92 protein-coding genes and 1 pseudogene (1 of these 93 only partly in view) are annotated in these 113,878 nt (G+C 70.9%); 33 read left to right on the forward strand and 60 right to left on the reverse strand.

Features of this window, described 5'->3' with window-relative positions; genetic code table 11:
* Positions 1-168: 168 nt before the first annotated feature.
* From VZQ01_RS11305 to rplU, 6 genes are all read right to left on the reverse strand, one after another.
* Positions 169-1,875 (reverse strand): hypothetical protein, encoded by a 1,707-nt coding sequence (locus VZQ01_RS11305; protein ID WP_426747818.1) that lies wholly within the window; start codon positions 1,873-1,875, stop codon positions 169-171.
* A 10-nt stretch (positions 1,876-1,885) separates the two neighbouring features.
* A complete protein-coding gene (gene lolA, locus VZQ01_RS11310; protein ID WP_223747759.1) occupies positions 1,886-2,743 on the reverse strand; it encodes an outer membrane lipoprotein periplasmic chaperone LolA in 858 nt (285 codons plus the stop codon).
* Positions 2,744-2,820: 77 nt separating this feature from the next.
* Positions 2,821-3,501, reverse strand: coding sequence for a TrmH family RNA methyltransferase (locus VZQ01_RS11315; RefSeq protein WP_046711558.1), 681 nt, complete (start codon positions 3,499-3,501; stop codon positions 2,821-2,823).
* Positions 3,502-3,505: 4 nt separating this feature from the next.
* On the reverse strand, positions 3,506-4,930 hold the full coding sequence (gene obgE, locus VZQ01_RS11320; RefSeq protein ID WP_426747819.1) for a GTPase ObgE: 1,425 nt from the start codon (positions 4,928-4,930) through the stop codon (positions 3,506-3,508).
* A 128-nt stretch (positions 4,931-5,058) separates the two neighbouring features.
* Positions 5,059-5,331, reverse strand: coding sequence for a 50S ribosomal protein L27 (gene rpmA / locus VZQ01_RS11325; RefSeq protein ID WP_046711556.1), 273 nt, complete (start codon positions 5,329-5,331; stop codon positions 5,059-5,061).
* Between the two features lie 38 nt (positions 5,332-5,369).
* Positions 5,370-5,678 (reverse strand): 50S ribosomal protein L21, encoded by a 309-nt coding sequence (gene rplU / locus VZQ01_RS11330; protein ID WP_223747757.1) that lies wholly within the window; start codon positions 5,676-5,678, stop codon positions 5,370-5,372.
* A 250-nt stretch (positions 5,679-5,928) separates the two neighbouring features.
* On the opposite strand from rplU, the gene VZQ01_RS11335 reads away from it, so the two are divergent.
* Entirely contained in the window at positions 5,929-6,288 is a 360-nt protein-coding gene (locus VZQ01_RS11335) for a hypothetical protein (protein WP_141328090.1), read from the forward strand.
* Positions 6,289-6,334: 46 nt separating this feature from the next.
* Here the strand turns inward: VZQ01_RS11335 and VZQ01_RS11340 are convergent, their stop codons facing one another.
* The gene (locus tag VZQ01_RS11340) at positions 6,335-8,503 is read right to left on the reverse strand and encodes a PilZ domain-containing protein (protein ID WP_426748953.1); all 2,169 of its coding nucleotides are present in this window, start codon (positions 8,501-8,503) and stop codon (positions 6,335-6,337) included.
* Positions 8,504-8,509: 6 nt separating this feature from the next.
* A pseudogene (locus VZQ01_RS11345) lies at positions 8,510-9,601 on the reverse strand (serine/threonine-protein kinase); the annotation flags it as partial.
* 178 nt (positions 9,602-9,779) lie between these two features.
* On the opposite strand from VZQ01_RS11345, the gene VZQ01_RS11350 reads away from it, so the two are divergent.
* Positions 9,780-10,742 carry an isopenicillin N synthase family dioxygenase gene (locus tag VZQ01_RS11350; RefSeq protein WP_426747821.1) on the forward strand — a complete coding sequence of 321 codons (963 nt, stop codon included), beginning with the start codon at positions 9,780-9,782 and terminating at the stop codon, positions 10,740-10,742.
* A gap of 54 nt (positions 10,743-10,796) precedes the next feature.
* Positions 10,797-11,813: a carbon-nitrogen hydrolase family protein gene (locus tag VZQ01_RS11355; protein WP_426747822.1), complete on the forward strand. Its 1,017-nt coding sequence runs from the start codon at positions 10,797-10,799 to the stop codon at positions 11,811-11,813.
* Between the two features lie 205 nt (positions 11,814-12,018).
* Here the strand turns inward: VZQ01_RS11355 and gatB are convergent, their stop codons facing one another.
* From gatB to VZQ01_RS11375, 4 genes are read right to left on the reverse strand one after another with little or no spacing between them, the layout of a single operon-like run.
* A complete protein-coding gene (gatB, locus tag VZQ01_RS11360; protein WP_223747753.1) occupies positions 12,019-13,458 on the reverse strand; it encodes an Asp-tRNA(Asn)/Glu-tRNA(Gln) amidotransferase subunit GatB in 1,440 nt (479 codons plus the stop codon).
* Between the two features lie 20 nt (positions 13,459-13,478).
* On the reverse strand, positions 13,479-14,945 hold the full coding sequence (gene gatA / locus VZQ01_RS11365) for an Asp-tRNA(Asn)/Glu-tRNA(Gln) amidotransferase subunit GatA (protein WP_426747823.1): 1,467 nt from the start codon (positions 14,943-14,945) through the stop codon (positions 13,479-13,481).
* A gap of 18 nt (positions 14,946-14,963) precedes the next feature.
* Positions 14,964-15,251 carry an Asp-tRNA(Asn)/Glu-tRNA(Gln) amidotransferase subunit GatC gene (gatC, locus tag VZQ01_RS11370; protein WP_223747751.1) on the reverse strand — a complete coding sequence of 96 codons (288 nt, stop codon included), beginning with the start codon at positions 15,249-15,251 and terminating at the stop codon, positions 14,964-14,966.
* Between the two features lie 28 nt (positions 15,252-15,279).
* Positions 15,280-15,609 carry a TFIIB-type zinc ribbon-containing protein gene (locus VZQ01_RS11375; RefSeq protein ID WP_141328100.1) on the reverse strand — a complete coding sequence of 110 codons (330 nt, stop codon included), beginning with the start codon at positions 15,607-15,609 and terminating at the stop codon, positions 15,280-15,282.
* Between the two features lie 179 nt (positions 15,610-15,788).
* On the opposite strand from VZQ01_RS11375, the gene VZQ01_RS11380 reads away from it, so the two are divergent.
* The 3 genes from VZQ01_RS11380 (at position 15,789) to VZQ01_RS11390 (ending at position 20,586) form a co-directional block, all read left to right on the forward strand.
* Positions 15,789-18,887 carry an FtsK/SpoIIIE family DNA translocase gene (locus tag VZQ01_RS11380; RefSeq protein ID WP_426747824.1) on the forward strand — a complete coding sequence of 1,033 codons (3,099 nt, stop codon included), beginning with the start codon at positions 15,789-15,791 and terminating at the stop codon, positions 18,885-18,887.
* A gap of 124 nt (positions 18,888-19,011) precedes the next feature.
* A complete protein-coding gene (locus VZQ01_RS11385; RefSeq protein WP_426747825.1) occupies positions 19,012-19,296 on the forward strand; it encodes an antibiotic biosynthesis monooxygenase family protein in 285 nt (94 codons plus the stop codon).
* Between the two features lie 51 nt (positions 19,297-19,347).
* A complete protein-coding gene (locus VZQ01_RS11390; protein ID WP_223785730.1) occupies positions 19,348-20,586 on the forward strand; it encodes a THUMP domain-containing class I SAM-dependent RNA methyltransferase in 1,239 nt (412 codons plus the stop codon).
* Here VZQ01_RS11390 and plsY read toward each other — a convergent pair.
* Complete coding sequence (plsY, locus tag VZQ01_RS11395; RefSeq protein WP_223785731.1) at positions 20,503-21,081, reverse strand: glycerol-3-phosphate 1-O-acyltransferase PlsY; 579 nt, start codon at positions 21,079-21,081, stop codon at positions 20,503-20,505. The two genes, VZQ01_RS11390 and plsY, sit on opposite strands and share 84 nt — an antisense overlap.
* Positions 21,082-21,090: 9 nt before the next feature.
* Complete coding sequence (locus tag VZQ01_RS11400) at positions 21,091-21,522, reverse strand: DUF2752 domain-containing protein (protein ID WP_223747747.1); 432 nt, start codon at positions 21,520-21,522, stop codon at positions 21,091-21,093.
* 89 nt (positions 21,523-21,611) lie between these two features.
* Between VZQ01_RS11400 and VZQ01_RS11405 the strand changes: the two genes are divergently transcribed.
* On the forward strand, positions 21,612-22,184 hold the full coding sequence (locus VZQ01_RS11405; protein ID WP_267697690.1) for a DUF4920 domain-containing protein: 573 nt from the start codon (positions 21,612-21,614) through the stop codon (positions 22,182-22,184).
* Positions 22,185-22,187: 3 nt separating this feature from the next.
* Positions 22,188-22,895, forward strand: a complete 708-nt coding sequence (locus tag VZQ01_RS11410) for a hypothetical protein (protein ID WP_426747826.1) — start codon at positions 22,188-22,190, stop codon at positions 22,893-22,895.
* A 408-nt stretch (positions 22,896-23,303) separates the two neighbouring features.
* On the opposite strand, the gene VZQ01_RS11415 is transcribed toward VZQ01_RS11410, so the two are convergent.
* The 4 genes from VZQ01_RS11415 to VZQ01_RS11430 form a co-directional block, all read right to left on the reverse strand.
* A complete protein-coding gene (locus VZQ01_RS11415; protein WP_194869177.1) occupies positions 23,304-24,218 on the reverse strand; it encodes a hypothetical protein in 915 nt (304 codons plus the stop codon).
* A 94-nt stretch (positions 24,219-24,312) separates the two neighbouring features.
* Complete coding sequence (locus VZQ01_RS11420; RefSeq protein ID WP_426747828.1) at positions 24,313-25,857, reverse strand: radical SAM protein; 1,545 nt, start codon at positions 25,855-25,857, stop codon at positions 24,313-24,315.
* Between the two features lie 117 nt (positions 25,858-25,974).
* Positions 25,975-26,670 (reverse strand): hypothetical protein, encoded by a 696-nt coding sequence (locus VZQ01_RS11425; RefSeq protein ID WP_223746463.1) that lies wholly within the window; start codon positions 26,668-26,670, stop codon positions 25,975-25,977.
* 36 nt (positions 26,671-26,706) lie between these two features.
* Positions 26,707-29,913 carry a TonB-dependent receptor gene (locus VZQ01_RS11430; RefSeq protein WP_267697693.1) on the reverse strand — a complete coding sequence of 1,069 codons (3,207 nt, stop codon included), beginning with the start codon at positions 29,911-29,913 and terminating at the stop codon, positions 26,707-26,709.
* A 231-nt stretch (positions 29,914-30,144) separates the two neighbouring features.
* Here VZQ01_RS11430 and VZQ01_RS11435 point away from each other — a divergent pair, with 231 nt between their 5' ends.
* The 5 genes from VZQ01_RS11435 to VZQ01_RS11455 all read left to right on the forward strand — a co-directional run bounded on the left by VZQ01_RS11435 (position 30,145) and on the right by VZQ01_RS11455 (position 33,392).
* Positions 30,145-30,897, forward strand: a complete 753-nt coding sequence (locus tag VZQ01_RS11435; protein WP_223746461.1) for an energy transducer TonB — start codon at positions 30,145-30,147, stop codon at positions 30,895-30,897.
* A gap of 66 nt (positions 30,898-30,963) precedes the next feature.
* Complete coding sequence (locus VZQ01_RS11440; protein ID WP_141325234.1) at positions 30,964-31,647, forward strand: MotA/TolQ/ExbB proton channel family protein; 684 nt, start codon at positions 30,964-30,966, stop codon at positions 31,645-31,647.
* Positions 31,648-31,775: 128 nt separating this feature from the next.
* Positions 31,776-32,189, forward strand: coding sequence for an ExbD/TolR family protein (locus VZQ01_RS11445; protein ID WP_223746460.1), 414 nt, complete (start codon positions 31,776-31,778; stop codon positions 32,187-32,189).
* On the forward strand, positions 32,189-32,689 hold the full coding sequence (locus VZQ01_RS11450) for an ExbD/TolR family protein (RefSeq protein WP_408891648.1): 501 nt from the start codon (positions 32,189-32,191) through the stop codon (positions 32,687-32,689). Before VZQ01_RS11445 ends, VZQ01_RS11450 begins: the two co-directional genes overlap by 1 nt.
* A gap of 79 nt (positions 32,690-32,768) precedes the next feature.
* Positions 32,769-33,392, forward strand: a complete 624-nt coding sequence (locus tag VZQ01_RS11455; protein WP_074949874.1) for a DUF2378 family protein — start codon at positions 32,769-32,771, stop codon at positions 33,390-33,392.
* Here VZQ01_RS11455 and VZQ01_RS11460 read toward each other — a convergent pair.
* Positions 33,293-33,865, reverse strand: a complete 573-nt coding sequence (locus tag VZQ01_RS11460; RefSeq protein ID WP_223746459.1) for a hypothetical protein — start codon at positions 33,863-33,865, stop codon at positions 33,293-33,295. The genes VZQ01_RS11455 and VZQ01_RS11460 overlap by 100 nt on opposite strands.
* Positions 33,866-34,162: 297 nt before the next feature.
* Here VZQ01_RS11460 and VZQ01_RS11465 point away from each other — a divergent pair, with 297 nt between their 5' ends.
* Complete coding sequence (locus VZQ01_RS11465) at positions 34,163-35,920, forward strand: YifB family Mg chelatase-like AAA ATPase (RefSeq protein ID WP_426747829.1); 1,758 nt, start codon at positions 34,163-34,165, stop codon at positions 35,918-35,920.
* On the opposite strand, the gene VZQ01_RS11470 is transcribed toward VZQ01_RS11465, so the two are convergent.
* Entirely contained in the window at positions 35,803-37,164 is a 1,362-nt protein-coding gene (locus VZQ01_RS11470; RefSeq protein WP_426747830.1) for an NAD(P)/FAD-dependent oxidoreductase, read from the reverse strand. The two genes, VZQ01_RS11465 and VZQ01_RS11470, sit on opposite strands and share 118 nt — an antisense overlap.
* A gap of 298 nt (positions 37,165-37,462) precedes the next feature.
* On the opposite strand from VZQ01_RS11470, the gene recA reads away from it, so the two are divergent.
* Complete coding sequence (recA, locus tag VZQ01_RS11475; protein WP_223746456.1) at positions 37,463-38,491, forward strand: recombinase RecA; 1,029 nt, start codon at positions 37,463-37,465, stop codon at positions 38,489-38,491.
* Here recA and VZQ01_RS11480 read toward each other — a convergent pair.
* From VZQ01_RS11480 to pssA, 4 genes are all read right to left on the reverse strand, one after another.
* Positions 38,488-38,997 carry a DUF1285 domain-containing protein gene (locus VZQ01_RS11480; RefSeq protein WP_223746455.1) on the reverse strand — a complete coding sequence of 170 codons (510 nt, stop codon included), beginning with the start codon at positions 38,995-38,997 and terminating at the stop codon, positions 38,488-38,490. The genes recA and VZQ01_RS11480 overlap by 4 nt on opposite strands.
* 58 nt (positions 38,998-39,055) lie before the next feature.
* The gene (locus tag VZQ01_RS11485) at positions 39,056-40,516 is read right to left on the reverse strand and encodes a hypothetical protein (RefSeq protein WP_408891650.1); all 1,461 of its coding nucleotides are present in this window, start codon (positions 40,514-40,516) and stop codon (positions 39,056-39,058) included.
* On the reverse strand, positions 40,513-41,775 hold the full coding sequence (locus VZQ01_RS11490; RefSeq protein ID WP_426747831.1) for a CinA family nicotinamide mononucleotide deamidase-related protein: 1,263 nt from the start codon (positions 41,773-41,775) through the stop codon (positions 40,513-40,515). Before VZQ01_RS11490 ends, VZQ01_RS11485 begins: the two co-directional genes overlap by 4 nt.
* Before the next feature lie 186 nt (positions 41,776-41,961).
* A complete protein-coding gene (gene pssA, locus VZQ01_RS11495) occupies positions 41,962-42,819 on the reverse strand; it encodes a CDP-diacylglycerol--serine O-phosphatidyltransferase (protein WP_426747832.1) in 858 nt (285 codons plus the stop codon).
* Between the two features lie 123 nt (positions 42,820-42,942).
* On the opposite strand from pssA, the gene VZQ01_RS11500 reads away from it, so the two are divergent.
* Positions 42,943-44,064 (forward strand): alpha/beta fold hydrolase, encoded by a 1,122-nt coding sequence (locus tag VZQ01_RS11500; RefSeq protein ID WP_426747833.1) that lies wholly within the window; start codon positions 42,943-42,945, stop codon positions 44,062-44,064.
* Positions 44,065-44,083: 19 nt separating this feature from the next.
* Here the strand turns inward: VZQ01_RS11500 and VZQ01_RS11505 are convergent, their stop codons facing one another.
* A complete protein-coding gene (locus VZQ01_RS11505) occupies positions 44,084-45,484 on the reverse strand; it encodes a hypothetical protein (protein WP_426747834.1) in 1,401 nt (466 codons plus the stop codon).
* Positions 45,485-46,021: 537 nt separating this feature from the next.
* On the opposite strand from VZQ01_RS11505, the gene VZQ01_RS11510 reads away from it, so the two are divergent.
* Positions 46,022-46,291, forward strand: a complete 270-nt coding sequence (locus VZQ01_RS11510) for an HU family DNA-binding protein (protein ID WP_002635502.1) — start codon at positions 46,022-46,024, stop codon at positions 46,289-46,291.
* Positions 46,292-46,400: 109 nt separating this feature from the next.
* Here VZQ01_RS11510 and VZQ01_RS11515 read toward each other — a convergent pair whose 3' ends face one another.
* Together VZQ01_RS11515 and ltaE are read right to left on the reverse strand one after the other, a co-directional pair.
* Complete coding sequence (locus tag VZQ01_RS11515) at positions 46,401-47,309, reverse strand: M23 family metallopeptidase (RefSeq protein ID WP_426747835.1); 909 nt, start codon at positions 47,307-47,309, stop codon at positions 46,401-46,403.
* A 596-nt stretch (positions 47,310-47,905) separates the two neighbouring features.
* The gene (ltaE, locus tag VZQ01_RS11520) at positions 47,906-48,931 is read right to left on the reverse strand and encodes a low-specificity L-threonine aldolase (protein WP_426747836.1); all 1,026 of its coding nucleotides are present in this window, start codon (positions 48,929-48,931) and stop codon (positions 47,906-47,908) included.
* A gap of 47 nt (positions 48,932-48,978) precedes the next feature.
* Here ltaE and nth point away from each other — a divergent pair, with 47 nt between their 5' ends.
* On the forward strand, positions 48,979-49,743 hold the full coding sequence (gene nth / locus VZQ01_RS11525; RefSeq protein WP_426747837.1) for an endonuclease III: 765 nt from the start codon (positions 48,979-48,981) through the stop codon (positions 49,741-49,743).
* Here nth and def read toward each other — a convergent pair.
* The 4 genes from def to VZQ01_RS11545 all read right to left on the reverse strand — a co-directional run bounded on the left by def (position 49,703) and on the right by VZQ01_RS11545 (position 62,473).
* A complete protein-coding gene (gene def / locus VZQ01_RS11530) occupies positions 49,703-50,230 on the reverse strand; it encodes a peptide deformylase (RefSeq protein WP_223746446.1) in 528 nt (175 codons plus the stop codon). The two genes, nth and def, sit on opposite strands and share 41 nt — an antisense overlap.
* An 88-nt stretch (positions 50,231-50,318) precedes the next feature.
* Positions 50,319-56,867, reverse strand: a complete 6,549-nt coding sequence (locus VZQ01_RS11535) for a response regulator receiver protein (protein ID WP_426747838.1) — start codon at positions 56,865-56,867, stop codon at positions 50,319-50,321.
* A 15-nt stretch (positions 56,868-56,882) separates the two neighbouring features.
* Positions 56,883-59,276: a replication restart helicase PriA gene (priA, locus tag VZQ01_RS11540; protein WP_223746444.1), complete on the reverse strand. Its 2,394-nt coding sequence runs from the start codon at positions 59,274-59,276 to the stop codon at positions 56,883-56,885.
* A 170-nt stretch (positions 59,277-59,446) separates the two neighbouring features.
* Complete coding sequence (locus VZQ01_RS11545; RefSeq protein WP_223784870.1) at positions 59,447-62,473, reverse strand: sensor histidine kinase; 3,027 nt, start codon at positions 62,471-62,473, stop codon at positions 59,447-59,449.
* A gap of 346 nt (positions 62,474-62,819) precedes the next feature.
* On the opposite strand from VZQ01_RS11545, the gene VZQ01_RS11550 reads away from it, so the two are divergent.
* Positions 62,820-63,491 carry a GNAT family N-acetyltransferase gene (locus VZQ01_RS11550; protein ID WP_426747839.1) on the forward strand — a complete coding sequence of 224 codons (672 nt, stop codon included), beginning with the start codon at positions 62,820-62,822 and terminating at the stop codon, positions 63,489-63,491.
* Between the two features lie 266 nt (positions 63,492-63,757).
* Here VZQ01_RS11550 and VZQ01_RS11555 read toward each other — a convergent pair whose 3' ends face one another.
* The 3 genes from VZQ01_RS11555 to galU form a co-directional block, all read right to left on the reverse strand.
* Positions 63,758-64,387 carry a glutathione S-transferase family protein gene (locus tag VZQ01_RS11555; RefSeq protein ID WP_141332251.1) on the reverse strand — a complete coding sequence of 210 codons (630 nt, stop codon included), beginning with the start codon at positions 64,385-64,387 and terminating at the stop codon, positions 63,758-63,760.
* Between the two features lie 160 nt (positions 64,388-64,547).
* Positions 64,548-65,303, reverse strand: a complete 756-nt coding sequence (locus VZQ01_RS11560; RefSeq protein WP_223784868.1) for a hypothetical protein — start codon at positions 65,301-65,303, stop codon at positions 64,548-64,550.
* The gene (galU, locus tag VZQ01_RS11565; RefSeq protein ID WP_223784867.1) at positions 65,300-66,202 is read right to left on the reverse strand and encodes a UTP--glucose-1-phosphate uridylyltransferase GalU; all 903 of its coding nucleotides are present in this window, start codon (positions 66,200-66,202) and stop codon (positions 65,300-65,302) included. The genes VZQ01_RS11560 and galU overlap by 4 nt, the downstream gene beginning before the upstream one ends.
* A 60-nt stretch (positions 66,203-66,262) precedes the next feature.
* Between galU and VZQ01_RS11570 the strand changes: the two genes are divergently transcribed.
* Entirely contained in the window at positions 66,263-67,114 is an 852-nt protein-coding gene (locus VZQ01_RS11570) for a hypothetical protein (RefSeq protein WP_223746439.1), read from the forward strand.
* 4 nt (positions 67,115-67,118) lie between these two features.
* Here VZQ01_RS11570 and VZQ01_RS11575 read toward each other — a convergent pair whose 3' ends face one another.
* Positions 67,119-72,971, reverse strand: coding sequence for a tetratricopeptide repeat protein (locus VZQ01_RS11575; protein WP_426747840.1), 5,853 nt, complete (start codon positions 72,969-72,971; stop codon positions 67,119-67,121).
* Between the two features lie 76 nt (positions 72,972-73,047).
* Between VZQ01_RS11575 and VZQ01_RS11580 the strand changes: the two genes are divergently transcribed.
* Complete coding sequence (locus VZQ01_RS11580; protein WP_426747841.1) at positions 73,048-74,013, forward strand: glycosyltransferase; 966 nt, start codon at positions 73,048-73,050, stop codon at positions 74,011-74,013.
* A gap of 6 nt (positions 74,014-74,019) precedes the next feature.
* On the opposite strand, the gene VZQ01_RS11585 is transcribed toward VZQ01_RS11580, so the two are convergent.
* The gene (locus VZQ01_RS11585) at positions 74,020-74,943 is read right to left on the reverse strand and encodes an RluA family pseudouridine synthase (RefSeq protein WP_426747843.1); all 924 of its coding nucleotides are present in this window, start codon (positions 74,941-74,943) and stop codon (positions 74,020-74,022) included.
* A gap of 139 nt (positions 74,944-75,082) precedes the next feature.
* On the opposite strand from VZQ01_RS11585, the gene VZQ01_RS11590 reads away from it, so the two are divergent.
* Complete coding sequence (locus VZQ01_RS11590; protein ID WP_408891660.1) at positions 75,083-76,597, forward strand: peptidase M3; 1,515 nt, start codon at positions 75,083-75,085, stop codon at positions 76,595-76,597.
* Positions 76,598-76,615: 18 nt separating this feature from the next.
* Here VZQ01_RS11590 and VZQ01_RS11595 read toward each other — a convergent pair whose 3' ends face one another.
* The 3 genes from VZQ01_RS11595 to VZQ01_RS11605 all read right to left on the reverse strand — a co-directional run bounded on the left by VZQ01_RS11595 (position 76,616) and on the right by VZQ01_RS11605 (position 78,927).
* The gene (locus tag VZQ01_RS11595; protein WP_046711509.1) at positions 76,616-76,960 is read right to left on the reverse strand and encodes a hypothetical protein; all 345 of its coding nucleotides are present in this window, start codon (positions 76,958-76,960) and stop codon (positions 76,616-76,618) included.
* Positions 76,961-77,103: 143 nt separating this feature from the next.
* Positions 77,104-77,631 (reverse strand): porin family protein, encoded by a 528-nt coding sequence (locus VZQ01_RS11600; protein ID WP_426747844.1) that lies wholly within the window; start codon positions 77,629-77,631, stop codon positions 77,104-77,106.
* Between the two features lie 258 nt (positions 77,632-77,889).
* Entirely contained in the window at positions 77,890-78,927 is a 1,038-nt protein-coding gene (locus tag VZQ01_RS11605) for a hypothetical protein (protein ID WP_141332551.1), read from the reverse strand.
* Positions 78,928-79,033: 106 nt separating this feature from the next.
* Between VZQ01_RS11605 and VZQ01_RS11610 the strand changes: the two genes are divergently transcribed.
* Positions 79,034-79,924: a DUF2058 family protein gene (locus tag VZQ01_RS11610; protein WP_267697705.1), complete on the forward strand. Its 891-nt coding sequence runs from the start codon at positions 79,034-79,036 to the stop codon at positions 79,922-79,924.
* 78 nt (positions 79,925-80,002) lie between these two features.
* Here the strand turns inward: VZQ01_RS11610 and VZQ01_RS11615 are convergent, their stop codons facing one another.
* A complete protein-coding gene (locus VZQ01_RS11615) occupies positions 80,003-81,184 on the reverse strand; it encodes an acyl-CoA dehydrogenase family protein (RefSeq protein ID WP_223746433.1) in 1,182 nt (393 codons plus the stop codon).
* A gap of 126 nt (positions 81,185-81,310) precedes the next feature.
* Between VZQ01_RS11615 and VZQ01_RS11620 the strand changes: the two genes are divergently transcribed.
* Complete coding sequence (locus tag VZQ01_RS11620; RefSeq protein WP_223746432.1) at positions 81,311-82,072, forward strand: SDR family NAD(P)-dependent oxidoreductase; 762 nt, start codon at positions 81,311-81,313, stop codon at positions 82,070-82,072.
* Between the two features lie 163 nt (positions 82,073-82,235).
* Here VZQ01_RS11620 and VZQ01_RS11625 read toward each other — a convergent pair whose 3' ends face one another.
* Together VZQ01_RS11625 and VZQ01_RS11630 are read right to left on the reverse strand one after the other, a co-directional pair.
* Entirely contained in the window at positions 82,236-84,062 is a 1,827-nt protein-coding gene (locus VZQ01_RS11625; RefSeq protein WP_223746431.1) for a methyl-accepting chemotaxis protein, read from the reverse strand.
* A gap of 149 nt (positions 84,063-84,211) precedes the next feature.
* Positions 84,212-84,958: a PP2C family protein-serine/threonine phosphatase gene (locus VZQ01_RS11630; RefSeq protein ID WP_194869534.1), complete on the reverse strand. Its 747-nt coding sequence runs from the start codon at positions 84,956-84,958 to the stop codon at positions 84,212-84,214.
* A 303-nt stretch (positions 84,959-85,261) separates the two neighbouring features.
* Between VZQ01_RS11630 and VZQ01_RS11635 the strand changes: the two genes are divergently transcribed.
* Positions 85,262-86,317, forward strand: coding sequence for a hypothetical protein (locus VZQ01_RS11635; protein WP_426747845.1), 1,056 nt, complete (start codon positions 85,262-85,264; stop codon positions 86,315-86,317).
* A gap of 86 nt (positions 86,318-86,403) precedes the next feature.
* On the opposite strand, the gene VZQ01_RS11640 is transcribed toward VZQ01_RS11635, so the two are convergent.
* The 3 genes from VZQ01_RS11640 to VZQ01_RS11650 all read right to left on the reverse strand — a co-directional run bounded on the left by VZQ01_RS11640 (position 86,404) and on the right by VZQ01_RS11650 (position 89,901).
* Complete coding sequence (locus VZQ01_RS11640) at positions 86,404-87,708, reverse strand: choice-of-anchor X domain-containing protein (RefSeq protein WP_426747846.1); 1,305 nt, start codon at positions 87,706-87,708, stop codon at positions 86,404-86,406.
* A 21-nt stretch (positions 87,709-87,729) separates the two neighbouring features.
* A complete protein-coding gene (locus VZQ01_RS11645) occupies positions 87,730-88,614 on the reverse strand; it encodes a hypothetical protein (protein WP_223746429.1) in 885 nt (294 codons plus the stop codon).
* A gap of 168 nt (positions 88,615-88,782) precedes the next feature.
* Complete coding sequence (locus VZQ01_RS11650) at positions 88,783-89,901, reverse strand: aminotransferase class I/II-fold pyridoxal phosphate-dependent enzyme (protein WP_223746428.1); 1,119 nt, start codon at positions 89,899-89,901, stop codon at positions 88,783-88,785.
* 162 nt (positions 89,902-90,063) lie between these two features.
* Between VZQ01_RS11650 and VZQ01_RS11655 the strand changes: the two genes are divergently transcribed.
* On the forward strand, positions 90,064-90,534 hold the full coding sequence (locus VZQ01_RS11655; protein ID WP_141332529.1) for a TlpA disulfide reductase family protein: 471 nt from the start codon (positions 90,064-90,066) through the stop codon (positions 90,532-90,534).
* A gap of 21 nt (positions 90,535-90,555) precedes the next feature.
* Complete coding sequence (locus VZQ01_RS11660; RefSeq protein WP_223784859.1) at positions 90,556-91,605, forward strand: SDR family NAD(P)-dependent oxidoreductase; 1,050 nt, start codon at positions 90,556-90,558, stop codon at positions 91,603-91,605.
* A gap of 20 nt (positions 91,606-91,625) precedes the next feature.
* On the opposite strand, the gene VZQ01_RS11665 is transcribed toward VZQ01_RS11660, so the two are convergent.
* On the reverse strand, positions 91,626-92,723 hold the full coding sequence (locus tag VZQ01_RS11665) for an MJ1255/VC2487 family glycosyltransferase (RefSeq protein WP_223784858.1): 1,098 nt from the start codon (positions 92,721-92,723) through the stop codon (positions 91,626-91,628).
* 76 nt (positions 92,724-92,799) lie between these two features.
* On the opposite strand from VZQ01_RS11665, the gene VZQ01_RS11670 reads away from it, so the two are divergent.
* Together VZQ01_RS11670 and VZQ01_RS11675 are read left to right on the forward strand one after the other, a co-directional pair.
* Complete coding sequence (locus VZQ01_RS11670) at positions 92,800-93,093, forward strand: hypothetical protein (RefSeq protein ID WP_426747847.1); 294 nt, start codon at positions 92,800-92,802, stop codon at positions 93,091-93,093.
* Between the two features lie 137 nt (positions 93,094-93,230).
* Positions 93,231-94,136, forward strand: a complete 906-nt coding sequence (locus VZQ01_RS11675; RefSeq protein ID WP_046711496.1) for a LysR family transcriptional regulator — start codon at positions 93,231-93,233, stop codon at positions 94,134-94,136.
* Positions 94,137-94,143: 7 nt separating this feature from the next.
* Here VZQ01_RS11675 and rsmB read toward each other — a convergent pair whose 3' ends face one another.
* Genes rsmB through VZQ01_RS11695 form a run of 4 tightly spaced genes read right to left on the reverse strand, consistent with a single transcriptional unit; the run spans position 94,144 to position 97,955 of the window.
* Complete coding sequence (rsmB, locus tag VZQ01_RS11680) at positions 94,144-95,460, reverse strand: 16S rRNA (cytosine(967)-C(5))-methyltransferase RsmB (RefSeq protein WP_267697713.1); 1,317 nt, start codon at positions 95,458-95,460, stop codon at positions 94,144-94,146.
* Positions 95,457-96,362: a type II 3-dehydroquinate dehydratase gene (locus tag VZQ01_RS11685; RefSeq protein ID WP_223784909.1), complete on the reverse strand. Its 906-nt coding sequence runs from the start codon at positions 96,360-96,362 to the stop codon at positions 95,457-95,459. Before VZQ01_RS11685 ends, rsmB begins: the two co-directional genes overlap by 4 nt.
* 47 nt (positions 96,363-96,409) lie before the next feature.
* The gene (gene fmt, locus VZQ01_RS11690; RefSeq protein ID WP_074949816.1) at positions 96,410-97,345 is read right to left on the reverse strand and encodes a methionyl-tRNA formyltransferase; all 936 of its coding nucleotides are present in this window, start codon (positions 97,343-97,345) and stop codon (positions 96,410-96,412) included.
* Positions 97,346-97,373: 28 nt separating this feature from the next.
* Positions 97,374-97,955 carry a hypothetical protein gene (locus VZQ01_RS11695; RefSeq protein WP_046711492.1) on the reverse strand — a complete coding sequence of 194 codons (582 nt, stop codon included), beginning with the start codon at positions 97,953-97,955 and terminating at the stop codon, positions 97,374-97,376.
* A 107-nt stretch (positions 97,956-98,062) separates the two neighbouring features.
* Between VZQ01_RS11695 and VZQ01_RS11700 the strand changes: the two genes are divergently transcribed.
* Complete coding sequence (locus tag VZQ01_RS11700) at positions 98,063-99,655, forward strand: HEAT repeat domain-containing protein (RefSeq protein ID WP_141329901.1); 1,593 nt, start codon at positions 98,063-98,065, stop codon at positions 99,653-99,655.
* Positions 99,656-99,664: 9 nt separating this feature from the next.
* On the opposite strand, the gene VZQ01_RS11705 is transcribed toward VZQ01_RS11700, so the two are convergent.
* The 4 genes from VZQ01_RS11705 to VZQ01_RS11720 form a co-directional block, all read right to left on the reverse strand.
* Complete coding sequence (locus VZQ01_RS11705; RefSeq protein ID WP_426747848.1) at positions 99,665-101,776, reverse strand: FUSC family protein; 2,112 nt, start codon at positions 101,774-101,776, stop codon at positions 99,665-99,667.
* A gap of 297 nt (positions 101,777-102,073) precedes the next feature.
* Positions 102,074-102,763 carry a dienelactone hydrolase family protein gene (locus VZQ01_RS11710; RefSeq protein WP_426747849.1) on the reverse strand — a complete coding sequence of 230 codons (690 nt, stop codon included), beginning with the start codon at positions 102,761-102,763 and terminating at the stop codon, positions 102,074-102,076.
* Between the two features lie 136 nt (positions 102,764-102,899).
* Positions 102,900-104,264, reverse strand: coding sequence for an LETM1 domain-containing protein (locus tag VZQ01_RS11715; protein ID WP_228557135.1), 1,365 nt, complete (start codon positions 104,262-104,264; stop codon positions 102,900-102,902).
* 201 nt (positions 104,265-104,465) lie between these two features.
* Positions 104,466-105,311, reverse strand: a complete 846-nt coding sequence (locus VZQ01_RS11720; protein ID WP_223746418.1) for a metal-dependent hydrolase — start codon at positions 105,309-105,311, stop codon at positions 104,466-104,468.
* A 216-nt stretch (positions 105,312-105,527) separates the two neighbouring features.
* Here VZQ01_RS11720 and VZQ01_RS11725 point away from each other — a divergent pair, with 216 nt between their 5' ends.
* The 3 genes from VZQ01_RS11725 to VZQ01_RS11735 all read left to right on the forward strand — a co-directional run bounded on the left by VZQ01_RS11725 (position 105,528) and on the right by VZQ01_RS11735 (position 109,071).
* Positions 105,528-107,378 (forward strand): HSP90 family protein, encoded by a 1,851-nt coding sequence (locus VZQ01_RS11725; RefSeq protein ID WP_426747850.1) that lies wholly within the window; start codon positions 105,528-105,530, stop codon positions 107,376-107,378.
* A complete protein-coding gene (locus VZQ01_RS11730; protein ID WP_141329888.1) occupies positions 107,378-108,496 on the forward strand; it encodes a hypothetical protein in 1,119 nt (372 codons plus the stop codon). The genes VZQ01_RS11725 and VZQ01_RS11730 overlap by 1 nt, the downstream gene beginning before the upstream one ends.
* 290 nt (positions 108,497-108,786) lie before the next feature.
* Positions 108,787-109,071: a hypothetical protein gene (locus tag VZQ01_RS11735; RefSeq protein WP_223746415.1), complete on the forward strand. Its 285-nt coding sequence runs from the start codon at positions 108,787-108,789 to the stop codon at positions 109,069-109,071.
* 84 nt (positions 109,072-109,155) lie between these two features.
* Here the strand turns inward: VZQ01_RS11735 and VZQ01_RS11740 are convergent, their stop codons facing one another.
* The 6 genes from VZQ01_RS11740 to VZQ01_RS11765 all read right to left on the reverse strand — a co-directional run.
* On the reverse strand, positions 109,156-109,524 hold the full coding sequence (locus VZQ01_RS11740) for a VOC family protein (protein WP_223746414.1): 369 nt from the start codon (positions 109,522-109,524) through the stop codon (positions 109,156-109,158).
* Entirely contained in the window at positions 109,521-109,955 is a 435-nt protein-coding gene (locus VZQ01_RS11745) for a MarR family winged helix-turn-helix transcriptional regulator (protein WP_426747852.1), read from the reverse strand. The genes VZQ01_RS11740 and VZQ01_RS11745 overlap by 4 nt, the downstream gene beginning before the upstream one ends.
* Positions 109,956-110,089: 134 nt before the next feature.
* Positions 110,090-112,468, reverse strand: coding sequence for a Tex family protein (locus tag VZQ01_RS11750; protein WP_426747853.1), 2,379 nt, complete (start codon positions 112,466-112,468; stop codon positions 110,090-110,092).
* Between the two features lie 45 nt (positions 112,469-112,513).
* The gene (locus tag VZQ01_RS11755; RefSeq protein WP_267697722.1) at positions 112,514-113,059 is read right to left on the reverse strand and encodes a GNAT family N-acetyltransferase; all 546 of its coding nucleotides are present in this window, start codon (positions 113,057-113,059) and stop codon (positions 112,514-112,516) included.
* Positions 113,060-113,108: 49 nt separating this feature from the next.
* The gene (locus tag VZQ01_RS11760; RefSeq protein ID WP_426747854.1) at positions 113,109-113,288 is read right to left on the reverse strand and encodes a hypothetical protein; all 180 of its coding nucleotides are present in this window, start codon (positions 113,286-113,288) and stop codon (positions 113,109-113,111) included.
* A gap of 218 nt (positions 113,289-113,506) precedes the next feature.
* Positions 113,507-113,878, reverse strand: partial view of an alkaline phosphatase D family protein gene (locus VZQ01_RS11765; protein WP_267697724.1) — the final stretch only. Its footprint extends 1,791 nt past the window's final position; only the last 372 of its 2,163 coding nucleotides appear in the window; its start codon lies off the right edge, out of view — the gene reads right to left on this strand; the stop codon is at positions 113,507-113,509.

Here is a 113,878-nt window from a genome sequence, read left to right on the forward strand (position 1 = left end):
ACCGTACTCGCGACGGAGCCCCGAGGAAGGACCCGGTGATTGGAGGGTGCAAGGCTCCTCGACAGTGCCGCGCCGTCGCGAAGCCACCGGCCCGTCATGCGCTACAGGTCCCGCCCGCTCACGCGGGGACACGGGGCCTCGGCGCGTGTCACGCGAGCCCGCGCGCGACTACCGAGGGTCCTCGGGCTCCAGCTCGCGCTCTTCGGGCGGGGGCTCGCGCGAGGTCTTCTTGCGGGATGGCGCCGCGACGCCTTCTCCGAGCGGCGTGGGCTGGCACTCGCACACCGTGCGGCGCGTGGCCGTCTCGGTGACGAAGGCGCACGCCGTGGGGCACTCGGGCTGACGTGCCTCCTCGTAGAGGGACAGCCGGAAGTCCTTCGCCTGCGTGAGCGCGGCGTGGCACGCGGGCAGCGACTGCGCCAGGGAGGGCCAGGGCAGACGGTGCTGCGTCGTGAGACCCCGGCTGGTGGCGGGGAAGCTCAGGCCCACCGCGCAGCCCGGCTCCAGGCGCTGCCCCTCCGCGCCCACCGGCTCCAGGTGCACCCGGCCTCCCTCTGGGAGGTCTCGGAACACCGCGCCGACCACGGAGACCGTCCCGTCCGGCTCGCGGCGCACATGGAGCCCGTAACAGGCCTCCTCGCTGAAGACACCGTGTGCATCCGCGCAGCGCTGGCGCGGTGTCAGCCGTGAAGATGGAGCTCCCGACGGGCTGGAGGCCTCCCGAGAGACCTCCGACGGTGTGGCCGCCGGCCCGGGTCTCGATACAGCAGGAGCGGCGTCATGCGTGTCCTCCAACGCGGCTACGGGCCCTGGCGCTGGCGTGGAGAGGCCGTCGGGACGAGCCCCCTTCGACGAGGCGCCTCCTCCCGACGCGATGCCCGAGTCGGGAGAGCTGCCCTGCATCCGCCCCACGCTCTCCACGTTGTCCGGGCCGAGCGCCTCGGTGCCCCTCGACGCTGAAGCCTCGGACGCGAGGACCCGGGGCCTGCGCAGCACCAGCACCCCGCCCTTCGCGTCCAGCGTCGCGGTGAAGCGCCCCCAGACATCCGGGCCCAGTCGACCGAGGCTGCTCGGTGAGTCCCATCGCCCCGCCGCTTCGACGACGAGAGGCCGCACGCCCACGCCCTCCGCCACGTCCACCGAGTCCACCGCGAAGGTGCGTGGCGGCAGGTTCGCCGCCGTCTCCAGCGGCTGCAGCCCCTGCGCCTCCGCGGGCCCCAGCGCGAGGCGCGAGAAGGGCTCCCGCGTCGACAACACGAACGGGCCCGTGAGCTCCGACTCCCCCTGTGCCACCCGAGCGGCCAGCAGCGGCCAGTCCCCCACCGGCTCGCGGCTGAGCTCCACGCGGTGGACCTCCCGCGCCGCGTCCGACGCGGAGGTCTCCGCCACATACGCCTCCCGCGACCGAGAGGCCGTGAAGGTCACCTCGCGACGCAAGGGGTCCACGGTGAGCGCGTAGGGCTCCAGCACGTCCGAGCCCAGCGTGACCGAGCAGGGCTTCTCCCCGGACACGCCCGCCGTGCGCAGCGGCACGGACGCGCCCCCCACCGTGAGCGCGGGCAACGGCACCACCGGCCAGGCACGAAAGCCCCCGGCGATTTCGGGCGCGCGCACGGTGCCCTCGGGCGGAGGGATGCCGCCCTCGAAGCACTCCTGGGAGACCATCGACAGGGGCCGCGCCACGTCCAGGACGACGGGCACCGTCCGCGTCCCCAGCTTCCCCGCCACCGTGAGCCTCAGCGCGGGCGAGGCCAACAGCGGCAACGTGCGGCCCACCAGCCCCTCGGTCCGGGACGACGGGCCGGATGCCACCTCCCGGTGACATCCCGAGCCCACCACACCCAGACACAGCCAGAGCAGGAACGCGCCGCGCACGCCGCGCAGGTTACTGCTTCTTCTGCTTGGTGAAGTCATCCACGCGCGTGTCGTCCGGGACATCCAGCTTGAAGCTGTCCGCGGCCAGGCCCACGTTCGTCTTCAGGTTCACGAAGGAGATGGTGTTCTCGCTGCCATCCGGGTCCACCACCGTGCTCTTCAGCACCTGGGCCGACGCCGGGTCCACCTCCAGCCGCACCTGCTTGAAGCGCGGCTCCTCCTTCAGCGGGTTCAACACCAGCAGCGTGCCCTTGCAGTCCTTGCAGGCGCCCTTGGTGATGGCGAACTCGTCCGCGAGCCGCCCCTGGCCGAAGAGGAACGTCACCGACGCGGACAGCTGGCTGGTGTCCACGCTGGCCACCGTGAGCGACTGGGCCGCGGGGTCGTACGCGTAGACCTTGTTGCCGGCCAGCACGAAGGTGCGCGCGGAGGGCGTCTGATACTCCCACCGCATCAGCCCCGGCTTCTTGTACGTGACGACGCCCTCCGACGACTGCGTCCGGCGGAAGGTCTTGTACTTGTAGTCCTGCTTGAAGCTCGCCCGGAAGTCGCCCGTCTTCTCGTAGAACGCCTGCATCCGGTCGACGAGCGTCTTCACCTCGGGCGTCATCGGCGTGGCCGGCTTCGCTGCGGGCTTCGTCTCGGCGGCCGGCGCGGGCGTCGTGGCCGGCTTGCCCGGCGCCTGCGCGGGAGCGGCCTGATTCACACCGGAGGGCGCCGGAGTCTTCGCCGCCTCGGACGGGGTCACCAGGGGCTTTCCAGCGCCCGCCGGGGCTCCCTGGACCACCGTGGCGGCCGGAGCAGGAGCGGAGGACTGCGGCACGGCTTGCGCGGACAGGAGCGTGGCGAGCAGGGTTTCCAGGAACATGGCGTGCGTCTCCAGGAGGGCAGGTAGGCCCCCGGCGTCCATCTACCCCATACCGACGCGCCCCGGGGGGCCGGCATTCATGGCTGCTTCTTGAAGAGCCGCTTCCTCTGTTTGATGGCCAGCACGTAGAAGCGCTCGCGCAGGGCCTGCGCCTCCTCGGGCGGCAGGTCCCCCGAGCCGCCTTCCAGGTGCTCGTCCCGCCAGGCAATCGCCCGGCTGACGCACGCCGAGGCGGCCGCGGAGATGTTGAGGCTCTGACTGAAGCCCTTCATCGGCACCCAGAAGGTGCCGTCCACGGCGTTGAGCACGTCGTCGCTGACGCCGTAGCGCTCGTTGCCGAGGACGATGGCCACCTTCTGGTCGAAGCGCAGCGAGTAGAGGCTGGTGGCGCCCTCGCGGATGGCCGAGGCGTACAGCTGGAAGCCCCGCGACTTCAGGTGCTCGCGGCACTCGGCGAAGGACTTGTACAGCTTCACGTCCAGCCACTTGTCACAGCCCTGGGCCACCCTCGAGTTCGGCAGGAAGGGAGCCTCCGGGTTGATGACGACGTGCACCTCCTGGACGCCCATGGACTCGCAGGTGCGCAGCACCGCGGCCATGTTGAAGCTGTCCTCCAGCCGGTCCAGGACCACCGTGAAGTTGCGCGTGCGCTGGCTGACGACGCGGTCGATCTTCTCCTTGCGCACGTCGAGGAGGAACTGCTCGGGCTCCAGCTTGTCCTTCTCGAAGCGCTCGTAGCGAGGGCCACCACCGGACATCGGATCAGCGCCTCCCGCCCGACTTCTTCGCCGGGGCCTTCTTCGCGGCCGGCTTCTTCGCCGGAGCCTTCTTCGTGGCGACCTTCTTGGCCGAGGTCTTCTTCGCGGCCGGCTTCTTCGCCGGAGCCTTCTTCGCGGCGGCCTTGGTGGTCTTCGCCGCAGCCCTCTTCGCCGCGCCCTTCTTCGCCGGAGCCTTCGCGCTCTTCGTGGCCGGCTTCTTCTTCGCGCTGGCGGCCTTCTTCGCCGGAGCCTTCGTGCTCTTCGCCTTGGCGGCCTTCTTCGCCGGGGCCTTCTTCGTGCTCGGAGCCTCGCTGCCCGAGAACGCCTCGCGCACCGCCGCGATGGTCGCCCTGGCCACGGAGGCCCCGGACTTCCTCGCCGCGCCCTTGGCCCGAGGCGGCGCCTCCACATGGAGCTTGTCGGTGCGGCCGGTGAACAGCACCTCCGCCACCGCGTCCATCAGCGCCTGCATCCCCTCACCCGTGGCGCACGACACCGGGAACACGCGGATGCCGCGCTCACGCAGGGCCTCCGTGAAGGGCCCCAGCCGCGCCTGCGCGTCCGGCAGGTCCTGCTTGTTCGCCGCGACGACCTGGGGCCGCCTCGACAGCTCCTCGCTGTACTTCTCCAGCTCCCGGTTGAGCACGTCGAAGTCGTGCAGCGGCTCGCGCCCCTCGCCCTCCGCGCCCATGTCGATGAGGTGGATCAACACCTTGCACCGCTCCACGTGCCGCAGGAACTGGTGCCCCAGGCCCACGCCCTCGCTGGCGCCCTCGATGATGCCGGGGATGTCCGCCATGACGAACGACAGGTGGTCCTTGTACTGGACCATGCCCAGGTTGGGGGCCAGCGTGGTGAACGGGTAGTCGGCGATCTTCGGCCGCGCCCGGCTCACCCGCGAGATGAACGTGCTCTTGCCCGCGTTGGGGAAGCCCAGCAGGCCCACGTCGGCCAGCAGCTTCAGCTCCAGCCGCAGCGTGAACTCCTCGCCCTTCGTCCCGTCCTGGGCGAAGCGCGGCGTCTGCCGCGTCGAGGTCGCGAAGTTCATGTTGCCCAGGCCGCCCCGCCCGCCCTTCGCCGCCTCCCAGACCTGCCCCGGCTGGCTCAGGTCCACCAGCAGCTCCTCCGTGGCGTGGTCCTTCACGAGCGTGCCCACCGGCACCTTGAGGATCATGTCCTCCGCGGCGCGACCGTTACAGTCGTTGCCCATGCCGTGCTCGCCGCTCTTCGCGCGGTGGTGCTGCTGGTAGCGGTAGTCGAGCAGCGTGGTCAGCTGCGGATCCGCCACGAAGATGACGGAGCCACCGTTGCCGCCGTCACCGCCGTTGGGCCCCCCGCGCTCGATGAACTTCTCACGGCGGAAGGACACACAGCCGTTACCGCCATCGCCCGCCTTCACGAAGATGCGGACCTCGTCGACGAACTTCATGAAAGCTCTCCTGAAAAACGCAGAGCGGGCCGCCTCACGTCCTGTGCGCCAGAAGGCGCGGGGACGGGAGAAGCGACCCGCTCGTGGATGCCGCGCGGCGACCGGCCCTCAGAGGGGCCGGGAAACCGTCAGGCGCTGGGCTGCTCAGCGGCCGGGTAGACCGAGACCTTCTTGCGGTCGCGGCCCAGGCGCTCGTACTTCACCACGCCGTCCACCACCGAGTAGAGGGTGTAGTCGCGGCCGAGCTTCACGTTCGCGCCCGCGTGGATGACCGTGCCGACCTGGCGAACCAGGATGCTGCCGGCCGAGACCTCCTGGCCTCCGTACACCTTCACGCCGCGGTACTGCGGATTGGAATCGCGACCGTTGCGCGAAGAACCCTGACCTTTTTTATGGGCCATGACACCTTGCTCCTGAAGTTGAGGTGAAACCGTCCGGACTAGCCGGAGATGGAGGTGACCTTCACCTCGGTGTACGGCTGACGGTGGCCACGGCGACGGGTCCAACCCTCCTTCTCCTTGCGGAAGTGGAGGACGCGGCGGTGCTTGTCCTGCGCCAGGACCTTGCCCACGACGCGAGCGCCGGAGACCGTCGGCCGGCCCACCTTCGGGCTGTCCGTACCGCCCAGCAGGAGAATGTCGGTGAAGGACACCTCGGCCCCGATGTCGCCGGCGATCTTCTCGATCCGGAGGACATCGCCCTCGGCGACGCGATACTGCTTTCCGCCCGTGCGAATCACTGCGTACATCGTCTAACCCCTGTCAGCTTCGGGTTGGGTCAACCCGTGGAATCGGCCGCGCATTTCGGACGGACGGGCCGCCCTAGCGCAAAGGACGGCCGGATTTACGGGAGATGCCCTGGGGAGTCAAGACGGATGCTGGATCATCTCGTCCGGCGGTGCAGATTGCCCCCGCTCCCAGGCGCCCCTACCTGATGGTCCGGCCGAAAAAGCCCGGCCTCACACCGTCCTACCATCAACCCCCGGGGGGAATTCCACAATGAAGAAACTCATGTACGGCCTGGTGGCCGCCGGCACCCTTTTGTTCGGCGTCGGCTGTGGCGGCGACGACGTCTGCGACGACCTGGCCGACGCGAGCCGGGCGGTGAACGATCAGACGGAGGCCTGTGGGACCGACACGGGGATGGACGAGGAGGACTTCGACAAGGGGCGCTGCGAGGACGCGCTGGAGGCCTGCTCGGACAGCGACAAGGACCGCCTGCGGGACGTGGCGGACTGCATCCGGGGCCTGCCCGATTGCCGGGTGGGAGCCGAGATGGAGTGGGTCGATCAGTTCAGCGCCTGCTTCCAGCGGGCAGAGGGCCTGAGCGCCGCTTGCGCCGCGGCGGCCGGTGGGTAGGTGGGTAGCCCGCCGTCCGAGCTGGTGGCACCGGGCCCGGCTCCCCTCAGGGGGGCCGGGCCCTCTCGTTCGAGGGCTCCGCGGCGGCGCCCCGGGCGTCCAGCGCGCGACGGACGCTGCGGTAGCGGTGGTGGAGGCTGGACTCCAGGGGGTCCAGGGCGAGGCCCCGCTCGTAGGTCTCCAGGGCGCGGGCAAGCTGGCCCTCGCGCTCCAGGGCGGAGCCGGACAGGTAGTGCACGCGCGCCATGCCCGCGGACTGGGGCCGCCGGGTGAGGAACTCGCGGCGGAGGGACTCGAGCTGCTCGGGCGTGAGCCCTGCCTCCAGGCAGCGCGCGACGCCCCGGTGATTGCCCCGCCAGGCGTCGTACAGCGCCCGCTGCGTCACGGTGCCCAGCACCTCCCCCGCTTCGTGCAGCCGGGTGAGCACCGATTCGAGCAGCAGGGACTGCGCGGAGGACAGGGGACGCTGTCGCAGGGACTCCAGGGTGGTTCGGGCCTCGCGGGTGCAACGGCGCAGGGAGCCCATGTCCAGGTCGGGGGGGACGGCCAGCACGGCGTAGTGGTCCCCCGTCAAGCGGGCCCGATAGGCCTCCAGCACGCGGGCGGCCTCCTTGTCCTCCGAGGGTGAGGCGGCTGCGGGCGGAGCCACCCGTCTGCCAGGACCCGCGCGCAGGAGCGCGTCCACGGAGGACTTGAGGGCCAGGGTGGCCTCGACGAACTGGACGCCGAAGCCGGTGGGCATCCCCCAGACCTGGGCCTGCTCCGCGGGCACGTGGCGCACCACCTCGCAGACGACGGACTGCGGGCCCGACTCCAGTTCCAGAACGAGCGGCAGTCGCGCGAACAGCGGGGGCAACAGGCCGTCGCTGCGCAGGAACAACCCACCGCGAGACAGGTCGGACGCGGTCAGCCAGACCGGCGTCTCGCCCGGGCGCAGCACGACGCGAACGGGGAGTTCCACCGTGCGCGGCCGGGCGGCTTGTGAGACTTCGCTGGGGCTGGGCTGGGCTCCGTCGCCCGAGGGGTGGAGGACCGGAGGTGCAGCGCCCGAGGCGTTCTGCACAGCGGCGCCCCAGTTCCGGGATGCGAGGCTCGCGACCGGGGACCAGGGCGCGACGGAGTCCTCCGACGCCGCGACCCCCTTCGGCGTGGGGACGGGAGGCACGCTCCGTCCGGACGACAGCGGGGCAGCCGGCGCGCTGTGGTTCGGTGTGGCGAGCATTGGAGCATCACGTCTGTCGGATGACGGGCGCCCGGAGGGCGCGACATCGGACGCGCGGGGTGGGCTGCCCGGGGACGACGGACGAGCCTCCGTCGGCATCTCGTCGGTGCGTGGACGAGCCATCCCTGATGGGGAAGGACGACGAGCCTCCTCTGCTGGCTTCGCGTCGATGGACGGCCGGGCCTGTGCATGAGGCGATGGCGAAGGACGAGCCTCCGCTGACTTCTCGCCGACGGACGGTCGGGCCTGTGCGTGAGGCGATGGCGAAGGACGTCGAGCAGCCTCCGGTCGTGCCTCGACGGACGGCCGAGCCTGCATCGGGGCAGGCCCAGCCCCCGGCGACATCGCTCCTATCGGCGATTGAACCGGCACCGGCGGCGACGGACGCGCCCCCAGTGGCATCGCCCCTATCGGCGATTGCACCAGCACCTGCGGCGACGGACGCGACCCCGGTGGCATCGCTCCTATCGGCGATTGCACCAGCACCTGCGGCGACGGACGCGACCCCGGTGGCATCGCGCCCACTGGTGAGTGAACGGGCACAGACGGAGATGGGCGCGCCCCAGATGGCATCGCCCCCATCGGCGATTGCATGGGCACGGACGGCGACGGACGCCCCCCCGCTGGCATCGCCCCCATCGGAGATTGCACGGGTACGGACGGCGACGGACGCGCCCCCGCTGGCATCGCTCCCACTGGCGATTGCACGGGCACAGGCGGAGACGGACGCGCCCCCGCACCCGCCCCCCTCGCATCCACAGGCTGCGACACCTGGGCGCGCGGCGACGGTCGCGGGCCTCCCGACGTCGACACCTCGCCCACCGCGTGCACGAGTCCCGGCGGCGAGAGACGGGCCTCCTCGGACCGTGCCCCGTGCGGCATCGCCCCCTCCACGGGCCGGCCCCCAGTCGACTTCACGCCCTCCACGGGCCGGCCCTGTCGCGGCGCCACACTCCCGTTCGACACGGGCTCGGGCAGGTCCGTCTCGAGCATCACCGGAACGGGAAGCGCGTTCCTCCCCTCGCCCGCCACGGGCCCCGGACCCGCCACGGGTGCGGGAACACTCCGGGCTCGAACAGCGGGCTCCACGGGCCGCGCCTGCCGCGACCGGACATGGATTTCCTCGGCCAGTGCCCCCTCCAGCGCCGCGCGCAGGAGCGCCGCCGTCGCGTACCGCTGCTCCGGCGCCTTCTCGAGCGCGCGCAGGATGACCCGCTCCAACGACACGGGCACGGCCGCATGCACGGACCGGGGCGGCGGAGGCGCCCGCATCTGATGCGCCACCAACTGCGCCGTCAGCCCCTCGTCCTCGAACGGCAGCCGACCTGTCACCAGCTGATACGCAATCACCCCCAGCGCATACAGGTCCGCGCGACCATCCACCCGTCGACTCAGGGACTGCTCGGGCGCCATGTACTCGGGCGTACCCACGATGATGCCGGCGTGGGTCTGCGGCATGTTCGCGTCCGCCAGCTTCGCGATACCGAAGTCGAGCACCTTCACGAACGGCGTGCCCCGCCCGCGCCGAACCAGGAAGACATTGTCCGGCTTCAGGTCGCGATGGACGATGCCGCTCAGGTGCGCCGCCTGCAGCGCGTCGCACACCTGCGAGAGCACCGACACCACCGCCGGCGCCGGCAGCGGCGAGCCGACCCACGCGGACAAGGGCGCCCCATCCAGATACTCCATGATGAGGTACGGCCTGGGCGGCCCCGCGTTCAGGTCGAAGATGCTGACGATGTTCTCGTGGCCGATGACATTCACGGCCCGCGCCTCCGCGTGGAAGCGCTGCACCAGCTCCGGGTACGTCGCCAGGTGCTCGTGCAGCACCTTCACCGCCACCCGGCTGCCAATGGACACGTGCTCGCCCAGGTACACCGCGCCCATCCCCCCGCGGCCCAGCCGACGCACCAGCCGGAAGCTCCCCAGCTTCGTGCCCACCAGCGGGTCCACCTCCACGGAGACGGACGAACAGCGGGGCCGCGCGGGCACGCTCTCACCCTCGGCTCGGACCAGCGTCGAGCATGACGACGCCGACCCATGTCGGTGGCCGCACGCCTCGCACGCATCAGCGCTGCTCTCCTGGGCCATGCCACTCCCCCGGGCCTGCCCAGCTAATCTGGACATTCACGTCCAGGCGGGGCCACTGCCGGCCTCCGGTGATGTCGGCTGGCGAAGTGGGCTCTCGCGCCGCGGTGCCAGGAGACGGTCCTCCGGCGGACGCTGAAGGTGCCGACAATCCATCACGCTCGATTAGAGTGCGGCGCCCATGTCCGGAACCTCACGCCGCATCCCCCTCATCGACCTGTCCCACTACCGCACCGGCACTCCCACCGAGCGAGCCCGCTTCGTCCAAGTCTTCGGCGAGGGTCTGCGTGAGTTCGGCTTCGTCTCCGTGGTGGGACATGGCATCGACGATGGCCTCATCCGCCGCACCTACTCGGACGTCGAGAAGCTCTTCCAGCTCCCCGAGGACGTGAAGACACGCTACGCGGTGCCGGAGCTCGCCGGCCAGCGCGGCTACACGGGCTTCGGCAAGGAGCACGCGAAGGACCGCAAGGTGGGGGACCTGAAGGAGTTCTGGCACGTGGGCCGCGAGCTGCCCGAAGGCCACCCGTACCTGAAGCACTACGGCGCCAACGTGTGGCCCGGCGAGGTCCCCTCGTTCCGCGAGCACGCGCTCGCCCTCTTCCGCGAGCTGGACGGCGCCGCGAGCGTGATGCTCCACGCGCTGGCCGAGTTCTTCGGCGTGGCGCGCGACACGTTCAGCGGCATGGCCACGGAGGGCAACTCCGTGCTGCGCCTCATCCACTACCCGCCGCTGAAGGAGCGCTTCATCCCCGGAGGCGTGCGCGCCGCCGAGCACGAGGACATCAACCTCATCACCCTGCTGTGCGAGGGCACCGCGTCGGGCCTGGAGCTGCTCACGCGCGATGGCGAGTGGCTGCCGGTGGACACGCTGCGCGGGCAGATCGTCGTGGACTCGGGCGACATGCTCAGCCGCGTGACGAACGAGGTCATCCCCGCCACCACGCACCGGGTGGTGAACCCGAAGAGCGCGGACGAGGACACCGTCCGCTACTCGCTGCCCTTCTTCGTGCACCCCTACTCCGACTGCGTGCTGGAGCCCCTGCCCTGCACCCAGACGCCGGAGAACCCCGCCCGCCACGGGCCCATCACCGCCGGCGCCTTCCTGCAGCAGCGCCTGCGCGAGAACGGGCTCATCAAGTAGTCCCTCACCGTCCGGTGTCCGACGCGCGCGTCCCACCGGGCATTGGATGCACTCGTGGACGAAGCACGCCTGCCCACGCATGTCGAGCTGTTCGCCCTCCAGCCGCGCGTCGCGCTGGAGGACTACGCCTCCCCTTCCACCTTCGCCGCGAGGCACCGCGCGCTCGCCGAGCGGGTGGACCGCCTGCGGACCCGCGACGAGGCAGGTCGTCCGCGCCATCCCGCCCTCGCCGTGTGGCCCGAGTGGGTGGGCGCGCCGCTGGAGCTGCTGGGCCACGTGCAGCGCGTGCAGCGCCACACGACGGTGAGGAGCGCGCTGCGGAGGGTGGCGCGCGCCGAGTGGTGGGACGTGTGGCGCACGTGGAAGGAGCTCCACCCGCCGACGATGGTGGAGTGCTTGCACGCCACGCTCGCGTCGCGCGTGCACCGGGTGATGCACGAGACCTTCTCCGCCATCGCCCGGGACTTCGGCCTGTGGGTCGTCGCGGGCAGCGCGTTCCTCCCCGACAACCGCCTGACCCGGGACGGCCCGGACTTCGAGCCCCGGGGCGCGCGCATCTTCAACACCAGCCACACCTTCTCACCCGAGGGTGTCCGCGTGGCCACGGCGCGCAAGGTGAACGTCCTGCCTGCGAGCGAGGACCGCCTGCGCCTGAGCCCCGGCCGGCCCGAGGACTTGACGCTCATCGACACGCCGTTCGGCAGACTGGGGACACTGCTTGGCTACGACGGTGCCGCGCGACCTCGCACGTCGAAGGAGCCCTGGTTCGTCCCCTGCGCACAGTACCTGGACGCATGGCGAGCACAGGTAGTGGCCCATCCCTCCGCGCATCCAGGGGACTGGGATGAACGCTCGCTCGACGAGGGGCTCCTCGGGCAACTGCCGGCCCTGCGTCACGTCCGCTACACCGTGACGGCGCAGCTCGCGGGTGAGCTGTTCGACCAGCGCTTCGAGGCGCCCTCGCTCATCGTCGAGCGCACGAGCGGGGGAACGACGCGAGTCCTCGCACGAGCGGAGCCTTCACGAGCCGATGAAGTGCTTCACGCGCTCGTACCGGTCTGCGCCGCCTGACGAGCGCCAACCCGAGGCACGTCCTCGCAAGGTGATGAGCGCTTCACGCGCTCGCGCCCTGAACATCGCCTCCAACGCGCGGCAGTCCTCGTGAGGTGATGGACGGCGTCCTGCGCTCGCGCCCGCCCATCGGCTCTGCCCCAGTGCCAACCCACGACGGGCCCTCGCGCATGCGGAGCCCCCTTGCGGAAGAGGGCCCGCGTCGTCAGTCGCCGAGCTTCTTCTTCAGCAAATCATTGACGAGCGCGGGGTTGCCCTTGCCCTTCATGGCGCGCATCACCTGCCCCACGAAGAAGCCGAACACCTGCTTCTTGCCCGCGCGGTACTTCTCCACCTCGCCCAGGTTCTTCGCGAGGATGTCGTCCACCACCGCCTCGATGGCGCCCGTGTCGCTCACCTGCGCCAGGCCCTTCTCCGCGACGATGTCCGCAGGCGCGCGGCCCGTGCGGAACATCTCCCCGAGCACGTCCTTGCCCGCGTTGCCGGACACCGTGCCCTGGTCCACCAGGGTCAGCAGCTCCGCGAGCTGCGCGGGCGTGAAGCGCACCTCGCCCACGGTGGTGCCCGACTCCTTGAGCAGCCGCAGCAGCTCCCCCTGGAACCAGTTGGAGAGCTTCTTCGCGTCCGGGTAGCGCTGGGCGCACGCCTCGAAGAAGTCCGCGAGCGGGCGCTCCGTGGTGAGCAGGCGCGCGTCATATGCGGGCAGCCCGTACTGGCTCACGAAGCGCTGGAGCTTCGCGCGGGGCAGCTCGGGCAGCGACCTGCCCACTGCTTCCACGACCTCCGTCGTCACGTGCAGCGGCGGCAGGTCCGGCTCCGGGAAGTACCGGTAGTCGTGCGCGTCCTCCTTGCTGCGCATCGAGCGCGAGACGCCCTTGTTCGGGTCCCACAGCCGCGTCTCCTGGTCCACCTTCCCGCCGGACTCGATGACGTCCACCTGCCGGGCAATCTCGTACTCGATGGCCTGCTTCACGAAGCGGAACGAGTTGAGGTTCTTCAGCTCGCAGCGCTGGCCGAACGTGTCGGAGCCCTTGGGCATCACCGACACGTTGGCGTCGCAGCGGAAGCTGCCCTCCTCCAGGTTGCCGTCGTTGACACCCAGGTACACCAGGATGTCGCGCAGCGCCTTGAGGTACTCCACCGCCTCGTCCGCGTCGCGCAGGTCCGGGTCGCTGACAATCTCAATCAGCGGCACGCCCGCCCGGTTCAGGTCCACCAGGCTCTGGCCCCCGTCCCCGTCGTGCACGCTCTTGCCCGCGTCCTCCTCCATGTGGATGCGGCGGACGCGGATGACCTTCTCCCCCCGCGGCGTCTCGATGGCCAGGCGCCCGAACTCGCAGATGGGCAGGTCGTACTGGGTGATCTGGTAGCCCTTGGGCAGGTCCGGATAGAAGTAGTTCTTCCGGCTCCACACGCTCCTGGCGTTGACGCGGCACTCCAGCGCGAGCCCCGCGCGGATGGCGAAGTCCACCACGCGCTCGTTGAGCACGGGCAGCACGCCGGGCATGCCCAGGCACACCGGACAGGTGTTCCGATTGGGCTCGGCGCCGAACGCGGTGGAGCAGCCACAGAAAATCTTGGACTGCGTGAGGAGCTGCGCGTGGACCTCGAGGCCGATGACGGGCTGGAAATCGCTCACGGGCATGGCGGTGTCACCAAGCGGCCCTACGCCGGGACAGGCGCGAGGCGGCGGAAGAAGTCGTGCTCACGCTCGAAGGCCCGAGCGATGCGCAGCAGCAGGGCCTCGTCGAAGGCCCTCCCCAGCACCTGCAACCCCACCGGCAGCCCCACCTTCGTGAAGCCGCAGGGCACCGACAGGCCAGGGATGCCCGCCAGGTTGCAGGGCAGCGTGTAGACGTCCATCAGGTACATGGACAGCGGGTCATCCACCTTCTCCCCCAGCTTGAACGGCGCCACGGGGGAGATGGGGGCCACCAGCGCGTCCACGTCCTTGAAGGCGCGCGTGAAGTCCTCGCGGATGAGCGTGCGGACCTTCTGCGCGCGCAGGTAGTAGGCGTCGTAGTAGCCGGCGGACAGGGCGTACGTGCCCAGCATGATGCGTCGCTTCACCTCCGGTCCGAAGCCCCGCTCGCGCGTCTGCGCGTACAGCTCCTTGAGCCCCCGCGCGTCCTTCGCGCGCAGGCCGTAGCGGATGCCGTCGTAGCGCGCCAGGTTGCTGGACGCCTCGGCGGGCGCGATGAGGTAGTACGTCGCCAGCGCGTACCGCGTATGCGGCAGCGACACGTCCACCAGCGTCGCGCCCAGCCGCTCGTACTCGGCCAGCGCGGCGCGGACGGCCGCCTCCACCTCCGGGTCCATGCCTTCGGCGAAGTACTCGCGCGGCACGCCCAGCTTCAGCCCGCGCACCCCGCTCTCCAGCTCCGCCGAGTAGTCTGGCGTCTTCGCCGGCGCGCTCGTCGCGTCCAGCGGGTCGTGTCGCGCGATGACCTGCAGCAGCGCCGCCGCGTCCGCCACCGTGCGCGTCATGGGCCCCGGCTGGTCCAGCGACGACGCATACGCGATGACGCCGTAGCGGGACACCCGCCCGTACGTGGGCTTGAGCCCCACCGTGTTGGTGAAGGCCGCGGGCTGACGGATGGAGCCGCCCGTGTCCGTGCCCAGCGCGCCGAACACCTCGCGCGCCGCCACCGCCGCCGCCGAGCCTCCCGAGGAGCCTCCCGGCGTGCGCGTCACGTCCCAGGGGTTGTGCGTCGGGTGGTACGCGCTGGACTCGTTCGAGGAGCCCATCGCGAACTCGTCCAGGTTCAGCTTGCCGACCAGCGGCAGCCCCGCCTCCTTCAGGAGCCGCACCACCGTCGCGTCCAGCGGCGGCACGAAGCCCTCCAGCACGCGCGAGCCGGCGGTCGTCTCCACGCCCTCGGTGAGGAACAGGTCCTTGAGCCCCACCGGCACGCCGTCCAACGGGCTCGCCGGGGTGCCCGCGCGCCTCCGGGCGTCGCTCGCCTCCGCGGCCGCCAGCGCGCCCGGCTCGTCCACGCGCAGGAAGGCGCGAATCCGCGGGTCCACCTGTTGGATGCGCGCCAGGCACGCGCGGGTGGCCTCCACGGAGGACACCTCGCCCGCGTCCAGCTTCCGCGCGAGCTCCAGCATCGTCAGGTCCGTCAGCTGCATGACGTGGAACCCCTCCGGCTAGTCGATGATCTTCGGCACCGCGAAGGAGGTCCCCGACTTCGCCGGGGCGTTGGCCAGCACCTTCTCCGGCGGCAGGGAGGGCCGCGTCACGTCCTCGCGGAGCAGCGAGGCCGTGAGCGTGGCATGCGAGGTGGGCTCCACGTCCCCCACGTCCAGGGTCTGCAACTGCGCCACCGCGTCCAACACCGCCGACAGCTGCGTGGCCATGCGCTGCTCCTCTTCAGGAGTCAGCGCCAGCCGCGCCAGCGTGGCCACGTGTCGCACCTGCTCGAGCGTGAGGGCCATGCCCGCAGACCTCCCCGGGACCTCGGGTCTACTTCTTCTTGAAGAGGTTCAGGATGGCGCCCATCACCTTGCCGCCACCCTCGTGCCCGTGCTGCGCCACCATCTGGTCCAGCTCGCCGGCGTCCAGGAAGACTCCGCCGCAGTTGAAGCACGTCTCCAGCTCGACCTTGCCCTGCTTGAGCGTCTGCAGGTCCATGCCGCACTTGGGGCACTTCATCCAGTGGAGCTTCTTGAGCTCGTCGCGCTGGGCCTGGGCCGTGTCGGCGGCCTGCTGGAGCGCAAGCTTCCGCTTCTTCTCAATCTCCTCGCGGGCGAAGTACTCCTCCTCGCTCGAGGACGGCTTGTCGTTGTCTGCCATGGCGATGTACCTCCAGGAAATCGTGGCGGCACCATACCCCCTCTGGTGCAACGCGCAGCCGAAATGTAGGCCCCCTGTCCGGCAGCCGGAAAATTGACCGGACCCCCTCCCTCCCTACACTCGTCGCGGGCATTGCTACAGCCCGCTACGCGGCTGAGACGCGCAGAGGGAAGAAGGTCATGACGGCGAAGAAGGGTCGGGCGGAGAAGGCAGTGCTGTCCCGGCAGGAGATCGCGACGCGTCGCAAGGCGCTCGCGGACAAACGGCGCAAGGCGGGGGTCGACGGCGGCGACGGCACGACGGCCCGAGCCATCACCGGTGTCTTCCTGCTGGCGGCGTCCCTGCTGTCATTGTTGTCGGTGGCCACGTTCGACGCCCATGACCGGGTCGGACCGGGCTTCCGCAACGCGGTGGGCCCCATGGGCCACCTCATCGCGGAGACCCTGCGGGGGATGCTCGGCGTGTGCGCCTACCTGGCACCCGTCGGAGGCGTCTACGCCGCGATGGTGCTCTTCGTGGGCAGCCGCGAGCGCAAGCGCGGGCCGCAGATCGTCAGCCTCGTGCTGCTGACGGCGAGCGTGGCCGTGCTGGCGCAGCTCATCTTCGCCGGCGACAAGGGCTGGGCACACCCGCCCGGCGGCGCGCTGGGCGCGAGCCTGGGCGGCGTCATGGAGGGGCTGTTCTCCACCGTCGGCACCGTCATCCTCGTCACCGCCATCAGCGCCGCGGCACTCATCGTCGGCACCCAGTACACGTTCTTCAAGCTGTGCTCGCTGGTGTGGGCCGGACTGTGCGTGCTGGGCCGCCGAGTCTCCGAGTCCGCCGAGGCCTTCTGGGAGCAGCAGAAGGTCGCGTACAAGGCCCGCCAGGAGCGCGCCGCCGAGGAGAAGCTCGAGGAGGCCGCATTCCTCGCGCAGATTGAAGCCGACGAGGAGGAGCTCGCCGAGGCCGAGCGCGCCGCCGAGGAGGCCGAGGCCGCCGAGGCGGAGGCCATGGCCGAGGAGGCCGTGCGCCTGGCCCGTCAGAACGAGAAGGAGCAGGCCGCCGCCGCGAAGCTGGCCCTCAAGGAGGCCCGCGAGAAGGAGAAGCTGGAGAAGCAGACGCGCAAGGCCCTGCCCCTGCCCGAGGACACGGACTCGCTGCCGCCCACGTCCTCCCCGCCGGTGGCCGCCGAGAAGCTGCTGCCGCGCATCGCGGAGAAGCGCCCCGCCCCCGGCGCGGACCCGGCCTGGGCCGCGTCCTTCCTGGCGCCCCAGCCCCACTCCGCGCCCCCCATCGTCCCCGAGGGCGTCGAGCCCCCGCGCGGCCGCCGCAAGACGCCGAACATCGTCACCGGCCCCTCCGCGCCCGTCGCCGCGCTGCCAGAGTCCACCGAGCCCGTGGCCCCGGCGCCCGCGCCCGTCATCTCCCTGCCCCAGCCTCCGCAGGCCGCGGCGCCCCAGCCCGCGCCTGCCGCGTCCGCGCTGGCGCGCATGCCGCTCATCGTGGAGCCCAAGGCGCCGCCCAAGCCCACCGTCAAGAAGACCCAGGACCAGTTCGAGTTCGTGGGTGACCGCAAGAGCTTCTCGCTGCCGCCGCTCGACGTGCTCGAGTACGACAAGAAGGAGCGCTCGGAGCTGGACAAGGACGCGTTCCTGTCCACGGCGGAGAAGCTGCGCGCCAAGCTGGCCGACTTCGGCATCGTCGGCGAGGTCGTGGAGATCCGCCCCGGCCCCGTCGTCACCATGTACGAGTTCCTGCCGGGCCCCGGCATCAAGGTGAGCAAGATCGCCGCGCTCGCCGACGACCTGGCCATGGCGATGGAGGCGATGCGCGTTCGCATCGTCGCCCCCATCCCCGGCAAGGGCGTGGTGGGCATCGAGGTGCCGAACAAGGACCGTGAGACCGTCTATCTCAAGGAGATCGCCGAGCAGGACGCGTTCCTCAAGGGCCCCAGCAAGCTGACCATGTGCGTGGGCAAGGACATCGAGGGCATGCCGTACGTCTTCGACCTGGCCAAGGCGCCGCACCTGCTCATCGCCGGCACCACCGGCTCCGGCAAGTCGGTGGCCGTCAACTCGATGATCATGAGCATCCTCCTGAAGTCCACGCCGGAGGAGGTCCGCTTCATCATGGTGGACCCGAAGATGCTGGAGCTCTCCGTGTACGAGGGCATCCCGCACCTGCTGCTGCCCGTGGTGACGGACCCGAAGAAGGCGGCGCTCGCGCTGCGCTGGGCCGTGGAGGAGATGGAGCGCCGCTACCAGATGCTGTCCGAGGCGGGCGTGCGCAACATCGCCGGCTACAACAAGCTGGTGGAGAGCTCCGCCTCCGAGGTGAAGGAGGTGCTCGCCGCCGCGGAGCCTTCGCCCAAGAAGTCCAAGCCCAAGAAGGTCCTGGTGGTGGACCTGGAGGGTGGCGAGCCCAAGCCCGCGGCCCAGGCGTCGGACGGGCTGGGCGTGGCCGCGCCGCGCGAGGAAGTGGAGGACCTGCGCGAGGCGCTGGTGTCCTCCGAGGACGAGTCCGCCCCGGAAGTGCCCGAGGTGGAGGCCGAGCCCGAGGACGACGACGCGGGCGCGCCGCTGGACGCCGCCGCGTCCAAGCCGGAGAAGAAGGAGCTCAAGAAGCTGCCCTACATCGTGGTCATCATCGACGAGCTGGCGGACCTCATGATGGTCGCCAGCCGCGAGGTGGAGACGTACGTGGCGCGCCTGGCGCAGATGGCTCGCGCGGCCGGCATCCACCTGATGGTCGCGACGCAGCGTCCCTCCACGGACGTCGTCACCGGCATCATCAAGGCGAACTTCCCCACGCGCATCAGCTTCATGCTCCGCTCCAAGCCGGACTCCATGACGATTCTGGGCACGGTGGGCGCCGAGGCCCTGCTGGGCATGGGCGACATGCTCATCATGCCGCCCACGAGCGCGCACCTGCAGCGTGTGCACGGCGCCTTCGTGTCGGAGAACGAAATCAAGAAGGCGGTGGACCACCTCAAGGCCCAGGGCAAGCCCGTCTTCGACGAGTCCATCCTCAAGCCGCGCGACGAGGACGTGGAGTCCGGCGGCGAGGAGGACGAGCTGTCCGACGAGCTGTACGACCAGGCCCTCGCCACGGTCAGCGAGATGCGCGCCGTCTCCATCTCCATGCTCCAGCGCAAGATGCGCATCGGCTACAACCGCGCCGCGCGCATGATTGAGCGCATGGAGCGTGACGGAGTCGTCGGCGCCGCCGATGGCGCCAAGCCCCGCGAGGTGCTCATCCGAGGGGTGGGCGACATGCCGGGCGCGGGCGCGATGTAGTCCACCCGCGGCGCACCGTTGTTCTCCCAGGGGGTGTCCGGCTTCGGTCCGGGCGCCCCCTGTCCGTTTCTCCTCCCCGCGCGGGCATCCCCAGCCCGCCCCGACGTGTTCCAGGTGAGTGCCCATGATTGTCGCCATCTCCCGCTTCCGCGCCGCGCCCGAGGACGCCGAGCGCCTGGTCGCCCGCTTCCAGGAGCGCGCGCGCAGGGTGGACGTGCACGAGGGGTTCCTGGGGCTGGAGGTGCTGCGCTCGTTCGAGCGCTCGCCGGAGCTGCTGCTGGTGACGCGCTGGCGGGACAAGGAGGCGATGCGGCGCTATTTCCAGTCGGAGGACTTCCGGAAGGCGAAGGAGGCCAGCGCCGAGCAGGAGGGGGCCACCTTCGCCATGTACGAGGTGGTGGGCACGTGAGGCGCGTATTGGATTCCCAAGCAGGCGCAGGTCGTCTATGGGCGGTGTCCCATGGCTGAACGCATCGCCCTATTCGCCACCACGACCCGAGGCACCGAGGACCTGCTCGCCGACGAGCTCAAGGAGCTCGGCGCGCGCCGCATCCGCCAGGACCGTGGCGGTGTGCGCTTCATGGCCTCGCTCGACGAGGCGCTGAAGGTCTGTCTCTGGTCCCGCATCTCCATGCGCGTGCTCTACCCGCTGGGCACCTTCGAGGCCCGCGGCGCGCAAGGCCTGTACGACGCCGCCCGCGGCGTCCCGTGGGAGGAGCACCTGAGGCCCACCACGACGTTCGCCGTGGACGCGACGCTGAAGGACAGCGAGCACAGCCACTCGGGCTTCGTCGCGCTGAAGGTGAAGGACGCCATCGTCGACCGCATGCGCGACGTGGTGGGCACGCGGCCGGACGTGGACACGAAGAACCCGGACGTGAGCGTGGTGGCGCACCTGTCGCGCGACACGCTGTCGCTCTCGCTGGACCTGTGCGGCGAGCCGCTGCACCGCCGGGGCTACCGCGTGCGCCCCACCGTAGCGCCCCTCAAGGAGACGCTCGCCGCCGCCATCCTGCGCGCCGCGCGCTACACGGGCGACGAGGCGCTGGTGGACCCGATGTGCGGCTCGGGCACGCTGCTGATTGAGGCGGGCATGATGGCCCGTCGGCGCGCGCCCGGCCTCAACCGCGACTTCGCCGTGGAGCGCTGGCCCGAGCTGGGGACGCGGGCGAAGGAGCTGCTCGCGGACATGCGCGCGGAGGCTCGGCGCGACGAGCGCAAGGTGGAGGTCCCGCTCTGGGGCTTCGACAAGGACCCGGAGGCCCTCGATGCCGCCCAGCGCAACGTGCGCGCGGCCCGGCTGTCCGAGGAAATCACCCTGGCCGAGGGCGACGCGACGAAGCTGCCGCCGCTGCCTGCGTCCAGTGGCCTCATCCTCACCAACCCGCCCTATGGCGACCGCATCGGCACGGGCGGACAGAAGGGCATGAAGAGCTTCTATTACAAGCTGGGCGAGTCCTTGCGTGTGCCCGGCTGGCGCGTCTGGGTCCTCAGCGGCAACCCGGCCTTCGAGAGCGCCTTCCACGCGCGCCCCTCCGCGCGGCGCGACCTGATGAACGGCCCCATCGACTGCACGCTGCTCGGCTACCGGCCCTCGGGCGGCGGCGGCGAGGACTCAGAAGCGCCGCTCGGTGCGTCGCATGAGCCGGTGGATGTTGCTCCGGTGCGTCCACAGCATGAGGGCGAAGAGGACCGCTGAGAGGCCCGCGTACTCGGGCGCGCGAGCGGTGAGCGCGGACGTGCCCACCGCCGTCGCCCCCGCCGCGAGCGAGCCCAGCGAGCTGACGCGCCACACCGCGAAGATGGCGATGAAGACGAGCCCCGCGGCCAGCGCCGCCTGGGGCACGAGCACCAGCAACACGCCCAGCGCGGTGGCCACGCCCTTGCCGCCGTGCAGCCTCAGCCACACCGGGAAGACATGGCCCAGCACGGCGGCGAGCGCCACCAGCACGTGCACCCCGGGCAGCTCCGGCACCAGCCGCATCGCGAGCGCCACCGGCAGCGCGCCCTTCACCGCGTCGAGCACCAACACCACCGCCCCCAGCTTCTTGCCCGCGACGCGGGTGACGTTGGTGGCGCCGATGTTGCCGCTGCCGCTCTGGCGCACGTCCACGCCGCGAAGCCACCGCGTCAGCAGGACACCGAAGGGGATGGAGCCGGCGAGGTAGCCCAGCAGGACGAGCGCGAGAGTCACGACCCCACGCTATAGCAGCAGGTGGGGGAAGCGCGTCTTCACCACCACGTAGGCGTAATTCACCAGGACGATGACGGGCATCACCACCTGGAACGCCTTCCACTCCCGAAGCGAGAGCTGGATTTCGGGGATGGGGACGGCGAACACCAGGTGCACCACCATGGCCACGGCCGCGAGCGCGAACAGCACGGCGGCGACGGTGCCCAGGGGGTTGGCCTCCCACGCGCCCACGAAGTTGAAGTGGGCCACGCGGTCCGCCACGCGGGTGAGGCCACAGCCGAGGCAGGGCCAGCCTGTCCGCTCGCGCAGCACGCAGCCCCAGAACGGGATGAGCTTCGCCACCGGGATGAAGCGGGCGACGAGCAGCCCCACGAGGCCGATGAGGCCCAGGTAGTCCACCGTGCCGAGCCGGCGGTTGCGAGGAGGGAGGAAGACCTTCATGGGCTGCGCGCCCCGGGGTGTGCGGGAGTCACACTCTAGTACGGGCGCCGCCTTGCCGGGGCAACGAGTTTTGACTAAGCGGGCAGGTCATGAACTCGCTCCGCACGTCCCTGATGCTGCTGGTCGCTGTTCCCCTGGTGGCCCTCGCTGGCGACAAGACGCCCGCCAAGGGAAAGACGGCTGACAAGGCCGCGGCCGCCGCCGACTGTCACCACCCGGCCGACAAGGCCGCGGCCGCGCCCAAGCCCGAGGCCGCGAAGGACGACAGCTGGAAGCTCACCCGTGGCGAGGCCCTCAAGGGCGCCTCCGAGGTGAAGCTCGCGGACCTGCTCTCCAAGCCCCAGGCCCACGACGGGAAGACGGTGCGGCTCGAGGGCACGGTGCGCAAGGCGTGTGAGAAGAAGGGCTGCTGGATGGAGCTCGCCCCCGAGGGCCAGGCCAAGGGCCCGGGCGTGCGCGTGACGTTCAAGGACTACGGCTTCTTCGTGCCGCTGGACTCGGCGGGCTCGCAGGCGCGCGTGGAGGGCGTGGTGAAGGTGGCCGAGCTGAGCGAAGGCCACGCGGCGCACTACGAGGCCGAGGGCGCCATCGTCCCGCGCGGCGCGGACGGCAAGCCGCGCGAGGTGCAGTTGGTGGCGACGGGCGTCGAGCTGCGCCGGTAACACATGGCGCGCGGCTTCAGCATGAAGGGTGTGCAGGGCGCCGCGGACCGCGCCGTCCAGCACGCGAGGGCGTGGTTGCTGGAGACGGAGCCGGGTTCGCGCGTGCACGACGTGCAGTCGGACCCGCGCTTCCAGCATCGGGGCGTGGACCTGCTGTGGGAGCTGCCCTCGGGCGAGGTGCGCGGCATCGAGGTGAAGGGGGACCGCAACGCCACCCGGAAGCGGTACTTCTTCGAGCTGGTGTCCAACCTGGAGAAGGACACCCCGGGCTGCTTCCTCTACAGCGGCGCGGACCTGCTCGTGTACGTGTTCCTCTCGCAGGGGGAGATGCACGTGTTGCCGCTGCGCGCAGCGCGCGACTGGTTCCTCCCGCGAGCGAAGGAGTACCCGCTCAAGCACGCCTTCACCCAGACGGGCGCCATCCGCTACACGACGGTGGGCGCGGTGGTCTCCACGCGAGACGTGGTCGAGGGCGTGCCCAACGTGCTCAAGATTCCCCTGAGGCGCTCGACGCCGCTGAGAGCCCAGGAGGAGTCCACGACGCCCGAGGCTCCGGGCGCGGCGGCCATGCCCACGAAGCAGGGCGAGCTCGAGGACGTGGCCCCGGTGAAGACCGCCCAGGAGGACGCGAAGCCCGCGCCGAAGAAGCGGGCGCGGCGCCGCAAGTCCACGGACGCTTCCGAGAGCAGCGGCCCGGGCACGTCGGAGTGACGGGGCGCTCACGAGCCCATCGCTGACCTGTCAGCGCGTCCTTCTTCGAGCCCTCGCGCCGTGGCGTCAGCGAACTCACGGCCTGTGACGGCAACGAGCGTCGCGGGGTGACGCTGCTCGTATGCAGGCTCGAGACAGGGACCTGGCCCTCAAGCCCACGCGCCAGACAGGTAGAGGCCTCACACCCTGGTGGCGACGAGGGTTTCAGGATGACCGCGGTCGTACGCGGCCTTGAGCCGGCCACTCGGGCACGGCGTCGCGGACCTCGAGCCCAGCCGGATGAAGCCTCACGCCCTGGGCGGCAACGAGGGGCTCGCGAAGACCTCGGCCATGCTCCGCCTCGAGCCGGCCCCTCGGGCACGGCGCCGTGGACCCGAGGTCCGCGCGCCGTGCCGGAGGGCCTGCTCACTACCGGTGACGGTGACGGTTGTGACCGGGGTGGATGCGGTCGTGCTCGGACTCGAGCCGCTCGGCGATGCGCATCAGGTCCAGCAGGGCCACGCGGTCGTTCTGCGCCTTGTAGATGTGCTCCAGGCGCGGCATGAGGTCCAGCGCGAGGTGCAGGTCCTTGTTCTCCTCCGCCCACGCCAGCAGCGTCCGGGCGGCCGTGGCGGCCACGCCGTGCGTCTGGAGATGGATGAGGCCGTCGACGGCCAGGATGCGAGCAATCGGAGAGCGGCTCGTGTCCTCGGACAGCTTGACCAGGTCCGTCGCCGCCTCGTCCTTCTCGCCCTTCGCCGCGCGCACCATCGCGCGCGAGATGCCCTTGCGGTCCGGCAGGAAGAACTCCTCCATCTCCGCGAAGGACTCCGCGTGATTCACGTGGCCCGAGCGCGCGAGCAGCTCCGCGAGGCGGTCGAACAGCTCCGCGTCCTTCTCGGAGAACGGCGCGAGCGCCTCCTGCATGAAGCGCTCCTGGGGCAGGCCCTTGTCATCCACGGGCAGCCGCGCGCGCAGGCTGGTCATCCGCTCGAAGGCCGCGCTCACCGGCGCATCGGTCTTGCCGTTGAGCAGCTCCAGCAGCGACTTCATGAGCGACGCCAGCGTGTCCGTCATCTCATGCGGCGCCACGCGGTCCGGCAGCCAGCGGCGCCACAGCTCCACGGGAGCGGCGACGACGAAATCCTTGAAGGGCCCGGTGCCCTTCCACTTCGACTTCCACTGCTGGGCGATGCCCAACGGGAAGGTCGACTCCGACAGCTTCCGGAAGTCCTCCTCCGTCACCGGGATGCCGTAGTGGCCGAGCGTCCCGAGCAGGGCCTCCGTCGAGAACTCCTTGAGACCCTTCTGCTGCCAAGCCTTGTCCACGCGCTGCGTGCTCACCTGGTTCTCCGCTGCCCCTGGGCGCCGGCCATCGGCGCATGCGGTCTTCTAGCGGAACCCGGGCCCACAATGCATGGCCCTCGTACGCCCGCCGTCACGCGGCCGACGGCGCGGGCGCCACCTTCGGAACAGTGGGCCAGAGGGTGGGATTGCGCCGCCCATCCTCCACCCGACGCGCGAGATAGGGCTCACAGCCCCTCGCCTCGAAGGCCTTCTTCCACGCGGAGAAGCCGCCGCCCGCCCGCCAGGCATCCATCGCCGCCAGCCCACCCTCGGGACCACACTGGGCCAGCATGTACTCCACCCAGGCCCAGCGTGCGGACGTGGGACGCACCTCCGCGCGTCCCCGCAGGCCCTTGCGCAGCCGCTCCAGCCGGTTCTCCACCTCGCGGATGCCCGCGAAGGGCGCGCCGTCCAGCGGCGTGTTCCGCTTGGCCACGAAGGGTGCCACGCCCAGCGCCACGGGGAGGATGCGCGACAGCTCCGCCGTGAAGCGGATCAACTCGTCGATGTCCGTCTCGTCCTCGAACGGAAGGCCCACGACGTTGTACACCTTGAGCTGCTTCATGCCGGCGGTCCGGGCATACCCGGCCGCGCGCACAATCTGTTCCTCGGAGTGCTTGCGGTCCACCATGTCCCGCATCCGCTGCGAGGCCCCGTCGGCCGCCACCGTCAGGTTCGTCGCCCCGCCCCGGCGGAGTTGATCCACCAACTCCTGCGTCAGCCGATCCGCCCGGAGCGACGACACGCCCACCTCGCGCCCCGAGTCCACGAGGGTGCGCAGCAGCTCGACGATGCGCGGGTGGTCCGTCACCGCCGCGCCCACCAGGCCCACCCTCTTGGCGTTCTCCGGGATGAGCGACAGCACCCGCTCGGGCGGCACCGTCCGCATGCCCCCGTTGGTGGTGCGCCGCATGACGCAGTAATGGCACCCGCGAGAGCAGCCGCGCTCCGGCTCGATGAGGAACATCGAGCGCAGCTCCGTGTGCGGCGTGATGATCTGCGAGCGGGCGGGCAACCGCGAGTCCGTCGCCCGGGCCACGTGGTAGCGCGCCCCTCCCCTGCCCGGCACCCGGAAGCCGGGGATGCGCGCCAGATGATCCAACAGCGCCTCGCGCTCCATGGAGGCCGCGGCCTCCACCAGGACGTGGATCAGCTCCTCGGACTCGCCCTGGACGAGCACGTCGACAAAGGGCTCCAGCGGATCCGGGTTGGAGAACGTCAGGGGCCCACCGGCGACCACCAGCGGATGGCGACCATCCCGGCGCTCCTCCGCCAGCACGGGCAGCCCGGCGAGCTCCAGCAGCGAGAAGAACCCCGTCAGCTCCAGCTCGTACGCCACCGAGAACGCCAGCATCTGGAAGCTGGAGACCGGGGCCTGGGACTCCCAGGTGAACAGCGGCGTGCGCGTCTTCTTGAAGGCCTCCACGTCATCCGGGAGGAACACACGCTCGGCGGTGGCACCGGGGTGCTGGTGGATTTCCCGGTAGATGGCCTGGAAGCCCAGCGAGCTCATGCCCACGTGGTAGGGGCTCGGGTAGCAGAGCACCACGCGGAAGGGCGCGTCCTTGTAGAGGGTGCCCTCTTCGTCGTCCAGCAGCGAGCGGACGTGGTGGATGAGTGAGTAACGGCCCTCCATGTGCCTCCAGTGGGTACTGCCTCCAAACACCGCGGCCCCGACAATCCACTCCCTGAGGAGGGCTGCCGGGGCCGCGAGGCGCCACCCAGGCGGGTGGCGCTGTTCAGCGATGGATGATTACTTGAACGACGGGACCGGCTTCGACGGCACGCAGATCGCCGTCGTCGCGCTCACCTGGAGGCACTCCGTGGCGAAGTCCGGGTTCAGGTTCGCGTTGGTCGCGCACGAGGTGGCATCGGACGGGTCGCAGGCGACCGCCGGCCACATCGAACGGATGGCGTAGTTCGAGGTGCACCCATTGCGCGTGTACTTCACCTGGCCACGCAGCTGCGTACCCGGCGTCGACGGCGCCGCGTACACCTGGATGTTGCTGAACTCGTAGCTGATGGTCGTCGCCGGAAGCGTCTGGGTGGCCGCGGCGTTGACCGAGGCAACCGAGAGCGTCTCCGCCGTGCAGAACTCATCCGCGTCCGGCTCGGTGTCGAACCGGCCCAGCGCCGTCTGATCCGTCGTGGGGCCCGGGTCGCGGTTCGCGATGGACGCCACGCCCTGCGGACGCAGGGTGAGCAGCGAGTTGCTCAGGTCATCCGGATCGCTGAACTTGTAGACGCCCACCAGCTCACCGACGGGAGCCCGCAGTTCACAACCCACGCCATTGGCATCGACAGGGTCGTCGATGGGGTCATACCGGGTCGCCCAGCTCGCGCTGTCCTGCACGAAGCAGGGAGCCTCGGGCTGGTCGAAGTTGCAACCCGTCAGCAGACCCGCCGTGCCAACAAGGACCATTGCCGCATTGAAGATGTTCTTGGTCATGTGACTTGAAATCCTGGTTCCGTGAATGGCCAGTGACTAGAACGTGTACCGGACACCAAGGCGCATCTGGCGCGGCGGCTGGTAGCTGGTCGGGTTCTTGAAGTTGGGGTTGACGTCGTTCTCGACCGTGCCGAACGGCTCGTCGCGCTCCTCGCCGGCCTGCCACTGGACGTTGCCAGGGAGGTCGGACGGCTTGCCGCCCGCGATGGGCTGCACGGAGAGCAGGGTGTACGTCTGGTCGACCGTGCTCACGCCCTGGAAGTTGAACAGGTTGAACACGTCCAGGGTGACGGAGATGACGCTGTCCTTGCTGACGCGGTAGTTGACGCCGATGTTGGAGTCAATGACGTTCAGCCAGGGCGTACGACCACCCGCGCCACGGGGGAGGACGAAGGACTCGTCCGGACCGTAGAGCGAGTGCGCGCCGAAGTAGTTGATCGGCGAGCCGGAGTTGCCGCGGTAGGACAGACCCAGGCTGGCGGACAGCTCGTTCGTGAAGTTGAACTCCTTCGCGCCGAACACCTTGATCTGGTGCGTACGGTCGAACGGCAGCGGACCCGTGCGGTTGGCCAGGAGGCTGACGAGGTCGAAGTCCGACAGGATGTTCGGGTCGAGCTGCGCGGTCTCCGGGCGGAACAGACCGGGGTAGTTACCGTTCAGGCGGGACCAGGTGTAGTTCGCCGCGGCGAGCCAGCCATCCGAGAACGTACGGTTCAGGTAGACCGTGACGTTGTCGTAGTTACGCTCCGGCTTCGGGAACTCCTTGGCGAAGCCGCTGCCCGGGTTGCCGAGGAAGTACGACGCACCGTCATCGCGGCTCATGTCCTCGATGACCATGTTCATGTTGCGGTGCGTGTAGCTGGCGCCCACGCGGGTGTTGGCGATGAGCTCGTACTCAGCGCCGACCACCAGCTCGTTGGACGACTGCGGCTTGATGTCCGGGTCGATCGGCTCGTTCTCGACCTTGCCACCCGTGTAGAGGCGGTTCGGGTTGCGGTTGCTCTCGGGCTGCGCGAGCACGTAGGCCGGGTCACGGCACTCCGTCTGCTGGCTCTGGCGGTCCGTGGGGTTGCAGCCCGCCTGCGTGTCCGACGCGAGCGCGCGGCGGGCCTCGTAGCGACGCTCACCCGGGAACGCGCGGTCGAGCATGTTCAGGGGAACCTGCTCGTAGTAGCGAGCGAAGTTCACGAAGAACTTGGTGCGGCCGTTGGCGAACGGGTCGACGATGGCGCCGAGGCGGGGCGACCACTGGTTGCCCATGATGAGCGCCAGCTCGCCGTCGCCGCCGTACATCGCCTGCACGTCGTAGCGCACGCCGAGGTTGAGCGTGACGCGGTTGGCGATGGACCAGGAGTCCTGCAGGAAGCCACCGACCGTGGTGCTGGTGGTCTTCGACTGCTGGGTCAGCTGGGTGATGGGGCTGTCGGGCGAGGCCTGGTAGCCGTAGCGACGGTAGTCCTGCACCGCGCCGCCGGAGTAGGGCTGGCCGTTGAGCGTCGCGCCCGCATACGGAGCGGACTCACGGAAGTACACGCCACCGCCGTACGCCTTGAGCTGGTCGTAGGACAGGAACTCCGCGTCCGCACCGGCCTTCAGCACGTGGGTGCCGAGCGCGTTGAGCAGGTAGGTGGCCTTCGCGTTGAACTGGTAGCGATCCAGCTTCGAGTCGTTCATGTAGCCCGGGCCACCGACCGTGTAGCCGATGACGGGGCAGCGCTCGACAACGACGGGATTGCCGTCCTCATCGACCGTCTCGAACGGGGCGCAGGCGCCCTCCTGCCCGGCGGGCAGGGCCTCGAGGTCCGCCAGGGAGCGCTCGCTGGTGTACTGGAAGCGGGAGTAGCCCGCGAGGCCCTCGGAGGAGCCCAGCTTGCTGCCGTCCGCCGGCAGGGTGGACGCCGTCTGGTGGAACCAGCCGGCCGTCGCGTCGACGAGGACCTTCTTGTCCATGAACGCGCCGCCGTACTTCAGGGCGACGGACGTGGCGTTCGCGTTCGTCTCCGTGAAGGCGAAGTCGCCCGGACGGGAGAAGATCGCGCCCGGCAGACCACCGGACTGCGGGTTGATGGACAGCTTGCCCATGCCACCCGTGGTCGTCGGCGTGCCGTTGAGGGCGAGCGAGACCGTGTGGTCCTGGTTGATGAGGTAGGTCAACTTACCCATGTACTGCACGGTCCGGGAGTCAGCGTAGTACTGACGATCCGAGCCCGCGATGGGGTCGACGACCGTGAAGCCCGTGTCGTCCGTGACCGTGTTGCCCTGCGCATCCAGGCGGATGGCGTTGAGCGTGCGGGTGTGCTGGTAGCGCGTGAAGGACGGCGCGAAACCGGCGAAGAACCACAGCTTGTCCTTGAGGATCGGACCACCGAGGGTGGCGCCGAAGTCGCCCATGTTCTTCAGCTCGTTGAGGCCGCTGATGACCGAGCCTTCCGACCGGATCGTCTTGCGGGTACCCTCGAACGTGCCAGGCGTCCAGTTGGCGAACACGGAGCCGTGGAACTCGTTGGAGCCCGACCGGGTCACCGCGTTGATGACGCCGCCCGTGGAGCGACCGAACTCCGGCAGGTAGCCACCGGTGATGATGTTCACGTCCTGCACGAACTCGATGCTCATCGGGCTCGCGTTCACGCCGTAGGCCGGGTCGTTCGTGGACAGACCGTCCACCACGTAGCCGTTCTCAGGCGAGGTCGCGCCGTTGATGGAGACACCGTACTGGTCGTTCTGGGCGCCAGGCGCCAGCTCGGCCAGGGACTCGAAGGAGCGAGCCGCGCCGCTCTTGCCACCCGGACGGGCGACCGCGATGCGCTTGATGAACTCCTGATCCACGTTGACGCCCGTGGTCGTGGAGCCCACGTCGATGGTCGGCGGGGCGCCGACGATCTCGACCACCTCACCGAGGGACTCGGGGAGCAGCTCGACGTTGACGCGGATGGTGCGGTTCAGACGCAGCTGCACGTCCGACCGGGCGTAGGGCTTGAACTGCTCCTTCTCGAACCGCAGGGTGTAAACACCAGGCGGAAGCTGGGGAATACGGTAGTTGCCCTGTGCGTCGGAAACCACGGTCTGCTCACCCTGAAGGTTGGGCGAGGTCGCGGTTACCACCACGTCAGGAACAGGCTGCCGACTCTGAGCGTCGATGATCGTTCCGATCATCGTGCTCGACTGCGCGAAAGCCGCCGATCCATAAAGCAGACCTGCGGCCAGGACAACTCCGGTTTCCCGGAGCACTCGGTTCAAGTGCATACCAGACCCCTCCAAGGTGGGCTGCAACCGAAAATGACTGGGGAAAATATCCGAGGTCGAGCAGTTGTCAATAGACCGTTGCTTTTTGGTAACCAGTGGGGCAATTGCGCGATCACGTCAGTTACCCTTGACCGTGCTCACTTGAACCCGGAACGCGTTTCTGTATGGTGGCGCGCCCTTTCAGCCGGGGGTGGCGTGGTGGGTGTCCACTGGTGAAGAGGAGTCTAGTACATGTTTGATTCAGTCCTTGACCGCGGTCAGGCGCCCAAAGCGCGGTTCGGTGTGGGAACCACCATCTCGGTGATCCTGCATGTGGCGCTGTTCGTGGTGGCCTACGTTCTTTCGACGAGGCCTCCGGTCGAGGAGGAGAAGGAGATCGAGGTGACGCTGAAGGCCACCATGGCCCCGCCGCCTCCTCCGCCGCCGCCCCCTCCCCCGGCGGCGACCTCCAAGCCGAAGACGACCCCGAAGAAGCCCAAGAAGCCCGACGCCATCGTCCAGCCCAAGGAGATCCCGAAAGAGGTCCCCAAGGAGGTCGAGCCGACCGAGCAGCCGGAAGAGGCCGCCGAGGAGCCCAGTGAAGAGGCGGTCGAGGGCGGTGTCGAGGGTGGCGTGGCCGGTGGTGTCGTGGGCGGCGTCGTCGGTGGTGTGATCGGCGGCGTGGTCGGTGGACAGCTGGGTGGGACGGGCACGGAAGTGCTGCCGTTCGGTGCGGGCATGACCCGTCCGGAGAAGGTCTCGGGTCCGCAGCCCGAGTACACCCGCGAGGCGCTCGAGTCTCGCGTGCAGGGCACGATGATCGTCAAGTGCGTCATCACCGTGGAAGGCCGTGTGGAGCGCTGCCGAATCATCAAGCCCCTGCCCCACATGGAACAGGCCGTCATGGACGCCCTGACGTCGTCACGTTACAAGCCCGTCACGTTCCAGGGCCGTCCGGTCCAGGTGGATTACACCTTCACCCTGAATCTGAAGCTGCCGCGCTGATCCGGGCGCGCCGTAGAGAAGCACCGCCGACCACCCCGCGCTCGTGAGGAGGAGCGCTCCAAAGCCATGCAATTCACTCTCGTCGAAATCTGGGCACACACGGGCCTCTTCGCCCGTATGATCATCTTCACCCTGGCCATCATGTCGGTGGCGTCCCTGGTCGTGATGGCGGAGCGGATGATCGTCTTCCGCAAGACCCGGTCCGACAGCCGCAACTTCGCGGCCAAGATGGGTGCCATCCTGGCAAAGGGTGACCTGACCACCGCGGCCAACACGAACCTGGGCAAGGACGTGGGCCACCTGGGCCGGGTGATCAACTCCGGTCTGACGGCCTACCGCATCAGCCCCAACAACAAGGACGTGGCGGTGGAGTCCGTGGCCCGCGCGCTCGAGCGCCAGGCGCAGCGCGAGGTGCAGAGCATGAAGCGCGGCCTGGGCCTCCTGGCCACGGTCGGCTCGACGGCCCCCTTCGTCGGTCTGCTCGGCACGACGATGGGTATCGTCAACGCCTTCCAGCTCATGGCGGCGGCCGGCTCCGGCGGTCTGGGCACCATCTCGGCCGGTATCGCCGAGGCGCTCATCACCACGGCCTTCGGTCTGCTCGTGGCGATCCCCGCCGTGATGGCCTACAACTTCCTGCAGGGCTGGGTGGATGCTCGCGCGGTGGACATCAGCGAGTCCTCCAACGAGTTCCTCGACGTCGTGGCCCGCCACCTGGGCGGCGGCGCGCAGTCCTCGCACGCGGCCTGAGCAGTCACCGGCGAGCCCGGGGACGACCCGAGGCCCGCCTCCTGACGTGAACGCGGCTCCTGAACCTCGGGGCCCGCGACGCCACCTTGGGAAGGCGGGCTTCCACCATCCGGAAGCAGGTTAAACGCATGGGAATGTCAGCAGGCCCCAAGGGGGGCATCAAGAGCGACATCAACGTCACGCCGCTGGTGGACGTGGTGCTGGTGCTCCTCATCATCTTCATGGTCGTCACCCCCATGCTCCAGCGCGGCAAGTCCGTGGAGCTGCCCAAGGCCACCGAGATTGAAAAAGAGAAGGGCAAGGACTCGGACCCTCTCTACGTCTCCATCACCCCGGACAAGAAGGTGTTCGTGGAGAATGATCAGGTGGACGAGCAGGCCCTCCAGGACCGCATCGCGGAGGAGCTGGTGAAGGACCCGGGCAAGAAGATCCTGCTCAAGGGTGACAACACGGTGAACGTGGGCGACGTGCGCAAGGTGCTCGACGTGGCCCGCAAGGCCAAGGCGAAGCAGATCGCGCTCGGCGTCGAGGAGAAGAAGTAATGGCCGGCCACAAGCAGCGCCAGTGGGTGAAGCCGCAGTCGGCGCCCAACTCGGAGATCAACGTCACGCCGCTGGTGGACGTGGTGCTGGTGCTCCTCATCATCTTCATGGTCGTCACGCCCCTCCTGGAGAAGGACATCCTGGTGCGCGTGCCGGACACGGAGGTGGAGAACGAGCCTCCTCCCGAGAATCCAGACAACCAGCAGCTGGTGGTCCTGCTGGACAAGGACGGCAGCTACTCCATCAACACGGAGAAGGTGCCCGCGTCGGACTACGTCAACCGGCTCAAGCGCATGCTGGCGGCGAAGAAGGCGGACGAGAAGGTCGTCTTCTTCATGGCGGACGACGCGACCAACTACGGGCGGCTCATCGCGGCCCTGGACGGCGCGAAGGCGGCCGGCGCGAAGGTGCTTGGCATGGCGACGGAGCTGCCGTCGAACGCCATCATCCAGGGCACGCAGGTGGACACGGGCACCCCGGCGCCCGCTCCCACGCCCTGACATGTCCCTCCCGGAGCCTACGCTCCGGGTTGGAGTCGCGGTTCACAATCAGAAGCTCGTCGGCTAGAGTCCACTCCTCATGGCCGACGAGCTTCTCGTCTTTGAACAGACCATCGAAGCCCTCTTCCTGCGCGCGCTGCACGGGCGGCTGACGCCTGCCTGCAAGCAGCGCCTGAAGCAGGCGGGGCTCGACGTGGACCAGAAGCTGCGTCCCGCCTACTCCTTCACGTCCTGGATGGCGTTCCTACGCATCGCCGCGGAGGAGCTGTTCCCCCAGGAGGCCGTCGCCCAGGGGACCTGGAAGCTCGGTGAGGCTTATATCGAGGGCTTCCGCGAGACGATGCTCGGCCGCGCGGTGCTGTCGCTGCTGCGGGTGCTGGGGCCTCGCCGGACGCTGATGCGGGCCACGCAGAACTTCCGGGCGGGCAACAACTACACCGAGTCGAAGCTGGTGGAGCTCACGCCCACCCAGTTCGAGCTGTGGATGAACGAGGTGGGCGACTACCCGGACTTCACGGCGGGCATCATCCACGCCGGCCTGCGAGTGGCCGGCGCCCAGGAGGTGCGCGTGGAGCCGTCAGGCTACGACGGCCACGCCTGCACCTATCGCATCAGCTGGAAGGAAGCCTCGGTCTCCTCGGGCGTGGCCGGCAGCGGCGACTCCAAGGCAGCCATGAGGTCCGGGTCCATCAGTTCCCTGTAGATGAACTCGGCGATGAGGCCGGTCACCATCCAGATGGGCAGGATGTAGAGCGACGTCATCTGCCCCATGATGGCGCCCGCGTCGCCGTAGTACCAGATGCGGTAGCCGGTGAGCCGCTCCAGGACCAGGCCGCTGAAGCCCTCGAACAGCAGGATGCCCACGCCATAGACGGCGGCCCGGAGGCTGGCGTGCTGGTAGAGCATCCAGCGGAAGACGGGCTCCACGAAGAAGAAGCAGGCGATGGCGTAGATGAAGAACATCCACAGCGAACACTGCCCGTAGGCGGTGACGGCGGGGGTGTCCCAGATGGCGTTGAGCCCCAGGCGGTCATCCACCCGCCACTGGAACTGGAAGAGCGAGCCGAGGACGGGCACGTCCCGGGATACGCGCACCAGGTTGTAGAAGAAGATCTCCGAGCTGATGCCCACCATGCCGTAGAGGCAGAAGCGGAACATCGCGAAGGCGACCTTCATCCGCTGACCCCGCTTCATGTCTGCCCGGCGGATACGGACCGGACGACGCCGCTGAATCTCCTGCGACCCCATTTGCGTCATTCCCCCTGCGTTCCCCAACTCCCTGCCAAGCTACCCAAGGCGCACCCGCCCTGGCTAGAGGCCCCTTCACTTATCCAGTGAGTGTGGAACCCTGGAGTTCCTGGGGATGGGACAGGCATCCGCCCCAGGGGATTGGCTCTCCACGGGATTCTCCTCGGAGGGATGGCGGTACGCGGGTTGCTCCACGCGGAGCCGGGCGATGCGGGAGGGGGACGGATGCTGGCGAGGGTGCGGTCGGGGGCGTTGATGGGCATCGACGCGGTGGTGGTGGAGTGCGAGGTCGACATGGCGCTCGGCCTCCCCTACTTCAACGTGGTGGGACTGCCGGAAGGCGCGGTGCGCGAGTCGAAGGTGCGCGTGGTCTCCGCGCTGAAGAACACCGGCTTCGAGCTGCCACAGAAGCGCGTCACGGTGAATCTGGCACCGGCGGACCTGCGCAAGGACGGCGTGGCGTTCGAGCTGCCCATCGCGTTGGGAGTCCTCGCGGCGGCGAAGCTGCTCGAGGAGGCTCCCCTGGGGCGCTATCTCTTCGGCGGGGAGCTGTCGCTCGACGGCACGCTCAAGCCCATCAAGGGCGTGCTGCCGCTCGCGGTGGCCGCGCGAGACAAGGGCTTCGAGGGGGTCATGGTACCCGCGGCCAACGCGGCCGAGGCCGCGCTCGTCGAGGGCTTGAGTGTGTTGCCCGTGACGAGCCTGCGCGAGGCGGTGGACCACCTCACCGGGACGCGCGTCATCCCTCCCTTCTCTCGTCAGGGTGTCTCGCATCCGGTGGGCCGTGGACGCGCGGAGCCGGACATGGCGGACGTGAGGGGGCAGCCCGACCTCAAGCTGGCGTTGGAGCTGGCGGCGGCGGGCGGGCACAACGTGTTGATGTGCGGCCCCCCCGGCTCGGGCAAGACGATGCTGGCGCGCAGGCTGCCCGGCATCCTTCCGGCGATGACCTTCGCCGAGTCACTCGAGGTGACGAAGGTCTACTCGGTGTTGGGGCTGCTCAACGAAGGCCACGCCCTGGTGCGCGAGCGTCCGTTCCGCGCGCCCCACCACACGCTGTCCGACGCGGGGCTCGTGGGAGGTGGCCCCCTGGCCCGTCCTGGAGAGCTGTCGCTGGCGCACCACGGCGTCCTGTTCCTCGACGAGCTCCCGGAGTTCCGTCGCAACGTGCTGGAGGTGCTGCGACAACCGCTGGAGGAGGGAATCATCCACCTGGCGCGCGCCAACCAGAACATCAGCTACCCGTGCCAGGTGATGCTGGTGGCGGCGATGAACCCCTGCCCTTGCGGCTACTTCAACGTGCCGGGACACACCTGCACGTGTCCGGAGCACCGCGTGTTCGACTACCACGCCCGCGTCAGTGGCCCGCTGTTGGACCGCGTCGACATCACCTTGCAGACCCGGCCGGTGGAGTACCACCACCTCGCGCGCGCGGAGGCGAAGGAGTCCTCCAGTCGCCACCATCGGGAGCGCGTGGAGGCCGCGCGGCAACGTCAGCGTGAGCGGTACCGGGACGAGCCGAGCGTGCACTGCAACGCGCAGCTGCCGTCCCACCTGCTGCGGCGTCACTGCGTCCTGAGCCCCGGCGCAGAGCGGATGCTGGAGCTGGCGGTACGGCGCCATGGGCTGTCCGCGCGAGCCCATGACCGGCTCCTGAAGCTCGCCCTGACTCGCGCGGACCTGGAGGACCACGGACGCATCGAGGACGTGGACATGCGGCTCGCCATCGACTCCAGGGCGCTGGACCGACGAGGCTGGCTGCACTCGAACACCCAGGGAGGCCCCCCTCCCCTTCGTTCAGGCACGGGCGGGCGGTGGAGACCGCCCGCCGATGGGTCCCTGCCCAGTGCCCGAGGCGTCAGGCCTCAGTGGGTCGACGGAGGAGACAGCTCATTCGAGGAGGAGACGAGGCGCGACGCCCCCTCCGTGTCATCCGTGGGGGCCCCCTTCCCGTCCGGCGACGAGGCCACGAGCGTGAGCTGATCCAACCTGGGCGCGGGGCCGGTGATGATTCGGGCCGACTTGCCGAACGTCAGATAGGAGTAGGCCCAGTTGAGCATCACCGCCAGCTTGCTCCTGAAGCCGATGAGGAACATCAGGTGGATGAACAGCCAGGCGCCCCACGCGGGCAGCCCTGTCTGTTTGAAGCACCGGAAGGCGATGCCCACCGCGTGGCCACGGCCAATCACCGCGTAGGAGCCCCTGTCCCAGTACTTGAAGGGCACCATGGGTTCCCCGCGCAGCCGGCGCAGGATGTTGGCCGCCGCGTGCTTGCCCTCCTGCATCGCGGCGGGCGCGAGCCCCGGCACGGGCGTGCCGTCCTCTTGATTGAGCGAGGCCAGGTCCCCCACGACGAAGACGTCCTCGTGACCGGGGACGGTCAACTCAGGCGTCACATGCACGCGCCCCGCGCGGTCCAGCGGCACACCGAGCGAACGCGCCACCGGCGAGGCGGCGACACCGGCGGCCCAAATCACCGTGCGGGCCGCGATGAACTCCGTGCCGATGTAGACACCCGTCTCGTCGATGTTCGTCACCCGGGCGCCCGTGCGGACCTCCACACCGAGCTTCTCCAACGTGCGACGCGCCTTGTCCGTCAGGTCGTCCGGATAGACGGGCAGGACCTTGCCCAGGCCCTCGATGAGGATGATGCGCGCATCACGCGGGTCGATGTTCTTGAAGTCGCCCGACAGGGACTTGCGGCTGATCTCCGCCAGCGAGCCCGCCATCTCCACGCCCGTGGGCCCCGCTCCGATGATGACGAAGTTGAGCAGGGCCTTGCGGATGCGAGGGTCCGTCTCACGCTCGGCCAGCTCGTACGCCAGCAGGACCCGGCGTCGAATCTCCACCGCGTCCTCGATGGACTTCAGACCCGGTGCATGGCGCGCCCACTGGTCATTGCCGAAATACGAGTGCGTCGCCCCCGTCGCGATGACGAGGTAGTCGTACTTCAGCTCTCCATCCGAGAGCAGCACCCGCTTCCCCGCAGTGTCGACACCCGTCACGTCCGCCAGCACCACCGCGACCCCCTGGGGTCCGAGCAGGGCCCGCAGCGGCGCGGCAATCTCGCTGGGGCTCAGCGTCGCCGTGGCCACCTGGTACAGCAGCGGCTGGAAGAGGTGGTGGTTGTGCCGGTCCACCAGGGTGAGACGGACCGGCGCCTTGGCGAGCTGCTGCGCGGCCCGAAGCCCGGCGAACCCGCCGCCGAGGATGACCACATGGGGCATGTCTTCGCGTTGGGTTTTCACGAGCGAAAGGTCATGCCGCCCCCTCCAAACTTCAACGCAAAGCGCCGTGAATTCAGCAGACGGACGAGCAGCCGCTCGCTCATCCTGGAAATCCAGACGTGGGCTCGCCCTCCACCCCGTGAGACGCCCGCAGTCCCTCGCGGACGCCTCTCTTCATGTGTTCACAGGGAGTACCTCGCGGCATGCCTGTTGCTCTCTCCCGCGCCGATGCGTCGGGCGCCCCGCTCCGGGGCGACAGGGCGCAGCACGGACTCAAGGACAGGGCGGCGAGGGAGCGATGAGCAAGCTGACGGAGAAGCTGAAGGCAGTGGCGGCGGCGGTGGCGTCCATCGAGAAGCAGTTCGGACGTGGCTCGGTGATGACGTTGGGCGGGGACACGCAAGAGCACAAGGTCGCGGTGATTCCGTCCGGCTCGGTGGGGTTGGACCGGGCGCTCGGCGTGGGAGGCTATCCGCGGGGCCGCGTGGTGGAGGTGTTCGGCAACGAGTCGTCCGGCAAGACGACGCTCACGTTGCATGCGATTGCGCAGGTCCAAGCCGCAGGCGGCGTGGCGGCGTTCATCGACGCGGAGCATGCGCTCGACATCTCCTACGCGCGCAAGCTGGGGGTGCGGGTGGAGGAGCTGCTGGTGTCCCAGCCGGACACGGGTGAGCAGGCGCTGGAAATCACCGAGCAGCTCGTGCGCTCGGGAGCGGTGGACCTCATCATCGTGGACTCGGTGGCGGCGCTGGTGCCTCGCGCGGAAATCGAGGGTGAGATGGGCGACGCGCACATGGGTGTGCAGGCGCGGCTGATGAGCCAGGCCCTGCGCAAGCTCACGGGCGCGGTGAGCCGCTCGGGGTGCTGCATCGTCTTCATCAACCAGATCCGGATGAAGATTGGCGTGATGTTCGGCAACCCCGAGACCACCACCGGAGGGAACGCGCTGAAGTTCTACTCCTCGGTGCGCATGGAGATTCGGCGCACGGGCAACCTCAAGGAGGGAGACGCCGTGGTGGGCTCGCGGGCCCGGGTGAAGGTGGTGAAGAACAAGCTGGCCCCGCCCTTCCAGGAGGCGGAGTTCGATTTGTTGTACGGCAGCGGCATCCACCGCGCCGGGGAGGTGCTGGACCTGGGCGTGGCCACGGGACTCATCGACAAGTCCGGCAGCCACTTCAGTCTCCGAGGCGAGCGCATCGGCCAGGGAAGGGAGCGCGCCGCGGAGTGGCTGCGTGAGCACTCCGACACGATGGAGGCGCTGGCCCGGGAGCTCGCGGGGACACCGCCGCTCCCCTGCCCCTCGCCCGCCGTGGAAGCCGCCGCCTAGACGGAGCCGGTCAATGACTCCAGGGAGAGCGCCACCGGGTGCTGGCGCTCTCCGGCGCGCACGACCAGCCCGCCATCCGGGCCCGACTCCAACAGCGCTCCGAACTGGTACTGGCCATCTCGCGAGAAGCGCGCCTTGGCCCGGCCCTGCTTCACCCGACACGACAGGACGCCCGCGCCATCCACCTGGAGCGAGTCCAGCTCCAGGGCCTCGGCGGTGCGGTCACTCAAGCGGATGGACACACGTGCGTCCGGCGTGACGTCCACGGTCCGGACTTCGTACGCGGCGTCCTCGACCTGCACGTAGCACCAGTCCTGCCCGATGCGCAGTTGGTAGCGACCCTCGTCGTCCAGGATGAGAGAGGCGTTGAAGAGTTCGATGATTTTCGGGTGCTCGATGGGCTCGTCGTCATGCCACCAGCGCAGGGCGGCATCGAGGCGGATGCCGCTGTCCTCGCGAGTGTGCCAGCGCTTGCCGGCGGGGGGCTGTCCGGTGGGAGGTTGCATGGCTCTTCTCTATCTGCGCGCCCGGCCCGGGGGTTTCAACCCCTCGGGAGGCAGCGCCCTACCAGTTCCGGACAAGCTCCGTGTAGCCACGGAAGGCCACCGCGCCCCAGAAGTTCACCAGCACGCCCAGCACCAGCGTGCCCATCACCACGCGCTGGCGGAGCGACCAACCCCCGATGGCGAAGAGCAACAGGAGGTAGGGCGTGTAGTCGAGGCTGAAGCGGAAGCCGAACTGCATGTAGCCCGTGTTCTGGTAGAACAGACCGGGCAGCGCGCACACGGCCACGGTGAGCCACAGGGGCCAGTGAAGGCGAGGCCGCAGCTTCGGCACCAGCAGGAAGACGAGCAACGGCAGCGTCAGGAGCAGCGTGAGCCCGCGCGGGTCATACCCGAGCTTGAGCGGCGACAGCGACAGGGAGGGCCACTTGAGGAAGGCGGCCTCCAGGTTGCGCCCCAGGTATTCCCAGTGGAAGAGCCCCCACCGGTCGATGTCCACGTTGACGCGGTTGTTGAAGAGATACGCGTGGCCGAACTCGCTCAGGCGACCGAAGCGATACACGTTGTAGCCGGCGGCGAGCAGGCCCAGGGGCGCGGCCCCCAGGGCGAACAGGCCCACCTTCCTCGCGGCCTGCTTCCAGTGGCGCCCCAGTTCCTTGAGCTGCTGCAAGCGGGGCTCGGGGCCCGGACACAGGGCCTCCAGCACGAAGAAGAGCCCCGCGAAGAACAGCGGCGTGCGCGTGAGCGTCGCCATGGAGAAGAACACACCCGCCAGGACAGGACGGCGGGCCCGCAGTGCATTGCGCACATAGAGGCAGGTGAGGGCCACGCCCATGACCTCGGCGCTGAACCACACCTCGCCACGGATGGCGCAGTAGAAGAACAAGGTCCCGAAGGCGAGCGTCAGCGCGAGCACGACGTTCTCGTCGCGGGTGCGCGCCGTCTCGCCTTCCCGGGCAAGGAAGCGCAGCAGCGAGTAGAACAGCGCCACCGCCAGCGCGCCGATGATGACGCCGAAGGAGGTGTCGTTGAACTGGTACCCGTGCAGCGCGACGAAGGGCAGCATCGCCACGGCGGGGAACGACGGGAAGCTCACGAACCAGCGGTCATCGGGCAGCGGCCGGCCCTCGCAGCGGACCTTCTGGCCATTCACCTGCCGCACACAGGCCCAGTCCTCCAGGTTCGGAAGCACCTGGGGGTCCACGTCCAGCCGCCCCTCCAGCCACCCCTGTGCCTGGTAGATGAAGTGCGGCGCGGCGCTCTGGCGCAGGAAGCGCTGCGAGCTGAAGCTGGCGAGCACGACGAACGCCACCAGGAACAACAGCACCTCCACCCGGTAGGCCGCGAACCACACGCGAAGGACGGCGCCGACCGAGCCTCCACTGCCCACGGGCCCGGCCACCCCTTCGGTGACGGCGGTAGCGGCGGGCTCCACGGGCGCGGTGGCGGCGGGCTCGACCGCGGGCGCGGGCCGAGGCTCGGGCATGGACGGCGCGGGGCGCTTGGACTTGGAGCGGCTCATGATTGGGCGGCGGTCAGCAGGTGCTGCCGCAGCATCTCCAGGGTGTGGGAGGCAGCGAAGAGGCGCACGCGCTCCCTGTCTCCGGAAAAGGACATGCGCTCGCACCGCGTGGCGAACCCCGGCCCCGCGAGCGCGCAATACACGGTGCCCACCGGGTCATCAGGCGTCCCGCCTCCGGGCCCCGCATACCCCGTCACCGCCAGGCCATATGTGGCGCCGCAGGCGGCACGCACACCCTCGGCCATGGCCACGGCCGTCGGAGCGGAGACCGCGGTATGACGCTCGAGCACTTCGGTGGGGACGCCCACCCAGGCGGTCTTCATCTTCTCCGAGTAGACCACCGCGCCACCGATGAAGACGGTGCTCGACCCCGGCACCGCCGTCAGCCGCTGGGCGATGAGGCCTCCCGTGCAGCTCTCCGCCGTGGCCAGCGTGGCCCCGGCGCGCCCCAGCGCCGACAGCAGCGCGGGCGCGTACTCCTCGCCGTCCGCGGCGAAGACATGCCGCCCCAGCAGGCGACGACACTCAGCCTCCACCGCGGCCAGGGCCTGGTCGGCCTCGGCCTGCGTGGGCGCCTCCGCCATCAGCTTGATGTGGTTCTCCGGCGCGTGCGTTCGGAAGCCGAACACCACCCTGGGGTGGCTGGGCACGAGGGGCGCCACGGCCAGGTCCAGTTCGGACTCGGGGATGCCGACGGTGCGCAGCAGCCGGAAGGCCCGGAACAGACGGCCCGGCCTCGACTCCAGCTCCGCGCGGATGCGCGGCAGCACCTCGTTGTCCAGCAGGGCCCGATATTCGCGCGGCACCCCTGGCAGGAAGAACAGGCGACAGCGCCCCAGCGTGAGCACGACGAGCGGCGCGGAGCCCGCGGGATTGCGCACCGGCTCGGAGCCACGGGGGATTCGCGCCATGCGCAGCGCGCTGGGATTGATGGGGATGCCCCGCGCCGCGTAGCGCTCGCGCAGCCACTCCAGGACCCGGACGTCCTCCTCCAACGGGACTCCCGCGGCGGCCGCGGCACACTCCAGGGTGAAGTCATCCGCCGTGGGGCCCAGCCCGCCGGAGACCACCACGACATCCGCTCGCGCCGCGGCCTCGAGCAGCGTCTGGGTGATGTCCGGTCGGACGTCCCCGACGAGCACCACCCGCTCCACCTTCACGCCCAGGTCGAAGAGCCGGGCCTCCAGGTAGGTGCTGTTCGTGTCCGTGATGAGGCCGGTGACCAGCTCGTCACCCGTGCACAGCAGTTCGACCCGCATGGGGCGCGCATCCTAGCGACAGGCGAGGACCTCGGCACGGACGGATGCGTCTTCGGGCCCTGCCCTCCAGGCGGGAAGCCGGCCGGGTGTCTGGCAGCCTCCACCCTGAACCCGGCTGGCGAGCGGGCCACACCCCCCGGGACGGGCCGGGCAGGACGTGCTGCCCGGCGGCCCGGGGACCTCAACTCAGAGGAAGGCGGGTCCGTTGCTGCGGGGACCTTCGCCGTCCTCGGACTCCTCGTCGTCCTCGTCATCGATGACGCCAGCGACGGCTGCGGAGCCTGCGGCGAGCTTGCGCGCGGCCAGGTGCGTGCGCACCTGCACCGCGGACTCCACCAACCCGAGCGCGAGGTAGGCGCCACAGCAGGCCACCAGCAACCAGGCGGGATGATACTGCGTCGCGATGGCCACACCGGCGGCCACCATCAACATGAACACGGCCGCGCTCTTCCGGTTGGGGCGGGTGTCCTTGAAGGTGCGGTAGCGCACCGTCGACACCATGAGCAGCGACAGGCCCGCCACCGCCACCGCCACCGGGACGTAGGCAGACTCGCGCAGAGACTCCCCCTGCGAGGCCACGTGATGGGAGATGATGACCGAGACGAGCATGCCCGCGGCGATCGGGATGGGCAGGCCCACGAAGAAGCTCCCGCCCCCCCCGTGGGGATTGCGCGCCGCCAGCACGTTGAAGCGCGCCAGCCGCAGCGCGCCGCACGCGGCGAACGCGAACGAGACGAACAGCCCCGCGAAGCCCAGGGGCGCCAGCGCCCACTTGTAGACCAGCAGCGCGGGAGCCGCCCCGAAGGAGACGACGTCCGCCAGACTGTCCAGCTGGACACCGAAGTCGCTCTGCGTCTTGGTCAACCGGGCGACGCGGCCGTCGAACCCGTCGAAGAACATCGCGAAGAAGATGGCCAACGCGGCCTGGTAGAGGTGGACCGGCTCCGCCTCGCCCGCGCACAGCGTGATGGCATAGAAGCCACAGAAGATGGACGTGACAGTGAAGAGGTTCGGCAGCACGAACATCAGTTTCCGTAACTTCATCGATCCCTCGACTTCCTCTGATGCCCATGAGTTCCTGGCAGCAGGACGGCCGGAGAACGAACCTTAGCAGGGTTTTATTCGAGGAACCGTCAGACCCAGGGGTCGGCAAGGAGAGCAGGCGCGATGGGAGACGGGCGCTGGGTCGTGTGGGTGCTGGTCGCTGGCCTCGTCGTGGTGCTGGGGAATGTCCTCTGGGTGGCGCTGGTCCGGCGGTGGTACCGTCTACGCACGCCCCTTCCCCAGGCCTTCAAGGCACGGTGCGCGGACGGGTGGGAGGTGGCGGTCCATGTCCGGCGCGCGCCGGTGAGGCGCTTCGAGGAGCCGGTGCTCCTGTGCCATGGGCTGGCGGCCAACCGGTTCACGTTCGACTTCGAGCCCCCCTACTCCGTGGCCCACTACCTGGCCGAAGCGGGCTTCGACTGCTTCAGCGTGGAGTGGCGGGGCACCGGGCACTCACGCCTGCCACCGCGAGGGCGGCGGTACACCGACTTCACCATCGACGACCACATCCTGCAGGACGGGCCCGCGCTGCTGGAGCTGGCGCTGAAGCAGACGGGCGCGAAGCGGGCGTTCTGGCTGGGGCACTCGCTGGGCGGGCTCGTCGGTTATGGGCTGGCCCAGGGGCCGGAGGGCAAAAAGCTCGCGGGGCTGCTCACGCTCGGCGCGCCCGTGCACTTCAAGTCCGAGCCGTTCCTGCGCACGCTCATCTCGCTCGGCGTGCGCGCCGCGTGGCCGGCCCGCTTCCGACAGGAGTGGATGAGCGCGAGCCTGGCGCCGTTCCTGGGCTACGTGACGCTGCCCCTGTCCGACCTGGTGGTGAATCCGCTGCACATCCCTCCGCGCATCCAGCGGCAGGTGTACGCAAACATGATGTCGTCGATGAGCCGCAAGGTGCTGCTCCAGTTCCAGGACTGGATCGAGCACGATGCGTTCCGCTCGTTCGACCGCACCCGCGACTGGCGCGCGGGCATCGCCGGGCTCCAGCTGCCCATCCTCGTCATGGGCGGAAGCGCGGACCGGCTCGCCACCGCGGAGAACGTGGAGAGCCAGTTCGCCCTCGTCACCGCGCCGGACCGCACCCTCCACGTCTTCGGCAAGGACCACGGCGACGCGATGGACTACGGCCACGGAGACCTCGTGTTCGGCAAGGGCGCTCCCACGGAGGTCTATCCCGTCATCCGCGAGTGGCTCGAGAAGCATGCCACGCCGCTCGGCGCCTCCGCCGCGCCCCCGCCGCCCGCCTGAGCCGCCGCGTGCCCGCGGCTCAGCGCGGCCCCGGTGCGGGCTCGACCGTTCGCTTCACGCAAGACAGCTCGGTGCCACGCGAGTCCTCGCTGTCCACGCGCCCCAGATGGATTCGCGTGGCCCCGGTGCACTCGGCCCCGACCAGGCCCTGGCCGCTCTTTCTCGAGCGGAGGACGTCCACGCGGAGGACACCGTCGCCCATGGCCGACAGGGCCGTCCGCGCGCTGTCGCGCACCTCCACGCTCCGGGCATCGAGCGTCGCGAGCGTGTCCGCGACCAACGCGGCCTGACCACAGCGTTCGAGGTCCGCGTCACGCAGCGCCACCCGTGCGTTCTGCGTCGCCAGCACGCAGGCGCCCGAGGCGCCCCGCACCACCACGCCCTCCACGTCCGCGACGACCTGGCGCAGGTGCAGGGCGTCACCCGTGATGCCGTCCGACGAGTGCACGCGCGACACGATGGCATCTCGCAGCCGCAGGCGACCTCCCACCGCGAGCACCCCATACTCCTCCGCGGCCTCCACACGCAGCCGCCGCACCTCCACCTGCGAGCCCGTGAGCTGGAGCGCGCCGTGGCTGCCGCTGCCCCGCACCACCACGTCCTGCAACACCACGTTTCGCGAGGCGACCACGGCGAGCCCCGCGCGCCCGGCGCCCACGGACTGGAAGCCGCGGACCTCGAGCCGAGGTGACTGCACCACGGAGAGCGCGAGCTCGTGGCCCGCCACACTTACCTCCCGCAGCACCAGCGTGCCCTCCACCACCGAGAACGCCGCGCCTGTTCCCGCCTGGGCCGACGAGCGCCGTACCTCGGCGTGGCCGCCATCCATCCCCAGGGCCGACACCGCGCCCGAGACGACCACCTCCTCCAACAAGGCGGAGGCCTGCGCGCCGCGAACGCGCACGGCCCGGCGGAAGGGGCCCGTGAAATGGATGTCCCGGAGGCGCGTGGTCCTCGGTGACACGGGCGCCACCGCGGCCTCCGGCGGAGTCTCCAGAACCACGCCCACGGTCTCCGGAATGCTCGCCTCGAAGCGCGAGGACTCGGCGTCGAATCGGCCGGCGCGGACCTGGACGCCGCCTCGACGCTGCCCGGTGAAGGACACCTTCTCCGCGCGCACCTGCCGGCCACGCGTCACCTCCACCCCCCAGGCCCCCCCTCGGATGGACAGGTTGCGAAGGAGCGTCACGCCCTGCTCGGCAACGAGGGGTTGATCCGCGCCCGAGGCGCTTCGTGATTCCGGGCTCGGCGCGTCGAGGACCGGGGGCAGGACGTTCTGCTCGGATCCCTCGGCTCGCAGCACCACGGCCTCCGGGCCCTCCGCCACCAGCACCGTGGCGGGCCCCTCGCCCTCCAGCCGGACACCCTCGGGCAGGGTGAAGCTCCCCCGGTACTCCCCCGCCGCCAGGTGCACCGTCACCACCCCTGGCCGCCCCAGGGCCTCGGCCAGGGACGACCACGGTCTCTCGCGCGTGCCGTCCCCTGGCCCCGGGGTCGTACCGTCCACCCAGAGCTCCGTCCGCCCGGACTCCGGCCTGGAGACGACCGCGGGCGCCTGGGCCGAGGGGCCCGGACTCCGGCAGGCGCCCAGCGCCAGGATCACGACGGTCGGAAACGTTCGGAAACGCACGAGAGGCAGCAGCCTACCCCATTCCGGCCCCGCCCCGCCCGGGCGCGATCAGCCACACACGCCAAACGATCGGAATCTCAAAGACTTTCTTCCAATCACGATCAGCCAGAATGCTTTTGGCGTGTGATTTCCGCGCGGTGTGTCGGTGGCTCCGACGTGGATTCCCCACTCTGTCTACGCCCGGTGTTTCACCGAGCCAACTTTTCGTCCGGAGGCCGATTTTCCGGCCTCGGAACGCGGTCAGCATTGACAGGGAAAAGAACGATTTGTTACCACCGGTTGGCTTTCGCGCATTCAAGGCCAGACAACGCAGGACGGAGGGGCGTAATGACCAAGGCAGAGCTCGTCGAGGTGGTGGCGGCGCAGACACGTCTCACCAAGAAGTCGGCGGCGCAGATCCTCGACATCGTCTTCACGAACATCGGCAAGGCCGTGAAGAAGGATGCGCGCTTCAGCTACCCCGGCTTCGGCACGTGGTCCGTGCGCTCCCGCAAGGCGCGCAAGATCCGCAACCCCCAGACGAACGAGATGATGAAGCTCAAGGCGTCGAAGACCATCGGCTTCCGCCCGGCCAAGGAGCTCAAGAACTCGCTGTGAGCTGACGCCACCCCGGTCCAGCCCGCGGAGTCCCCGGGACTCGCGCTGGGCCGGGCTCCTCCTCAGGGGCGCTACCTTCGTGGGTGGCGCCCCTGATGCGTTGCGGGCCTCAAGAGCCCGTCGCGCCGCGGGCCACGGGCGGCGCGCGAGGGCGCTCGTCACCGGCGTCCTCGAGCGCGTCCAGCGGGTCCACCACCTCGCCGTCCTTCCACAGCTCGAAGTGCAGGTGCACGCCCGTGGCCAGCCCCGTCTCGCCCGCGAGCCCCACCGCGTGGCCCGGGTCCAGTATCTCGCCGGGCTCCACCAGCACGCGGGACAGGTGGCTGTAGCGCGTGAGCCAGCGGCCCTCGTGCTGGACCTCCACCTGGAGGCCATGGTCGCCGTTCCAGCCCGCTCGCAGCACCACGCCCTTCGCGGCGGTGTAGATGATCTGCCCCTGCTTCGCCGCCAGGTCCACGCCGAGGTGACGGCGCTGCTCGCCCCGGATGGGGTGCCAGCGCTGACCGAAGACGCTGGTGATGGTGACCGGGTCCACGGGCCAGGCCAGCCGGGGCAGGCCGTCCGCGTTCTCCGGGTGCTCGAGCCGGCGCAGCTCCGCCATGCGGACCGCGAGCCGTCCCACCCTCAGCACCACCGCCTCGGCGAGCGCACCCGGCATGTCGCCGTACGTCCTGCCGTCCTGCTCCAGCTCGGTCTCCAGGACGCTTCGGGCCTTCGCCACGTCGCGGGCGTCCGTGCGCTCCAGGGCGCGCTCCAGGAAGGCGTCGAGGACGCCGTTCATCACCTCCCAGCCCTGCACCTGTGCCAGCGGCATCGGGCCGCCCCGGGCCACCTTGCGGCGATGGGCGCGGGCCCGCTCCGCGAAGGTGGAGAGGGCCCCCTGCAGCGCCTCGGAGGGCTCCGGCGAGGCCATGCGCGAGAGCGTCCGCGCGGGGGCGGGCTGGGGCTCGCGGGGAGCGACCGGGGCGGGCTCGGTGTCGACGTACTCCGAGGTGTCGTAGACCTCGTCAAAGCTCATCTTCTGCTCCGACCGGGTCGAGGAGCAGGCACAGAGACCGACGAAGGCGAGGAGGGGCAGTCGACGCACGGCCCGGCGAGCGTACCACGCCCCTGCCGCGCGGCATGCCCACCCCGCCCCCCGGTGCAGCAGGCAAGGGAGCTCGGCCGAGGGGCTCCATCCGTTGGCGCCGAGCCCGCATCCGCGTTGCGCCCAGGGCACACCAGAGTCGCCGCGGGCCCTGCCCTGCGGCGCTGCGTCCCGCGGCCACCGCGCGACATGCTCACGGATTGAACGCCCAGGCTGCCCGGCGGCGACTGCCGGCACAGCAAGCGCGGATGCCGTGTCCACGATGACGGCAACCCATCGCATCGAAGTGAAACGAGAGGGGCCTGACCTGAGCACGCGGTGGACGCAGGCAATCGCCTTGTCGATGCCGGTGGCGGACGTGCTCCGCGGTGTCACCCCACGGCACAGCTCGCGCTGCCGGGCACTCACGCGCGACGGCAGCGTGCGACATACGCACGCCGTGGCCTTGTCTCGAGGCCCGTGGCGGACACCTTCGCAAGGTGCGGCCCTCCACGGTTCAGCTCGCGCCGCTGGACGCGGCTCGCGCGCTACTTCAGCGCGCGACGCACACGCGCCACGGCCTCGTCGATGTCCGCGGCGGACACATCCAGGTGCGTCACCAGGCGCACCGTGTGGGGGCCGCCCGCGGGGTTCGTCAACACACCTTGGGTGCTCAGCAGCGGCACCATCTCCCGGGCCGGACGCGCGAACTCGGCGAAGACCATGTTCGTCTCCACCCGCTTCACGTCCACCTTCACGCCCGGCACCTCCGCGAGCCCCGCCGCGAGGCGACGCGCGTTCGCGTGGTCCTCCGCGAGCCGCTCCACGTGATGCTCCAACGCGTACAGCGCCGCGGCCGCGAGGATGCCCGCCTGACGCATGCCTCCGCCCAACCGCTTGCGAAGCCGGCGCGCCTCGCGGATGAGGTCCGCGCGTCCCACCAACGCCGAGCCCACCGGCGCTCCCAACCCCTTCGAGAAGCACACCGCCGTCGTGTCCGTCAGCTTCGCCCACGACGACGCGGGGACTCCCGCCGCCACCTCCGCGTTGAACAACCGCGCGCCATCCAGGTGCACCGCCAGCCCCGCGTCACGCGCCACCTTCACCACCTGGGCGAAGCGCTCCACGGACCACACCGCGCCACCGCCCCGGTTGTGCGTGTTCTCCAGCGACAACAACCGCGTGCGCGGATTGTGGATGTTGTCCTCGCGCACCGCCGCCGCCACCACCTCCGGCGTCAACACGCCCCACTCGCCCGGCAAAGGCTGCGGCTGTACGCCCCACAGCGCCGGAACCGCGCCGCCCTCGTAGTGCAGGATGTGACTGCCCGCCTCGGTCAGCACCTCGTCCCCCTGCCGGCAGTGCGCGCCGATGGCCAGCTGGTTGGCCTGCGTGCCGGAGGGCACGAACAGCGCCGCCTCCAGCCCGAGCCGCTCGGCCACCTTCGCCTCCAGGCGCAGCACCGTGGGGTCCTCGCCATAGACGTCGTCGCCGACCTCCGCCTCGGCGATGGCTCGCCGCATCGCCGCGGTGGGCTTCGTGACGGTGTCGGAGCGAAAGTCGATGGGCTTCATGGTTCTCCCGAGAGTGGACACAGCCGGTGCTTGGGGACCCGGCAAGGGTGACATACAACGGCCGCGTGCCCGGACGTGAGACAGCGGCGGCGAAGCGCGAGCGCGCGGTGAAGGTCATGGAGCGACTGGAAGCCTCCATGCCCGACGCGCGCATCGAACTGGACTACCAATCCCCCCTGCAGTTGCTCGTGGCGGTGATGCTGTCCGCCCAATGCACCGACAAGCGCGTCAACATGGTGACGCCCGCCCTCTTCCAACACTTCCCCGACACCCAGGCGTACGCCCAGGCCAAACCGACCGACGTGGAGCCGTTCATCCGCACCTGCGGCCTGTACCGCGCCAAGGCGAAGAACATCGTCGCGGCGGCGAAAATCCTCGCCGAGAAACACGGCGGCAAGGTGCCACTCGAGCGTGACACGCTGGCGGAGCTCCCCGGCGTGGGCCGCAAGACGGCGGGCGTGGTGTGCATCCACCTGGGCGGCGACAACGCCTTCCCCGTGGACACGCACGTCAAGCGGCTCGCGTACCGGCTCGGCTTCACCCTCCAGGAGGACCCCGACAAGGTGGAGGCCGACATGCAGGCCGTCCTGCCCCCGGAGCGCTGGATGATGGGTCACCAGCTCCTGGTGTGGCACGGACGACGCACGTGCTTCGCCCGCTCGCCCGAGTGCGCCCGCTGCGTCGTGGCGGAGCTGTGCCCGAAGAAGGGCGTCGATGCGCGTGAGGAGGGGCCGGAGAAGTCCCCGGCCCCGGCTCGCGTGAAGAAGACGGCTACCGCGAAGCGCCCAGCTCGTTCTCGCGCGAAGCCTTGAGCCGCTTCATCCGCTTGCGGATGAACTCGCGCTTCAGCGTGGAGACGTGGTCCACGAACACCGTGCCGTTCAGGTGGTCCGTCTCGTGCTGCACGGCGATGGCGAGCAGCTCGTCACAGCGCAGCGTCTGCTCGTTGCCGTCCACGTCCAGGTACTTCACCGTGACGACGGCGGCGCGGTCCACGTCCTCCGACTCACCGGGGATGGAGAGGCAACCCTCGGTGTAGGTCGTCTCGCCCTCCAGGGTGATGATTTCGGGGTTGATCATCGCCAGGGGCTTGGACTCGGGCTGGCGGGGCGTGGTGTCCAGGACGATGACGCGCTGGAGCACGCCCACCTGCGGCGCGGCGAGCCCCACGCCGTCGGCGGCGTACATCGTCTCGAACATGTCCTTCACCAGCGCGCGGACGGAGTCGTCCACCTTCGTCACCGGCTTGGCCTTCTGCTTCAGGATGGGGTCGGGCCAGATGAGGATTTCACGAACCATGCGGGCCGTCTTAACGCCCCCCGCGCGGACGGGCAACCCCGCCCCGGCCGCCGCCCGCCCTCCCTTCGCGCAGGACGTCCACCCCACGTCAGTCGAGCAGGCTCCGTGCATACTCGGCGCGCAGTCGGTCATCCCCCAGGGCCTGGGCCGCCTCGGACAACACGCTGCGAATCTGCTGCGCGCGGTGCTGGAGGGCCGGGTCCGGATGACCCGCGAAGCGCAGGGGGTGGAACTCGGCGGTGAGCAGCTCGTAGGCCCGCTTGACCTCCTCGCCGCCCGCCGTGCGCGCCAGCCCCAGCACGGTGAAGTAGTCCGCGTCTTGAATCTCCTCGAACTTCGACTCCAGCCGGCGCACGTCAAGCTCGGGAGGCAGCTCGTCGGAGTCCTCGGTGCTCGCGGGCTGGAGGGTGATGAGGCCCAGCGTCCTCGCCACGGAGAGGGCCTTCAGCGCCGAGTCCTGGGGCAGCCCCGCCCCGAGCAGCAGCGCCTCCAGCGTATGCTCGCCGTCCACCTGGGAGAGCAGCTGCAGGTCCCTGGCGGGCAGGCCGAAGTCGTCGGGCGCGAGGTGCAGGTCGCCACGGGTGACGCGGGCGCGCAGGCTGCCGGCGGCCTCGAGCAGGGACTCGGCGGTCAGCGTGTTGCGCAGGGACTCGGCCAGGAGGAACAGGGGCGGCCGGGTGGCGGCGGCGAGCGCCACCTCGTGTGGCACCGGCTCCTGGACCAGTCGGTACAGCGTGGAGGGCTCGGAGAGGGCGTCGAGGAAGACCTGCTCCGTGTAGCGCTGGACCAGGGGCACGGACTCGGACTCGCGCAGATAGCCGCGTCCCCGGAGCGCGTCGAGCAGCGCGCCGGTGGTGGCGCTGCGCACCAGCCGCAGCTCGCCTTCCTGCCTCGCGTCGATGAGGCCATCCGCGCGGGCGCGGTCGATGAGCGACTCACCGGGAGCCGATGAGACGGCGCCCACGAGCAGGCCGTCTCGCAGCCACAGCACGCGCAGCGCGTTCATCACCTTCAGCTCCAGGCGCACCTCCATGCGCGCCTCGCAGAGCCGGAGCACCAGTCGGGCGAGACCTTCCTGTGTGACGCTGCCGCTGCGCGAGACCGCGAGCTCCGGACGTCCTGGAGGTGCCTCCAGGGGGAGCAGCGCCGCTCGGGCCTGCGCGGCGGCCTCCTCGGCCTCGCGACGTCCCCGCTCCTCGAGCTCCAGTCGCTCCTGCTCGGCGCGGACACGCTCCTCCGCGGAGTCCTTCTCCAGGCGGGCCTTCTCCTCGCGCAGCGCCTCCAGGGCCGCGCGGGCCTCGTCGTGCTCCGTGCGCAGGCGCGCGAGCTCCGCGTCCGTCTGCTCGAGCTGTCCCTGAAGCTGGGTGGCGCGGGCCTCGGCGGCGCTCAACGCCCGGGCCTGTTCCTCGATGCGCGTCTCCACGGCGGCGCGCTGACGGGCTTCCGCCTCCAGGCGCACTTCCAGGGCGGTGCGGTGACGGCCCTCCGTCTTGGCTCGAGCCTCCGCGTCGACCAGGGCCTGCTCCGCCTTTCGGGCGCGGGCCTCGGCGTCCGCGCGGACCTCGGCCTCGGCGGCGGCTCGCGCGTCCGCCTCCGCTCGCTGACGGGCTTCTGCTTCCGCTCGCGTCTCCGCGACGACTCGCTGCTTCGCGTCCGTGTCCGCTCGGGCCTCGGCTTCGGCGCGCTGACGGGCCTCCGACTCGGCGAGCGCCTGGGCCTGCTTCGTCTCGGATTCGGTTTCCTCGCGCCGCTTCGCCTCGGCTTCGATTCGGGCCTCGGCCTCCTCGCGCAGCTCCACCTCGAACGCGGCCTCGGCTTCGGCGTCCTCGCGCCGCTTCACCTCGGCTTCGATTCGAGCCTCGAGCTCCGCGCGCTGTCTTGCCTCGGCCTCCGCCCTCGCTTCGGCTTCCTGGCGCTGCTTCGCTTCGGACTCGGCTCGCGCCTCCGCGTCCTTGCGCTGCGACTCCTCAATCTCCGCACGGGCCTCGGCTTCCTTGCGCTGCTTCTCCTCGGCCTTGGCGCGAGCCTCGAGTTCCTTGCGCTGCGACTCCTCAATCTCCGCGCGGGCCTCGGCCTCCTTGCGCTGATTCTCCTCGGCCTTGGCGCGAGCCTCGAGTTCCTTGCGCCGTGATTCCTCGGCCTTGGCGCGGGCTTCGAGGTCCTTGCGCTGCTTCTCCTCGGCATTGGCGCGGGCTTCGAGGTCCTTGCGCTGCTTCTCCTCGGCCTTGGCGCGCGCTTCGAGGTCCTTGCGCTGCTTCTCCTCAGCCTTGGCGCGCGCTTCGAGGTCCTTGCGCTGTTTCTCCTCGGCCTTGGCTCGGGCTTCGAGCTCCTTGCGCTGTTTCTCCTCGGCCTTGGCTCGGGCTTCGAGGTCCTTGCGCTGCTTCGCTTCGGATTCGGCTCTCGCTTCCGCCTCTTCGCGGCGCTTCGCTTCGGATTCGGCTCTCGCTTCCGCCTCTTCGCGGCGCTTGGCTTCAGCCTCGGCGCGTGCGGCGGCTTCCTCGCGCTGCTTCTCCTCGAGCTCCGCTCGCGCCTCGGCCTCCTCGCGCGCCTTGGCTTCCGCTTCCGCTCGGGCTTCGGCCTCTTCACGAAGCTTCGTCTCGGCCTCGACCTTCGCTTCGGCTTCGGCGCGAGCCTGCTCCTGGGCTTCGGCCCGGGCTTCCGCCTCTTCGCGCGACTGGGCCTCCTGCGCGAAGCGCTCTCGTGCCTCGGACGAGGCTTGGGTCTCCAGTTGCGTGAGCGCCTGGACCTCGGCCCTGGCGCGCGCCTCCGCCTCCTGGCGCGCCTTGGCTTCCGCTTCCGCTCGCGCCTCGGCTTCGCTCCTCGCTCGCGACTCCAGCTCCGCCTGGGCTTCCGCTTCCGCGCGAGCCCTCGACTCCGCCCTCGCTCGAGAGTCCGATTCGAGCCGGGCCGCATCCGCGACCTCCGCCCGGGCCTCGGCCTCTGCTCGGGCCAGGGCCTCCGCGCCCGCCCTCGCCTCCGCTTCGACGAGCGCCACTTCCGCGGACTTCACTCGTGCCTCGAGCGCCTGTCTCGCACGGACCTCCGCCTCGGCTCGCGCCTCCGCGTCGACACGGCCCGCGGCCTCGTCCTCGAGGCGGAGCTCGACCTCCTTCATCGCCTGCGCCGACGCGGCCTCTCGCGTTTCAGACTCCGCGAGCTTCGCCTCCAGCTCCACGAGCCGGGCCTGCGCCTCCGCCCGGGCGAGCGACTCACGGTCGGCGCGCTCCTGCGCATCATCCCGGGCGATGAGCGCCTCGCGGACCTCCGCCTCCGCGCGCGCCAGGGACTCGGCCGACTGCTTCGCCTGCTCGCGCGCCTCCGACGTCGAGGTCTCCAACAACGCGCGCAGTTCGATGAAGTCCTGCTCTCGCGACTCGATGCGTCCGAGCGTCGCCTTCGCGGCCTCGTCCACGGAGGCCCGCGCGCGCGCCTCGGCTTCCGCGAGAGCCTCCGCCTCCACCAGTCGCGCCTGGAGCTTCGCGAGCTCCGTGCGCAGGGTCTCCGCCTCCGAGCCACTGCGCACACCCTGCTCGGACTCACGCTGGCGAAGCAGCTCCAGCTCGGCCTCGAGCTCCCGCCGCGCACGCGCCTCCCGCGCGAGCGCCGCCGCGTTCTCGTCTTCTCTCGCTCGGGCTTCCTGGAACTGCTGGTCCACCTCCGCCAGCAACGTCGCGTCGCCAGAGCGCTCCTCCTCGAGGACCTCGAGCCGCGTCTGGAGCGATTGGAGCTGCTCCGTCTGTCGGTCTCGCGCGGTCTCCGCGTCCACGCGCAGCGCGGCTTCGCGGTCCAGGATGGTGCGCAGGGACTCGCTCAGCTCGCGGGCCTCCTGGGCCTGTCGCCCGGTCTCCTGGCGAAGCGCGCGCTCCTCATCCAACGCGGCCTTCAGCGCGTGGACCCGCTCGTGCGCTTCCTCCAACTGGCGCTCGAACTCCTCCCAGCGCGCGCGCAGGGTCGGGTCGTCCACGGTGCTCGCCGACACCGCGTCCGCGGTCTGCTCCGGCGCGGTTCCGACGGAGGGCTCATTCGGCCCGGGCTCGTCGGGAGAGGCGGTCCTCGCGGTCGCATCCGGAGACTCCGTGTCGGCGTCGAACCACCCTTCGCTCGCGGAGGGCAGCGTCGAAGCAGGCAGCTCGGGCTCCGCGTCGAACCAACCGGAGGAGGCCTCGGGCTCTTCGGGAGACGCGACGGCTCGCGCGTCCGCATCCACTCCCGACGCGGTGGGGTCGGAGGGCTCGACCGTGTCAGCCCAGCCCGCGGCGACGTCCGCCATCGAGGTGTCGGCGCTGGCTCCCGCCGTCCCCCAGCTCACCGCCACGCCGGATGCCGAGGCGTCCGCCCTGGCGCTGGTCCAATCGTCGTCGTCCCCCGGCTCCGACTCTCCGAGGGCAGAGGGTGGAGTCGTGGACTCGGCCGACTCCGGTGCATCACCGGAGGGCTCCGGATGCGCTGCTTCCGTCGTGCCCTCTCGAGTGTCGAGGGCGGGCGCCTCGAGGTCGCTGCCGCTCGAGGCCGTGACGTCCGGAGGCGACTGCTTCTCGTCGGACTCGGAGTCGAACCAGTCCTCGCCCACCTGGCGGTTGTTGGCGGACTCGGGGGGCGTGCTCGCGGAGTCTTCGTCCTCGGCTCGGACCTTGGCTTGGAGCTCGGCCTCCAACACGTCCCAGGGCGAGGCAGGCAAGGCCTCTTCTTCTTCGCCTGTCGCTTCGGCGGAGGACTCGGTTGAAGGTGCATCCGCGCTCGCGTCGATGTGCGCGGGCAGGGTCGGTTCATCCGACGTCGTGAAGCCCTTCGCGGCGTTCTCGACCTCGGGGTCGGGCGGAAGCTCGGTCCAGGCAGACGCGTCGACCGGCTCGGGTACGCGTTGCTCGGCATCACGCATCGCGGCCAGCTCCGCCTCGGCCGCCGAGAGCGCATCGCCTTGTGGCGCGGGAGCGTCGACGTCGAAGAAGCCTTCCTCACCGAGCTGCGGCGACTGGGTCTCGGGCCGAGTGGCGGCGGAGACGGGCTCCTCCGTCCAGGCGAGCTTGCCCACCGGCAACGGGGCTTCGTCCCCCGCCGAGGACGCGGCGGACCACTCCGCGGAGACGGCCCCCGTGTCGGAACCACTCACGCCATACAGCACGGTCGCGGGACCGCCTGAGGCGCCACTCGTGCTCCTGGCGTCTGACGCGGGAGGCTCGAAGCCAGCCGAGAACGTGTCGTCTCCCGCTCCCTCCACCATCGCGTCGGGGCCCGGAGCCACTGCGTACCCCGTGTCGGTTCCCTCCGCGGGAGGCGCATCCGCGCCGTCGGACAGTTGCGCGTCAGCGGGTGACGTCGTGGCCGCCGTGAAGCGGGCCTCCGCGGACTGGGGCGACGTGGCCTCGAACGCCCCCTGTTCCGTGGGCTCGCTCGTCCACTCGTCGCCGATGGACGCGTCGTCAGCGCCCTCGCCCAGGAGGTCGCCGCGCTCGTCGGTGACGGCTCCCGTCCACGGCGCGTCGCCGTACACGCGGGTGTCTCTTCCGACACGAGCCACGCCTGGCGGTGTTTCCCATGCATCGGCGCCGTAGTCACCCGACGCCTCTCCCTGCTCGGGAGCGACACCTGTCCAATCCGTGCCGTCGTTCGTGCTCACGGAGTCCAGGCCCGGTGCGGTGCCGTGCTCCGGAGTCCCCTCCGTCATTCCATCGCCACCGTAGGCGTCCGCGCCCGAAGGCGTGCCCTGTTCCGCCGCGTCGTCGAACCAGGTCTGCGGACCGTGGGCTGCTTCCGGATTCGAAGCGGGGGCCGTTTCCTGCTCGGTCCATTCAGCGTTCTCCGTCGCCGAAGCCTCGCCCTCCCACGACGGTGCATCCGCCTGGGGCCCCGCGGCGCCATCGCCCGGAAACGCGGACTCGCCCTCGCCCCGGAACACCTCGTCCGCGGGCAGCGCGCTCTCGTCGAACGCGCCCTCCCCCGCCACCGCCGCGCCCCAGTCCTCGCCGCCTCCCGCCAACGCGGTCTGCGCCGAGGCCAGCACCGCGGCCTCCTCCTCCTGCTGCACCTTCTCCAGCGTCGACTGCACGTCGAGCGGCGCGCGCCGAGCCTGCTCCTCGTGCTCGCTGCGCTCCTCGCGCGTCATCGCCGCCAGCTCCCAGTCCGTCTGGTGCAGCGGCGCCAGGTCGCCGAACAGCGCGTTCGCCAGCGTCGGGTCCCCACCCACCGCGGACCCGGGCGCCGTGGCGTGCCACGTCTCCGCGTCCTCCGCTCCCTTCGCCTCGGGCATCCCCGGCAGGCTCCGGTTCTCCAGCACATGCCACGCGTCCGCCGCCGACGGCGCGCGGATGAGCGAGTCCACCAGCTCCACGAAGCTCGTCCCATCCAACGGCAGCGGCGCCACCGGCGCGCTGAACCCCGCGATGGGCTCGCCCAACAACAGCACCCGGGCCACCTTGCCGTCCGGATGCTGGAGCAGCTCCTCCAGCACCAGCCGACCCCGGCCGCTCTCCACGCCAGGAGCCAGCACGATGAGCGCCGGCAGGTGATGCCCGTAGGCGATGAGCGCATCCGCGGCGGAGGTCGCGAGGATGACCTCGTGCCCCTCACGGGTGAGCAGACGCCGCACTGCGGCGATGGTGGCGATGTCGTCGTGGACGAGGAGGACCGGTGCGCCCATGGGGGGGCACCGAGTCTACAGCATGGCCCCCGGATCCACGTCGAGGACGACCTTCACCGCGGAAGGAACGTCGGCCAGGGCCGTCTCCACCCTGGCGAGCAGCGGGGCGAGCGCCACATGTGTCGGCCCCTTCAAGAGCAGCTGCCAGCGCGTCTTCCCCCGGATTCTGGCGATGGGCGCCACCGCCGGCCCCAACAGCCGCACCCCCGCCGACGCCGGGGGCATGTTCCGGGAGACGAGGTTGCCCAGGTGCCGGGCCACGCTGGCCACCTGCTCCGGGTGCTCCCCCTCCAGTCGAATCGAGGCCATGCGCGCGAAGGGCGGGTACGCCAACGCCTTGCGCCACTCCAGCTCCTGCTGGGCGAACCCGTCGAAGTCGTGCGCCAGCACCCGCTTCACCGGCTCCGCGTCCGGGTTGTAGGTCTGCACCAGCACCCGCCCCGGGTCCTTGCCCCGCCCCGCCCGCCCCGCCACCTGGGTCAACAGGTGGAAGGTCCGCTCGGCGGCCCGGAAGTCGGGAATGGCCAGGGACGTGTCCGCCATGACGACACACACCAGCGTCACGCCCGGGAAGTCGTGCCCCTTGGCCACCATCTGCGTGCCCACCAGCACGTCCAGCTCCCGGCGGGCGAACGAGGCCAGCAGCTCCGTCAGCCGCTCCGCGCTGGTGGCCGAGTCCCGGTCCAGCCGCGCCACCCGCGCGTTCGGGATGCGCTCGACGACCTCCGCCTCCACCCGCTCCGTGCCGATGCCCAGCTTCAGGATGGGGCCCGTGCACTCCAGGCACCGCTCGGGCACGGGCATCGTCAGCCCGCAGTAGTGGCACACCACCCGGTTCTGCGAGCGGTGGTGCGTCAGGCACACGTCGCACGAGGTGCACTTGAGCGACAGGCCGCACACCTCGCACAGGAGCACCGTGCTGTGGCCCCGGCGGTTCAGGAACAGGATGACCTGCTGGCCCTTGGCGAGCGTCTCCTCCATGGCCTGCAGCAGCGGCGGGCTCAGGATGGGCGCCTCCTCCGTCACGATGCCCTCGCGGGGGCGCTCCTGACGCAGGTCCACCAGCTCGATGGAGGGCATGGGCCGGTCATCCACCCGCCGCTTCAGCTCGAGCAGCCGGTAGCGCCCCTTCTTGACGTTCTCCAGCGTCTCCAGCGCCGGCGTGGCCGAGCCCAGCACCACCACCGCGCTGGCCTGCTTGCCGCGCACGACGGCCAAATCGCGCGCCTGGTAGCGCAGGCTGTCGTCCTGCTTGAAGGACGGGTCGTGCTCCTCGTCCACGACGATGAGCCCCAGGTTCTCCACCGGGGCGAACACCGCCGAGCGCACACCCACCGCGATCTTCACCTCGCCCCGACGCAGGGCCTGCCAGTGGAACAGCCGCTCGCGGTCCTTCAGCGCCGAGTGCAGCACCGCCACCTCCGCGCCGAAGCGGCTGCGGAAGCGGCCCACCAACTGCGGCGTCAGGGCAATCTCCGGCACGAGGATGAGGCTGCTCTTGCCCAGGGACAGCGCGTGCTCGGCCGCGCGCAGGTACACCTCCGTCTTGCCGCTGCCCGTCACGCCGTGCAGGAGGAAGGGCTGGAACGCGCCCGCGTCCAGGGCGCCGCGCAGCTGCTCACCGGCGGCGGCCTGCTCGGGGGTGAGGCGGTCGGGGCGGCCCTGAATCAGCCCCTCCTTCACGCCCGCCTCCAGCTTCTTCTCCTCGATGCGCACGAGGCCCTTGGTGGCCAGGCTCTTGAGGTGCGCTCTCGCGCCGGGAATCGCGTGGCTCACCTCCTCCAGCGGGGCGCTGCCGCCCACGGCCAAGAGGTACGCGAGCGCGGCGGACTGGGCATGCGCGCGCGCGAGCGCCGCGGGCACCTCGTTGACGAGCGCCACCGCGAACTGCTGCACATCCGGCTGGGCCTCCTTGCCGTCCACGGGCTTGGACAACCCCGGAGGCAGCGCGCCGCGGATGACCTCGCCCAGGGGGTAGCGGTAGTGCTCGGCCGCGAAGCGCAGGAGCGCGATGAGGTCCTTGGGCAAGGACGGCGAGTCCTCCAGCACGCGCTGGATGGGCTTGAGCCGGACCTTCTCGCCCAGCGTCACGGTGGAGGGGCCCAGGTAGAAGCCCAGCGCGGTGCCTCGGCCGAAGGGCACGAGCACGCGCTGCCCCGGGGCCAGGTTCCCCAGGAGGGCCTCCGGCACGGAGTAGGTGAATTCACCCCGGACGGGGCGGGCCACGGCGACGGAGGCCAGGACGGGAGGGTGCTCGCTCACTGCGAACGCCACTGTAGCGGCCTGTTCCGGTTGGGACAGTTCCCGGCGACGTCTCGCACCCAAGGTACGCAGCGGGATGGAACCCCTGGTGGAGGCCTCCTCCGCGTCGTCCGCCGTCGGCTCGTCCCACAACGGTCGCTGTTCCATGGCGCTCCCTTCGACCCACCGCCCCTGCCCCGTCCGTCCTGCTACCGGGGTCCACAGTGCCAGGGCTGTCTGACATGGGCGTCCCGAGGGACGTGGGCCGTCCGGCGCCAGCGCGTGCTCGCCCACCACCCGTCCGGGCGTGCGAGCCGTCCGACTCCGGCACGCGGACCTCAGCGCCGACCGAGCCGAGGCACCAGTCGCCGCAGTCCCTCCAGTGGCCGGCGCAGATAGGCGCGCTGGGCTTGCACCACGACCTGGATTTCGGTCCCGCGTCCCTCGCCGCTGATGATGTCGAGCCGGCCGCCGACCTTCTCTGCACGCTCGCGCATGCCGCGCAAGCCCCAGTGCCCAGCGCGTCCGCCCCGCTCCAGCGTGGCCACGTCGATGCCTCGGCCGTCGTCACGCACGCACAGCCGCAGCTCGGGGTGCTCGAACAGCAGGCTCACCTCGACCTCGCGCGCCTGGGAGTGCACGAACGCGTTGCCGATGGCTTCGCGGCCGATGCGATAGAGCTCGTCCGCGACCAGGGGCTCCAGCGTGCGCGCCTCGCCCCGCACCACCATGCGCAGCCGGGGCCCCTCCCGCTCGTCGAGCTCCCGCGCCAGGGACGTGAAGGCCTCGGCCAGGTCGTCCTTGCTCGCGGAGGTGTCCCGCAGGGAGCTCACCCGGTCCCGGCCCTCCGTCAGCACGGAGTCCGCGCGGTCCAACGCGGACTCGAGCCCGAGCCGCGCATCCCCCGCTGGAAGACTCGACGTCACCACGTGCACGTTGAGCACGAGCCCCTGGATGCCCTGCAGCAGGGTGTCGTGCAGCTCCCGGGCGATGCGCTCGCGCTCCGCGTGGCGCTCCTCCAGGCGCAACCGCAAGCGCTGCGTCACGCGCCACATCCGCAGCGCGTACAGCAGCCACAGGAGCCCCGCGCCCCCGACGACACACAGCACCGCGAACGCGCGCGTCTGGAAGAAGGTCGGCGCGATGTCGACCTCGAGCGACGCGCCCTGCTCGTTCCAGACGCCGTCCTCGTTGGCCGCCATCACCTGGAAGCGATAGTGGCCCGGCCCCAGGTTGGTGTACGTCGCCTCGCGCCGGGCGCCCGCGTCCTTCCAGCCGTCATCCACGCCTTCGAGCCGGTAGCGGAAGGTGACCCGCTCCGGCATCCCCAGGCTCAGCGCCGTGTAGGCGATGCGCAGCTCGCGCGTGCGCGGCGGGAGCGCCAGTCGCGCGGTGCCCGCGTACGACGTCTCGCCGGAGGACACGGAGCGAATCATGACCGGCGGGGGCAAGGCGTTGCGCTCGATGCGGCGCGGGTCCATCCAGCCCAGGCCGTTGACGGCGGCGAACCAGAGCCGACCGTCTGCTCCCCGCACCAGCGTGGGCAACGGGCGGATCTGCTGCGCGCCGCCGGGCATGCCGTCGTTCATGTCGAAGCGCTCGACGGGCATCACGAAGTCCGGCTCCGCCAGCGCGCGGCGCAGGTCCTCCGCGGCGATGCGCGCGCCACCCGCCTGGCCGTTGAGCCACAGTGCTCCGTCGTCCGTCTTCACCAGGCCGGTGAGGCCCGTCAGCACCTCGGCCTGCGTCGCCTTCAGCATCCGGAAGCGCGCGCCGTCGAACGCGGCCAGCCCCAGCGCGCCGCCCACCAGCGTGGTCTCTCCAGGGAGGATGGCCGTCACCGTGCCGGTGCGCAGGCCCTGTGCCTCGGTGAAGGAGCGCACGTGCGCGCCCTCGAGGATGACGACCTGGTTGGAGCTGTAGCCGAACCACAGGCGGCCCTGGTCATCCAGCACCGCGCGCGCGGGCGGCAGGTCCGGCAGCGCGGCGAGGCCCCCCTTCGGCGTCCAGGTCTCCCCATCCAGCCGGTACACCGTCGAGGCGCGGAAGGACACCCACAGCCGGCCCTCGGCGTCGCGCACGATGGCCTGGATGCGCTGCTCCTCTTCCTGCTCGGGGCGGGAGAGGGTCTCCACGTGGCCGGTCTCCGGGTCGAAGCGCCAGAAGCCCGACGAGCCGCCCAGGAGCAGGCGCCCGTCCGAGTCCAGCAAGGTGGCGGTCATCTCCCCTTCGATGCCGGGCACGCGGACCGGGGACGCCTCCAACCGCCACCAGAAGTCGGTGTTGCGCACCCGCATGGCGGAGCCCGACCACACGCGGCCCTGACGGTCCGCCACGAGCGCGAAGTAGCTCGTATGCGTGGGGAAGCGCAGGGTGGCGACGTCATTGCGCCGGAAGCGGTCCACGCCGAGCTGGGTGCCGACCCAGACGTTGCCCTCGCGGTCCCGGAACAGCGTCATGGCCGCGTCCGACGAGAGCCCCTCGCGAGCGCCGAAGACATCGGTCGCCTCGGTGCGCCGGACGAACCGCCCCCCTTCGAAGGGCTTCGCGACCCGGCAGATACCGCCTTGCGGACACCCGACGAGCCAGTTGGAGCCATCCCGGTCGAAGACGGAAATCACCGCGTGGCTGCTCCACGCCTCGGCTGGGACGTGGGCCGAGGGCGCTGGAAAGCCAGGTCCTCGCAGGGGGCTGGCGCCGCGCTCGTCGTACCGCCAGAGGCTCCCATCGTGGCCCAGGACCAGGGAATGCAAGGTGGGGCCGTCGTGCTCCACGCGCTCGAAGCGACGGGTCCCGGGTCGCAGCACGTACACGCCGCTCGAGCCCACCATCCACAACGCGCCGCTCACGTCCTGGAGGCTGTCGGACCATTCATCCTCCGGCAGCCCCCAGCGAGCGTCCGCACGCGACCAGCCGCCCGCCTCGAAGACATGCAGCCCCTGGGGCGTGTGGGCCCAGGCACGCCCGTCGCCGTCCTCGTCGAAGGACTCCACGGGCTTGCCCTCGGGCAGCCCGCCCGGGGCGAAGTGGCGCACCTCGCCGCCCGCCCCGAGGACACTCGCGCCGCCGAAGGAGTAGCCGACCCAGAGGTCTCCGTTGCGAAGGGCGTGAAGCACGCCCACCGAGCGCGACGCGAGGCTCCCCTCGGGCAGCAGGTCGTGGCGCTCGAAGTGGACGCCGTCGAAGCGATACAGCCCCGAGGCCGTCCCCAACCACAGCCAGCCATCGCGCGTCTGCGCCATGGCCCAGACTCCGGCGGGCGCGCCGTCCTTCTGGGTCCACGCCGTGTGATGGAAGTCCTGGAGCGTGGCGTTCCGAGGCGCCTGGGCCCACGCCACCGAAGAGGTCAGGACGAGCGCGAGCACGAGCCCACGGAGTCGTCCGCTCCTGTCATCGCATCGCGCCGGCCCGGGGGTGGCCTGGCCCCCGTCACACCCTGGTCGAACACCCATCGGGTCGCACCATAGAACGAGTCCCCACCCCGGCCAGGGCCCACGTGACGCGAGGGCTCCGACGTGAAGCCGGTCGGTTCGCCCGCGACCTGGCTGGCACGAAGGCGAGCGTGTCACCAGGTGCTCGGCGGAGGCCCTGGGTGGTGAGGCTCGCTCCAGGGATGGCGCACCGCGGAGGCGCCTGACTTCAGAGCAGGCGGACGGCACGAGCGGGATGACGGACCCGCGCAGGGTGAGCCCGGGCTACAGTCCCTGACGCATGAGCGTGGGCATCGAGAGCCTGGGGCCGGAGCTGTTGGGACAGGTGGGCCCGATGTGCGCGCGTGCCTTCGATGACTACCCGTTCCTCGCGGAGCTCTTCCCCGGCCCCTCCGAGCGCCGGGCGCGGGTGTCGGCCGAGTTCTATCGGGCCACCGTGGAGGACTGCCTCGCGCACGGCGTGGTGCATGCCACCGTCGCGGACGGGCAGCTCACGGGCGTGGCGGCGTGGTTGAGTCCGGGCGGCTTCCCCCAGTCACTCGGGCGGCAGGCCATCTTCCTGCCCACGCTCTGGGCCGGACTGCGGTACTTCCCAGGGCGCGCGCGGCTGGCCCTCCAGGCGCTGGCGAGGCTGGAGCGATACCACCCGCACACGCCGCCCCACTGGTACCTGGCCACCATCGCCGTGGACCCGGCGCACCAGGGCAAGGGCGTGGGCGCGCGGTTGATGCGCGCGGGGCTGGCGCTGGCCGAGGAGACCCGCGCGCCGTGCTTCCTCGAGACGGCCAAGGCCTCCAACCGCGACTGGTATCAGGGCTTCGGCTTCGACCTGCAGCGCACCGAGCCCTGCTTCGACGGCGGCCCGCCGCAGTGGTTCATGTGGCGCCCCGCGCCCGCGCACGAGGCGCCCCGAGCTGACTCCGACGTCGCCCGGCGCACCTCGGGGGCATAGCAGGACGCACCCGCGAGCATCTCGCGCGAGGTGGCGGTCCGCCGACGAGCGACACACCACTGCATGCGCGAAGCACGTCGAGCGAGGGACCTCGCCCGCGCGAGAGGGGGCTCCCGACAAACGCCGCACCGCCACACGCGCGGCACCGGGCTCGCCGCTCATCCGTCCACGGCCGTCGGGCCCGATGCGAAGCCGCGCGACAGCACCTCCCGCTCAAAGCCCACGGGACCGCGCTCACGGGCGAGCACGGCCCCGTCGCCGCTCGGCTACGCTCCGGTCACCTTGCGCCACGCGGGGCGGCCGCTGATGCGCTCCCACCACGCGGCCACGTGCTTGTGCTCGGCCAGCAGGGCCTTCTCCTCGTCGAAGGTGAGGAAGAACGTCAGGTCCGGCAGCCACGCCACCTCCGCGAGCGAGAAGCTGTCACCCGCGAGGAACGGCTGCTTCGCCAGCACCGGGTCGAGGATGGCGAACACCTTCGCCACGCCCTGACGCCCCTCGGCCACGCGGGCCTCGTCCACCGGGCCGCCGCCCATGTGCGGCTTGAAGAGCCGCTCCCACGACACCTTGAAGGCCGAGGGAGAGAAGTAGCACTGCTCCACGCTGAGGTACTGCTCCATCAAGCCGTAGGCCTTCGGCGCCGCGGGCGTGAGCGACGGCCCCGGCAGCACGCGGTCCAGGTAGCGGATGATGGCGCGCGACTCGTACAGCATGAAGCCGTCATCGTCCTCGAGCGTCGGGATGACGCCGAACGGATGCCGCGCGAAATGCGCCGGCGACTTGTGCTCGCCCTTCGTCAGGTCGACGAGCACGAGCTCCGCCTCGCGCCCCTTCTCCGCCAGCGTGGCGAGGACCTTGCGCGTACAGGTGCTCAGCGGATGGCCAAAGACCTTCATGTGCGTTCCTCCGTCAGTGGGCCGGCGGACAGCGACCGGACGGGCGTGACTCTTCAACGCGCCACCGGAACGTCGCAAGCGAGTCGCAAGGAACACCCGGCACCGCCCTCGCGCCTCGCCGTGACGCGTCAACGTCTCCGGCGAGGGGAGCGGTGTCTGGCTACGGCGTGAAGAGCTTGTCGGGCACGGTGGCCCGGGTGTCGCCCTTCAGCGCGGTGAAGCGCACGGCGCGCTGGTCTCCACGCCACACCTCGATGGTGCGCGGCATGGCCTCACCCACCGCGGGCGAGTTGTAGTCGAGGAAGCGCACGTCCCAGGCCACCTTCGCCGCGTCCGTGTAGCGCAGCCGCGCGGGGCGGAAGGAGTCCTTGTACACCCAGAACTGGGGACGGTTCTCCCCCTGCTCGCCGAGCACGTACGTCACCTCTCCGCTGAAGCGCGCCAGGCCCGTGCGCGTCGTGTCGACGCCCAGCCCCTGCAGGTACTGCTGCACGGACTCCTTGAGCTGCTGCACGGGGCCGCCGCCCGCGGCGAACAGCGGGCACACCTGCGCGACGAGCACCGACAGGGACGCAATCTCGTTGCCCTCCAGCCGGCGACGCCCCGCCACCTGCACCACCGCGGAGCGCGAGTTGCCATCCGGCACGGACGCCTCGAAGCGGCAGCGCCCCGGCATGCGCAGGTACAGCACGCCGTCTCCCTGCACGTCGGGACGGTCCGTCGCCGCGCCCAGCGCGGCGCCAGCCTCCTTCACCGCGGGACCCAGGAAGCTCAGCGAGCCCTCCACGCGCAGCCCGGACAGCTTGAGCTCGTCGCGCTCGGTCACCATGCGCCGGAGGATGGAGCCCCCGGGCAGCACGTAGGCGAAAGCGGTGAAGGACAGCAGGACTGCGACGAGTGCGACGATGCGCTTCACGGCTTCTCCGTCTTCACGACCTCACGCATGTACTCGAGCAGCCCGCCCCGGAGCTCGGGGCGCTTGAGCGCGTAGGCGATGTTCGCCTTGAGGTACCCCACCTTGTCGCCCGCGTCATAGCGCTGACCCTTGAATTTGTAGCCCAAGAGACCGTGCGACTGCTGCAGCGTGGCCAGACCGTCGGTGAGCTGGATTTCCCCGCCGACCCCGGGAGTCTGCTTCTCCAGGATGGGGAAGATCTCCGGCGGCAGCACATAGCGGCCGATGACGGCGAGGTTGGAGGGAGCGGTGCCCTTCTTGGGCTTCTCCACCACGCGGTCGATGCGGATGACGCCGTCGCCCAGGTCCGTGCCCGCGGCGATGCCGTACATGTGCGTCTCGTCGTCGGGCACTTCCATCAGCGCGATGACGGCCTGGTTGTACTTGCGGAACACGCGGGCGAGCTGGCGGATGCCCGGCTCCTCGGCGTCGATCATGTCATCGCCCAGGAGGACGCCGAAGGGCTCGTCACCGATGGCGCTCTTGGCGCAGAGCACCGCGTGGCCCAGGCCCTTGGGCTCCTTCTGGCGGATGCTGACCACGCGCACCAGGTCCGCGATGGCGCGCAGCTTGTCGGCGTCCGCCGTCTTGCCGCGGGCGCGCAGGGTGGTCTCCAGCTCGAAGCCGATGTCGAAGTGGTCCTCGATGGCGCCCTTGCCGCGGCCATTGATGAGGACGACATCCTCGATGCCGGCGGACACGGCCTCCTCCACGATGTACTGGAGGGTGGGCGTGTCGACGATGGGGAGCATCTCCTTGGGCACCGACTTGGTGGCCGGCAGGAAACGCGTGCCCAGCCCGGCTGCCGGGATGACACACTTGCGGATGAGGGACTCTGCCTTCGGTGTGTTGGCGGACATGAGGGCAGCGAATCTATTGGCGCCCTTCCCCCCCATCAAGCTGGTTAGGATGGCCATCCCATGTCGCTCCGTCCCGTCGTCCTGTTGTTGGCTGTGTGTGTCTCCACCGCCGCTTCCGCCCAGCCCTCCGAGGACCTGAGGGACATCATGAGCGCGCGCGCCTATGGCATGGGGGGCGCGTACCGCGCCCTGGGGTTGGGCACGGAGGCGGTGCTGGGCAACCCCGCCGCCATGGCGCTGTGGCCGGCCTACCGCTTCGAGGGCACGGGCGCGTGGGACACGGCGCTCAAGGAGGGCATGCTCGGCATCTCCGTCATCGACGGGGCCACCAGCAAGCTGGCCATGGGGGTGGACTACCACTGGGTCAGCCTGGGCCGGGGCGGTGCTCGCACCAGCGCGCATCTGAGCTCGCTGGGCGTGGGGTTCCCGCTGACCCCGGGCATCCTGATTGGTGGCGTGGCGCGCTACCTGCGCATGAGTGGCACGGGGCGATATGCCAACTCGGTGACAGTGGACACGGGCGTGCTGATGCGGCTGTCGCAGTCGTTCGTGGCCGGCGTGTCGGGGCACAACCTCATCAACACCGACAACGTGGAGCTGTCGCGCTACTACACGGGCCACATCGGCATCATGTCGGGGATGTTGACGCTGGCCGGTGACGTGCGCGCGGACTTCGAGACGGACGACAAGACGACGCTCACGTACGCGGGTGGGCTGGAGTACCTGATGGGGATGCAGGTGCCGATCCGCGCCGGCTATTCGTATGACGGCTTCACGCGCACGTCGCGGCTGAGCACGGGCCTGGGCTTCATGACGGAGCAGGGCGGCGGGCTGGACATCGCGTACCGGCACGAGCTGGGTGGGGAGAAGAGCCGCATGCTGGCGCTCACCATCCGCCTGCAGGTGAATTGAGGCTTCAGCGCGAGGGGGCGCGCAGCGCGAGGTAGCGCTCGGACGCGGCGAAGCGCAGCAGCTCCACCAGCTCCGGGTCCTGGGAGCGGCGGGAGCGAATCACCGTGACGGCGGGGCCCACGCCGCCGCAGGCCACCAGGCCCGCGCGGTTGGCGGAGTCGCGCGCGGCGTCCGCGAGGGCGGAGGCGTTGAAGTCGCGGGTGCCGGGCTCGAGCAGCTCCAGGGTGCGCTCCAGGGCGCGCGGGGACAGCGCGTCGCGCACGAGCCGCGCGTCGGCGCTGGAGTCCTTGGGGTCCTTGAGGACGGTGGACAACAGGGCGAGGGCGCGCAGGAGCTGGGCGCCCTTGAGCGCGCGCAGGGCGAGCAGGTCCGGGGAGAGGGACAGGAGGGCGCGGCCGGCGTGGAAGCGCAGCTCGGCGGCGGGCAGGGGCTGGCGGATGGCGGCGCGGCCGACGAGCAGGCGCGGCTTGTCGGTGTGGACGGCGGTGAAGGGCGGGCCGTCGTCGTCGGCGAGCACGAGCTCCGGCAGGTTCATCGCGAGGATGCGCGCGGAGGTGTGGAGTGCGTCGAGGACGGCGGGCGCGCCCGGGCCGGCGACGGCGCGCAGGGGCTCGGAGGCGTCCGCGGCGCGGCCCTGGGCGGGGAACAGGCGGCACAGGGCGATGCCGGCGCAGGCGAGCAGCTCGCCCGAGGCGGTGCGCAGGCCCGGGTGACGCAGGCCCGCGCGCTCGTCGCCGGTGAGGGGTGGACGCTGGAGGCGGGGGGCGGGCGTTTCGCGACCGGCGAGGGCCTCGACGATTTCGCGCATGAGGACGGCGCGGGGGGCGTCGCCTCGGGTGTCGAAGAAGTCGGCGAGCTGCTCGTAGGTGGCGGTGTCGAGCGGGCGCTCGCGGAGCTGGCGGAAGACCTCCGGCTCGGTGTCCGAGGCGGGGGCCGGTTCGGGGACGACGATGGGGTTCTCGCGCGTCTCGGCGGCGCCGACGAGCGGAGCGGCGGGCGGCGGGGGCTTCGCGATGAAGGTGCGGCCCGGCGCGGGGCCGGCGGCGGTGCCCTCGGGGCGGTTGGCGCGGTGGACGCGGCGCACGGGGTCCATGCGGCCCGGCGGGGCTTCCCAGGAGATGATGCGCGTCTCGGGCACGGGCGGAGCGTCGAGGTCCATGGCGCCGCCGCTCATCAGGTCGATGGCCCTGCCACCTCGCGGCTGGGGCTCCGGGGGACGCGCGGGGCTCGGGGCTCGGGGCTTCTCGTCTCGGGGCGCGCGGGGCTGCGGGTCCGCGCGAGGCGCGGGGGCGCTCTCGCCGAAGACGACCGTGGAGCCCGACGGGGCGGGACGCTCCAGCTCCGGACCGAGCGCGGCGAGACTGTCCTCGCGGGGCGCGGGCTTCTCCACGCGAGCGAGGACCGGGGGCGCGGGCTTCTCCGTACGCGCACCGGAGGGCGCAGGCTTCGCGGCGCGGGGCGCGGGGTTCTCCCCGCGAGACGCGTTGCCGGGCGCGGCGCCGGTGGAGAGCGCGGGCTTCTCCGGGCGAGATGCGTTGCCGGGCACGGCGCCTGTGGAGAGCGCGGACTTCTCCGAGCGAGGTGGGTTGCCGGGCGCGGCGCCGGTGGAGAGCGCGGGCTTCTCCGGGCGAGGTGCGTTGCCGGCCGCGGCGCCGGTGGAGAGCGCGGGCTTCTCCGAGCGAGGTGGGTTGCCGTCCGCGATTCCCGCGGACGCAGCAGGTCTCTCCATGCGAGATGCGTTGCCACCAGCGTCTCCCGCGGACGCAGCAGGTCTCTCCGTGCGAGATGCGTTGCCAGGTGCTGCGCCCGCGGATGCAGCTGGCATCTCCGAGCGAGGTGATTTGCCGGCTGCGGCTCCTGAGGACGCAGCAGGATTCTCCGGACGAGGTGCGTTGCCAGATGCGGCCCCCGCGGACGCTGCAGGCCTCTCCGTACGAGCTGCATTGCCGGATACAGGCCCTGCCGAGGGCGCCGGCTTCTCCGGGCGAGATGCGTTGTCGGGAGCGGCGCCGGTCGATGGAGCGGACCTCTCATTACGAGGCGCGTTGCCGGGTACAGCACTTGCGGAGGGGCCAGGCCTCTCCGTGCGAGATGCGCTGCCGGGTGCCGCACCCCTCTCCGTACGAGGCGCGCTGGCGGGCGCACCACCGCTGGGCAGAAGGTCCCTCTCCGCACGAGACGCATTGCCGGGCGCGACATCGGCGGACGCAACGGGCTTCTCCGCGCGAGGCGCGTTGCCAGCCGCTGCACCCTTCTCCGCACGAGGCGCGCTGGCGGGCGAGACACTCGTGGGCGCATGAGTGCGCGGAGAGGAAGCGTTGGCGGACAGCCCGTCGGCGGGCTGCGCGGACTTCCCACCTCGCGGACCCGGGCTGTTCGTACTCGACGGCGTCGCGACGTCGCCGGGTGCGCCCCTCTCGCCCCTGGCACTCGGGCTGTTCGCCCCCGCCGGAAGTGCGGACCTCTCGGCTCGTGGTGCGCCGGAGGGAACGGCAGCGGCGCCCGCCTGCGGCTGTGAAGCGGCTGCCCCGGACGCACCACTCGCCGCCGACGGTCCCGTCGTCCTGTCGCCTCGAGGAGGCGCGATGCTCGTCGCCTCGACGCTCCCTTGTCCCGGAGGGACATTCGGGTCGGAGCTCGAGGTGATCTCCTCGGACAGGTCTCCGCCCGCCGCCACGAGCGACGTCGACTTCGCGGGCGAGGGAGCCAACGGAGACCTCGGCCCACTGGACTCGCGGCGAGGCGTCGCGCTGCGGGGCGGCTCGGGCGGCGGCAGCGCCGCTTCCCGCTCCTCACGCGCCAGCCTCAACCCTTCCGCGCGCCGCGCGTAGACCTGCGCCCGCTCCGCGTTGCCGAGCGACTCGCGCCACAAGCGCGCCAGCCGCTCCCACGTCTGCTCGCGTTCGAGCTCGTCCTCGGTCGCGGTGGCCGCATGCTCCAGCGCCCAGGCCGCCTCGCCCTGGTTGCCACGCGCCCACAACCGCTCCACGAGCAGGAGCCACGCCTCCTTGTGCCCCGGCTCGAAACGCACCGCCTGGCGAAGCTCCCCCAGCGCGGCCTCCATCTCCCCGGCGGCCTCCAACGTGGCCACCAGCTCGAGCCGCGCCTGTCGCGCCGCGGGGCCACGTGACTCCCGAGCCAGCTGCGCGCGCAGGAGCTTCCCCAGCGACTGCGTGTCCCCCAGCTCGCGCGCGAGCCACAAGAGCCGCTCCCGAGCCTGCTCACTCTCGGGGTTCTCGGCGAGCACCTCACTCCAGGCCCACTGCGCCAGCTGCGAATCACGCAGCTGCTCCTCGGCGGTGCGCGCGAGCACCCGAAGCGCCTCGGCCCGGTCGGGCGTCCGACGCTGCAATCCCGCGAGCACGGTGCGCAGACGAGACGCCAGGGAGCGTCTCTCTTCGCCCTCGACACAGAGCAGCAGCCCCGCCAGCGCGGGCACCATCCCCGGCACCAGCGCATCCGCGGCCTCGAAGTCCGCACGGGCCTTCTGGAGCTCCCCCATGTGCAGCCAGCGCTCGCCTCGCGTCAGCAGCGCCGTCGCACGCGCCCGCCCGGTCCGCGCTCGCTGGATGGCCTCGTCGAGCGCACGCCGGACCAGCGAGGCATCATCACGAGAGGACAACAGCCGCACCTGCTCACGAAGCGCGACGCGATCTCCCGTCAGCTCGACGATCTCGCCGTACATGCGCGCGGCGCCCGCGGGGTCCTGGAGCTCGGTCTCCATCACCTCCGCCAGTCGCGTCAGCGCCTCCGCGCGCATCGCCGGGTCCTTCGCCCGGTCCGCGCGCTTCAGGTACAGCTGGGCCAGCTCCTTCCACGCACGACGGGCGATGAACTGGGCCTCCAGCTTCTGGGAGTGCGCCCACTCCTCCGTGTCCTCGCCGTGGACATGCTCGCCCGACCCCGGACGTCCCGAGCGCGGCGGCACCGGGGCGCTGCTGCTTCCCACGGGAGCAGGCGCGGCTCGACCCGCGTTATCGCCACCCGTGGATGCGCGCCCGAGCGCGGCGAGGAGGTCCGCGAGCGGAACCTCCGTCGTCTCCGAGCGCGGAGCGTCCTCGACTCGAGTGGGGCCAGCGCCCCGCGCGGACGGCTCCGTCTCCGCGGGCTGGAGGACGGGAGGCTCCACAACCGACGGGTTCCCCTTCGGGGGGGCGGGCCGCGGCGCAGCCGGCTCCTCGGACGCGTCGTCCCAGGGAACCGAGAGTGCACCCAGGTGGACCGCGGGCATCTCGACCTGGGTCTTCGCGGGCAGGTCGGTCTCGGAGGGCGGAGCCTCCAGCAGCGGACGCGCGGAGCCCTCGATGGCATCCGTCGAGGAATCATCCGGAGCCCAGTTCCGGCCGATGGCGGCCGAACCGCTCGCTTCAAGAGACTGAGGACCCGACGCGCCTCCAGCGCCCTGCTCCGCGTGAATCAGTTCCGCAGGATTCATGAACGACGAAGGTGTCTCCGGACGGATGCTCGGAGCCGCGCGCTCGGTCGGACTCGTGCCCGATGAAGTCTCGGCCGCCGCAAAGCCCAGGCCGACGTGTGCTTCGCTTCCTTCCGCTGAGGCCCCGCTCGCCCCTTCGCCAGCAGACGCATCCGCGCGGTCAGCGGCCGGCGCACTGCCGACCGCCGGGGTCGCACTCGACGAAGCATCGGCAGCCGTATCCGTCGGGCCAACAGGCGTCGGGAGCCCGACCGCAGGGACCGCGCCCGACGAACCATCGGGAGCCCCTTCGACGGGGACACCGTTCGTCGTGCCCGACTCTTCGCGAGCTTCATCGCCCAGTGGCAGGGCCAGCGCATCGGTACGACTCACACTCGGTTCCGTACTGGCGAGTGGCGAGGCCGCCACCTCCGTCGGCTCACGCGTCTGCGTGTCCTCGCCCGCCGCGGCACGCGCGCCTTCCATCAGAGCCCCCGTCGCCGCGTCCTCTCCCGCCGAAGCCCGAACATCCTCTCCCGCACCAGACTCGGAAGACCGACTGGCCGCGCTCGACGCCTCGACCCGCGACACACCCTCGACCGCCGACGCCTCACCCGTCGTCGCCGAAACCCGCGCGTGCGCCACCGGCTCCGTCGGCGTCACCTCCCATGGCACGGCTCCACCACGCGTGCTCTCCCGAGGCTCGCCCTCCAGCGACCGAGCAGCCCCGGAGGTCTCCAATCCCAGGGGCGGTCCCTCCACCTGGAACTCCACCCGCGACAACTCCATCGTCAGCGAGCGCGGCGGCGGCGCCACCGGTGTCACCTTCGGCGCCACGCCCGAGGTGTCCACCACCGTCGCCGCGTGGTAGTCGACCTCGTCCTCCTCCCAGATGGACACGCCCTGCGCGCCCGTCTTCTTCGTCGGCAGCTTCTCCAGCACGCTCCCCACGGGCGCGGCGGCGGGCTTCGTGCTCTTCGCACGGAGCGCCTCCAGGACCCGCCGCGCGCGGCGCTCGTCCGGGAACTCCCACGTCAGCGCGTCGAGCACCGCCACCGCGCGGGTCCCCTGCCCCGTCTTGCGCAACAGGCGCGCGAGCTGTCGGCGCACGGCGAGCCGGACGTCGGCGGACTCGGTGGGCGGCACGGTTTCCAGCAACCCGATGGCAACAGTTTCGGCCCCCGCCAGTCGCCCGAAGCGCACCAGCGCGGCGGCCAGGCGCGGCGTCATCGGCAGGGTGCGGCGGGCGGTCGTCAGCTCCTCGAACGCCCGGGCGGCGGAGCCCTCGCGCAGCCAGCGCGCGGCGGCCCGGAAGTGCCGAGCCACCCCTTCCGCCGCCTCATCCGTCGACCCGACGTCGAGCGTGCCGGCTCGCGGCACCTCCTGTCGGACGGCCGCGGGCTCCGGCGTTCCGGCGCCCTTGCCGTTTCTCACGCCACCCATGGGTGCGGCAGTCTACACAACGATGGCCATCCCGGTTGTCACCGTCCTCCTTCCCGCTCGAAATGCCGAGGCCACCGTGGCCCGCGCCGCCCGGAGCCTGCTCGACGGCACCCTCCAGGACCTCCGGCTGCTGGCCATCGACGACGGCTCCACCGACGCCACCCGCGCCGTCCTGGAGGCCCTGGCCGCCCGGGACTCGCGCGTGGAGGTCCTCACCGGCCAGGGCCGGGGCCTCGTCTCCGCGCTCCACCTGGGCCTCCGGCAAGCCACCTCCCCCTACGTCGCCCGGATGGACGCCGACGACGAGGCCCTGCCCCGGCGCCTCGAGGCCAGCCTCCACGCCCTGGAGGCGGACCCCGGGCTCGCCGGCGTGGGCACCGCCGTGGAGCTCTTCCGGGACGACCAGCCGGTGAGCCCCTCCCTCCAGTCCTATGCGCGGTGGATCAACAGCCTGACCTCCCCCGAGCAGCTCTTCCACGCCCGCTTCATCGAGAGCCCCCTGTGCCACCCGTCCGTCTGCCTGCGCCGCGACGCGCTGACGTCCACCGGCGCCTGGCGGGACGGGGACTTCCCCGAGGACTACGCCCTCTGGTTGGAGCTGCTCGAGCAGGGCCACGCCCTCAAGAACCTGCCCGAGGTCCTCCTGCGCTGGCGCGACAGCCCCGCGCGGCTGACGCGGACGGACCCGCGCTATGGCCTCGAGAGGCTCATGTGGACCAAGGCCCGCTACCTGGTGGCCCGCCGCGGCCCCCTCTCGAAGGCCCGCGTCTGCACGCTCTGGGGCTCGGGCCCGAGCGGCAAGCGGATGACGCGACTCCTCCGTGAGCACGGCGTGGAGGTGCGGCGCTACATCGATGTGCATCCGCGCAAGAAGGGCACCCGGCTCAACGGGATTCCCGTCGTGGGCCCCGAGGAGCTGGGGCCGCCGGGACAGGAGCCGCTCCTCGTCTGCGTCGGCGTGCGCTGGGCCCGCGAGGAGCTGCGTCAGGACCTGGCACACCTGGGCTGGGTCGAGGGCCGGGACTTCACCTGCGTGGCCTGAGGCGCGCTACTTCTCGGGCACCGCGCCGCTCGGCACCGCGACGCCCGCGAGGGTGAAGAAGCGCAGCAGGTCCTCGGGCACCGGCGCCTCCACCGAGAGCGTCCGCCCCGTGTCCGGATGGGCCAGCTCCAGCGCGTGCGCATGCAACAGGCACCGCGCCGCCTCCGTCCCCGCCGCCCTCGCCGCGCCGCCATAGCGAGCGTCCCCCAGAATCGGTGCCCCCAAGGCCGTCAGGTGCGCGCGCAGCTGATGCGTGCGGCCCGTGTGCGGCAGCAGCTCCACCACGCAGAACTCCGGCCCGGCATACAGCGTGCGGAAGTACGTCAACGCGGGCACCCCGTTGGCGGCCCGGCTCGCCCGCCACCGCCCCGGACGCGACGGGTCCTTGGACAGCGGCAGGTCCACCTTGCCCGACGCGGGCAGCCCCGGCCCCGTGGCCGCCACGTAGCGCTTGCGCGCGCGCCCCTCGCGAAACTCCGCCGCCAGCGCGGACGTCGCCCGCGCCGACTTGCCGAACACCGTCACGCCCGACGTCTCGCGGTCCAACCGGTGCACCAGCCCCGCCTCGCGTCCCAGGTACCGGCTCACCTGGTCCACCAGGTTGCCCCCCACGCGCGCCTCCGTGGGCTGCGCGGGGAGCCCCGCTGGCTTGTCCACCGCGAGCACCTCCGCGTCCTCGTGAAGGACCCGGAACGTGGGGGCCTCCGGCGCCTGGGCCAGCGAGCTCGTCCCACCCTCCTCCAGCACCACCGCCACCACCTGCCCGGACGTCAGCCGCAGCTTCGCGTCGCGGCAGCGCTTGCCGCCCACGTACACGGCGCCCACGTCCACCAGCTCGCGCGCCTGCGCCTCGGACAGTCCGAGCTCCCCGGCCACCGCCTCCGCCACGGCGCGCCCCGCGCCCTCCACCCGGAATGTCCGACGCTTCACTCGCGGCACCTCACTTCCAGTCCGCTCGCTACAGAAAGGCGCGGCCCACCACAAGGCCCACCCGCCAGGTCCACGGGCCACCAGGGCCCCTCACCTGTTCCCCCGGGCGAGCGCGTCCCCTGGTAGCTTGCGCGGCCCCATGGACCGCCCCCTTCACTCGGTGCGTACGCGGCTGGACGACTTCCTCGCCGAGCTGGCCACGCTCCAATATCGCCACGGCGCCGGGCTCTCCTCCGAGCCCCCCAGCCTCCACGCCTCCTTCCCCGAGCTGTCCTCCCCGGACACCTTCATCGCCGCCAACGAGGCGCTCGCCAAGGCCCGCGCCAAGGAGGACCCCCTCGCGGTGCGCCGCATCCAGTTGCTGCGCGAGCTGGTGGCCACCCACGTCGAGGAGGCGCTCGCCGCCCGAGCCGCCCGGGCCGTGGCCGACCTCGAGAGCAAGGCGGTGCTCACCATCGACGACCAGACCTACGCCTTCACGGAGGCCCTCGGCCGCCTCCCCCGCGAGCCCCGCCGCGCGCGCCGCGCCGGCCTGGAGCGCGCCGTGGGCAACTTCCTCTGGGAGCAGCGCGGCCCCTACGGAGACCGCCGCGACGCCGCCCTCCACGCCGCCGAGCGCCTGGGCGCCACCGACTACCCCACGCTGCGCCAGGACGTCACCGGCATCCCCTACGCCGACCTCGCCAAGGCCGCGGACGAGACGCTCCGGCGCACCGAGGACGCGTACCGCGACGTGCTCGCGTACGTGCTCAAGAAGGTGGACCCGCTGCTCAGGCCCCTGCCCGGCGGCGACGCGCGCCGACACGACGTGCAGGCCGCGCTGCTGGCGCCCTGGATGGACGAGCACCTGCGCCGCGAGGACGCGTGGCCCGCCGTGGTGCGCTGGCTGATGGAGTGGGGCTTCACGCCGCACGCGGACGGCCGCATCCGGCTGGACGAGGAGGACCGCCCCGGCAAGTCCTCGCGCCCCTTCGTCGTCACCGTGCGCGTGCCGGACGACGTCCGCCTGGTGCTCCAGCCGCGCGGCGGACTGGACGCGCTGGGCAGCCTGCTCCACGAGCTGGGCCACGCGCAGCACCGCGCGCACGTGTCCGCGACGCTGCCCATGGAGCTGCGCCGCCTGGGCGACGCGGGCATCACCGAGGCCCACGCCGCCGTCTTCGAGCGCCTGCTGCTCTCCCCCGAGTGGCTCAAGCGCTACCTGGGGCTGGGCGCGGTGCTCGCGCGCGACACGGCGAGGCTGGCCGCGTTCCAGGCCCTGGCCGTGCTTCGGCGCCACTGCGCGAAGCTGTCCTACGAGCTGTCCCTGAGCCAGAAGGGCGCATCCACCGAGCGCGCGGACGAGTACGCCGACGGCCAGCGCCGCGCCCTCTTCGCCGAGCCACATCCCGGCTTCTTCCTGTCCGACGTGGACCCGCAGCTCTACGTGGCGCACTACCTGCGAGCGTGGGCGCTGGAGGCCCGGCTCACCGGGCGCCTCACCGAGCGCTTCAACGAGGACTTCTGGCGCAACCCGCCCGCCGCCGCCTGGTTGAAGGGGCTGTACGCGCGGGGTGGAACGGATGACGCGGAGGGACTGGCCACGGAAATCTCGGGCACGCCGCTGGCGCTGCCCGAGGCGGGAGAGCGCCTCGTGGCCATCCTCAACCGGTAGTGGTGACCGCGCGGGCGACTACTTCTTCTTGCGCAGCGCCCGGACAATCTTGTCCTTCGTCGGGTTGGCGGCCGTCTCGCGAGCACGCGGCGCGGCGGGCGCCGCCGCCTTCGTGGCGGGCGTCTTGGCCGCGGCCCGGGCGCGCATGGCCTTCATCAGCTGCATCTCGATGAAGAGCAGCTCGTCACCCAGCTCCTCGTTGTCCCCTGCGGCGCGCGGCAGCGGAGCCCGCGTGCTGGAAGCGTCGGCGCCGTGCCGCATGCGCAGCACCTTCTCCTCCTCGGCCGACAGCGTGCGCGTCTTCTCCAGCGCCGCCTTGACCTCCTTGGCCGTCACCGTGCTACTCCCGACCTTGCGCTCCATCTCCGCTCCCTTGCTGTACAGCCCACTGAACTTCCGAGCATGTCGGACGCGTCTGGGCCGCAACCGACGAGGATTGTAGAGGACGCAAGAGTCAGCGCAAATTTTCTTCCAACAGGTTGGGCCCGCCCTGTAGCGCGAGGCGCCTACAGGTGCATTCCCAGCCCCAGGAATCCGGACGAGAGCGCCTGTCGCTCCCCGGCGAACGGGGAGCCGGTGGCGGAGAAGTTCTGGTAGCGGGCCTCGGCGGAGAGGAAGAGTCCCTGGCCCAGCTCCACGTCCAGGCCCCCGCACAGCTCCGCCCCCAGTTGGAGGGAGCGCGTCGCCCCCTCCTCCCGGAGCGCGTGGGCCACCATGAAGCTCAGCCCGAGGCCCAGGTAGGGACGGACCCGTCGGGGCCCCGGGGGCGTGATTCGCAGGGACATGGGCGTCGCCTCGGTGAGCTGTCGACTGGAGGCCACGTGGCCGCCCACCTCGAGGAGGGACGCCTCCCGGCGATAGCTCCAGGCCAGTCCCGCGCTGTAGCCCGCCTCGCGCCCGCCCTCCGTGTCCGACAGGACGTAGGCGCCCACCGGGAACACGGTGACGCCCAGGCTCCGGGCAGGGGGCTGCGCCTGGACGCGGGACGCGAGCAGCCCGCAGAGACAGGCCAGGAGGGGGCGGAGACGACGCATGGCCCTGCGGGAGAGCAAGCCACACGCCACGGTGGAACCCGTGTGAAAACAGTGGGTTGAGGCGATTCTGCGTGGCCCTGACGCGGGCGTCCGGGCGGAGCCGTCAGGGCAGGCGGGCGGACGGAGAAGCGGTGGGCCGAGGGGGCCATGACGCGATTGTCCGGGCGCGTCGCTCCCAGAACCGGGCCCAGGCGGAGACGTCACCCGTCTCCACGCCTGGGCCATCAACGGGGCACCATGAGGGCGCCCCGCAGCGGGCTACTCGCCGCCGCCCTCGTCCTCGGGCTCCGGCGGAGCCTCACCGGCCGTCGAACCCTTGGCGCCCTCGGGCTTGGCGCGCTCGATGCCGAAGCGGTCCAACGCGTCGGCGATACCCTGCGGCTTGTCCGCGTCGGGCAGGAAGCTCTCGGGAGGCGCCAGCTTCTGGTCCTTGCCCACCTCGGTCAGGGCCGCCTCCAGCGTCATGCGCAGCTCCGCCGCCTCGGGCGTCTTGTCCGACGGCACGCCGATGCGCCCGTCCAGCCGCGCCTTGAGGACCACCGACGTGGCCGCGTCCACCAGCACCTCGCCGTCCAGCGAGCGCGGCAGCCGGTGGGCGAAGAAGTTCCCTCGGCGACGCGTCGTCTCGTCCGCCCCGTTCTTGGGCTGCAGCAGCGCCGGCAGCGGCCGGGAGGCATCCCCTTCCGAGGCGGGAGCCAGCGTCACCTGGTAGCGCCACGCCGTGCGCCCCTCGTAGGTGACCGTGCCCTGGGGCGACAGCTTGAGCCGCCCCTGGAACAGGCTGTCGAAGTCGCGGATGGCGCCGGTCAGCTCCGCGCGGGTGCGCTCGGCCATGCCGCGGTCGCGCAGCCGCTGACGGAACGGGCCATACCGGTTGCGGGCGAACACCTGCCCCGCGATGCGCATCACCTCCAGGCCCTGGTCCCGGGAGTTCTCCAGCACGCCGTGGAAGTCCCCGCTGACCCCGCCCGCGCCCGCGCGGAAGGTGCGCGTCTCGGTGAGCTTCACCGGGTTGGACTCGGCGGAGGTCCACTCGTAGCCCAGGGTGGCCTGGTAGCGGTGGGGCCCCAGCCGCTCGGTCACCTCGGCGGCGTCCATGCCGAGGATGCGGCGCGCCACCTGCGGGTTGTCCGCGACATCCTCCGGGGGCAGCTTCTGCTGGGCGGAGGCCACCACCTTGGGCGGGTCCTCGGGGGAGAAGATGCGGGCCTTGGCCGCCTTGTCGACCGGGTCCGAGCAGCCCGAGGCCGCCAGTGCCACGGCGAGGATGAAGGCGGACTTCTTCGAACGGCTCACGACTCCTCCGGAGGGGGTACCACGGGGGCGGCAAGTTACGTGGCGCGTACAGGAGCGGCAAGCTGCGGCTTGCGTGCGGCCGTGCAAGGGATAGAACGCCCATCTCATGCAGAACCTGCGCGACAAGTTGTTGAAGGCGGGCCTCGTCACCGAGGAACAGTCCAAGAAGGCTGATACGGCGGCCAGCCAGGCGGAAGCCCGGAGGCCCTCGTCCCAGGACGGCGGACGTCCAGGCGGAAACCGTCCCCCACCCCGACGTGATGACCACCGGACATCCGGGGGTCCTCCGGCGCGGAGTGAGGAGCGGCCTCCCCGCGAGGGTGGCGGTCGTCCCGGTGGCGGCGGTGGCAGGCCGGGTGGCGGTCGTCCCGGTGGCGGCGGCTCGTTCCGTCCCAGCGGCGGTGGCGGCGGTGGCTCCTTCCGTCCCAGCGGCGCCCCCCAGCACGGCCGGCCGTCCTCCTCCGCTCCGCCCGAGCGGCCCATCCCGAAGCTGCCCCCCATGCCGGGCTCCAAGGCCTACCAGCGCGCGGAGTCCAAGCGTCAGGTGGAGCTGGACAAGGCGCTGCGCGAGCTGGTGATGGGCTCGCAGGTGGCCCAGGAGCCGGGCGAGACGGCGTTCTACTTCATGACCCGCAAGGGCAAGCTGCGCCGGATGGAGCTGACGCCGGAGCAGGCCAAGCGGCTGGAGGACGGCGAGCTCGGCGTGGTGGAGCGTCCGGACCCCGCCCAAATCGAGCACGCGCTAGTGCCGGCCGCGGCGGCCGAGCAGATGTTCGCGCTCTCGAAGAAGGCGGTGCGCTTCCTCAACCGGAAGGACAGCCCCATCGGCTTCATGAACGACGAGGAGCTCAAGGCGCAGCAGGCGGCGGAGGCCGCTGGCACCGCGCCCGAGGTCTCCGACGAGCCCGAGGCCGAGGCCGCCCCCGAGGCGCCCCCCGCCGAGGCCGAGGCGTCCGCCGAGACGCCCAAGCCCGAGGGCGGCGAGAACCAGGGCTGACGTCAGGCCCCCGCGAAGCGCACGAGGCCCTCCCCTCTTCCCAACGGAACGAGGGGAGGTGCCTGGCGCGGAGGCCTTTCAGTCGAACGCGTCGAGGCCGGTGATGGCCTTGCCCAACACCAGCGTGTGCACCTCGTGGGTGCCCTCGTAGGTGAAGACCGATTCGAGATTCAGCATGTGGCGCACGGGCGGGTACGCGTCGGTGATGCCATTGGCGCCGTAGATGCTCCGCGCGACGCGGGCAATCTCCAGCGCGCTCTTCACGTTGTTGCGCTTGGCCAGGCTCACCATGACGGGCGTCACCTTGCCCTCGTCCTTGAGGCGCGCCACGCGCAGGCCCACCAGCTGCGCCTTCACGATGTCCTGGAGCATGTCCGCCAGCTTCTCCTGCGTGAGCTGGTAGCCGGCCACGGGCTTGCCGTGGAACGACGCGCGTGACAGCGCGTACTCGCGAGCCCCCTCGAAGCACGCGATGGCGGCGCCGGTGACGGCGAAGGCGATGCCCAGCCGCGCGTTGTTGAGGCACGACAGCGGACCGCGCAGGCCCACCACGCCGGGCAGCACGTTGCGCGCGGGGACTCGCACGTCCTGGAAGGACAGCTCGCTGGTAATCGACGCGCGCAGGGAGAACTTGCCGGGGATGTCCCGCGCGCTGAAGCCGGGCATGCCCTTCTCCACGAGGAAGCCGCGGACGGACTCGGGGCCGCCGTCGTCCGTCTTCGCCCAGACGATGGCCACGTCGGCGATGGCGCCATTCGTAATCCACGTCTTGGTGCCGTTGAGGACGTAGCCGTCGCCGTCCCTGCGCGCGCGGGTGCGCATGCCGCCGGGGTTGGAGCCGAAGTCGGGCTCGGTGAGGCCGAAGCAGCCGATGCTCCTGCCTCGCGCCATGGCCGGCAGGAAGCGCTCCTTCTGCTCGTCGCTGCCGTACGCGTGGATGGGGAACATGCACAGCGAGCCCTGCACGGACGCGAAGGAGCGCAGCCCCGAGTCACCGCGCTCCAGCTCCTGGAGGATGAGGCCGTAGCTGACGGTGTTCATCCCCGCACAGCCGTGGCCGTGCAGGTTCGCGCCCAGCACGCCCATCTCCGCGAGCTGGGGGATGAGGTGCACGGGGAAGGTGCCGTCGCGGAAGTGTCCGCCGATGATGGGGAGCACCTCGCGGTCCACGAAGGCGGCCACGGTGTCGCGCGCGGCCTTCTCCTCGGGGGACAGCAGGTCGTCGAGCCGGAACAAGTCCGTGATGTCCGCACGTGCCATGGCGCCGTCCTAGTGCCCGCCTCGGGGAGCGTCAAACGGGGCGAGGGCTTGTTGGCACTGACGGGCTGCGAAACGCAGGTGAAGACGTGCCCCTTGTCGACGCCGGGGGCGCTAGGCTCGCGCGCCATGACGACGACCCAGAAGACCGTGGTGGTGACGGGTGCGAGCCGGGGCATCGGCCGCGCCGTGGCGCTGTCCTTCGCGCGTGAGGGCTATCGCGTCTGGGCCCTGGCCCGCGCGGCGGATGCACTCGAGGCGCTCGCGAAGGAGGGCGGCGAGGGCGTCCGGCCGCTCGTCGTGGACGTGGCGAGCGAGGACGCGCTGATGGCCGCGACGAAGACCATCCTCGCGGAGGGCGCGCCCCGGGTGCTGGTGAACAACGCGGGCATCACCGTGTCCGCGCCGCTCACCAAGACGCGCACCGAAGACCTGGCGCGGGTGATGGCCATCAACGTGACGGCGCCCTTCATCCTCTGCCGGGAGCTGATGCCCGCCATGGCCAAGGAGGGCGGCGGCCGCGTCATCAACATCGGCTCCATGGCCGCGGTGCGCGGCATGAAGTACACGTCCGCGTACTGCGCCTCCAAGCACGCCCTCCTGGGCCTGACGCGCGCGCTGGCGGTGGAGTACGCCAAGAAGAACATCACGGTGAATGCGGTGAACCCGGGCTGGGTGGAGACGGACATGTTCTCCAACGCCACGGCGGCCATCACCCAGACGACGGGCCGCAGCGGAGAGCAGGCGCGCGAGGCGCTGGCGTCGATGAACGCCATGGGCCGCATCGTCCAGCCGGAGGAGGTGGCCGCGCTGTGCCTGTTCCTCGCCTCGGACGCCGCGGGCGCCATCACCGGCGCCGCGCACGCCATCGACGGCGGCGAGCTGGGCTGAAGCGCCCGCGCCTCGGCCCCTCGTTCACTCACGAGGGGCTGGAGGGCCGTCGAGCATCACGCGGTCCGAAGTTCGCCCACGCCTCGCCAAGCAGAGCACCACGCCTCTCGCTGCGAGCGCCAGGGGCGAGCCTCTCGCCCCGCCCAACGGGCCCACGGGCCGCTCAGATCTGGTAGCGGCCGACAATGGCGGACAGCTCGCCCGACGCGGCGGAGAGCTGGATGGCGGCCTGCTCACTCTCCGCCATGCGGTCGACAATCTGGTCCGCCACGTCCGCCATGGAGCTGAGCGCGGCGAACAGCTCCGCGATGCCCGCGTCCTGCTGGCGCACGGCGTCCGAGATGCTCTTCACCGTCTGGCCATTGCTCTGGATGATGCCGGCCAGCGAGCGCAGGCTCTCACCCGCCGCGCGCACCTGCTCCAGGCCGCCCTCCACCTCGCGCGCGCCGCCCTCGCTGATGCGCACCGCGTCCGAGATGGCCCGGCCGATATCGCCCAGGATGCCCTGCACCCGCGTCGTCGCGCCCGCGGACTGGTCCGCCAGCGAGCGCATGTTGCGCGCCACCACCGAGAACGCCCGGCCCTGGTCCCCGCTGCGCGCCGCCTCGATGGACGCGTTGAGCGCGAGCACGTTGGACTGGTCCGCCAGGTCCTTCACCGTGCGGGTGATGTCGCCCACCAGCCGCGTGCGCTGATGCAGCTCGGAGATGGTGCGGCCGATCTGCTCGACATGCGAGCGGATGTGCGTGAGCCCGCCCACGCTGCCGGACACCGCCGCCTCGCCCGCCTGACCGAAGCCGCTCGCCTTCTCCGCCTCGCGCTGAATCGTCTCCACCCGCTTCGCCGCCGCGCGCGAGCTCTCCTGGAGCTGCTGCGCCGCCAGCTGCGTCTCGTGCAGCGCCACCGCCTGCTGGGACACCGCCTCGTTCTGCACCGTCGCGGAGTCGGTGAGCTGCGACGCCGCGGCCTCCAGCTGCTCCGCCGAGCCCTTCAGCGCCATCAGCAGCGAGCGCAGCTGCACCATCATCTCCGCGAAGGACGACGCCAGCTGACCAATCTCATCCCGCGAGTGCACCTCCAGCGTGCCCCGGAAGTCGCCCTCCGCCACCACCCGCGCCGCCGCCGCCGTCAGCTCCCGCAAGGGGCCCGTCATCCGCCGCACCAACAGGAAGATGATGCCGCCGGCCGCCAGCGCCGTGAACAACCCCAGCCCGACGATGAGCACCACCGCCGTGGTGAAGCGCGACGCCTCCGTGCTCTCGTCCCGCGCGAGCACCAGCTCCAGCCCCGCGCCCACCGGCTGACGCGCCACGCGGAAGCTCACGTCCTCCACCTCCACCCGTCCCTCCCCCTCCGCCGCGTCCACCGCCGCCAGCAGCGCCTCCGGCGACACCGTGTCCACCGAGCGCGCCACCAGCCGCGAGCCCGCGTGCAGCACCAGCTCCACGCCCCGCTGGTTGCGCAGGTCCTTCAGCGGCGCGTCGTCGAACCGGCTGCCGAGCACCAGGTGCCCCACGCCGCGCCCGTCCACCTCCACCGGCCGGGACACCGCCCAGTACGGCGTCTCCCCCACGAACAGCACGCCCGGCGTGCCGGACTTCACCATCCCCACGAGCGCGGGCAGCGCGCCCGCGTACGAGCCCGCGACGAGCTCACCCTCGGGCCGGGTGATGAGCAAGAGCTCCACCGACACCAGCGCCTGCTGCTCCTTGGCGAACGCCTGGAGCGCGGCGGAGTCCAACGTGGGCCCGGACAACAACTCCCGCAGCCGGGCGTTCGCCGCGGCGCTGCGCAGGAGGACCCGCAGCGTGCGGCCCTCCTGGGCCACCAGCCGGCTCCAGGCGGACTCGTCCTGGGTGAGGGAATGCGCCAGCTCCGTGTCCATCCGGGAGCGCAGCACGACGCCCGTGAACGTCACGCACAGCGCGGTGAGGACCAGGATGACCAGCGTGATGGCGGCGGTCAGACGAGCGGCGAGGCTGTGCGTCATGCGCTGCGATGTCGGACGAGAGGGGGAAGGGCCCCGGATGGGAGCGCCACCGGGAGGGCCCACCCTACCGCAACATCCGGGGATTTCGCAGTAAGGCGAGGATGACCCGGGAGCCCCCGGTTGACCCTCCCACCTTCACTGACGTGTTCTCACGCGTCGGCCACGCGCAGGACGACGGCGGTGATGTTGTCCTTGCCCCCCGCCTCGAAGGCATCCGCCACCAGCGCGTCGCAGACCTCACGCGCCGAGGACAGACACAGCCTGCGAGTCAGCCCCTCCAGGCCCAGCGGCTCGTAGAGGCCATCCGAGCACAGGAGGAAGACGTCGCCGGGCTGGGCATGCAGCCGCTGGAGCGTGGGCTCCGCGTTGTCGGTGCCCAGCGCCCGGGTGATGAGGTGCCGCCAGTTGGAGGCGCCGCCGGGGGGCTCCATGCCCACGTCGCGCAGCTCCTCGATGAACGAGTGGTCGCGGGTGAGCGACTCCAGCTGGCCACCCCGCAGGCGGTACAGGCGGCTGTCGCCGACGTGCACCACCGCCGCGCCGTCCCGCCCCACCGCGAGCGCCACCACCGTGGAGGCCATCTCCGCCAGCCGGCCCACCCGCTGAGCCCGCAGGTTGGCCTGGGCGAGCTGTGAGCACGCCGCCAACAGGTTCTCCTCGCGCGTGCGCCGGGGGTCGGCCACCTCCGGCCACGCCGCCTCGTGCTCCCGCTCCCATCGCTGGCCCAGGCCCGCGAAGGTATCCACCACACAGCGGCTGGCGACCTCGCCGCCCTCCTGCCCACCCAGCCCGTCCGCCACCACGTACAACCCCAGCTCCGGCAGGACACAGTAGGAGTCCTCGTTGTGGGGCCGGCGACCGATATGGGTCTGTCCCGCGCTCTCGAAACGCAGCATGACACCGCCTCCTCGGGCCCTCCCCCAGCAAGCGGGAGGCCAGCGCCCATCCCCAGGTGGGCACCCACTACGGATACCTCTCTTTGTGTGACGGCTGGGACCTGAGTGCCAGGGGACCTCGGCGCGCGCCCCGCACTCGTTCGCTGGCGGACGTTGCAAGCGCCCGGGGCTCGCGATTGTTGACCAGCCCAAGGGGGGTGCACCCCCCAGGTGATGGGCGCGCTCCCCCCGTCCCCTGGCAACTTCTCCGTGGGAGAACCGACAATACGGATGCAGCCCGTCGTGCGTCCCGGGAGGTGACAGATGACATCCATCCGCCGACTGTCCTCGAGCATCCTGTCGTCCCTGCGGCGCACGTCGCTGGACGCGGACGTGGGCTCCGTGGCGCCCACGAAGCCTGGCGAGTCGCTCGAGGCCGTGGAGAAGGTGCGCCGGGGGTTCTCCGACGAGAGCGACTTCCAGGTGGACGGCGCGGACGGCGCCGACGCGCTCCTCGCCTCGCTGGAGTCGGCGGACATGGAGCCGGGCGACACGCGCGAGCTGGACCACGCCGCCCTGCGCGTCTTCTCCGGGGAGAGTTCCTTCGAGGCCGCCGCGCCCCGCTACGCGCAGCGCCTGGGCTCGCAGCTTCCCTCGTCGCTGGGCGCGCCTCGCGACTCGGGCAACGCGGTGGGGCCGTCGTCGCGTCGCGGGGGCGCGAGCGTGCCGGATGCCTCGGACATCCTGTCGCCGGACGAGGCCGCGTGGGAGCTGCAGAACCTGGACACGTCCTCGCCCAGCGTGGATGCGCCGGAGGATCTGCTCTCCATGCTCGACCCGCCGGGCAACGCGTGGGGGCCGGTGCACCCGGCGCTCGACCTGCACATGGACGGGTTCGAGGACGCGGTGGGCGGCGCGGATGGGCTGGACGCAGGGAGGTACGCGGCCGCGGAGTGGATGGACGCGTCGGTGCGTCCGGCGGGGCCGAGCGAGTTCCTCGCGGACCTGGATGACCTGGGCGACATGGTGCCGGAGGACATCGGCCCGGGGGACGCGGCGCTCGCGGGCGTCATGGGCTCGCTCGCGGCGAACCCCGCGGCGGCCAGCGTGCCCGTCAGCGCGGCGATGAGCGCGCAGGGCGTGGACGTGGTGGCGGAGTCGGTGGAGCTCCAGCCGGACGCGCGGCCCGTCGACACGGCGACGTCGCTTGATTCGTTTGCCTCGCCGGGCGTCGTCACCGAGGCCTCGGCCGAGGCGCTCTCGCAGCAGGTGGCGTCGCTCACGGAGCAGTCGGTCTTCGTCGAGCCCGCCGTGGCCCAGGCCGACCTCCCGGGCGAGCCCTCCGCCTCCGAGCGCGGCACGGAGCCGACCTCGACCTGACGCTCGCGAACCGCCGCGTCACGCGCGGCCTCGAGCCCACCGGGCCGCTGGCGACGCCTGCCGTTCGCGGCAGGCCCGTCCCTCCCTCAAGGCCGCTTCTCGCTCGGCTCCTCGAAGGTGGCGTCGTACTCCCGCTGGGCCTCGTCCACCTGGCGCTGGTACTCGTCGATGTAGCGCAGGCGCTGCTCACCCTGCCACTCCGAGGGAGAGAACACGGACGACGGATACACCTGGGTGGTGTGCAGATAGCCACGCTTCGTGGCCATCAGCTCGCGGTCCGGGTCTCCGGACTCCTTGAGCAGGAAGCCCTCCACGTCGCGCAGCTGCAGCGGGAACGTGGGCGCGTCGTCGAGCACGAGCTTGCCGAAGACGGTCAGCTTCACCTCCCGCGCACCCTCTTTCAGCTCCTCGTTGAAGGACACGTGCGCGAAGGGCTCGCCGCTCTCGTCGTCCAGACGACCGGCGACGACGTACCGCCCCGCCTTGCGCACGTCGATGCCCAGGTACAAGGACAGCGAGCCATCCTCCACCACCTCGCGCACCCTGCCCGTGAGCACCGCGGGCGGCGTCGGCGTGTAGAGGATGTCCAGGAACGCCGACCCCTCCGCGCGCCCCGAGCGCACCTGCACGTCCACGCGCAGCGTGCCCGAGTACAGCGGGAAGCCCTGCTTCGACGGCTGGAAGCGCCCGGTGAAGACGCCATCCCCGGCGAGCGCGTCACCCGCCGCGCCGTCGTCCGTGAAGGCCACCGGCACCGCGGGCATGCCCCCCGCGCCCGGCATGTGGTCGGCCTCGCGCGCGGTGGCGGACAGCACCTCGCACGGCCTCGGCGCGCGGTGCGCGTCCTCACAGGACACGGAGAAGAGCACCACCTCGTCACCCACCACGAACACCCGGTCCTGCTTGAGCCGCAGCTGCACGTCGGTGTGCTCGCGGCTCAGCGGACGCGTGCGCTCCGGCTCGGCGAGCACCACCTGGTCCGGATGGTCGCGGATGGAGCGGGACTGCGGCGGATATCGCGTGGAGGCCACGTACGACTCCAGCGTCTCCTTCGCCCGCGCCAGTCGCTCGGCCCACAGCTCCCGCCGGGCCAGGCGCTCGCGCTGCTCCAGGTTCACCACCGACACGTGCGTGCCCTGCGCATTCGGCGACGGCCCCTGTGCCAGCCCCACGCCGTCACCGATGCGCTCCATCCTGGACGCGGGGCCGGCCGGCGAGCCCCTCCAGGCGGCTTGCGCAGTGGCGGACGCCACGTCAGCGTCCCCCTGCCCGGACCTCACGCTCCATCGCCACCACGCCGCGCCTCCGAGCGCCAACGCAATCACCACGAAGCCCCCCCCGAGACGGCGCGGGAGGGAGACACGAGCGGACTCAGGGCGGGCGGGCATCATGCGTGCTTCGCGGCGACGTCCCTACTTCGCTTCCGCCACGACGGCCTCGCGAACCTTGGCGACGATGCCGCCCCAGTTCCCGTTGGCGTAGTGATTGAACGACTCGCCGTCGTCCCGCAGCTTCACGTCGTGGTTGAGCCACTTGGCCAGGCCGTTGCTCGTCTTCCCCGTGCCCGTGGTCAGCGTGCCGCCGCAGAACCAGTCACCGGGGTTGCACAGCGAGCTGCCGGCGCTGCCCGACACGCCGCCCGTCGAGTGGTACGCCACCGCCTCGTCGTCCTGGCCCGGCAGGAGCCCCGAGTACAGCGTGCCCTTGGAGGCCGCGTACATGTAGAACTTCACGTCCGCCGTGACGTTGTGGTTGTACATCGTGCGCGCCGTGGTGGTGACCAGGTCGCTCACCAGCGGCTCGCTCACCGCCCACTCGCCCAGGTCCGCCAGCTCGCTGCCGCCGCCGGCGCCGGACGCCACGCGCACCGAGCGGATGTTCCAGCCCGTCTGGGTGGAGCCGTCCGTGTTGCCACACACGCCGCTCGCGTTGGGCGACGCGTTCTTCTTGGTGCGCTGGCTCGTCCCATACATGGCGAGCGCATAGCCAATCTGCAAATCACCCGCGCTGTGCACGGCGATGTAGCACCAGTTGTTGCCCGTGCAGAAGCAGTCGAGCGCGTCGCGGATGCGCGCGTTCTGCCCGCCGATGCGCTCCTTGCCGTTCCAGTTCACCGCCTTCTTGTTCACGCCCGCCGCGGTGCCGGCCGGTCCCCAGTAGCTGAAGTCGGCGTAGTTGCCCGCCTGCGTGGTTCCACCGTTGCGTCCGTGAATCCACAGCGTGTAGTCGGTCGCGAAGGCCTGCGTACCGAACAACAGCGTTGCTGCGGCAACCGCCGTACCCATCAGCTTCTTCATCGTGGAACGCCTCCGGCTCGGAGTGGGGGAGCTGCCCGTCGGGTGGGGGACCGGACAGGGGAGCGTCCACTCTAGAGTCTCGGGGTGTAAAAGGTCGAGAACACGGAAACCGTGAACCCGGCGCAAAACCTGACGCAATGCGTCGTCCTCTGTCACACGTGTGTTGTCTCACCGGGTGTCGGAGACGAAGCGCTCCAGGCGTGACAGGGCCTCGGGCAGACTGGTGCGCCCCAGGCCGAGACGGAAGTGATTGCCCGGGAAGTCATAGACGTCTCCGGGGAGCAGCAGCACGCCCTCGCGCTGGACGAGCGCGTCGGTGAAGTGCGCCACGGGCTGCTCTCGGAGCAGCCGCGGGAAGGCCACGCTGCCGGCGCGCGGACGCACCCAGTGGAACGTGTCCGCGTGGCGCGCGAAGAAGTCGTCCAGCAGGGCCAGGTTCGAGGCGAGCAGCGCGCGGCTCCGCGCCAGCACGCGCTCCTTGGCGCGCAGGGCGATGAGGGAGAGCACCTCGCTGGGGGCGCTGTTGCAGATGGTCGTGTAGTCCTTGTACGCCATGCACCGGCGCAGCACGTCCACGTCGCGGCAGGCGAGCCACCCCACGCGCAGCCCCGCGAGGCCGAAGGCCTTGGACATGACACCCAGGCTGAAGGCGCGCGGCGACAGCGACACGGCCGCGGGCAGCCGCGCCGACGCGTCGTGCTCCAGCAGCCGGTACACCTCGTCGGAGAGCAGGTGGATGCCGCGCTCGTCGCACAGCGCGCACAGCGCCTGGAACGTGGCCAGGTCCGGCAGCGCGCCGGTGGGGTTGTGGGGGAAGTTCACCACCACCAGCTTCGTGCTCGGCGTGAGCGCGCGGCGAAGCGCCTCCACGTCGAACGCCCAGCCGTCCTCCTCGCGCAGGGGCAGCAGCGTCACGTCGGCGCCGGTGGCGCGCGCCACCTCGTACAGGGACTGGTAGCCCGGCCAGGTGACGACGGCGTGGTCGCCTGGACCCAAGAGCACGTTCATCAGGATGAACACCGCCTCCTCGGCGCCCGCGAAGGTGAGCACCTCGTCCGACGACAGGCCCGGGTAGAGCGTGGCGATTTCGTCGCGCAGCGCGGGCAGCCCCGGGGCCTCCGTGTAGCCGAGCGTGAGCGCCTCCCAGCGCCCCAGCGCGTCCGGGTCGGCGAGCGCCAGCAGCTCCTTCATCTTCCAGCCCTCGATGTCGGAGGAGCACAGCGTATAGGGCGCGGCGAACTCCCAGCGCGCGAAGTACCGCTCCAGCTTGAAATCGGGGATGCGCATGAGAGCGACTGTCTGCCCTCTCGGAGGGCCTGCCGTCCAGCGACAGCCGCTCCGGACGTTCTGCTCCGGGCAGGCGGCTGGCACCCCGGTCCGGGCGGGCGTTGGGGGATGCATAGCTTGAGGAGCGTCCCTCAAGTCCCAGCCCCTTTCGCGGGAGCCCGTATGCCCACGCATGACATTCCCCTCACCCTGTTGGACCCGGATGGCGGGTGGATCAACGCGCCCGTCCACGTCTCGGAGCTGGACGAGCTGCCGGTGCTCCTCCACTTCTTCTCGCTGGCCGAGGACGCGGACGCCAACGACTTCGCGTCCCTGCAGCGCTTCCTCGCGGAGTTCGGTCCGCGCGGGCTGAAGGTCATCGGCGTGGACGTCACCCACTCCGCCAGCGAGCTGCGCGACACCAACGCGGTGGAGGCCTTCGCGCGCGAGCACGGGCTGGTCTACCCCATCGCCGTGGATGACGGCTCCATGGCCCGCGCGTACGGCGTGAAGCAGACGCCCGCGTGGCTCGTCTTCGACGCGGACGGGCGGCTGCGCCACCACCTGTGCGGCAAGGACGCGGCCCGGCGCGTGCGCCCGCTGCTCGAGCGCTTCACCCAGTACGACACCTCGGCCGCGGCTCCCGCGCCCTGAAGGCTTCCCGGAGGTCACCTCATGGCGGACTGGCGCAAGAACAGGACGGCGGCGCGCTTCACCCCCGGCACGCTGGCGGCGGCCGGCATCGGCGCGGCGCTGGGGCTGCGCGGGCTCCTCAGACGCCCGCGCTATTCATTCGAGGGGCGCACGGTGCTCGTCACCGGCGGCTCGCGCGGGCTGGGGCTGGTGCTCTGCCGCCAGCTGGTGCGCGAGGGCGCGCGCGTGGCGCTGTGCGGCCGCGACACGCAGTCCTTGGAGCGGGCGCTCGAGGAGCTGGAGCGCGAGGGCGGCGAGGTGCTCGCGCTGCCGTGCGACGTGCGCGACTCCGTGCAGGTGGAGGCGATGGTGGGCGCGGTGCTGGAGCACTGGGGCGCGGTGGACGTGCTCATCAACAACGCGGGCACCATCCAGGTGGGGCCGATGGAGTCCATGACGGTGGAGGACTTCGAGGACGCGGTGGACACGCACCTGTGGGGCCCCCTGTACACGACGCTCGCGGTGCTGCCCGCGATGAAGCAGCGGCGCGAGGGGCGCATCGTCAACATCGCCTCCGTGGGCGGCAGGCTCAGCGTGCCGCACCTGTTGCCCTACTCCGCCAGCAAGTTCGCGCTGGTGGGCCTGTCGGATGGACTGCGCGCGGAGCTGCGCCAGGACGGCATCCGGGTCACCACCGTGTGCCCGGGCCTCATGCGCACCGGCAGCCCGCTCAACGCGCGCTTCAAGGGCCAGCACGAGGCGGAGTACGCGTGGTTCTCCATCAGCGACTCGCTGCCCGGCGTCTCCGTGAGCGCCGAGCGCTCCGCGCGCCTCATCCTGGACGGCTGCCGTCGGGGCGACGCGGAGGTGCTGGTGGGCGCGGCCGCGAAGCTGGGCGCGGTGGGCCGCGCGCTCGCGCCCGAGCTCACCGCCACGCTGCTCGCCTGGGCCAACAGGCTGCTTCCGCAGAGCAGCAGCCAGGATGCCCACCGGGGCGTCGACAGCCAGACGCCCCTCACCCGCTCCTGGCTCACCGAGCTGTCGCGCAGGGCCGCGGAGCGCAACAACAACCAGGACGTGCCCCTGCACTGACAGGGGCGCCGCGCGGGGCGTCAGTCCTGGGCCATCTCCATGGCCCAGTGCCCCCGGTGCTCGTACGCCAGGGCGAGCTGCTCCTCGAGCGCGGTGAGCATCTTCGTGTTGCCCTCCTGCTCGTAGCCCTGGAGCGCCTGCTGGCAGCGCGGCACGCGCGAAAGGAACTCCTTGAGCGCGTCCACCGTCAGCGTCTTCACGTACATCCCGTACCCCAGCTTCTCCAGATACAGGGCGTTGATGATCTGCTCGAACTGGCCCTCCAGCGGGATGCTCAGCACGGGCTTGCGCAGGTAGACGGCCTCGCTCATCAGCGTGAAGCCGCCGCTGGCGACCACGCCGCGGGACGTGCGCAAGTCGTCGATGAAGCCCTTCTCGCTGAACGGCCGGTACGTGAGGTTGCCGTCCACCAGGTCCTCGGTGAGGTCCCTTCGCAGCCCGTACACGCGGCAGGGGATGCCCGCGGCCTTGAGGATGTCCGGCAGCGCGGTGTTGGTGGTGGACGTCTGGTAGACGAGCAGGTGCTCGCCGGGCTCCGACCTCGCCTCGATGATTTCGGGCCGCAGGATCGACGGGGCCAGCGTGGTGCGGCGCTTGCGCACGGGCGGATAGAAGAACGTCGTCACCAGGTAGTGGAAGGCGCCCGGCAGCTTCGCCTTCACGATGGCGCGCGAGGTCTCGAAGCTGTCCTCGTACCCGGCCAGCAGCGACGGCTCGTGCTGACAGCGGTTGATGACCTGCATGTTGTCCACGCTGATGACGGGCAACCGGTGCGTGCGCGCGAACAGGTAGCTGAAGGACTCGAAGTCGCTGACGACGACGTCCGGCTTGAAGTCGTCCACCAGCTCGAAGTACTGGCGCACGTTCTGCGGCCAGCCCTTCACCGCGCCGGTGAGGTTCTGCAGCACCGTCTGCCACTTCTTCACCGAGTTGCCCTCGTACGCCAAGGTCAGCCCCCAGATGCCGTGCACGTTCTGGAAGCGTTTGGCCAGGTAGTCCTGGGCCCGCCCGGAGACGACGATGTGGACCTCGTGCTTCTTCGTGAGCTCCTCGAGGAGCACGCGGGAGCGCGTCGCATGGCCCATGCCTTCGCCGACGACACCGTAGAGGATTCGCATGGTGCGCGAGCATACGCGGCCTGCCCCTCGCCCGTTGAGCCCGCCCGCCGCTCACGGCTATAGCTACCCACCCACCATGCCCTCCGCTCCGCCGCCGCCCCCCAAGCCCTCGCTGCCACGCGCCGCCGCCTTGGGCCTGGCCGGAGGTCTGCTCCTCGGCGGCCTGGGCCTCTTCGCCGCGGGCCTGCGGGGCCTGTTCGGCACGCTGGAGTGCACGGGGCTGTCCGGACCCGAGTGCGAGCTGCTCCAGCAGGCCACACACGAGCTGGGCCGCTTCCAGAGCCTCGCGGGCGGCGCCCTCGTCGCCCTGGGCAGCGCCCTCTTCGTCCTGGTGCGTCGTCGCCCGCCCGTCCCGCCCCAGGCGCCCTGAGCACCAGCCCTCCGGGGCCCTCGTCCTTCTTTCGCCCGACAGCCGGCCGACTTGAAGGGTTAGCTCATTTGGCGGTGTGACGTAGGCTGACTAATTAATAGTGGCCAGGCCATTAGGTTCGGGAGTAGGGAGCGGCCATGCAGCTCGAGTCCCTGAAAATGTTCTGTGATGTGGTGGAGACCGGCTCCTTCTCGCGAGCGGCGCAGCTCAACCACGTCACGCAGTCGGCGGTGAGCCAGCAGATTCGCGCGCTGGAGAACCGCTACGAGCAGAAGCTCCTGTCGCGCAGCGCCCGGCAGGTGACGCCGACGCCGGCGGGTGAGCGGCTGTTCCGCGGCTGCAAGGAGATTCTGGCCCGCTTCGCGGAGGTGGAGCAGGAGATTCGCGAGCAGGCGACGGAGGTGGCCGGCACGAGCACCGTGTCCACCATCTACTCGGTGGGTCTGCACGAATTGAACGCGGTGCAGAAGCAGCTGCTCAAGGCGCACCCCAAGGTCAACATGCGGCTGAACTACCGCCGCAACGACCAGGTCTACGACGACGTGATTCTGGGCGCGGCGGAGATTGGCATCGTCGCGTACCCGCAGCCGCGCGCGGGCGTGGACATCCTGCCCTTCCGCGACGACAAGCTGGCCGTCGTGTGCGCGCCGGGCCACGCGTTCGCCTCCAAGGCGAAGGTGAGCCTCACGGCGCTGTCGGGCGTGCCCTTCATCGCGTTCGACCGCGAGGCGCCCACGCGCAAGGCGCTGGACCGGCTCTTCCGCGAGAAGAACATCGACATCAACCCGGTGATGGAGATGGACAACGTGGAGACCATCAAGCGGGCGGTGGAGATGGGCCTGGGCGTGGCCATCCTCCCGGTGTCCACCGCGCAGGGCGAGGTGAAGGGCGGCTCGCTGGTGGCCAAGCCCTTCGCGGAGGGGCCCGTGTCGCGGCCCATCGGCCTGCTCATCCGCAAGGGCAAGTACCTGGACCGCGCCTCGGCGGCGGTGCTGGAGGCCTTCAAGGCGGCGGCGAACCTGCCCGCCACCGAGGAGGCCTGAGCGTCTCTCAGTAGAGCTTCCGGAGGCGCGCGGCGAAGAACCCGTCGAAGCCCTCCGGACCCGGCAGGGTCCTCAAGTAGGCCTGGGTGAGCGGCAGCTTGAGGCCCGGCAACACGGGCGGCTCCGCCGTCCACTCCGGGTGGCTGCGCAGGAACATCTCCACCTGGTCCTGCCCCTCCTGCGGCTCCATGGTGCACACCGCGTAGACGAGCAGCCCGCCCGCCGGCACCGACTCCTGGCAGTTCTCCAGGATGCGCCGCTGCAGCGTGGCCAGCCGCGAGAGGTCCTCCTCCTTGCGGCGGTAGCGCAGCTCCGGGTGACGGCGCAGCGTGCCCAGCCCCGAGCACGGCGCGTCCACCAGCATCGCGTGGAACTCGCCCCACGCCTCCGGGAACGGCTCCGCCGCGTCGTGCGCGTAGGCCTTCAAGCGCGACGTCAGGCCCAGGCGCTTCGCCTCGCCGTCGATCTTCCTCAGCTTGTGGGCGTGCAGGTCCACCGCGACGACGTCGTGCTCCTGCGCCAGGTGACAGGACTTGCCACCGGGGGCGGCGCATGCGTCCAGCACGCGGGCGGACGCGGGGATGGCGCCGTACACGCCGACGAGCTGGGCGGCCTCGTCCTGCACCTGCCACAGGCCCTCCGAGTAGCCGTAGACGTCCTCCACGCGGCCCACCGGCGGCAGGATGATGCCCACGGGGGACACGGTGGCGGCCTTCGCGTCGACGCCCACCTCCTGCAGCTGGGTGAGCAGCGCGTCGCGCGTCACCTTCGCGGTGTTGGCGCGGATGACGACGGGCGGGGACTGGTTGTCGGCCACCAGCATGGCCTCGGCGCGCTCGCGGCCGAACTGGCGCAGCCAGCGCTCCACCAGCCACTGCGGATGACTCTCGCGCACGGACAGGTGGTGGGCCACGTCGGACGGCGACGGCAGCGGCGGCGAGGGCAGCTCCGCGAGCTTGCGCAGGATGGCGTTGGTGAAGCCCGCCGCGCGGGTGAGGCCGACCTCCTTGAGCGCCTGCACCGTCTCCGCCACCGCGGCGCGCGCGGGCACGCGGGTGTGGAAGATTTGATAGGCGCCGATGCGCAGGGCCGCGAGCACGCGGTCCTCCATGGCGTCCAGCTTGCGGTCGGCGAAGCGGGTGATGGCGTAGTCGAGCGCGAGCTGCCGGCGGGTGGCGCCGTAGGTCAGCTCCGTGGCGAGGCCCGCGTCGCGCGGGTCCTTGGGCGGTGACTCGGACAGCATCGTGTCCAGCACCACGTTGAGGTAGGCGTCCGTTGCGCGGACGCGCGCCAGCACGAGGATGGCGAGAGCGCGGGGATTCATCCTTCGTCGAGCCGGGTCATCAGGTCCACGAGCTGCTCATCGGAGAGCCGCGTCGAGGGGAGGTGGGACAGCGTGAGGCGCTGGAGCTGCTCCTCGAGCACGGCCCGCTGGCCCTGCTCCGCGGGCAGTCCGCGCTGGAGGGCCTCATAGCGGGAGCGCGCCCAGGAGGCCAGCTCCGCGGCGGTGAGCCGGCCCGCGAGCCGGTCGGAGATCTTCTGGTGCACCAGCGCCCGCGTGAGCAGGTCCGTCGTCACCGAGGCGGACTTCGTCCCCCGCCCCAGCGTCTTGCCGCCCTTCGACTCGGGGGCGTCGTCCTTCGCCGAGGACGGCTTGCGCCCGAGCGTCTTGCCCCCCTTGGGCTCCGGCGCGTCGTCCTGCGCGGCGGTCTTCCGCCCCAGCGTCTTGCCGCCCTTCGACTCGGGCGTGCTCTTCGACTTCCTCGGGGACCGGATGAGGTCCTCGTCGTCATCACCCTCGGGCGTCTTGCTCGCGCTCCCGGGCGTGAAGACGCCGCTGGCGAAGGTCTCCAGCGCCTCCAGGTACGGCTCGAAGCCACCGGCCCCGTGCACCTGGAGGACACACGCCTCGGCCACCACGGACTCGCGCGCGGGCGGCCGCAGCATGACCTCGATGGCGGGCAGCCCCACCAGCTCCAGTCCCTCCTTGAGCGCGTACGAGCCGAACAGGCCCGCCGGGTTGACGAGGACGCCGTCCACCTTCTCACGATGGGCGGCGAGCGCGTCCAGCAGCGCGCCCTCGTGGTTGGACTGGAGGACGGTCAGCTCCATCCCCAGCGACTTCGCGCGCGCCTTCAGCGCGGCATCCAGGTCCGACAGCCCACGCCCGCCCTCACGCACGCCCAGCAGGTTCAGGTTCGGCCCGTGCAACACCAGCAGTCTCATACCCATGCGCCTGTACTCGAAAGAGTCCGTCTCGTCGTGGCCATCGACTAGGTGCCGAACGGCTGGCTGCCCACGGCCAGCTTGTGGCCCGTGAGGAACTCCGCCGCCTTCATCACCCGCTTGCCTTCCAGCTGGATGTCCAGCAGCACGAGCGAGCCCTCGCCGCACGCCACCTCGATGCCCTCCGCGCCCGCGGACAACACCGTGCCCGGCGCGCCCTTCCCCTGCGCCACCTTCACGCGGTGCACCTTCACCAGCTTGCCGCCCATCGACGTGAACGCCCCGGGCCACGGCGTGAAGGCGCGCAGCCTGCGCTCCAGCGCGATGGCGGGACGGGTGAAGTCCAGCTTCCCCTCCTCCTTCTCGATGATGGGCGCCAGCACCACGCCCTCCGAGGGCTGGGGCACCGGCTTGAGCGCCCCGCTCAGGTACGCCGGCAGGAATTCGCGCAGCACCTCGCCGCCCAGCGCGGCCAGCTTCGGGTACATGGTGGCGCTCGTGTCCTCGGGGCCGATGGGCAGGCGCTTCATCGCGAGCACGGGGCCGGTGTCCAGGCCCTCGTCCATCACCATCAGCGACACGCCCGTCTCCGTGTCCCCGTGCGCGATGGACCACTGGATGGGCGCGGCGCCCCGGAAGCGCGGCAACAGCGAGCCGTGCACGTTGACGCAGCCCTTGGGCGGCAGCTCCAGGATGTCCTTGGGGAGGATGCGGCCATAGGCCGTCACCACGCAGACATCCGGCGAGAAGCGGCGCAGCTCCTCGACGAACGGGGGCGTGCGCAGCTTGGCCGGCTGGAACACGGGCACGCCGCGCGCGACGGCCAGCTCCTTCACCGGCGGCGCCGTCACCGTGTTGCCGCGCCCCTTGGGCTTGTCCGGCTGGGTGACGACGGCGACCACGTCGCCCAGGTCGAAACAGGCTTCGAGCGATGACACGGCGAAATCCGGCGTGCCCATGAAGACGATGCGGGGTCTGCTCATGTTGTTCGGGCTCTCCTCGGGGCAGGCTTCAAGCCACGGACTTGAAGGTGCTCGCGGTGGGATTGTCCACTGCTTGACGCTTGCGCGTGCACAGCGCGGACAGGGTTTCCAGCGCCTCGCGCGCCTCGGGGGTGGTGGCCACCGGCTTCAACGCGGCCAGGGCGCCCTCCAGGGCGTGCGCCTCGTCCGCCTCGCGCTGGCGGATGCGGTCCACCGCCTCGCTGAAGCGGTCGAAGAAGCGCTTCAATTCGTCCTTCTTGCGCAGGGGCCGCAGCCGGGGATAGCGCCCGGCGGCCAGCGCGGCGACATACAGGCTCATCACGTGGACGGGGCCCGCCACCCGATGGGTGAAGAGCAGGCCGAACAGGCCCAACAGCGCCCCCAGCCCCACCGAGCCCAGCACGGTGAGCCACATGATGGAGTCACCCGCTTCCACGCCGGAGTCCACCGAGGAGGCATGGAGCCGGTACGCCAGGGCTCCGAACACCGCCACGCTGCCCGCACCGATGCCAGCCAGCAGAAGGATGTACTTGAGCTGGAATTCCCGGTCGAGCAGGTAGGTCCGTCGGGTGTAGCCCGGGCGCGGCGCCTTGTGAGTGTCGTCGGACATGTCGTTGACCAGCGTACCCCAGGTGACCTGGGTGGTTTGCTTCCTTCGTGACAGGAGGTTTACGACTGCCGACAGGACAACCCCGCAGACGACGCCCAGGAGCCTCGATGAGCCGCCCCCTCGCAGCGTGGTGTGTTGCCGCCGTTCTCTGTTTTGTCGCCTGTAAGTCGGACCCGAACTCGCCCGACTACTGGGCCGGGACGCTCCAGCAGACGCGGCGAGCCGAGGACCGGGTGCGCCTCATCGAGGCGATGCGGACGAAGACGAAGGTCAACGAGAGCTTCCTGCCCATGCTGCACGAGGCGCTCTCGCAGGAGCGCAAGCCCGAGGTGAAGGCGGCGCTGGCCCGCGCGATTGGCGACGTGCACCACGCGTCGTCGGTGGAGGCGCTGTCGGCGGCCATCGACCCGGCGGCGGGTGACATGTCCTCGCAGCTGGCGAACAAGGCGATGGTGACGGCGCTGGGCGCCATCGGCGACGTGCGCGCCGTGCCCGCGCTGGTGCCGCTGTTGAGGGCCAAGGACACGTACGCGCGCATCGAGGCCATTCAAGTCCTGGGGAGCATGAAGGCGAAGGAGGCGGTGGAGCCGCTCATCGTCCTGGCCACGGACGAGGGCGTGGAGCCGTTCCTCAACAAGAAGGCCATCGAGGCGCTGGGCCACATCGGTGACGGCCGCGCGGCGCCGGCGCTCATCCGGATGCTGACCAAGGAGCGCAAGGGCAAGTCCTTCTACGTGGAGAGCAGCTTCGCGCTGTTCCAGCTGGGCCAGCCCGCGGCGGACGCGCTGCTGCCCGCGCTGGAGGGGCGTGACGCGGAGCTGCTCGCGTGGGCAAAGACGAACGGCGTCAACCCGGCCAGCTACCCGATGAAGGCGGCGACGGTGCTGGGGGATTTGCGTGAGAAGCGCGCGGTGGAGCCGCTGCTCAAGCTGCTGTCGTTCTCGCACTCGGACGTGCAGATCCAGGCGCTGGTGCGGATGCAGGCGGCGGACGCGCTGGGCCGCCTGCGCGCGACGGAGGCGGTGAAGCCGCTGACGACGCTGGTGCTGGAGACGGACCCCACGGTGCGTGACGCGTACGTGAAGGCGCTGGTGCGGCTGGGCGGCCGCGACGCGCTCCCCGCGCTGGAGAAGGCCGCGGGCACGGGTGACTGGTATGCGCGCGAGGTGGCGGTGAAGGGGCTGGCGATGTTGGGTGACGCACGCGAGCAGCCCATCCTGCAGAAGCTGGCCACCGGTGAGCCGGCGCGCACCGCGGCCGACTGCAAGGCCACGCAGGAGGAAGGCTGCGAGGACGCGGCGGGGCTGGGCAAGAAGCGCGCGGATGAAATCACCGCGCACGCGGCGCTGCTGGAGGCGGGTCAGGCGTGCACGGGCAACGCGGGCTGCTGGGTGCAGCGCATGGACAAGGCGACCAAGCCGATGATGGAGCGCGCGGCGCTGGAGGTGGGGCGCGCTGGCTCGGCGGAGCACGCGCCGGCGCTCGCCGCGAAGCTGTCCGAGCGCGACACGGAGGTTCGCCTGGCGCTCATCCTCGCCATGGGGTGGTTGGTGGACGGCTCGCAGGACGCGGCGAAGAAGGTGCGAGAGACGTCGCTGCCGGACCTGCGCAAGCAGCTCCAGGCCGAGCAGGGCGTCACCCAGTACGCCAGCGTCAACGAGGACCTGCGCCGGCTGCTGGCGCGCATCGAGCGGACCTGATTCGAGGACTCACCCCGTGAGCTGCGGCGCCGCGCGCACAGTGGCCTTGTGAAGCACGGTGAGCTGACGCACCAGCCGGTCCATCTGGGTGCGGGAGAGCACGTCCAGGCCCTCCTGCGCCGCGGACCGGGGCAGCGGGGACGGTGCGCGGCGGTGCTCCACGGCGAGCGCCAGGTCCTCGAGCACGTTGCCCGCGTAGCCAATGACGGGCGCCAGGTCCTTGCGCCCCTGCCGACTGGCGGCGAGCGCCGTCACCGCCGAGCCGAAGCGCCGGGCATACGCGAGCAGCGCCATGGCGGGCTCGAGCTGGTGTGAGGAGCCGCGCCACTCGGAGAGCAGCCGCTGGAAGGAGGCCTCCGCGGACAGCAACTGGAGGCCCAGCTTGCGCCGCGCCTCGCGCACCTGGGGCTCCGCGTCCGAGCGCGCGGAGGCCACGCTCAACAGGTAGTCGCGGTCGGCGCGCAGCGCGTTGGCCACCTCCTCCGGGAAGCGCGAGTGCTCGGGGCTGGGCCACAGGAGCCACGCGCCCACCAGGGCCAGCACGCCGCCGAGCAGCGTGTTGATGACGCGCACTCCGGCCAGCTCCCAGTCTCCGGTCTGGATCTCCGCGAGCAGCACCAGCGCGGGCGCGAGCAGCACCTGGAAGGCCGCGAGGCTCATGGGCTTCACGGCGATGGCCACGGCGAAGAACGCCATGATGGCGCCGAGCAGCACCACCGGGTCCCTCACGAGCGCCACCAGCCCCGCCGCCAGCGCGCCACCGAGCAGCGTGCCCGCGGCGCGCTGCACCCCGCGCTCGAAGGTCATCCCCGAGTAGGGCTGGAGTACGACGATGACGGTGATGATGACCCAATAGCCGTGATTCAGCCCGAGTCCGCGCACGAGCGCGGTGGCGAGCGCGGCGGTGATGCCCAGGCGAATCGCGTGGCGGAAGATGACGGAGTCGGTGCCCCAGTTGTCGCGCAGGGGCTCGAGCAGGGGACGGCTCCGCGCCGACGCGGGATGCGGCCCCATGGGCAGGTCCGACTCGACGGGGCCGCCGTCCTCCAGGTGGTTGGCCACCTCCAGCAGGGCCTCCGAGTATTCGCGCAGACGGACCAGCAGGGCCTCCGCATGTGAGTACGCGGCGCGCGCGGAGTCCGGCAACTGGCCCTCGGTGACGAGGGAGGCGAGCGCGCGACGAACCCGGTCCGTGCTCCAGACCGAGGACTCCACTTCGCGCTTCTCCTGTTCCAGCGCGCGGGCGATGTGCAGGAGGTCCCGCGAGTGGTCCGCGAGCGCTCGCTGGATCTCGGCGCGCAGGGCGTGGAAGCGAGGCTCGCGGGGCGCGAGCTCCAGGGTCTCCGGCAGCGCGACCAGCATCGCGAGCAGCGCGTCCGCGCCTTCGAGCAACACGAGCAGGTGCTCACCCCGGTTGCTCTCACCCGCGCGGTTGCGGCGGGTGGAGGCCAGCACGCTTCGCGCGTCCTCGAGCGACATGCGCACGCGCGACTCCCAGTCGACGACCTCCACCAAGTTGGCGGGGGGAGGCGGACCCTCGAGTGGCCAGCGACCGACCTCCTCGGCGCGGGAGGCCAGCGCGCGGTAGCAGCGGGAGATGGCGAGGCGCGCGGGGCGATAGGGGCGCAGCGGCCAGAGCACCAGCGCGAGCATCATGGCCCACAGGCCACCGAGGATGAACAACCCGGAGCGGGACAGCGCGTCGGCGAAGCCCTGCGCGGGCAGCGCCAGTGAGACCACCGTGTAGTTGGCGAGCACCACGCCCATGAGTCCGGGGGTGTCGCCATAGGAGCGCGCGAAGCCGCACGCCGTCACCCAGGCGAGGGTGAGCAGGACATCGGCCCAGTCGGGGAGCTGCAGCGCGGACACGAGCCCCATCACTGCGCCCAGGAGCGTCATCGCGCCCATGTTGATGGCCCTGTCGCGGTAGGGACCGCCGCGGTCCACGAGCGTGACGAAGAGGCCCGCCATGCCCACCCACGTCACGGCGGGCAGGTGCTGGGTGGCGGCGACCACCATGGGCAGGCCCACCGCGAGCGCCGCGCGCAGGCCCGCACCGAGCGCGGGGCGCACGGGCTCCACCCGGACGAACGACTCCAAGTGGCGCCGGAACACATTCATGGACCTCGCGACTCCCTCATCACGCCCCTCCACGCCACATCCCCGGAGTAACGCCCGGGCACAACGCCCGCCATGCGAGGCGACGAGCGCCATCGCCCCATACGTGAGGCATCGATAAGCCACGGAGATGAGGAACGCCGTGCGGACGAGCGCTGCGCGGTCCAACGCACGTTCCGTTCAAGCCCCCTGCGCCCATCCGGCTCCGCCATGGCCGAATGGCGCCGAGAGCACCAACCTCCCGCGGTCGCGGTGTCCCCGCTCGTCCAACATGTGACGAGAGAGGCCATTCGCAGGGGGTCACGCGGTGCCCTCGCTCCACTCGACGACCCCGGGCCCCGCGACCGCGCGGAAGCAATCCGAGAACCACGCCGCCGCCATGCGCGCCGCGCGAGCCCGTGGCTCTGCCTCCTCGAACCTCCGGCTCGCGCCCTCGACCAACTGGAGCCCCTTGCGCATCCCCGGCGCCAATCCGTCGAACACCCGCCGCGCGAGCATCGCCCGGTCCGCGTCCTCCCCTGCCCCGAGCACCAGCGTGGGCACGCGCACCTCCGCCACCACCGAGCCCGCCTTGTCCGGTCTGCCCCCCAGCGTGACGACCGCCTGCACACCCCGAGGCTGATGCGCCGCCGCCACCAGCACCGCGGCCGCGCCCAATCCCATCCCCAAGAATCCCACGGGCAACAGCGACAACACGTCGTCACGCTGCAACCAGTCGCGCGCCACCTCCAGCCGATGCGCGATGAGCGCCACGTGCGCGCCCTCGCGCACCGTCCAGTCCTCGGCCTGCTCCTCGTCCGCGGTGCGCCAGTCGAGCCCCAGCGTCGCGAGCCCCGCCGCGTGCAGCACCTCGCGCACGGAGGAGTCCTTCGCCAGCTCCTCGTCCCCCACGAGCATCACCAGGCCGCTCGCCCGCTCGGGGACACACAGGAACCCCGCGAGCAGGCGTCCGGCGACGCCGACCTCCACATCACGCTGATGGACGCGCATCGGCCTTCCTCCCGCGGGGAATGGGCGCCACGCGGGCCCGGTCCGCCCCCTGAAGCTGGGGACCGTCCGCGCCGATGGCAGCGCCTTCACGCCAGGAGCCAGGGCAGGCCGACATCCAAGCGGCCGACCTCCCGTCTCACCCCGCCTCGCGCTCCGGGCCGAAGTCCTCGACATCGTCGGGGAGCACGTCGGGCACGTCGTCGTCCTGGAACGCGCTGGGCAACAGGCTGAACGGCAGCAACTTGGCCAGCGCCGCCAACAGCAGCAACCCACCGGGCGCCGCGAAGATGGCGAGCGCCGGAATCGCCTTCGCCACGTCGATGAGCTGCGCGCGCATGCGCTGCCGCTCGTCCTCCGTGAGCTTCTGGCGCCGCGCCACCTTCGCCACCAGCACCGCCAGGTCCCCCGTCTCGCGGACCTCCTGCATCAGCCGGTAGAAGTTCTTCTCCAGCGTCTCCTGCATGCCGGCCACCATGTCGTCACCCATGGCGCTGGCCGCGTCCCGCACCGTGAACACATCCACGATGGAGCGATGGCGCGCGTAGAACTCCGCCATCTCCAGCTCCAGCCGATGCAGCTCCTCCTTCGACACGTGCAGCGCGTCTGCCAGCGTGTCGATGAAGGCCCGCTCCCGCCGCGTGCGCCGCCCGTCCACCAGCGCCGCCAGCAGCGTCTGCTCCAGCAGGAAGTGGCGCATGTCCACGCTGCGCACCTGGCGCACCACGTCCCGCACCGAGCGCCGCCGCTCGAAGGACTGCTTCACCGCTGACTTCAGCTCCGACGCCATCGCCGCCGGCAGCCGCAGGTCCTCCACCTGCTTGAGGATGGCCCGCCGCGCGGGCGTCCCCGGCAACCGGTCCACGCACGCCAGCCCCGTCAGCACCTCCACCAGCAGCGCCTTCTGCTTCGACGCGAAGTCCAGCCGCCGCCGCGTCTGCTCGCGCGACAAGCGCCCGCTCGCGAAGTAGTCGATGGCCTGCCGACAGAACAGCTGCGCGTCCGCGTACTGCGCGCCGTTGTGCAGCACCAGCCCGTACACGGGGTCACCGGCCAGCGTGGGCTCGCGCTTGCGCAGCGCCACCTCCACCTTGGCCACCTGCCGCTTCGTCACCGGCTTGCCCTGGGCCAGCTGCTCCGCCAGCACCTCCGCCAGCACCAGCTCCCCGCCCAGCACGCAGAAGAGCACCAGCAGCTGCTCCACCCGGCGCCCCTCGGGCGCGCCCACCTGCCGCGCCAGCTCCAGCGCGAGCGCCGCCAGCGTGCGCAGCACCGCGTGGAAGAGCTGGTCCTCCAGCGCCTGCGCCTGGAACTCGGTGTCCGGCATCGCGTCCAGCGCCGTGGGCGCGTCCGCGGGAGTGCCGTACAACAACCCGCTGGCGCGCAGGGTGCGCCGCAGATACGCCCGAGCCCGGGCACGCCCGGGCCCCAGCCGCAAGGCGCTCTCCTCCGGAGCGGGCGACCCCAGATGGGCCGCGACCGCCTCGTTGAGGAGCGGGGTCAACCACCCCGCCTTGCTGAAATCCAACACCGGAACACCCCCGGACCCGCCGACGGACGCCTGGAGACGGTCCGCCGGATGTAACCCAGGGGGCCTCCGCGACGCCACCCGGCCTTCGGGAGATTCGACCGCCCGGAGTCAGCCCCTCCAGAACCCAGACTTCTACGGCGCCGGAAGAGTCCCACCCCGGACGCAGACCCGGGCCTACAGCGCCGTGGACTTGCCCGGCTCCAGCTCCAGCACCTTCGTGCCCGGGCGCGTCTTCTTCAGCTCGCCACGCAGCGCATCGGGCGTGCCCTGCAGGAGCGGGAAGGTGCCGAAGTGCATGGGGACGATGCTCTGCACCTTCAGCAGCCGCGCCGCCTGCGCCGCCTCCGCGGGCCCCATGGTGAAGTGCCCGCCGATGGGCAGCATCGCCACCGTGGGCTTGAACTGGGTGGCGATGAGCGACATGGACTCGAACGCGCCCGTGTCACCCGCGTGGTACAGCGTGGGCCCCTTGTCGACCTTCAGCACGTAGCCCAGCGGCGCGCCCGCGTACTGCGCCGGGGCCTTGGGGTCCGCCTGGTAGCTGCTGGAGTGCACCGCCTCCACCAGGTGCAGCGTGACGTCCTTCACCTGGAACGTCCCGCCCGCGTTGGCGCCCACCGCCTGCGTCTCCGGCAGGCCCAGCTGGTTCACCAGCTCGAACGAGCCGAACACCTTGGCGCCCGTCTTCTGCGCCAGCGCCTTGGCCTCGCCCACGTGGTCGAAGTGGCCGTGGGTGAGGAGGATGGCGTCCAGCGCCTCCGGCTGCGGGGCGTCCTTGGGCGCCTTCGGGTTGGTGAGCCACGGGTCGATGGCAATCACCGCCCCACCCGGGGTGCGCACCACGAAGGCCGCGTGGCCCCACCACGTCACCTCCACCTTGCCCTTGGTGGCCGCGGGCTTCGCGGCGTCCGCCTTCTTCGGGGCCGGGGCCGCCGGGGGCGTGGCGGCGTCCTGCGCCATGGCCGTGCCACCGAAGGTCAACAGCGCCCCCACCGCGACTGCCCTGAGCTCGTTCCGCATGGTTGTCCTCTCTCGGGTCGAAAGTCTCGACGTGTCGCCGGGTTGCCACGAGGGCACACCCCCGGCCGGGCCGCCGCTTGGCACTGTCCGGGCGGCCAATCAAGGGCCTGCGCACATCGCCTGCCCCGGGGCGGACAGATGCCCCGGCGGCGCGAAGGCCGCAATCTCGAAAGAACGGTCGACATGACGCCCTCCGGGAAGGATGGTGGACCCAGCGTGGACCACCGATTCCAAGTCAGCCTCCGTGGGGTCATCGACCTCCTGTCCCACCATCTGTACAGCTCCCCCGGCGTCTACCTCCGAGAGCTGCTCCAGAACGCCACCGACGCCATCCGGGCCCGCCAGCACCTGGAGCCCTCCCACACCGGCACCGTGCGTCTGGAGCTGGTGGAGAAGCAGGACGGAGGCCCCCCCACCCTGGTCTTCAGCGACGACGGGGTAGGCCTGACGGAAGAAGAAATCCACCGCTTCCTGGCCACCATCGGCGAGTCCTCCAAGCGCGAGGCCCTGGAGGCCCGCCGCAAGGACTTCATCGGCCAGTTCGGCATCGGCCTGCTGTCGTGCTTCATGGTGTGCGACGAGTTGCTGCTCGTGACGCGCTCGGCACGCGGGGACGGGCGGACGCTGGAGTGGCGCGGCCGGCACGACGGCACCTACGCGGTCCAGGAGTCCGCGCACCCGCTGGAGAAGCCGGGCACGCAGGTGTTCCTGGTGGCCCGAGCGGACATGGCGGAGTGGTTCGCGGCGGAGCGGGTGCGCCAGCTGGCGCGGCACTACGGCGGCCTGCTGCCCTTCCCCATCCAGCTGTCGGTGGGCGGCGAGATGGAGCGGCTGGACGCCGACGGGCCGCCGTGGAGGCGCGAGTACGCGAGCGCGGCCGAGCGTCGCAAGGCGCTGCTCGACTACGGGCGCGAGGTCTTCGAGACGGACTTCATCGACTGCATCCCGCTGCGCTCCGAGGCGGGCGACGTGGACGGGGTGGCCTTCGTGCTGCCGGCGTCGCCGCACTTCAACGCGAAGCAGAAGCACCGCGTGTACCTGAAGCACATGCTGCTTTCGGAGAGCGCGGAGAACCTGCTGCCGGAGTGGGCCTTCTTCGTGAAGTGCGTGGTGAACGCCAACGCGCTCAGGCCCACCGCCAGCCGCGAGTCGTTCTACGAGGATGACTCGCTCGCCCAGGCCCGCGTGGCGCTGGGACAGGGGCTGCGCAAGTACCTGATGGACCTGGCGCACGAGGACCCGCGCGCGCTCCAGCGGCTCATCGGCCTGCATGGGCTGAGCGTCAAGGCGCTGGCGCTGGACGACGACGACTTCTACCGGCTGGTCATCGGGTGGCTGCCGTTCGAGACGTCGCTGGGCGTGACGACGCTCTCGGAGTACCGCCGGGCGTACCCGGTGGTGCGCTACACGTCCACGCTGGATGGCTTCCGGCAGGTGGCGCGGGTGGCGGGCGCGCAGGGGCTGTGCATCATCAACGCGGCCTACACGCACGACGCGGCGCTGCTGGAGAAGCTGCCGCACGTCATCCAGGACGCGCAGGTGGAGCCGTTCTCCTCGTCCGACCTACCGCAGAGCTTCGAGGAGCTGACGATGGACGAGCGCGACGCGGTGTTCCCGCTGTTGCGCACGGCCGAGCAGGTGCTGGCGCCGTTCCACTGCGGCGTGGCGGTGAAGAAGTTCTTCCCGGCCGAAGTGCCCACGCTCTACAGCTCGGACGAGGAGGGCTCGTTCCGGCGTGACGCCGAGCGGGCCCGCGACGAGTCCGACGACTTGTACGCCAGCGTGCTGGAGGGCGTCATGGCCGCCGCGGGCGGCGAGCCGGTGCAGCTGTGCTTCAACCTGCACAATCCGGTGGTGCGGCGGCTGGCGGCGGTGTCGGACCGGAACATGATGAAGCTGTCGGTGGAGATGCTCTACGTGCAGGCGTTGCTGCTCGGGCAGCACCCGCTGAACGCGCAGGAGATGACGCTGCTGAACCAGGGACTGTTGGGGCTCATCTCCGCGCAATTGGGAACGGGTGGCGGCGGCGAGAGTGACGGAGGCGGAAGCTCGGGAGGGCTGCACTGATGTCGACGGACTGGCGCGAGGAGGCCCAGGCGCTCTGGGACAGGGCGAGCCGGCAGCGCTCCAGCGAGAGCAAGGTGCGGCTGCTGGAGGAAGCGGTGCGGATGGCCGACTCGCACGGCGACGTGCAGCTGGGCTACGAGCTGCGTGACGACCTCATCGACGCGGCGACCTTCGGTGGCTACCCGGACAAGGCTCTGGTGGCCTTCGCGTGGTGCCGGGGTCAGCAGAAGAAGGACCCGGAGCGCTTCGACCCGGAGGCGATGCTCTGGAAGCAGAAGTGGGTGGTGGGGCGCATCAAGGAGTTCCCGCACATCTCCCGCAAGCAGATCGTCGACGCGCTGGACGACATCGAGCAGTGCTTCACCAAGGTGGACGCGGGCAAGCGCTCGGTACTGAAGCTGCGCTACCAGGCCGCGCGGGACATGGGGGATGACGCGGCGGAGGTGGACCGGCTGTGGGAGGCGTGGCTCGCGGCGCCCCGGGACCACCTGACGGACTGCCGGGCGTGTGAGCTGGACGACGAGCTGGACCACCACGTGGAGAAGGGCGAGTGGGAGCAGGCGCTGCGCAAGGCGAAGCCCATCCTGGACGGGCGGGTGAAGTGCGCGGAGATTCCGCACCTGACGCTGGGCACGCTGCTCTATCCCCTGTTCAAGCTGGGGGAGCTGGAGCGCGCGGCGGAGCTGCACCGGCGTGGCTACGCGCTGACGTCGAAGAACCGCGACTTCCTGGCCACGGTGGGAGACCACCTGGAGTTCCTGACGCTGACGGGCAACCTGGCGCGGGGGCTGACGCTGCTGGAGAAGCACCTGGAGTGGACGCTGGACCACGGCAGCTACAATGACCGGTTCATCTTCCTGGTCGCGGCGACGTTCCTGTTGGAGCGCGTGCTGGCGGCGGGAGACCGGGACGTGGTGAGCCTGCGCCTGACGAAGTCGTTCCCCGAGCACCGAGCGGACGGCGGCTACGAGGTGAAGGCGCTGCACGCGTGGATGCGCCAGCAGGCCCAGGCCATCGCCACGCGGTTCGACACGCGCAACGGCACGGACCGCTACGCGCGCAGGCTCGCGCGCATCCAGCGGCTCACCGAGGAAGTGCGCGAGTTCCCGCTCGATTGATGGTGAGAGGTGCCCACGGGGTCATCACGGCCTCGTGGGAATCCACCAGGGATTGATTGGAATCCTGCGTTTGTCTCGCGGTGTCTGTGAAGCAGCCGGCAATCCAGACACAGCCCATACCCTGGCCGGATGGACTTCCCTTACAAGGCTCCTGCGCCCATCCCAGGCGCCCCCGGCGGATGCTTGTCATTCGTCCGGGCACTCGAAGCCAGACAGGACCCACCATGCATCTCGCGAGGCACTCCCTTCTGACGATGTTCGCAGTGGTCGCAACGGCTTGTGGTGGCGGTATGGAGTTGGACGAGGGTGGCGCGACGGAGCCCGTCACGCCGCCCGCCGAGGAGCAGGTTTCGCCCGACACGTCGTCCGAGGACGGCCGGGTCAGCGCGTTCGCCACGTGTACCGGCTATGACGGCAACAACTATTGTCTGGCCGAGTGCAACGACTCCGTCAGCTATTGGTATGTCGTCGGCCACGTCTCCGTGGTGGGCTATGGCAACTGCGCCTCGGCGGCGTTCGATTTCTGCCGGTCCCTTGGCTACAACGGCCACAACGGCGCCTGCTGGGGCTACTAGTCGTCAGTCATTGCTTCGCCGCACATGAACAGACGTCATGCCCCACCACGTTTCAGTGGTGGGGTGTGGCGCACGAGCCTGGGCTCAGCACGTCACCTCCCACAGGTGGCCATTGCTGTCATTGAAGTACACGCGGCCCGCGCCACCGAGGGGGTCCTGGGTCTGCCCGTTCGCCGTGTCGAAGTGGTCATTGCCGAAGGGGACGCGCTCGGCCTGGAGTCGCTCCACGACCTCCGCGAATCGCTTCGCGTCGACGCGGAAGGCCACGTGCGAGAAGCGCGGCTCGGACGAGGCCGAGAACAGGACGAAGCACCCGTGGTCCAGGTCGATGCGCCGCATGTCGTCATCGGCGCCCTCGGGGACGGGGGCCTGCGCGCCCAGGATCCGCGCGAGGAATCGGGAGGACGCGTCGACGTCGCGTGCGTCCACGGCCAGGTGGTCCAGCTGCATCATGTTGGTTCTCCTTCGAGCTCTGTGAGGGCGGCTTCGAGCGCGGACACCAGCCGCTGCTTCGTGGGCTCCGAGAGGCGAGCGGAGCCCAGGGCGAGCTCCTCGGCGCGCACCTTCTTGAATGCGGCGAGGAAGCGGCTCGCCTTCGGAGTCACCTGGAGCGACTTGCGCCGGCGGTCCTCCGGATCCTCCCGCCGCGTCACATAGCCGAGCTTCACCAGGCGCTCGGCCATCTGACTCACCGAGGGCAGGGAGAGCCCCATCCGCTCCGCGAGGCTCGACAGGGGCTCGCCCGGCTGCTCGCGCACGTGGCGCAGCAGGATGCCCTGGTCGGCCGTGACGCCGTGCTCCGAGAGGAGCGAGAGCACCTGGCCACGCGAGTGCGACACGTGGCCCAGGAAGGATTCGAGGAGGCGGCCGAGCCGTTGGTTCATTCGCCCATATAGTTAATGCGCATGAACCAAATTCGCAAATGCGGGCCGACCCACAGGCACACAAGGTCCAAAAGAAGGGGCCCATGGGCGCGGGGGCATCTCGAGCACCCGCGCCATCGAGCGGGGGCTCCGCCTCAGCGCTTCAGCTTCGCGAACGGATTGTTGAACGGCTCCGGGCCCTTCTTGTCACCACCACCACCCGGCCGCTGACCACCTGACGAGGAGCCCGGGGCCTGCTGTCCCCCAGGCCGCGCGCTCGCTCCACCACCCGGCCGAGGCGCCCCCGCCCCACCCCGCTCCGTCATCCGCGCCGCCCCTGAAGCCCCGCCCACCGCGGGCCGCCCCGAAGGCTGCGCCGCTCCGCCCTCCTGCGCCGCGCGCACCGACAACGCCAGGCGCTTGCGCTGCAAATCCACGCTCAGCACGCGCACCGTCAAACGGTCCCCGACCTTCACCACCTCGGACGGGTCCTTCACGAACTTCGTCGAGATCTGCGACACATGCACCAGGCCATCCTGGTGCACGCCCACGTCCACGAACGCGCCGAACGCCGTGACGTTCGTCACCACGCCCTGCAACACCATCCCCTCCTTCACGTCCTCCAGCGTGCGCAGGTCGTCGCGCATCGTCGGCGCCGAGAAGTCTCCACGCGGGTCCCGGCTCGGCTTCTCCAGCTCCGCCAGGATGTCCTTCAACGTCATCTCGCCCAGGTCCGGGCCCAGGTACTTCTTGGGGTCGATCTTCCGCACCAGCGACGCGTTGCCCACCAGCGCCCCCACCTCCACGCCCAAATCCTTCGCCATGCGCTCGACCACCGCGTACCGCTCCGGGTGCACCGCGCTCGCGTCCAGCGGCTCGGGCCCTCGCACGCGCAGGAAGCCCGCCGCCTGCTCGAACGTCTTGGGCCCCAGCCCGCTCACCTTCAACAGCTCCCGCCGCGTGGTGAACCGCCCCTTCGACGCCCGGTGCGCCACCAGCTTCTTCGCCAGAGACGGCCCCACGCCGGACACGTGCTCGAGCAACTGCGGCGACGCGGTGTTCACATCCACGCCCACCGCGTTCACACACGAGTCCACCACCTCGCCCAGCTTCTTCTTCAACAACCCCTGGTCCACGTCGTGCTGGTACTGCCCCACGCCGATGCTCTTCGGGTCGATCTTCACCAGCTCCGCCAGCGGGTCCTGCAACCGCCGCCCAATCGACACCGCGCCGCGCAGGCTGACGTCCATCTCCGGGAACTCGTCACGCGCCACCTCCGACGCCGAGTAGATGGACGCACCCTGCTCGCTCACCGACACCACCGGCACCTGCACGCCCAGCGCCTTCAGCGTGCCGCGAACGAAGGTCTCCGCCTCGCGGCTGCCCGTCCCGTTGCCCACCGCGATGAGCTCCGGCTTGTGCTTCTGCACCACCGCGGACAACAGCTTCGCCGCGCGCACCCGCTCGTCCGCGCTCCGCTCCGAGTACAGCGTCAGCGTCTCCGCCACGCTCCCCGTGTTGTCCAGCATCGCCAGCTTGATGCCGGTGCGAAGCCCCGGGTCCAACGCCAGCACCGCCCGAGCCCCCGCCGGCGCCGTCAACAACAGGTGCCGCAGGTTCTCTCCGAACACACCGATGGCGCCCTTGTCCGCGCGCTCCTTCAGCTCCGCGCGCAACTCCGACTCCAGCGACGGTCCCATCAACCGCTCCCACCCATCCTCCACCGCCGCGCGCAGCTCCGAGGCGAACAGCGACTGCGGCTTCGTCACCACCCGCCCCGCGAGCAGCGCCTTCACCTCGTCGTCCGGCATGTTCAGCCGCACCTTCAACACGCCCTCCTCCTCACCGCGCAAGAGCGCCAGCACGCGGTGGGACGGGGCCTGCGACAGCGGCTCCTCGTGGCCGTAGTAGTTCTCGAACTTGGTCGGCTCGTTCTTCTTCGCCGGCACCACGTCCGAGCGCAGCGTGCCCCGCTTCGCGCACACCTCGCGCGACTCGCGGCGCAGCCCCGCGTCCTCGCTCACCCGCTCCGCGCAGATGTCCCGAGCCCCCGCCAGCGCCGCCGCCAGGTCCGGCACCTCCTTCTCCGCGTTCACGAACGGCCGCACCTTCGCGTCCGCGTCCTCGCCCTTGCGCCCGTCCTGCTTCCACAGCAGGTCCGCCAGCGGCTCCAGCCCGCGCTCCCGCGCAATCGCCGCGCGCGTGCGGCGCTTGGGCCGGTACGGCAGGTAGAGGTCCTCCAGCTCGGTGCGCGTCTTCGCCGCCTTCAGCGCCTTCGCCAGCTCCGGCGTCAGCTTCCCCTGCTCCTCCACGGAGCGCAGAATCGTCTCGCGGCGCGAGTCCAGCTCGGCGCGCTCGCCGGCCCGGTCCAGGATGGTCTGGATCTGCACCTCGTCCAGCCCTCCGGTGACCTCCTTGCGATAGCGCGCGATGAAGGGGACGGTGGCTCCGTCGGCGTTCAGCGCCAGGGTGCGGTCCACCTGCTCGGGCTTCAGCCCCAGTTCCTGCGACAGCTCAGCGGCGTAGGCGTGCATGACGCCGCTTCTATAACCCGCCCCCCACACGGCTCCCAGCGCGCGTCACCCGCGCCCGCGTGCCTCCCAGTCACTGCGCGACATTCCCCAGAACTGCTGGTCCTTGCGCTCCCCTCGCAGCACGCTGTGCCCCCGCATCGTCCCCTCCAGCGAGAAGCCCAGCTTGCGCGCCACCCCCTGCGAGCCCAGGTTCTCCGACAGCGTCGTCAGCCACACCCGGTGCAGGAACGGCAGCGTGAACAGGCGCTCCAGCATCATCCCCACCGCGCGCGAGCCCAGCCCGCGCCCGTGGTACGCCTCCGCCATCATGTAGCCAATCTGCAGGCGCCCGTGCTCCCGGGACACGTCCCGCGCGGACACCGTGCCCACCCACGCGTCCCCCAGGCGCACGAACCAGCGGAACCCCTTCGCGCGGGGCTCCCCCAGCGAGCCCGCCTCCAGGATGCGCTTCACCAGCACCTCCCGCGAGTCGTCCTCCGTGTCCACGTAGCGACGGGCCCCGGCCTCGGCGCGCAGCGCCAGCCAGAAGTCCACGTGCTCGGGATGCGCCGGAACGAGCAACAGGTCCGGGGCCGCGACGCCAGTCACCATGCCCGGACTTCTAACCCGTTCCGGCGAGCGGGACACTCCCCACGGAAGGTCAGCGCGTCTTCAGCGTGAGGCGGTTGGGGTCCTGCGTGACGGTCAGCGTGACGGCGTTCTCGAGCCCCAGGCCCGCGCCACCGACGACGCCCTCCAGCAGCGACGGCTCCACCGTCTCGAGCGTGCGGAGCGTCTCCTTCTTCAGGGTCAGCTTCTTCTTCGGGGACTGAGCGCTCATCGTGCTGCCTTCCTTTCCAGGTGAACCCGCCAGGTGTCTCACCGTGCCGGACGACGACACGGAGGCCTCGAGGCTCATTCACGAAAAACGCCAGTCCCCAGGAAATTTTCCAATTCCACCAAAGCGGTGAGGGCCGCCACCGGGAGAAGCCTTCTGGCTCCCGGCGCGGCCCTCGTCCTCCCACGGGTGAGCGTGGGAGCGCTTCAGTGCCCGCGGGCTCAGAGCTTCGTAATCGCCCCGTTCTGCACGCGGAAGTCCACGCGGGTGAACTGCGCCTGCAGCTCCGCGGCGCCGCGCACCGAGTAGTCCTTGGTCACCTCCGTGCTGGGGATGAGGTGGAAGGCGGCCAGGGCCTCGTCGCCCTTCACCTCCAGCACCACGAAGCCGTGCGCGTCACCATTCACATAGCGCATGCCGGGGTTGCCCGCGGCCAGCGACTCGTTGAGCTCCGTGACGACGTACTTGTAGACGGCGCTGCCCGGGCCGTAGCCCGCGCCGATGACGGCCAGCCCCGCCAGCTCCTTGATGGAGCCGGAGGTGATCGCGGGCGCCGTCAGCGCGGGCACGCCGCCCTCCACCGACGCGAACGA

It is taken from the genome of Myxococcus faecalis, assembly GCF_050039385.1.
Taxonomy (GTDB): Bacteria; Myxococcota; Myxococcia; order Myxococcales; family Myxococcaceae; genus Myxococcus; species Myxococcus fulvus.

Excerpts from the sequence above, each read along its gene's own strand:
- VZQ01_RS11720 (WP_223746418.1), bottom strand. The coding sequence starts at position 105,311 with ATGCGGAACGAGCTCAGGGCAGTCGCGGTGGGGGCGCTGTTGACCTTC.
- VZQ01_RS11695 (WP_046711492.1), bottom strand. The coding sequence starts at position 97,955 with ATGTCCGACGACACTCACAAGGCGCCGCGCCCGGGCTACACCCGACGG.
- VZQ01_RS11750 (WP_426747853.1), bottom strand. The coding sequence starts at position 112,468 with ATGCACGCCTACGCCGCTGAGCTGTCGCAGGAACTGGGGCTGAAGCCC.
- gatB (WP_223747753.1), bottom strand. The coding sequence starts at position 13,458 with ATGCCCGTGAGCGATTTCCAGCCCGTCATCGGCCTCGAGGTCCACGCG.
- VZQ01_RS11575 (WP_426747840.1), bottom strand. The coding sequence starts at position 72,971 with ATGGGTGGCGTGAGAAACGGCAAGGGCGCCGGAACGCCGGAGCCCGCG.
- VZQ01_RS11515 (WP_426747835.1), bottom strand. The coding sequence starts at position 47,309 with ATGAGCTTTGACGAGGTCTACGACACCTCGGAGTACGTCGACACCGAG.
- VZQ01_RS11480 (WP_223746455.1), bottom strand. The coding sequence starts at position 38,997 with ATGCAACCTCCCACCGGACAGCCCCCCGCCGGCAAGCGCTGGCACACT.
- VZQ01_RS11350 (WP_426747821.1), top strand. The coding sequence starts at position 9,780 with ATGTCCGGAACCTCACGCCGCATCCCCCTCATCGACCTGTCCCACTAC.
- VZQ01_RS11485 (WP_408891650.1), bottom strand. The coding sequence starts at position 40,516 with ATGAGCCGCTCCAAGTCCAAGCGCCCCGCGCCGTCCATGCCCGAGCCT.
- VZQ01_RS11590 (WP_408891660.1), top strand. The coding sequence starts at position 75,083 with ATGGACCGCCCCCTTCACTCGGTGCGTACGCGGCTGGACGACTTCCTC.
- VZQ01_RS11400 (WP_223747747.1), bottom strand. The coding sequence starts at position 21,522 with ATGAAGGTCTTCCTCCCTCCTCGCAACCGCCGGCTCGGCACGGTGGAC.
- VZQ01_RS11745 (WP_426747852.1), bottom strand. The coding sequence starts at position 109,955 with ATGAACCAACGGCTCGGCCGCCTCCTCGAATCCTTCCTGGGCCACGTG.
- VZQ01_RS11425 (WP_223746463.1), bottom strand. The coding sequence starts at position 26,670 with ATGACCAAGAACATCTTCAATGCGGCAATGGTCCTTGTTGGCACGGCG.
- VZQ01_RS11315 (WP_046711558.1), bottom strand. The coding sequence starts at position 3,501 with ATGTCCGGTGGTGGCCCTCGCTACGAGCGCTTCGAGAAGGACAAGCTG.
- VZQ01_RS11440 (WP_141325234.1), top strand. The coding sequence starts at position 30,964 with ATGCAATTCACTCTCGTCGAAATCTGGGCACACACGGGCCTCTTCGCC.
- gatA (WP_426747823.1), bottom strand. The coding sequence starts at position 14,945 with ATGCAGCTGACGGACCTGACGATGCTGGAGCTCGCGCGGAAGCTGGAC.
- VZQ01_RS11535 (WP_426747838.1), bottom strand. The coding sequence starts at position 56,867 with ATGGGCGCACCGGTCCTCCTCGTCCACGACGACATCGCCACCATCGCC.
- VZQ01_RS11335 (WP_141328090.1), top strand. The coding sequence starts at position 5,929 with ATGAAGAAACTCATGTACGGCCTGGTGGCCGCCGGCACCCTTTTGTTC.
- VZQ01_RS11735 (WP_223746415.1), top strand. The coding sequence starts at position 108,787 with ATGGAGTTGGACGAGGGTGGCGCGACGGAGCCCGTCACGCCGCCCGCC.
- VZQ01_RS11500 (WP_426747833.1), top strand. The coding sequence starts at position 42,943 with ATGGGAGACGGGCGCTGGGTCGTGTGGGTGCTGGTCGCTGGCCTCGTC.
- VZQ01_RS11450 (WP_408891648.1), top strand. The coding sequence starts at position 32,189 with ATGGCCGGCCACAAGCAGCGCCAGTGGGTGAAGCCGCAGTCGGCGCCC.
- VZQ01_RS11670 (WP_426747847.1), top strand. The coding sequence starts at position 92,800 with ATGCCCTCCGCTCCGCCGCCGCCCCCCAAGCCCTCGCTGCCACGCGCC.
- VZQ01_RS11465 (WP_426747829.1), top strand. The coding sequence starts at position 34,163 with ATGCTGGCGAGGGTGCGGTCGGGGGCGTTGATGGGCATCGACGCGGTG.
- VZQ01_RS11685 (WP_223784909.1), bottom strand. The coding sequence starts at position 96,362 with ATGAGACTGCTGGTGTTGCACGGGCCGAACCTGAACCTGCTGGGCGTG.
- VZQ01_RS11660 (WP_223784859.1), top strand. The coding sequence starts at position 90,556 with ATGGCGGACTGGCGCAAGAACAGGACGGCGGCGCGCTTCACCCCCGGC.
- VZQ01_RS11375 (WP_141328100.1), bottom strand. The coding sequence starts at position 15,609 with ATGGCAGACAACGACAAGCCGTCCTCGAGCGAGGAGGAGTACTTCGCC.
- VZQ01_RS11390 (WP_223785730.1), top strand. The coding sequence starts at position 19,348 with ATGGCTGAACGCATCGCCCTATTCGCCACCACGACCCGAGGCACCGAG.
- rplU (WP_223747757.1), bottom strand. The coding sequence starts at position 5,678 with ATGTACGCAGTGATTCGCACGGGCGGAAAGCAGTATCGCGTCGCCGAG.
- VZQ01_RS11620 (WP_223746432.1), top strand. The coding sequence starts at position 81,311 with ATGACGACGACCCAGAAGACCGTGGTGGTGACGGGTGCGAGCCGGGGC.
- VZQ01_RS11650 (WP_223746428.1), bottom strand. The coding sequence starts at position 89,901 with ATGCGCATCCCCGATTTCAAGCTGGAGCGGTACTTCGCGCGCTGGGAG.
- VZQ01_RS11630 (WP_194869534.1), bottom strand. The coding sequence starts at position 84,958 with ATGCTGCGTTTCGAGAGCGCGGGACAGACCCATATCGGTCGCCGGCCC.
- VZQ01_RS11455 (WP_074949874.1), top strand. The coding sequence starts at position 32,769 with ATGGCCGACGAGCTTCTCGTCTTTGAACAGACCATCGAAGCCCTCTTC.
- def (WP_223746446.1), bottom strand. The coding sequence starts at position 50,230 with ATGGTTCGTGAAATCCTCATCTGGCCCGACCCCATCCTGAAGCAGAAG.
- VZQ01_RS11490 (WP_426747831.1), bottom strand. The coding sequence starts at position 41,775 with ATGCGGGTCGAACTGCTGTGCACGGGTGACGAGCTGGTCACCGGCCTC.
- VZQ01_RS11645 (WP_223746429.1), bottom strand. The coding sequence starts at position 88,614 with ATGAAGAAGCTGATGGGTACGGCGGTTGCCGCAGCAACGCTGTTGTTC.
- rpmA (WP_046711556.1), bottom strand. The coding sequence starts at position 5,331 with ATGGCCCATAAAAAAGGTCAGGGTTCTTCGCGCAACGGTCGCGATTCC.
- recA (WP_223746456.1), top strand. The coding sequence starts at position 37,463 with ATGAGCAAGCTGACGGAGAAGCTGAAGGCAGTGGCGGCGGCGGTGGCG.
- VZQ01_RS11755 (WP_267697722.1), bottom strand. The coding sequence starts at position 113,059 with ATGGTGACTGGCGTCGCGGCCCCGGACCTGTTGCTCGTTCCGGCGCAT.
- VZQ01_RS11435 (WP_223746461.1), top strand. The coding sequence starts at position 30,145 with ATGTTTGATTCAGTCCTTGACCGCGGTCAGGCGCCCAAAGCGCGGTTC.
- VZQ01_RS11470 (WP_426747830.1), bottom strand. The coding sequence starts at position 37,164 with ATGCCCCATGTGGTCATCCTCGGCGGCGGGTTCGCCGGGCTTCGGGCC.
- VZQ01_RS11655 (WP_141332529.1), top strand. The coding sequence starts at position 90,064 with ATGCCCACGCATGACATTCCCCTCACCCTGTTGGACCCGGATGGCGGG.
- gatC (WP_223747751.1), bottom strand. The coding sequence starts at position 15,251 with ATGGCCCTCACGCTCGAGCAGGTGCGACACGTGGCCACGCTGGCGCGG.
- VZQ01_RS11570 (WP_223746439.1), top strand. The coding sequence starts at position 66,263 with ATGTCGCTCCGTCCCGTCGTCCTGTTGTTGGCTGTGTGTGTCTCCACC.
- VZQ01_RS11595 (WP_046711509.1), bottom strand. The coding sequence starts at position 76,960 with ATGGAGCGCAAGGTCGGGAGTAGCACGGTGACGGCCAAGGAGGTCAAG.
- VZQ01_RS11550 (WP_426747839.1), top strand. The coding sequence starts at position 62,820 with ATGAGCGTGGGCATCGAGAGCCTGGGGCCGGAGCTGTTGGGACAGGTG.
- VZQ01_RS11635 (WP_426747845.1), top strand. The coding sequence starts at position 85,262 with ATGACATCCATCCGCCGACTGTCCTCGAGCATCCTGTCGTCCCTGCGG.
- obgE (WP_426747819.1), bottom strand. The coding sequence starts at position 4,930 with ATGAAGTTCGTCGACGAGGTCCGCATCTTCGTGAAGGCGGGCGATGGC.
- fmt (WP_074949816.1), bottom strand. The coding sequence starts at position 97,345 with ATGAGCAGACCCCGCATCGTCTTCATGGGCACGCCGGATTTCGCCGTG.
- VZQ01_RS11760 (WP_426747854.1), bottom strand. The coding sequence starts at position 113,288 with ATGAGCGCTCAGTCCCCGAAGAAGAAGCTGACCCTGAAGAAGGAGACG.
- VZQ01_RS11445 (WP_223746460.1), top strand. The coding sequence starts at position 31,776 with ATGGGAATGTCAGCAGGCCCCAAGGGGGGCATCAAGAGCGACATCAAC.
- VZQ01_RS11510 (WP_002635502.1), top strand. The coding sequence starts at position 46,022 with ATGACCAAGGCAGAGCTCGTCGAGGTGGTGGCGGCGCAGACACGTCTC.
- VZQ01_RS11675 (WP_046711496.1), top strand. The coding sequence starts at position 93,231 with ATGCAGCTCGAGTCCCTGAAAATGTTCTGTGATGTGGTGGAGACCGGC.
- rsmB (WP_267697713.1), bottom strand. The coding sequence starts at position 95,460 with ATGAATCCCCGCGCTCTCGCCATCCTCGTGCTGGCGCGCGTCCGCGCA.
- VZQ01_RS11625 (WP_223746431.1), bottom strand. The coding sequence starts at position 84,062 with ATGACGCACAGCCTCGCCGCTCGTCTGACCGCCGCCATCACGCTGGTC.
- VZQ01_RS11430 (WP_267697693.1), bottom strand. The coding sequence starts at position 29,913 with ATGCACTTGAACCGAGTGCTCCGGGAAACCGGAGTTGTCCTGGCCGCA.
- VZQ01_RS11640 (WP_426747846.1), bottom strand. The coding sequence starts at position 87,708 with ATGATGCCCGCCCGCCCTGAGTCCGCTCGTGTCTCCCTCCCGCGCCGT.
- VZQ01_RS11740 (WP_223746414.1), bottom strand. The coding sequence starts at position 109,524 with ATGATGCAGCTGGACCACCTGGCCGTGGACGCACGCGACGTCGACGCG.
- VZQ01_RS11705 (WP_426747848.1), bottom strand. The coding sequence starts at position 101,776 with ATGAATGTGTTCCGGCGCCACTTGGAGTCGTTCGTCCGGGTGGAGCCC.
- VZQ01_RS11615 (WP_223746433.1), bottom strand. The coding sequence starts at position 81,184 with ATGGCACGTGCGGACATCACGGACTTGTTCCGGCTCGACGACCTGCTG.
- VZQ01_RS11730 (WP_141329888.1), top strand. The coding sequence starts at position 107,378 with ATGTCGACGGACTGGCGCGAGGAGGCCCAGGCGCTCTGGGACAGGGCG.
- VZQ01_RS11380 (WP_426747824.1), top strand. The coding sequence starts at position 15,789 with ATGACGGCGAAGAAGGGTCGGGCGGAGAAGGCAGTGCTGTCCCGGCAG.
- VZQ01_RS11340 (WP_426748953.1), bottom strand. The coding sequence starts at position 8,503 with ATGCTCGAGACGGACCTGCCCGAGCCCGTGTCGAACGGGAGTGTGGCG.
- VZQ01_RS11410 (WP_426747826.1), top strand. The coding sequence starts at position 22,188 with ATGGCGCGCGGCTTCAGCATGAAGGGTGTGCAGGGCGCCGCGGACCGC.
- VZQ01_RS11420 (WP_426747828.1), bottom strand. The coding sequence starts at position 25,857 with ATGGAGGGCCGTTACTCACTCATCCACCACGTCCGCTCGCTGCTGGAC.
- VZQ01_RS11710 (WP_426747849.1), bottom strand. The coding sequence starts at position 102,763 with ATGCGCGTCCATCAGCGTGATGTGGAGGTCGGCGTCGCCGGACGCCTG.
- lolA (WP_223747759.1), bottom strand. The coding sequence starts at position 2,743 with ATGTTCCTGGAAACCCTGCTCGCCACGCTCCTGTCCGCGCAAGCCGTG.
- ltaE (WP_426747836.1), bottom strand. The coding sequence starts at position 48,931 with ATGAAGCCCATCGACTTTCGCTCCGACACCGTCACGAAGCCCACCGCG.
- VZQ01_RS11700 (WP_141329901.1), top strand. The coding sequence starts at position 98,063 with ATGAGCCGCCCCCTCGCAGCGTGGTGTGTTGCCGCCGTTCTCTGTTTT.
- galU (WP_223784867.1), bottom strand. The coding sequence starts at position 66,202 with ATGTCCGCCAACACACCGAAGGCAGAGTCCCTCATCCGCAAGTGTGTC.
- VZQ01_RS11555 (WP_141332251.1), bottom strand. The coding sequence starts at position 64,387 with ATGAAGGTCTTTGGCCATCCGCTGAGCACCTGTACGCGCAAGGTCCTC.
- VZQ01_RS11385 (WP_426747825.1), top strand. The coding sequence starts at position 19,012 with ATGATTGTCGCCATCTCCCGCTTCCGCGCCGCGCCCGAGGACGCCGAG.
- VZQ01_RS11405 (WP_267697690.1), top strand. The coding sequence starts at position 21,612 with ATGAACTCGCTCCGCACGTCCCTGATGCTGCTGGTCGCTGTTCCCCTG.
- VZQ01_RS11600 (WP_426747844.1), bottom strand. The coding sequence starts at position 77,631 with ATGCGTCGTCTCCGCCCCCTCCTGGCCTGTCTCTGCGGGCTGCTCGCG.
- VZQ01_RS11460 (WP_223746459.1), bottom strand. The coding sequence starts at position 33,865 with ATGAAGGTCGCCTTCGCGATGTTCCGCTTCTGCCTCTACGGCATGGTG.
- VZQ01_RS11665 (WP_223784858.1), bottom strand. The coding sequence starts at position 92,723 with ATGCGAATCCTCTACGGTGTCGTCGGCGAAGGCATGGGCCATGCGACG.
- pssA (WP_426747832.1), bottom strand. The coding sequence starts at position 42,819 with ATGAAGTTACGGAAACTGATGTTCGTGCTGCCGAACCTCTTCACTGTC.
- VZQ01_RS11610 (WP_267697705.1), top strand. The coding sequence starts at position 79,034 with ATGCAGAACCTGCGCGACAAGTTGTTGAAGGCGGGCCTCGTCACCGAG.
- priA (WP_223746444.1), bottom strand. The coding sequence starts at position 59,276 with ATGGAACAGCGACCGTTGTGGGACGAGCCGACGGCGGACGACGCGGAG.